124 protein-coding genes and 7 pseudogenes (2 of these 131 cut by a window edge) are annotated in these 115,343 nt (G+C 48.3%); 53 read left to right on the forward strand and 78 right to left on the reverse strand.

Annotated elements, in window-relative coordinates:
* The 31 genes from FND36_07895 to FND36_08045 all read left to right on the forward strand — a co-directional run.
* Positions 1-217: the final stretch of an amidohydrolase gene (locus FND36_07895; protein QDW73961.1), read on the forward strand. It extends 959 nt beyond the left edge of the window; the window shows 217 of its 1,176 coding nt (coding positions 960-1,176); its start codon lies off the left edge, out of view; the stop codon is at positions 215-217.
* Positions 218-230: 13 nt separating this feature from the next.
* Positions 231-1,655, forward strand: a complete 1,425-nt coding sequence (locus FND36_07900) for an aldehyde dehydrogenase family protein (GenBank protein ID QDW73962.1) — start codon at positions 231-233, stop codon at positions 1,653-1,655.
* 105 nt (positions 1,656-1,760) lie between these two features.
* Positions 1,761-2,762: a phosphate acetyltransferase gene (gene pta / locus FND36_07905; GenBank protein ID QDW73963.1), complete on the forward strand. Its 1,002-nt coding sequence runs from the start codon at positions 1,761-1,763 to the stop codon at positions 2,760-2,762.
* 35 nt (positions 2,763-2,797) lie between these two features.
* Entirely contained in the window at positions 2,798-3,988 is a 1,191-nt protein-coding gene (locus tag FND36_07910) for an acetate kinase (GenBank protein ID QDW73964.1), read from the forward strand.
* A gap of 111 nt (positions 3,989-4,099) precedes the next feature.
* A complete protein-coding gene (locus FND36_07915) occupies positions 4,100-4,627 on the forward strand; it encodes a DUF177 domain-containing protein (GenBank protein QDW73965.1) in 528 nt (175 codons plus the stop codon).
* A 3-nt stretch (positions 4,628-4,630) separates the two neighbouring features.
* Positions 4,631-4,810, forward strand: coding sequence for a 50S ribosomal protein L32 (locus tag FND36_07920; GenBank protein QDW73966.1), 180 nt, complete (start codon positions 4,631-4,633; stop codon positions 4,808-4,810).
* A gap of 162 nt (positions 4,811-4,972) precedes the next feature.
* Positions 4,973-5,998: a phosphate acyltransferase PlsX gene (gene plsX, locus FND36_07925; GenBank protein QDW73967.1), complete on the forward strand. Its 1,026-nt coding sequence runs from the start codon at positions 4,973-4,975 to the stop codon at positions 5,996-5,998.
* 29 nt (positions 5,999-6,027) lie between these two features.
* Complete coding sequence (gene acpP, locus FND36_07930) at positions 6,028-6,261, forward strand: acyl carrier protein (GenBank protein ID QDW73968.1); 234 nt, start codon at positions 6,028-6,030, stop codon at positions 6,259-6,261.
* A gap of 58 nt (positions 6,262-6,319) precedes the next feature.
* Entirely contained in the window at positions 6,320-7,018 is a 699-nt protein-coding gene (rnc, locus tag FND36_07935; GenBank protein ID QDW73969.1) for a ribonuclease III, read from the forward strand.
* Positions 7,019-7,025: 7 nt separating this feature from the next.
* Positions 7,026-10,586, forward strand: coding sequence for a chromosome segregation protein SMC (gene smc / locus FND36_07940; GenBank protein ID QDW73970.1), 3,561 nt, complete (start codon positions 7,026-7,028; stop codon positions 10,584-10,586).
* Positions 10,587-10,609: 23 nt separating this feature from the next.
* Positions 10,610-11,560, forward strand: coding sequence for a signal recognition particle-docking protein FtsY (gene ftsY, locus FND36_07945; GenBank protein ID QDW73971.1), 951 nt, complete (start codon positions 10,610-10,612; stop codon positions 11,558-11,560).
* Positions 11,561-11,610: 50 nt separating this feature from the next.
* Positions 11,611-12,825: a threonine ammonia-lyase gene (locus tag FND36_07950; GenBank protein QDW73972.1), complete on the forward strand. Its 1,215-nt coding sequence runs from the start codon at positions 11,611-11,613 to the stop codon at positions 12,823-12,825.
* A gap of 261 nt (positions 12,826-13,086) precedes the next feature.
* Positions 13,087-14,478, forward strand: coding sequence for a 2-isopropylmalate synthase (locus FND36_07955; GenBank protein ID QDW73973.1), 1,392 nt, complete (start codon positions 13,087-13,089; stop codon positions 14,476-14,478).
* A gap of 12 nt (positions 14,479-14,490) precedes the next feature.
* A complete protein-coding gene (locus tag FND36_07960) occupies positions 14,491-15,156 on the forward strand; it encodes a GntR family transcriptional regulator (GenBank protein ID QDW73974.1) in 666 nt (221 codons plus the stop codon).
* 27 nt (positions 15,157-15,183) lie between these two features.
* The gene (locus FND36_07965; GenBank protein ID QDW73975.1) at positions 15,184-16,380 is read left to right on the forward strand and encodes an NADP-dependent isocitrate dehydrogenase; all 1,197 of its coding nucleotides are present in this window, start codon (positions 15,184-15,186) and stop codon (positions 16,378-16,380) included.
* 113 nt (positions 16,381-16,493) lie between these two features.
* Positions 16,494-17,204, forward strand: a complete 711-nt coding sequence (locus FND36_07970; GenBank protein QDW73976.1) for an NAD(P)H-dependent oxidoreductase — start codon at positions 16,494-16,496, stop codon at positions 17,202-17,204.
* 59 nt (positions 17,205-17,263) lie between these two features.
* The gene (locus FND36_07975) at positions 17,264-17,974 is read left to right on the forward strand and encodes a M23 family metallopeptidase (GenBank protein ID QDW73977.1); all 711 of its coding nucleotides are present in this window, start codon (positions 17,264-17,266) and stop codon (positions 17,972-17,974) included.
* An 89-nt stretch (positions 17,975-18,063) separates the two neighbouring features.
* A complete protein-coding gene (locus tag FND36_07980; GenBank protein QDW73978.1) occupies positions 18,064-19,503 on the forward strand; it encodes an SAM-dependent methyltransferase in 1,440 nt (479 codons plus the stop codon).
* Positions 19,500-20,291, forward strand: a complete 792-nt coding sequence (locus tag FND36_07985) for an rRNA pseudouridine synthase (protein QDW75579.1) — start codon at positions 19,500-19,502, stop codon at positions 20,289-20,291. Before FND36_07980 ends, FND36_07985 begins: the two co-directional genes overlap by 4 nt.
* Positions 20,292-20,296: 5 nt before the next feature.
* Positions 20,297-20,968, forward strand: a complete 672-nt coding sequence (locus FND36_07990; protein ID QDW75580.1) for an HAD family phosphatase — start codon at positions 20,297-20,299, stop codon at positions 20,966-20,968.
* On the forward strand, positions 20,965-22,872 hold the full coding sequence (locus FND36_07995) for a YgiQ family radical SAM protein (protein QDW73979.1): 1,908 nt from the start codon (positions 20,965-20,967) through the stop codon (positions 22,870-22,872). The genes FND36_07990 and FND36_07995 overlap by 4 nt, the downstream gene beginning before the upstream one ends.
* A 5-nt stretch (positions 22,873-22,877) precedes the next feature.
* Positions 22,878-23,699 carry an SDR family NAD(P)-dependent oxidoreductase gene (locus tag FND36_08000; protein QDW73980.1) on the forward strand — a complete coding sequence of 274 codons (822 nt, stop codon included), beginning with the start codon at positions 22,878-22,880 and terminating at the stop codon, positions 23,697-23,699.
* Complete coding sequence (locus tag FND36_08005; protein QDW73981.1) at positions 23,696-24,271, forward strand: hypothetical protein; 576 nt, start codon at positions 23,696-23,698, stop codon at positions 24,269-24,271. The genes FND36_08000 and FND36_08005 overlap by 4 nt, the downstream gene beginning before the upstream one ends.
* Positions 24,272-24,275: 4 nt before the next feature.
* Entirely contained in the window at positions 24,276-25,292 is a 1,017-nt protein-coding gene (locus FND36_08010; GenBank protein QDW73982.1) for an RluA family pseudouridine synthase, read from the forward strand.
* Positions 25,250-25,798 (forward strand): Holliday junction resolvase RecU, encoded by a 549-nt coding sequence (locus FND36_08015; protein ID QDW73983.1) that lies wholly within the window; start codon positions 25,250-25,252, stop codon positions 25,796-25,798. The genes FND36_08010 and FND36_08015 overlap by 43 nt, the downstream gene beginning before the upstream one ends.
* Positions 25,799-25,873: 75 nt before the next feature.
* Positions 25,874-27,127 (forward strand): ATP phosphoribosyltransferase regulatory subunit, encoded by a 1,254-nt coding sequence (gene hisZ, locus FND36_08020; protein QDW73984.1) that lies wholly within the window; start codon positions 25,874-25,876, stop codon positions 27,125-27,127.
* 4 nt (positions 27,128-27,131) lie between these two features.
* Positions 27,132-27,767 carry an ATP phosphoribosyltransferase gene (locus FND36_08025; GenBank protein QDW73985.1) on the forward strand — a complete coding sequence of 212 codons (636 nt, stop codon included), beginning with the start codon at positions 27,132-27,134 and terminating at the stop codon, positions 27,765-27,767.
* Between the two features lie 16 nt (positions 27,768-27,783).
* The gene (hisD, locus tag FND36_08030; protein QDW73986.1) at positions 27,784-29,091 is read left to right on the forward strand and encodes a histidinol dehydrogenase; all 1,308 of its coding nucleotides are present in this window, start codon (positions 27,784-27,786) and stop codon (positions 29,089-29,091) included.
* On the forward strand, positions 29,088-29,681 hold the full coding sequence (hisB, locus tag FND36_08035) for an imidazoleglycerol-phosphate dehydratase HisB (protein QDW73987.1): 594 nt from the start codon (positions 29,088-29,090) through the stop codon (positions 29,679-29,681). Before hisD ends, hisB begins: the two co-directional genes overlap by 4 nt.
* Positions 29,678-30,961 carry a bifunctional phosphoribosyl-AMP cyclohydrolase/phosphoribosyl-ATP diphosphatase HisIE gene (locus tag FND36_08040; GenBank protein ID QDW73988.1) on the forward strand — a complete coding sequence of 428 codons (1,284 nt, stop codon included), beginning with the start codon at positions 29,678-29,680 and terminating at the stop codon, positions 30,959-30,961. Before hisB ends, FND36_08040 begins: the two co-directional genes overlap by 4 nt.
* A gap of 79 nt (positions 30,962-31,040) precedes the next feature.
* Positions 31,041-31,349, forward strand: a complete 309-nt coding sequence (locus FND36_08045) for a hypothetical protein (GenBank protein ID QDW73989.1) — start codon at positions 31,041-31,043, stop codon at positions 31,347-31,349.
* A gap of 49 nt (positions 31,350-31,398) precedes the next feature.
* Here the strand turns inward: FND36_08045 and FND36_08050 are convergent, their stop codons facing one another.
* Both FND36_08050 and FND36_08055 read right to left on the reverse strand, forming a co-directional pair.
* The gene (locus FND36_08050; protein ID QDW73990.1) at positions 31,399-31,656 is read right to left on the reverse strand and encodes a Txe/YoeB family addiction module toxin; all 258 of its coding nucleotides are present in this window, start codon (positions 31,654-31,656) and stop codon (positions 31,399-31,401) included.
* Positions 31,649-31,915, reverse strand: coding sequence for a prevent-host-death protein (locus FND36_08055; protein ID QDW73991.1), 267 nt, complete (start codon positions 31,913-31,915; stop codon positions 31,649-31,651). The genes FND36_08050 and FND36_08055 overlap by 8 nt, the downstream gene beginning before the upstream one ends.
* A 208-nt stretch (positions 31,916-32,123) precedes the next feature.
* On the opposite strand from FND36_08055, the gene FND36_08060 reads away from it, so the two are divergent.
* The 15 genes and pseudogenes from FND36_08060 to rsfS all read left to right on the forward strand — a co-directional run bounded on the left by FND36_08060 (position 32,124) and on the right by rsfS (position 43,172).
* Entirely contained in the window at positions 32,124-33,989 is a 1,866-nt protein-coding gene (locus tag FND36_08060; protein ID QDW73992.1) for a TIGR03960 family B12-binding radical SAM protein, read from the forward strand.
* A pseudogene (locus FND36_08065) lies at positions 33,973-34,680 on the forward strand (DUF2344 domain-containing protein). The gene FND36_08060 and the pseudogene FND36_08065 overlap by 17 nt, the downstream one beginning before the upstream one ends.
* Before the next feature lie 12 nt (positions 34,681-34,692).
* Positions 34,693-35,292, forward strand: a complete 600-nt coding sequence (locus FND36_08070) for an HAD family phosphatase (protein QDW75581.1) — start codon at positions 34,693-34,695, stop codon at positions 35,290-35,292.
* A 68-nt stretch (positions 35,293-35,360) separates the two neighbouring features.
* The gene (locus FND36_08075; GenBank protein QDW73993.1) at positions 35,361-36,695 is read left to right on the forward strand and encodes an aspartate kinase; all 1,335 of its coding nucleotides are present in this window, start codon (positions 35,361-35,363) and stop codon (positions 36,693-36,695) included.
* A gap of 20 nt (positions 36,696-36,715) precedes the next feature.
* A complete protein-coding gene (locus FND36_08080) occupies positions 36,716-37,132 on the forward strand; it encodes a CBS domain-containing protein (protein QDW73994.1) in 417 nt (138 codons plus the stop codon).
* Positions 37,129-37,917, forward strand: coding sequence for an amidohydrolase family protein (locus tag FND36_08085; GenBank protein QDW73995.1), 789 nt, complete (start codon positions 37,129-37,131; stop codon positions 37,915-37,917). Before FND36_08080 ends, FND36_08085 begins: the two co-directional genes overlap by 4 nt.
* A 10-nt stretch (positions 37,918-37,927) precedes the next feature.
* Complete coding sequence (locus FND36_08090; GenBank protein QDW73996.1) at positions 37,928-38,809, forward strand: EamA family transporter; 882 nt, start codon at positions 37,928-37,930, stop codon at positions 38,807-38,809.
* Between the two features lie 167 nt (positions 38,810-38,976).
* On the forward strand, positions 38,977-39,285 hold the full coding sequence (gene rplU, locus FND36_08095; GenBank protein ID QDW73997.1) for a 50S ribosomal protein L21: 309 nt from the start codon (positions 38,977-38,979) through the stop codon (positions 39,283-39,285).
* Positions 39,286-39,297: 12 nt separating this feature from the next.
* Complete coding sequence (locus tag FND36_08100; protein QDW73998.1) at positions 39,298-39,630, forward strand: ribosomal-processing cysteine protease Prp; 333 nt, start codon at positions 39,298-39,300, stop codon at positions 39,628-39,630.
* A 4-nt stretch (positions 39,631-39,634) separates the two neighbouring features.
* Positions 39,635-39,919, forward strand: a complete 285-nt coding sequence (locus FND36_08105; protein ID QDW73999.1) for a 50S ribosomal protein L27 — start codon at positions 39,635-39,637, stop codon at positions 39,917-39,919.
* An 87-nt stretch (positions 39,920-40,006) separates the two neighbouring features.
* Positions 40,007-41,293: a GTPase ObgE gene (gene obgE / locus FND36_08110; protein QDW74000.1), complete on the forward strand. Its 1,287-nt coding sequence runs from the start codon at positions 40,007-40,009 to the stop codon at positions 41,291-41,293.
* A gap of 15 nt (positions 41,294-41,308) precedes the next feature.
* Positions 41,309-41,599, forward strand: coding sequence for a ribosome assembly RNA-binding protein YhbY (yhbY, locus tag FND36_08115; GenBank protein ID QDW74001.1), 291 nt, complete (start codon positions 41,309-41,311; stop codon positions 41,597-41,599).
* A 38-nt stretch (positions 41,600-41,637) separates the two neighbouring features.
* Positions 41,638-42,291: a nicotinate (nicotinamide) nucleotide adenylyltransferase gene (gene nadD, locus FND36_08120; GenBank protein ID QDW74002.1), complete on the forward strand. Its 654-nt coding sequence runs from the start codon at positions 41,638-41,640 to the stop codon at positions 42,289-42,291.
* The gene (locus FND36_08125) at positions 42,239-42,823 is read left to right on the forward strand and encodes an HD domain-containing protein (protein QDW74003.1); all 585 of its coding nucleotides are present in this window, start codon (positions 42,239-42,241) and stop codon (positions 42,821-42,823) included. The genes nadD and FND36_08125 overlap by 53 nt, the downstream gene beginning before the upstream one ends.
* Position 42,824: 1 nt before the next feature.
* The gene (gene rsfS, locus FND36_08130) at positions 42,825-43,172 is read left to right on the forward strand and encodes a ribosome silencing factor (protein QDW74004.1); all 348 of its coding nucleotides are present in this window, start codon (positions 42,825-42,827) and stop codon (positions 43,170-43,172) included.
* 37 nt (positions 43,173-43,209) lie between these two features.
* On the opposite strand, the gene FND36_08135 is transcribed toward rsfS, so the two are convergent.
* The 3 genes from FND36_08135 to lexA form a co-directional block, all read right to left on the reverse strand.
* On the reverse strand, positions 43,210-43,908 hold the full coding sequence (locus FND36_08135; GenBank protein ID QDW74005.1) for a riboflavin biosynthesis protein RibF: 699 nt from the start codon (positions 43,906-43,908) through the stop codon (positions 43,210-43,212).
* Positions 43,892-44,452, reverse strand: coding sequence for an ECF transporter S component (locus tag FND36_08140; GenBank protein QDW74006.1), 561 nt, complete (start codon positions 44,450-44,452; stop codon positions 43,892-43,894). Before FND36_08140 ends, FND36_08135 begins: the two co-directional genes overlap by 17 nt.
* 162 nt (positions 44,453-44,614) lie before the next feature.
* Positions 44,615-45,229, reverse strand: a complete 615-nt coding sequence (lexA, locus tag FND36_08145; GenBank protein ID QDW74007.1) for a transcriptional repressor LexA — start codon at positions 45,227-45,229, stop codon at positions 44,615-44,617.
* 226 nt (positions 45,230-45,455) lie between these two features.
* Here lexA and FND36_08150 point away from each other — a divergent pair, with 226 nt between their 5' ends.
* From FND36_08150 to FND36_08160, 3 genes are all read left to right on the forward strand, one after another.
* Positions 45,456-45,827, forward strand: coding sequence for a LysM peptidoglycan-binding domain-containing protein (locus tag FND36_08150; GenBank protein ID QDW74008.1), 372 nt, complete (start codon positions 45,456-45,458; stop codon positions 45,825-45,827).
* Positions 45,828-46,110: 283 nt separating this feature from the next.
* A complete protein-coding gene (locus FND36_08155; protein ID QDW74009.1) occupies positions 46,111-47,166 on the forward strand; it encodes a tyrosine-type recombinase/integrase in 1,056 nt (351 codons plus the stop codon).
* Positions 47,167-47,186: 20 nt separating this feature from the next.
* Positions 47,187-47,912, forward strand: a complete 726-nt coding sequence (locus tag FND36_08160) for a tRNA 2-thiocytidine(32) synthetase TtcA (protein QDW74010.1) — start codon at positions 47,187-47,189, stop codon at positions 47,910-47,912.
* A gap of 19 nt (positions 47,913-47,931) precedes the next feature.
* Here FND36_08160 and FND36_08165 read toward each other — a convergent pair whose 3' ends face one another.
* The 8 genes from FND36_08165 to FND36_08200 all read right to left on the reverse strand — a co-directional run bounded on the left by FND36_08165 (position 47,932) and on the right by FND36_08200 (position 54,515).
* On the reverse strand, positions 47,932-48,576 hold the full coding sequence (locus FND36_08165; GenBank protein QDW74011.1) for a cytidylate kinase-like family protein: 645 nt from the start codon (positions 48,574-48,576) through the stop codon (positions 47,932-47,934).
* 109 nt (positions 48,577-48,685) lie between these two features.
* A complete protein-coding gene (locus tag FND36_08170) occupies positions 48,686-49,597 on the reverse strand; it encodes an RluA family pseudouridine synthase (GenBank protein QDW74012.1) in 912 nt (303 codons plus the stop codon).
* Positions 49,551-50,078, reverse strand: coding sequence for a signal peptidase II (gene lspA, locus FND36_08175; protein QDW74013.1), 528 nt, complete (start codon positions 50,076-50,078; stop codon positions 49,551-49,553). Before lspA ends, FND36_08170 begins: the two co-directional genes overlap by 47 nt.
* Positions 50,079-50,090: 12 nt before the next feature.
* A complete protein-coding gene (locus tag FND36_08180) occupies positions 50,091-50,846 on the reverse strand; it encodes an RNA-binding protein (protein ID QDW74014.1) in 756 nt (251 codons plus the stop codon).
* A 30-nt stretch (positions 50,847-50,876) separates the two neighbouring features.
* Complete coding sequence (locus FND36_08185; GenBank protein QDW74015.1) at positions 50,877-51,434, reverse strand: cell division protein SepF; 558 nt, start codon at positions 51,432-51,434, stop codon at positions 50,877-50,879.
* Positions 51,435-51,458: 24 nt separating this feature from the next.
* Entirely contained in the window at positions 51,459-52,154 is a 696-nt protein-coding gene (locus FND36_08190) for a YggS family pyridoxal phosphate-dependent enzyme (GenBank protein ID QDW74016.1), read from the reverse strand.
* An 18-nt stretch (positions 52,155-52,172) separates the two neighbouring features.
* Positions 52,173-53,552: a hypothetical protein gene (locus tag FND36_08195; protein QDW74017.1), complete on the reverse strand. Its 1,380-nt coding sequence runs from the start codon at positions 53,550-53,552 to the stop codon at positions 52,173-52,175.
* 15 nt (positions 53,553-53,567) lie between these two features.
* Positions 53,568-54,515: a TIGR01212 family radical SAM protein gene (locus tag FND36_08200; GenBank protein ID QDW74018.1), complete on the reverse strand. Its 948-nt coding sequence runs from the start codon at positions 54,513-54,515 to the stop codon at positions 53,568-53,570.
* A gap of 84 nt (positions 54,516-54,599) precedes the next feature.
* On the opposite strand from FND36_08200, the gene FND36_08205 reads away from it, so the two are divergent.
* Positions 54,600-54,812, forward strand: a complete 213-nt coding sequence (locus FND36_08205; protein QDW74019.1) for a DUF378 domain-containing protein — start codon at positions 54,600-54,602, stop codon at positions 54,810-54,812.
* Between the two features lie 44 nt (positions 54,813-54,856).
* Here FND36_08205 and FND36_08210 read toward each other — a convergent pair whose 3' ends face one another.
* The 37 genes and pseudogenes from FND36_08210 to FND36_08390 all read right to left on the reverse strand — a co-directional run bounded on the left by FND36_08210 (position 54,857) and on the right by FND36_08390 (position 89,915).
* The gene (locus FND36_08210; protein ID QDW74020.1) at positions 54,857-55,957 is read right to left on the reverse strand and encodes a D-alanyl-D-alanine carboxypeptidase; all 1,101 of its coding nucleotides are present in this window, start codon (positions 55,955-55,957) and stop codon (positions 54,857-54,859) included.
* The gene (gene mgsA / locus FND36_08215; GenBank protein QDW74021.1) at positions 55,941-56,336 is read right to left on the reverse strand and encodes a methylglyoxal synthase; all 396 of its coding nucleotides are present in this window, start codon (positions 56,334-56,336) and stop codon (positions 55,941-55,943) included. The genes FND36_08210 and mgsA overlap by 17 nt, the downstream gene beginning before the upstream one ends.
* A 15-nt stretch (positions 56,337-56,351) precedes the next feature.
* Entirely contained in the window at positions 56,352-57,476 is a 1,125-nt protein-coding gene (locus FND36_08220; GenBank protein ID QDW74022.1) for a rod shape-determining protein RodA, read from the reverse strand.
* Positions 57,473-57,685, reverse strand: coding sequence for a cell division topological specificity factor MinE (locus FND36_08225; protein QDW74023.1), 213 nt, complete (start codon positions 57,683-57,685; stop codon positions 57,473-57,475). Before FND36_08225 ends, FND36_08220 begins: the two co-directional genes overlap by 4 nt.
* 12 nt (positions 57,686-57,697) lie before the next feature.
* On the reverse strand, positions 57,698-58,489 hold the full coding sequence (minD, locus tag FND36_08230) for a septum site-determining protein MinD (GenBank protein QDW74024.1): 792 nt from the start codon (positions 58,487-58,489) through the stop codon (positions 57,698-57,700).
* A complete protein-coding gene (locus FND36_08235; GenBank protein ID QDW74025.1) occupies positions 58,471-59,061 on the reverse strand; it encodes a hypothetical protein in 591 nt (196 codons plus the stop codon). Before FND36_08235 ends, minD begins: the two co-directional genes overlap by 19 nt.
* A gap of 16 nt (positions 59,062-59,077) precedes the next feature.
* Positions 59,078-62,029, reverse strand: a complete 2,952-nt coding sequence (locus FND36_08240) for a penicillin-binding protein (GenBank protein ID QDW74026.1) — start codon at positions 62,027-62,029, stop codon at positions 59,078-59,080.
* The gene (gene mreD, locus FND36_08245) at positions 62,010-62,528 is read right to left on the reverse strand and encodes a rod shape-determining protein MreD (protein ID QDW74027.1); all 519 of its coding nucleotides are present in this window, start codon (positions 62,526-62,528) and stop codon (positions 62,010-62,012) included. The genes FND36_08240 and mreD overlap by 20 nt, the downstream gene beginning before the upstream one ends.
* A gap of 6 nt (positions 62,529-62,534) precedes the next feature.
* Positions 62,535-63,464 carry a rod shape-determining protein MreC gene (gene mreC, locus FND36_08250; protein QDW74028.1) on the reverse strand — a complete coding sequence of 310 codons (930 nt, stop codon included), beginning with the start codon at positions 63,462-63,464 and terminating at the stop codon, positions 62,535-62,537.
* 1 nt (position 63,465) lies between these two features.
* Positions 63,466-64,488, reverse strand: coding sequence for a rod shape-determining protein (locus tag FND36_08255; protein ID QDW74029.1), 1,023 nt, complete (start codon positions 64,486-64,488; stop codon positions 63,466-63,468).
* Between the two features lie 5 nt (positions 64,489-64,493).
* Positions 64,494-65,198 carry a JAB domain-containing protein gene (locus FND36_08260; protein QDW74030.1) on the reverse strand — a complete coding sequence of 235 codons (705 nt, stop codon included), beginning with the start codon at positions 65,196-65,198 and terminating at the stop codon, positions 64,494-64,496.
* A gap of 36 nt (positions 65,199-65,234) precedes the next feature.
* On the reverse strand, positions 65,235-65,495 hold the full coding sequence (locus FND36_08265; protein QDW74031.1) for a DUF4321 domain-containing protein: 261 nt from the start codon (positions 65,493-65,495) through the stop codon (positions 65,235-65,237).
* 93 nt (positions 65,496-65,588) lie between these two features.
* Complete coding sequence (locus FND36_08270; protein QDW74032.1) at positions 65,589-67,238, reverse strand: FAD-dependent oxidoreductase; 1,650 nt, start codon at positions 67,236-67,238, stop codon at positions 65,589-65,591.
* Between the two features lie 46 nt (positions 67,239-67,284).
* Positions 67,285-68,541, reverse strand: a complete 1,257-nt coding sequence (locus tag FND36_08275) for an NAD(P)/FAD-dependent oxidoreductase (protein ID QDW74033.1) — start codon at positions 68,539-68,541, stop codon at positions 67,285-67,287.
* A 42-nt stretch (positions 68,542-68,583) separates the two neighbouring features.
* Positions 68,584-69,867: a hypothetical protein gene (locus FND36_08280; GenBank protein QDW74034.1), complete on the reverse strand. Its 1,284-nt coding sequence runs from the start codon at positions 69,865-69,867 to the stop codon at positions 68,584-68,586.
* 17 nt (positions 69,868-69,884) lie between these two features.
* Entirely contained in the window at positions 69,885-70,178 is a 294-nt protein-coding gene (locus FND36_08285; protein ID QDW74035.1) for a hypothetical protein, read from the reverse strand.
* Entirely contained in the window at positions 70,178-71,116 is a 939-nt protein-coding gene (gene miaA / locus FND36_08290; GenBank protein ID QDW75582.1) for a tRNA (adenosine(37)-N6)-dimethylallyltransferase MiaA, read from the reverse strand. Before miaA ends, FND36_08285 begins: the two co-directional genes overlap by 1 nt.
* A complete protein-coding gene (gene mutL / locus FND36_08295) occupies positions 71,116-73,110 on the reverse strand; it encodes a DNA mismatch repair endonuclease MutL (GenBank protein QDW74036.1) in 1,995 nt (664 codons plus the stop codon). Before mutL ends, miaA begins: the two co-directional genes overlap by 1 nt.
* A 3-nt stretch (positions 73,111-73,113) precedes the next feature.
* A complete protein-coding gene (mutS, locus tag FND36_08300; GenBank protein ID QDW75583.1) occupies positions 73,114-75,741 on the reverse strand; it encodes a DNA mismatch repair protein MutS in 2,628 nt (875 codons plus the stop codon).
* 150 nt (positions 75,742-75,891) lie between these two features.
* Positions 75,892-76,326: a hypothetical protein gene (locus FND36_08305; GenBank protein ID QDW74037.1), complete on the reverse strand. Its 435-nt coding sequence runs from the start codon at positions 76,324-76,326 to the stop codon at positions 75,892-75,894.
* A gap of 71 nt (positions 76,327-76,397) precedes the next feature.
* A pseudogene (gene miaB, locus FND36_08310) lies at positions 76,398-77,809 on the reverse strand (tRNA (N6-isopentenyl adenosine(37)-C2)-methylthiotransferase MiaB).
* A 27-nt stretch (positions 77,810-77,836) separates the two neighbouring features.
* Positions 77,837-78,457 (reverse strand): cytidylate kinase-like family protein, encoded by a 621-nt coding sequence (locus FND36_08315; protein QDW74038.1) that lies wholly within the window; start codon positions 78,455-78,457, stop codon positions 77,837-77,839.
* A gap of 13 nt (positions 78,458-78,470) precedes the next feature.
* Entirely contained in the window at positions 78,471-79,181 is a 711-nt protein-coding gene (locus tag FND36_08320; protein QDW74039.1) for an ABC transporter ATP-binding protein, read from the reverse strand.
* 12 nt (positions 79,182-79,193) lie between these two features.
* Positions 79,194-79,955 carry an ABC transporter ATP-binding protein gene (locus FND36_08325; protein ID QDW74040.1) on the reverse strand — a complete coding sequence of 254 codons (762 nt, stop codon included), beginning with the start codon at positions 79,953-79,955 and terminating at the stop codon, positions 79,194-79,196.
* A gap of 1 nt (position 79,956) precedes the next feature.
* Complete coding sequence (locus FND36_08330) at positions 79,957-81,024, reverse strand: branched-chain amino acid ABC transporter permease (protein ID QDW75584.1); 1,068 nt, start codon at positions 81,022-81,024, stop codon at positions 79,957-79,959.
* A 4-nt stretch (positions 81,025-81,028) separates the two neighbouring features.
* Entirely contained in the window at positions 81,029-81,913 is an 885-nt protein-coding gene (locus FND36_08335) for a branched-chain amino acid ABC transporter permease (GenBank protein QDW74041.1), read from the reverse strand.
* Positions 81,914-81,986: 73 nt separating this feature from the next.
* Positions 81,987-83,150, reverse strand: a complete 1,164-nt coding sequence (locus FND36_08340) for an ABC transporter substrate-binding protein (protein QDW74042.1) — start codon at positions 83,148-83,150, stop codon at positions 81,987-81,989.
* A gap of 118 nt (positions 83,151-83,268) precedes the next feature.
* On the reverse strand, positions 83,269-83,451 hold the full coding sequence (locus tag FND36_08345; GenBank protein QDW74043.1) for a DUF4250 domain-containing protein: 183 nt from the start codon (positions 83,449-83,451) through the stop codon (positions 83,269-83,271).
* Between the two features lie 19 nt (positions 83,452-83,470).
* A complete protein-coding gene (locus FND36_08350) occupies positions 83,471-84,070 on the reverse strand; it encodes a 5-formyltetrahydrofolate cyclo-ligase (protein QDW74044.1) in 600 nt (199 codons plus the stop codon).
* Positions 84,036-84,269 (reverse strand): DUF896 domain-containing protein, encoded by a 234-nt coding sequence (locus tag FND36_08355; GenBank protein ID QDW74045.1) that lies wholly within the window; start codon positions 84,267-84,269, stop codon positions 84,036-84,038. The genes FND36_08350 and FND36_08355 overlap by 35 nt, the downstream gene beginning before the upstream one ends.
* A 75-nt stretch (positions 84,270-84,344) precedes the next feature.
* The gene (locus tag FND36_08360; GenBank protein ID QDW74046.1) at positions 84,345-84,728 is read right to left on the reverse strand and encodes a hypothetical protein; all 384 of its coding nucleotides are present in this window, start codon (positions 84,726-84,728) and stop codon (positions 84,345-84,347) included.
* 63 nt (positions 84,729-84,791) lie between these two features.
* The gene (locus tag FND36_08365; protein ID QDW74047.1) at positions 84,792-86,438 is read right to left on the reverse strand and encodes a polysaccharide biosynthesis protein; all 1,647 of its coding nucleotides are present in this window, start codon (positions 86,436-86,438) and stop codon (positions 84,792-84,794) included.
* A 23-nt stretch (positions 86,439-86,461) separates the two neighbouring features.
* A complete protein-coding gene (gene ybeY / locus FND36_08370) occupies positions 86,462-86,956 on the reverse strand; it encodes an rRNA maturation RNase YbeY (GenBank protein QDW74048.1) in 495 nt (164 codons plus the stop codon).
* Entirely contained in the window at positions 86,953-87,948 is a 996-nt protein-coding gene (locus FND36_08375) for a PhoH family protein (protein ID QDW74049.1), read from the reverse strand. Before FND36_08375 ends, ybeY begins: the two co-directional genes overlap by 4 nt.
* Positions 87,923-89,186: pseudogene (locus FND36_08380) on the reverse strand (stage IV sporulation protein). Before FND36_08380 ends, FND36_08375 begins: the two are co-directional and overlap by 26 nt.
* A 14-nt stretch (positions 89,187-89,200) precedes the next feature.
* Positions 89,201-89,500, reverse strand: coding sequence for a sporulation protein YqfC (locus FND36_08385; protein QDW74050.1), 300 nt, complete (start codon positions 89,498-89,500; stop codon positions 89,201-89,203).
* A gap of 88 nt (positions 89,501-89,588) precedes the next feature.
* Positions 89,589-89,915, reverse strand: a complete 327-nt coding sequence (locus FND36_08390) for a hypothetical protein (GenBank protein QDW74051.1) — start codon at positions 89,913-89,915, stop codon at positions 89,589-89,591.
* Positions 89,916-90,187: 272 nt separating this feature from the next.
* Here FND36_08390 and FND36_08395 point away from each other — a divergent pair, with 272 nt between their 5' ends.
* Entirely contained in the window at positions 90,188-90,412 is a 225-nt protein-coding gene (locus FND36_08395) for a helix-turn-helix transcriptional regulator (GenBank protein QDW74052.1), read from the forward strand.
* 285 nt (positions 90,413-90,697) lie between these two features.
* Here FND36_08395 and FND36_08400 read toward each other — a convergent pair whose 3' ends face one another.
* From FND36_08400 to FND36_08415, 4 genes are all read right to left on the reverse strand, one after another.
* Entirely contained in the window at positions 90,698-91,855 is a 1,158-nt protein-coding gene (locus tag FND36_08400; GenBank protein ID QDW74053.1) for an iron-containing alcohol dehydrogenase, read from the reverse strand.
* A gap of 116 nt (positions 91,856-91,971) precedes the next feature.
* Complete coding sequence (locus FND36_08405) at positions 91,972-93,147, reverse strand: PucR family transcriptional regulator (protein QDW74054.1); 1,176 nt, start codon at positions 93,145-93,147, stop codon at positions 91,972-91,974.
* 247 nt (positions 93,148-93,394) lie between these two features.
* Complete coding sequence (gene ltrA / locus FND36_08410; GenBank protein QDW74055.1) at positions 93,395-94,786, reverse strand: group II intron reverse transcriptase/maturase; 1,392 nt, start codon at positions 94,784-94,786, stop codon at positions 93,395-93,397.
* A 108-nt stretch (positions 94,787-94,894) separates the two neighbouring features.
* Positions 94,895-95,047, reverse strand: coding sequence for an arginase (locus FND36_08415; protein ID QDW74056.1), 153 nt, complete (start codon positions 95,045-95,047; stop codon positions 94,895-94,897).
* Here FND36_08415 and FND36_08420 point away from each other — a divergent pair.
* Positions 94,996-95,210: pseudogene (locus FND36_08420) on the forward strand (hypothetical protein). The gene FND36_08415 and the pseudogene FND36_08420 overlap by 52 nt on opposite strands.
* 86 nt (positions 95,211-95,296) lie before the next feature.
* Here FND36_08420 and FND36_08425 read toward each other — a convergent pair.
* The 15 genes and pseudogenes from FND36_08425 to FND36_08495 all read right to left on the reverse strand — a co-directional run bounded on the left by FND36_08425 (position 95,297) and on the right by FND36_08495 (position 107,161).
* Positions 95,297-96,313, reverse strand: coding sequence for an aldo/keto reductase (locus FND36_08425; protein QDW74057.1), 1,017 nt, complete (start codon positions 96,311-96,313; stop codon positions 95,297-95,299).
* A gap of 18 nt (positions 96,314-96,331) precedes the next feature.
* Entirely contained in the window at positions 96,332-97,390 is a 1,059-nt protein-coding gene (locus FND36_08430) for a zinc-binding dehydrogenase (GenBank protein ID QDW74058.1), read from the reverse strand.
* A gap of 25 nt (positions 97,391-97,415) precedes the next feature.
* On the reverse strand, positions 97,416-98,009 hold the full coding sequence (locus FND36_08435; protein QDW74059.1) for a hydrolase: 594 nt from the start codon (positions 98,007-98,009) through the stop codon (positions 97,416-97,418).
* A 119-nt stretch (positions 98,010-98,128) separates the two neighbouring features.
* Positions 98,129-98,536: an RNHCP domain-containing protein gene (locus FND36_08440; GenBank protein QDW74060.1), complete on the reverse strand. Its 408-nt coding sequence runs from the start codon at positions 98,534-98,536 to the stop codon at positions 98,129-98,131.
* Positions 98,520-98,909, reverse strand: coding sequence for an RNHCP domain-containing protein (locus FND36_08445; protein ID QDW74061.1), 390 nt, complete (start codon positions 98,907-98,909; stop codon positions 98,520-98,522). Before FND36_08445 ends, FND36_08440 begins: the two co-directional genes overlap by 17 nt.
* A gap of 435 nt (positions 98,910-99,344) precedes the next feature.
* Positions 99,345-100,004, reverse strand: a complete 660-nt coding sequence (locus FND36_08450) for a suppressor of fused domain protein (protein QDW74062.1) — start codon at positions 100,002-100,004, stop codon at positions 99,345-99,347.
* Between the two features lie 35 nt (positions 100,005-100,039).
* Positions 100,040-100,750: a hypothetical protein gene (locus FND36_08455; GenBank protein QDW74063.1), complete on the reverse strand. Its 711-nt coding sequence runs from the start codon at positions 100,748-100,750 to the stop codon at positions 100,040-100,042.
* 29 nt (positions 100,751-100,779) lie between these two features.
* Positions 100,780-101,289, reverse strand: coding sequence for a helix-turn-helix transcriptional regulator (locus FND36_08460; GenBank protein QDW74064.1), 510 nt, complete (start codon positions 101,287-101,289; stop codon positions 100,780-100,782).
* Positions 101,290-101,386: 97 nt separating this feature from the next.
* Positions 101,387-102,103 (reverse strand): GNAT family N-acetyltransferase, encoded by a 717-nt coding sequence (locus FND36_08465; protein ID QDW74065.1) that lies wholly within the window; start codon positions 102,101-102,103, stop codon positions 101,387-101,389.
* A 1-nt stretch (position 102,104) separates the two neighbouring features.
* On the reverse strand, positions 102,105-102,374 hold the full coding sequence (locus FND36_08470; protein ID QDW75585.1) for a GNAT family N-acetyltransferase: 270 nt from the start codon (positions 102,372-102,374) through the stop codon (positions 102,105-102,107).
* 35 nt (positions 102,375-102,409) lie between these two features.
* A complete protein-coding gene (locus FND36_08475; protein ID QDW74066.1) occupies positions 102,410-102,727 on the reverse strand; it encodes a hypothetical protein in 318 nt (105 codons plus the stop codon).
* 33 nt (positions 102,728-102,760) lie between these two features.
* Positions 102,761-103,060 carry a hypothetical protein gene (locus FND36_08480; protein ID QDW75586.1) on the reverse strand — a complete coding sequence of 100 codons (300 nt, stop codon included), beginning with the start codon at positions 103,058-103,060 and terminating at the stop codon, positions 102,761-102,763.
* Between the two features lie 440 nt (positions 103,061-103,500).
* Positions 103,501-103,647, reverse strand: coding sequence for an LPXTG cell wall anchor domain-containing protein (locus tag FND36_08485; protein ID QDW74067.1), 147 nt, complete (start codon positions 103,645-103,647; stop codon positions 103,501-103,503).
* Between the two features lie 80 nt (positions 103,648-103,727).
* Positions 103,728-106,064 (reverse strand): LPXTG cell wall anchor domain-containing protein, encoded by a 2,337-nt coding sequence (locus tag FND36_08490; GenBank protein QDW74068.1) that lies wholly within the window; start codon positions 106,062-106,064, stop codon positions 103,728-103,730.
* Between the two features lie 648 nt (positions 106,065-106,712).
* Positions 106,713-107,161, reverse strand: a pseudogene (locus FND36_08495) (hypothetical protein).
* A gap of 137 nt (positions 107,162-107,298) precedes the next feature.
* Here FND36_08495 and FND36_08500 point away from each other — a divergent pair.
* Positions 107,299-108,494, forward strand: a pseudogene (locus FND36_08500) (IS256 family transposase).
* A 308-nt stretch (positions 108,495-108,802) separates the two neighbouring features.
* Here the strand turns inward: FND36_08500 and FND36_08505 are convergent.
* The 9 genes and pseudogenes from FND36_08505 to FND36_08545 form a co-directional block, all read right to left on the reverse strand.
* Positions 108,803-109,273 (reverse strand): hypothetical protein, encoded by a 471-nt coding sequence (locus FND36_08505; GenBank protein ID QDW74069.1) that lies wholly within the window; start codon positions 109,271-109,273, stop codon positions 108,803-108,805.
* The gene (locus FND36_08510; protein ID QDW74070.1) at positions 109,270-109,398 is read right to left on the reverse strand and encodes a DUF3990 domain-containing protein; all 129 of its coding nucleotides are present in this window, start codon (positions 109,396-109,398) and stop codon (positions 109,270-109,272) included. The genes FND36_08505 and FND36_08510 overlap by 4 nt, the downstream gene beginning before the upstream one ends.
* Positions 109,399-109,457: 59 nt before the next feature.
* A complete protein-coding gene (locus tag FND36_08515) occupies positions 109,458-109,742 on the reverse strand; it encodes a DUF2442 domain-containing protein (GenBank protein QDW74071.1) in 285 nt (94 codons plus the stop codon).
* Positions 109,743-109,761: 19 nt separating this feature from the next.
* Positions 109,762-110,022, reverse strand: coding sequence for a DUF4160 domain-containing protein (locus FND36_08520; GenBank protein ID QDW74072.1), 261 nt, complete (start codon positions 110,020-110,022; stop codon positions 109,762-109,764).
* 135 nt (positions 110,023-110,157) lie between these two features.
* A complete protein-coding gene (locus FND36_08525) occupies positions 110,158-110,850 on the reverse strand; it encodes an epoxyqueuosine reductase (protein ID QDW75587.1) in 693 nt (230 codons plus the stop codon).
* A 342-nt stretch (positions 110,851-111,192) separates the two neighbouring features.
* Complete coding sequence (locus tag FND36_08530) at positions 111,193-112,536, reverse strand: ISLre2 family transposase (protein QDW74073.1); 1,344 nt, start codon at positions 112,534-112,536, stop codon at positions 111,193-111,195.
* 174 nt (positions 112,537-112,710) lie between these two features.
* A pseudogene (gene rlmH / locus FND36_08535) lies at positions 112,711-113,189 on the reverse strand (23S rRNA (pseudouridine(1915)-N(3))-methyltransferase RlmH).
* Positions 113,190-113,208: 19 nt separating this feature from the next.
* A complete protein-coding gene (locus FND36_08540) occupies positions 113,209-115,284 on the reverse strand; it encodes an AAA family ATPase (protein QDW75588.1) in 2,076 nt (691 codons plus the stop codon).
* Positions 115,281-115,343, reverse strand: partial view of a DNA alkylation repair protein gene (locus FND36_08545; GenBank protein ID QDW74074.1) — the final stretch only. Its footprint extends 660 nt past the window's final position; only the last 63 of its 723 coding nucleotides appear in the window; its start codon lies beyond the right edge, outside the window; it ends in the stop codon at positions 115,281-115,283. Before FND36_08545 ends, FND36_08540 begins: the two co-directional genes overlap by 4 nt.

Consider the following 115,343-nt stretch of genomic DNA (forward strand, 5'->3'; position numbering starts at 1 on the left):
AGCAAAGGACGTAGTTCGATATTCGTATATCGCAGGAGAGGATTTCGCAGAATTTACCAGGAAGGTTCCAGGGGTGTTCTACTTTTTGGGAAGCGGAAACGTTGAAAAAGATACTTGTTATCCTCATCACCATCCTAAGTTTAACGTTGACGAAGAGGTGATGAAGACTGGAGTGGAAATGCATGTACGTTCTGCGTTGGATTATTTGAGAAGCTAGAAAGGAGTAAGTCATGGAGATCAAGAAATTATATATTAACGGGGAATTTGTGGATGGAAACTCCGGTCAATATATTGAGATTGAGAATCCTTATACAAGAGAAATCATTGAAAAAGTTCCAAGAGGAGACCGAGAAGATGTGGAACGGGCGGTGCGCGCCGCCAGGAAAGCTTTTGAGACTTGGCAGGAGGTGCCGGTCGAAGAGAGAATCCGGCTGATGGAGAGCGTTGTTCAAGGCTTGAAGGCGCGCAGAGATGAATTGATCGAGACGGTGACAAAAGAGCTCGGAAGCCCCTATAAAGTGTCGCGGGACGTGCATGTGGATCCATTTATCCTGGAGGCGGAAAACTATATCCTGACAGCCAGAAACTATGAGTATGAAAAGCGGTTAGAAAATTCTGTGGTCCGCAGGGAGCCGGTGGGCGTGGTCGGAGGCCTTACCCCCTGGAATTTCCCGCTGGAGCAGATTGTAAAAAAAGTAGTTCCGGCACTTCTTGCCGGGAACTGTGTAATCCTCAAGCCAAGTCAAATGACACCGCTGACTGCTTACATTCTGACAGAACTCATTGATGCGGCGGGATATCCGGCAGGCGTATACAATATGGTCACGGGGAAAGGAGCAGAAGTGGGGAATGTTCTGGCTTCTCATCCAGAAGTGGACATGATTTCTTTTACAGGCTCGACAGACGCGGGACGAGAGGTCGCAAGAATGGGGCTTGCGAACATCAAAAAGCTGGCGTTGGAGCTTGGCGGGAAATCAGCGACCGTTTTATTGCCGGGAGGAGACTATGAATTGGGCGTGAAGGCCACTCTTGACACAGTGTTTCTGAATTCCGGGCAGACCTGCAATGCGACGACCCGTCTTTTGGTGCAGGAGGAGGACCTAAAATCAGTGGAGGATATTATCATCCGACAGTCTTCCGGCTATGCAGTTGGAAATCCCACCGACTGGACGGTAGATATCGGACCTCTTTCCAGTCAGAAACAATATGACAAAGTAAAAGGTTATATTGAACTTGGAGTCAAGGAAGGGGCGAGAATGATCGTCGGAGAGGTTCCGGACGGGCAGACAGAAGGCTACTATGTAAAACCGGTGGTATTTTCAGACGTAACCCAGGACATGAGGATTGAAAAGGAAGAGATCTTTGGCCCGGTACTATGCGTATCGACTTACAAAACAGTGGATGAGGCCGTAGAAAAGGCGAACGACAGTATCTATGGACTTGGCGGAGCGGTGTTTGGCCCGGAAGAGCTGGCACAGAAGGTGGCCAGGAGGATCAAGACAGGAACGATTTATGTCAACGATGGCGAGTGGGATGTCAGAGCGCCTTTTGGCGGGTACAAGCAGTCAGGATTAGGAAGAGAAGGCGGCGTGGAAGGATTTGAGGAATTTTTGGAAGTGAAATCCATCTATACGCCAAGGGGAGAGCGGCGCTGATGTACAGAAAAATGCACATAAGATTCCAAGAAGAGACCTTGTTTTTCAAGGTCTCTTTGTATTATAATAAAAATACTGAGAAAAAATGGAAAGGAGTCTATAATCATGGGATTTATAGATGAAATCAAAGCAAAGGCGAAAACCTGTAAAAAGACGATCGTGCTTCCTGAGACGGAGGATATCAGGACTTACGAGGCGGCAGAGGCCGTTCTTAAGGAAGGGACGGCGAACCTGATCCTTGTGGGAAGCGAAGAAGAGATCGCGAAAAACAAAGGAGATTTTGATATCAGCGGAGCGACTATCGTAGATCCTGCGACTTCTGAGAAAACAGAAGGATATATCGCGAAATTAGTAGAGCTGCGCCAGAAGAAAGGAATGACTGAGGAACAGGCAAGAGAGCTTCTTTTGACGAATTACCTTTACTACGGAGTCATGATGGTCAAGATGAAGGATGCGGACGGAATGGTTTCTGGAGCGTGCCATTCTACGGCAGACACCCTTCGCCCCTGTCTCCAGATTCTGAAGACAAAGCCAGGAACAAAGCTGGTATCCGCATTTTTCGTGATCGTAGTTCCAGACTGCGACATGGGCGCTGACGGAACCTTTATCTTTGCGGATTCCGGACTGGAGCAGAATCCGGACCCGGAGAAGCTGGCGGCGATCGCCCTTTCTTCCGCGGACTCTTTCCGTCTCCTGACAGGCAAGGAACCGATCGTGGCAATGCTGTCACACTCCACCAAGGGAAGCGCAAAACACCCGGATGTGGACAAAGTGGTAGAGGCAACCCGTATCGCGAAAGAGAACGCGCCGGAAGGCCTTCAGCTGGATGGAGAGTTCCAGCTTGACGCGGCGATCGTACCAGAAGTGGGCGCTTCAAAAGCACCGGGAAGTCCGGTGGCGGGCAAAGCGAACGTACTGGTATTCCCAGATCTGGATGCGGGAAATATCGGTTACAAGCTGGCTCAGAGACTGGCGAAAGCAGAGGCTTACGGTCCGCTGACCCAGGGAATCGCGGCTCCGGTCAACGACTTATCCCGCGGCTGCAGCGCCAAAGATATTGAAGGTGTGGTAGCGATCACGGCAGTACAGGCAATGGCAGAAGAATAAAGAAAAGTAAGTAATATAAAAGAGAGGGAAAACAAATGAATGTATTAGTTATCAATTGCGGAAGTTCATCATTGAAGTTCCAGCTGATCAATTCAGAGTCTGAGGAAGTACTGGCAAAAGGTCTGTGTGAGCGGATCGGCATCGACGGGCGTCTCACCTATCAGCCGGAAGGCGGAGAGAAGGAAGTATCTGACAAAGCTATGCCTACCCATACGGAGGCGATCCAGTTCGTGATCGAAGCCCTGACCAACGATAAGACAGGCGTTGTAAAGAGCTTAGATGAGATCGGCGCGGTGGGCCATCGCGTGGTACATGGCGGAGAGAAGTTTGCAAGTTCTGTTGTGATCACAGACGAAGTCCTGAAAGCCATCGAAGAATGCAACGACCTTGCGCCGCTTCACAATCCTGCCAATCTGATCGGCATCAACGCGTGTCAGAAACTGATGCCTGGCACACCGATGGTTGCTGTATTTGACACGGCCTTCCATCAGACCATGCCGGAGAAAGCTTATCTTTACGGGCTTCCCTATGAGTATTATGAGAAGTACGCGGTAAGACGCTACGGTTTCCACGGGACAAGCCACAGTTTTGTCTCCAAACACGCGGCAGAATTCCTGGGACTGGATCTGAATGATTCTAAGATCATTGTGGCGCATCTTGGAAACGGCGCTTCCATCAGCGCGGTGGAGAACGGAAAATGTGTAGATACTTCTATGGGACTGACTCCTCTGGAAGGTCTGGTGATGGGAACCCGTTCCGGCGACATGGATCCCGCCATTATGGAATATATCGCAAAGAAAGAAGATCTGGATATTGCGGGAGTAATGAATGTATTGAATAAAAAATCCGGCGTGCTTGGCCTTTCCAAGAATTTATCCAGCGACTTCCGGGATCTGGAAGAGGGCATGAATAACGGGAATAAATACGCGAAAGCGGCAATGGAAGTGTTCTGCTACCGGGTAGCGAAATACATTGGTTCTTATGTGGCGGCCATGAATGGAGTAGACGCCATCGCGTTTACAGCCGGAATCGGTGAAAACTCAGGAACAGTCCGCAGGATGGTCCTTTCCTACCTTGGGTATCTGGGAATTTCGGTGGATGAAGAGGCAAATCAGAAGCGGGGAGAAGACCAGGTGATCTCTACATCGGATTCCAAAGTGAAGGTTGCTGTGATCCCTACCAACGAAGAACTTGCTATTGCTCGTGAGACGGTGGCCCTGGTATAAGTAGAACGCTGCTTTTGAAGAAAGAGAAATAATCAGTAATTTTGCGGGTTTTGGTTGACAAACTTATTTTTCGTGATATAATAGTTTAGGTGTGGATAGGAGTAATTATCTATGTTGTTAGACCTGTCAAATGTTCTGTCTGAGCAGCATGAGTCCATTGAACGGGACGTGCCGATCGAGATAGAGAAATTTCAATTTTCACAGGGAGCTTTCCCTATTATTAGGAAAAGTCCTTTGTCTATCACGGTGGAATATGTGAAAGAGCGGAAGATTCGGATCACAGGAAAAGCAGATCTTCTGTTTGAAACAGCCTGTGATCGGTGTTTGGCACCAGTGGAGACACCGCTTACGCTTGATTTTACCAAAAATGTAGATTTGGACGAACCGGATGGAAGCCAGACGGAAGATTTTGACGAAGCAAATTATATTGACGGATATACGCTCGATGTAGACCAGATGGTCTGCAATGAGATTCTCATAGGATGGCCGACTAAGATTCTGTGCGGCGAAGACTGTAAGGGGATTTGCAGCGTATGTGGTCAAAACCTGAATGAGGGGACTTGTGACTGTGAAGACACAGGTCTTGACCCTAGAATGTCAGTTATCCGCGATGTGTTTAAGAATTTTAAGGAGGTGTAACCCATGTCGATCTGTCCAAAGAACAAATCTTCAAAGGCAAGAAGAGATAAGAGAAGAGCTAACTGGAAGATGAGCGCACCAAACCTGGTGAAATGCAGCAAGTGCGGCGAATTGATGATGCCTCACAGAGTATGCAAAGCCTGTGGCTCTTACAACAAAAAAGAGATCATTCCTCAGGACTAGGAATGAGTGAAAAGATGAAAAAGCAATCGGGAACAGGTGAGAGTTTGTTCCCGATTCTTTTTTTCGTTTTCACGAAATCTGTATATATATGGATAAAAATATTGATTTTTGGAAAAAGGTCTAGTAGAATTATGCTAGTAGTGCTAGGAGGAATCATATATCATGACTGAAATTACAACAGTAGCCGTGGATGCCATGGGCGGCGACAACGCTCCGGGTGAGATCGTCAAAGGCGCAGTGGAGGCTGTGGCAGAACGGAGGGATATCCAAGTCTGTCTGGTGGGTCGGGAAGATGTGATCAGGAAAGAGCTGGATAAGAATGGATACAGTGGAAACCAGATCCAGATCGTTCCGGCGCAGGAAGTGATCGAGACGGCTGAGCCGCCGGTGAACGCAATCCGTAAGAAGAAGGATTCATCTATCGTTGTGGGAATGAAGATGGTGAAGGAAGAAAAGGCAGATGCCTTTGTGTCGGCAGGAAGCTCAGGGGCGATCCTTGTGGGAGGACAGGTGATCGTTGGAAGGCTGAAAGGCGTGGAGCGCCCGCCGCTGGCACCTCTGATCCCAACGGCGTCTGGAGTAAGTCTTCTGGTAGACTGCGGTGCCAATGTGGACGCAAGGCCTTCTCATCTGGTTCAGTTTGCGAAGATGGGATCGATCTATATGGAGCATGTAGTCGGCATCCGGAATCCTAAAGTTGGAATTGTCAATATCGGCGCGGAAGAAGAGAAAGGGAATGCCTTGGTAAAAGAGACGTTTCCTCTGCTGAAGGAGACAAAAGGGATTCATTTTATTGGAAGCGTGGAGGCCAGAGAGATTCCGCGGGGACAGGCAGACGTAGTTGTTTGCGAGGCGTTCGCGGGAAATGTGATTCTGAAGCTTTACGAAGGACTGGGGTCTGTATTGATGGAGAAGATCAAAGGGGGGATGATGACATCTCTAAGAAGCAAGATCGGCGCACTTCTGGTCAAACCTGCCCTGAAAGAGACGCTGAAGACGTTTGACGCGACAGAATATGGCGGAGCGCCATTGCTGGGGTTGAAAGGACTTGTGGTCAAAACTCACGGAAGCGCGAAAGCTAAGGAAGTTCGCAACACGATCTGGCAGTGCTGTACGTTTAAACAGCAGAGGATCAACGAAAAGATCAGAGATTGTATTCAAGCCGGCGAGGAAGCGGCTGAGTCATAAATTATCAGTTTAGAAAAGGAGAAAAGAGTATGGAATTTGAAAAACTGCAGGAGATCATTTCAGATGTGCTGAATGTAGAGGCGCAGGAAATTACAATGGAGTCTAAATTTGTGGACGACCTGGGAGCAGATTCTTTGGATATTTTCCAGATCATTATGGGGATCGAAGAGACATTTGATATTGAAATCGACAATGAAGACGCGGAAAAGATCGCTACAGTAGGGGATGCCGTAGAGCAGATCAAAGCGGCAACAAACAACTAGGCATGGTTTTAGGAGACGAAAAAGCCCGGTAGGGCTTTTTCGTTTTATGGGAGAGAGTATGGGAAAAGATTTGAGAGAATTGGAGAAAAAAACGGGATATCAGTTTCATGATTTCCGGCTTCTGGAACGGGCGATGACCCATAAGTCCTACATCAATGAGGCCCAGATGGAAAGATATGAGTGCAACGAACGGCTGGAATTCCTGGGAGATGCGGTGTTGGAACTTGTGACCAGCGAATATCTGTTTCGGGATAAGGCGAATTACCCGGAAGGAGAGCTGACTCGGATGAGGGCGGGTATCGTCTGCGAACCGGCGCTTGCGTTCTGCGCAAGAGAATTGGGACTTGGGTCTTATCTTATGCTAGGAAAAGGAGAAGAGGCTACGGGAGGCCGGAAGCGGGAATCTCTGACATCGGATGCGCTGGAGGCTTTGATCGGCGCGATCTATATGGACGGTGGTTTTACTAATGCGAAAGAGTTTATTCACCGGGTAGTACTGAATGATATTGAGAAGAAAAAACTCTTTTTCGATAGCAAGACTATCCTTCAGGAAGTTGTGCAGGGATATTTCAAAGGGGAGAAGATTTCTTACCGCCTGATCGGTGAAAAGGGCCCTGATCATGACAAATCCTTCCAAACGGCAGTATACATTGGAGAGGAAGCTTATGGAACGGGCATGGGACACACAAAAAAGCGGGCGGAGCAGGAAGCGGCTTATCAAGCCCTGCTTGCCTTGAAAAAGCGGGATATAAAGTAGGTGGAATATGTATTTAAAAAGTATCGAGGTTCAAGGTTTTAAATCCTTCGCCCACAAGATCAAATTTGATTTTCATAATGGAATCACCGGGATCGTAGGACCTAACGGCAGCGGAAAGAGCAATGTGGCGGACGCGGTGCGCTGGGTGCTTGGTGAACAAAGAGTAAAACAGCTGCGCGGCGGAAGTATGCAGGATGTGATTTTCTCCGGAACTGAAAATAGAAAGCCTTTGAGCTATGCTTCTGTGGCTATTACTCTTGATAACTCTGACCACCAGCTTCCTATTGAGTTTGAGGAGGTGACGGTAGCCCGAAGGCTGTACCGTTCCGGGGAAAGTGAATATCTTATTAATGGGAGCCCCTGCAGACTTAAGGACGTAAATGAGTTGTTCTACGATACCGGGATTGGAAAAGAGGGTTATTCGATCATCGGACAGGGGCAGATTGACAAGATATTGAGCGGTAAGCCGGAGGAACGGCGGGAACTCTTCGATGAGGCCGCGGGAATCGTCAAATTCAAACGTCGAAAAAATCTATCGGTGAAGAAGCTGGAAGAAGAACGCCAGAATCTTCTTCGCGTCAATGATATCCTGGCAGAGCTGGAAAAGCAGATCAAGCCCTTGGAGAAACAGGCGGAGACGGCCAGGGAATATCTCAGAAAAAAGGAAGAATTAAAAAGATATGATATCAATATGTTTCTGCTTGAGACGGCCAGGATCCAAGAGCAGATCCAGGGAATCGAAGGAAAACTGGAGGCCGCCCGTCAGGAATTGGAGGAATCCGGCAGCGCTTACGCGGATATGAAGCAGGAATATGAGTCGGTAGAGGAACAGGTGGATGGCATCGAGGCTTCCATTGAGAAGGCCAAAAGTCAGCTAAACGAGACTACCATCCTCAAGCAGCAGCTGGAGAACCAGATTGCCCTTTTGAAAGAACAGATCCACAGCGCCCATATGAATGATGAGCATTACGACCAGCGGGCCAAAACCATTGAATCAGAACTGATGGAGCGGGACAGCCAGCTGCGGGAGCGAAGGCGGGAACAGGAAAGTATCCGGGGGGATCTGGAAGCGAAAAAGGCGGAGGAAAATAAGGCCAGGGAAGAATTGATCACGGTCCAGACCAGGATCGCGACCCTGTCCGCCGCGATCGATAAGAATAAAAGCGATATCATGGAGCTTTTAAACAACCGGGCTTCCACGAAAGCGAAGATCCAGAAATACGACACCATGCTGGAGCAGATCCAGGTGCGAAGAGAACAGTTGGACCATCGGAGCAAGGAGACCCAAGAGGAAGCGGCGGCCCAGGAAAGGCTGCAGAACGGATACCTGGAAGAGTTAGAAGAGATTTCCGGCAAGATTCGCAAGCTGACAGCAAACAGCAGCCAGTATGAGGAGAAGATCCAAAAGATCCAGAAGGATCTGGCTGGAAGAACGGAGAAATTCCGGATTGGCCAGACCGCTTATCACAGAGAACAGTCCCGTCTGGAGTCTTTAAAAAATATTACAGAGCGGTATGACGGGTACGGAAACAGTATCCGGAAAGTCATGGACCACAAGGGGAGGGAGCCGGGGCTTCTGGGCGTGGTAGCGGATCTTATCAAAGTAGAGAAGAATTACGAGATCGCTGTGGAGACGGCGCTTGGCGGCAATATCCAGAATATTGTCACTGCCGATGAAGAGACCGCGAAACGGATGATCCAGTTCTTAAAGCAGAATCGTTTTGGAAGGGCAACCTTCCTTCCTCTCACAAGTATGAAGGCCAGAGGCGGTCTGGCAAGGCCAGAGGCGTTAAAGGAGCCGGGAGCGATCGGGATTGCGGACACGCTGGTGAAGACAGACCCGGCATATCGGGAATTGGTAGGCTTTCTTCTCGGGAGGACCTTGGTAGTAGACCACATCGACACGGGCACCAGGATCGCCAGGAAATATCAGCAGTCTCTCAGGATCGTCACCCTGGAAGGAGAACTGATCAATCCGGGGGGATCGATGACCGGCGGAGCCTTTAAGAATTCCAGCAATCTTCTGAGCAGAAGACGGGAGATCGAAGAATTTGAGAAAACGGTCCTGCAGCTGAAAAAGGAAATGGACGAGCTGGAGGCGGAATCAGACAGACTGCGCCAAGTCCGGACCGGATATTATGAAAAGATCGAGCAGATCAAGGAAGAACTGCAAAAAGCTTATGTTGTGCAGAATACGGCCAAAATGAACGCGGACCAGGCAGGAGCCAGAGCTAAAGCGGCCAGAGATCTGGTGGAAGATATCCAGAAGGAAGGCCAGGATCTGGATCGGCAGATTACAGATATTATGGATAACCAGGAGTCCATCAATGTGGAGCTGGATACTTCAGAAGAACTGGAAACCCAGCTGACGGCCCGTATCCAGGAAGATCAGGCGGCGCTGGATCAGGAGCATGAAATTGAAACTGCCAGACAGAAAACGGCAGAAGAAGTCCATCTGGTCTGCGCGGGGCTGGAACAAAAATATGAATTTGTACTGGAAAATGTGACCCGTATCCAGGAAGAGATGGAGAAATTCCAGGAAGAATTAACGGAACTGGAGGAAAACAAGGGAGGCACATCGAAAGAAATCCAGGAAAAAGAAGCTCAGATCCAGGATCTTAAGCAGACTATTGAGAATTCCGGAGAGCTTTTCGCTGAGATACAGGCAGAAATCGAGAAATACAAAGTGGAGCGGGAAGAACTTACCCAAAAGCACAAAACATTTCTCCAAAAAAGAGAAGAACTTTCCAATCACATGGCGGAATTGGATAAAGAAGTATTTCGTTTGGAAAGCCAGAAAGAAAGCTATGGGGCGGCTTCCCAGAAACAGATCGATTATATGTGGGAAGAATATGAGCTTACCTACAACCGGGCGCTGGAGATCCGGGATGAGAAGCTGACGGACCTTGCGAAAATGAAACGCAAGATCCAGGAGTTGAAAGGCGAGATCAAAGGCCTTGGGAATGTAAATGTAAATGCTATCGAAGACTACAAGAACTTGTTTGAGCGGTATGATTTCCTGAAGAAGCAGCATGACGACCTGGTGGAAGCGGAAGCGACTCTGGTTCAGATCATCGATGAGCTGGATGCCGCCATGCGCAAGCAATTCCAGGAACAGTTTGCCAGGATTTCTGAAGAATTCGACGCGGTGTTCAAGGAATTATTCGGCGGCGGAAAAGGAACTCTGGAACTGATGGAAGACGAGGATATTTTGGAGGCGGGGATTCGGATCATTGCCCAGCCGCCGGGAAAGAAGCTGCAGAATATGATGCAGTTGTCCGGCGGAGAAAAAGCGCTGACGGCCATATCACTGCTGTTTGCGATCCAGAATCTGAAACCATCGCCATTCTGCCTGCTGGATGAGATCGAGGCGGCCTTGGATGATAACAATGTGGTAAGGTTTGCGAAGTATCTCCACAAATTAACGGAAAATACCCAGTTTATCGTGATCACCCACAGAAGGGGGACGATGACGGCGGCAGACCGTCTGTATGGGATCACCATGCAGGAGAAGGGAGTGTCGACACTGGTATCTGTCAGTCTTCTGGAAGGGGAACTGGACAAATAGGACAGCATAAAGGAGGGAAAGCGATGGCGGAAGAAAAGAAAGGCGGTTTTTTTAAACGACTGGTGGCGGGGCTTGGAAAGACCAGGGACAATATAGTATCCGGCATGGACAGTATTTTCAGCGGATTTTCTCACATTGACGAAGATTTCTATGAAGAACTGGAAGAAGTTCTGATCATGGGAGATCTGGGAGTTCAGGCGACGGAAGAAATCCTGGAGGACTTAAGGGCCAAGGTGAAGGAACAGCACATCAAGGAACCGAAAGACTGCAGGGAGCTTTTGATCGAAAGCATCCGGGAGCAGATGGATGTGGGGGAAGCGGCCTATGAGTTTGAGGAAAAAACCTCTGTAGTTATGGTGATCGGTGTAAATGGAGTAGGCAAGACGACCACGATCGGAAAGCTGGCTGGAAAACTGAGAGCCCAGCATAAGAAAGTAGTCCTTGCGGCGGCGGATACCTTCCGGGCGGCTGCCGGCGAGCAGCTGAAAGAATGGGCGGCGCGCTCACAGGCAGAACTGATCGGCGGACAGGAGGGAGCGGATCCCGCTTCTGTAGTCTACGATGCGGTCGCGGCCGCTAAGGCAAGGCACGCGGATGTCCTTTTGGTCGATACGGCGGGAAGACTCCATAACAAAAAGAACTTAATGGAAGAACTGAAGAAGATGAACCGGATCATCGAACGGGAGTATGGAGAAGCCTATAGAGAAACATTAGTGGTTCTAGATGCGACTACTGGCCAGAACGCTTTGCAGCAGGCAAAAGAGTTTAGCGAAGTGGCAGACATTACCGGCATTATTTTGACAAAGATGGACGGGACGGCAAAAGGCGGGATCGCGGTAGCGATCCAGGCGGAGCTGGGAATCCCGGTAAAATATATCGGCGTGGGCGAGACGATAGATGATCTTCAGAAATTCGATTCCGATACCTTTGTGAAAGCATTGTTTTCTGGAGAGACAGCGTCAGAGGAAGCGTAAGTTTATAGGATCGGTGACTGATAATTTGTAAAAAGAACAGGAGGATGGATATGTTGACGTTAGAAAAATTTGAACAGGCAAGCGAAATCGTGAAAAATGTGACTCTTCCCACTAAGCTGGTCTACAGCGAGTATTTAAGTCGGCAGACAGGCGGCCGGATCTACTTGAAGCCGGAAAATATGCAGTATACCGGCGCTTACAAAGTAAGAGGGGCTTATTATAAGATCAGTACCATGTCAGAAGAAGAACGGGAAAAAGGCCTGGTAACAGCTTCCGCCGGCAATCATGCCCAGGGAGTAGCGTTTGCGGCTCAGAAATTTGGATGCAAAGCGACGATCGTAATGCCTACGGTTACGCCCCTGATCAAGGTAAACCGTACCAAAAGCTATGGTGCGGAAGTGGTCCTTCACGGAGATGTTTATGATGATTCCTGCGCGTATGCGCTGAAATTAGCGGAGGAGACGGGGGCGGCCTTTGTGCACCCGTTTGACGATCTGGATATCGCGACTGGACAGGGGACGATCGCAATGGAGATCGTGCAGGAACTGCCTACTGTAGATTACATCCTGGCGCCCATCGGCGGCGGCGGCCTGGTAACAGGCGTATCCACTCTTGCAAAGATGCTGAATCCCAAGATCCAGGTCATTGGCGTTGAGCCTGCGGCGGCGGCAAGCATGACAGCCGCGTTCCAGGCAGACGGCCCGGTGGCGCTGGACAGCGCGGATACCATTGCCGATGGTACAGCAGTGAAGAAAGTGGGAGAGAAGATTTTCCCCTATGCGAAAGAGAATATCGACCGGATCCTGACTGTGCAGGATGACGAGTTGATCGGCGCCTTCCTGGATATGGTGGAAAATCATAAGATGATCGTGGAAAATTCAGGCTTGCTGACGGTAGCGGCCCTGAAACAGTTAGATCTGAAAGGAAAGAAAGCAGTGTCTATCTTAAGCGGCGGAAATATGGACATCATCACTATGTCCTCCGTGGTACAGCACGGACTGATCCAGCGAGACCGGATCTTCTCCGTATCCGTCCTGCTGCCGGATAAGCCGGGCGAGCTGGTGCGCACGGCGAAGACCGTTGCCGACGCTCAGGGCAACGTTATCAAGATCGAACATAACCAGTTCGTAAGCACAAATCGGAATGCGGCGGTAGAACTGCGGCTTACCGTTGAAGCCTTCGGCACAGAGCATAAACATGCGATCATGCAGGCGCTGGAAGACGAGGGGCTGCGTCCGAGAGAAATCGGAGCGAAATTGTATTAATTTTATACCAGGACGTAGCCTTTTGAAGAAGTGATACGTCTGGAATTAGCATCTGGGGTGTACCCGAACGGCGAATTGATGGAGTTTTCTAAATTGTCACTCTGTCTTTTCGCCATTTTTATTTGCAAATGGAGGATATTTTTGGAATTTTCCTGGTTGTTTCTCAAATTTTTCTGTGTTGACATAAAACGTATAATTGTATACAATTATACTATAATGCGATTTGAAGGAAGCATGAGAAATAGGAAGGAGACGAGGAACTTGGAAAATAGGAAGGTATATTTTGACAGTCATACGAATCTTTTGCAGCTTGAAGAGCATATGTATCCGCTGGTGGATGTGGAGCAGCCCAATGTGTTTCGGAATTTATTTCATTATGACGAGGTTCCGAAGATTGCCTTTAATGACAGGATCGTGCCCCACTGTATGCCGGACGAGATCTGGATTACGGATACCACTTTCCGTGACGGCCAGCAGTCGCGGGCGCCTTACAGTACGGAGCAGATTGTGACTTTGTATGATTTTCTCCACCGTCTGGGCGGTCCAAATGGGAAGATCAGGCAGAGTGAATTTTTCTTATACAGCAAGAAGGACCGGGATGCGGTATACAAGTGTCTGGAGAGGGGCTATGAATTCCCTGAGGTGACCAGTTGGATCCGGGCCAGCAAGAAAGATTTTGAGCTGGTAAAAGAAATCGGTCTGAAAGAAACTGGAATTCTGGTCAGCTGCTCAGATTATCACATTTTTTACAAGCTAAAGACCACAAGGCGCAAGGCTATTGAACAGTATCTTTCTGTTATCCGGGAATGTTTGGAGACTGGGATCAGTCCCAGATGCCACCTGGAAGATATTACAAGATCGGATATTTATGGCTTTGTGATTCCTTTCTGTATGGAACTCATGCATCTGATGGAGGAATATAAGATCCCGATCAAAATCCGGGTGTGCGACACAATGGGGTACGGGGTCAACTATCCAGGCGCTGTGATCCCGCGGTCGATTCCGGGAATTATCTATGGGCTACGGGTTCATGCGGGAGTTCCAAGTGAACTGATCGAATTCCACGGGCACAATGATTTCTATAAGGCGGTCAGCAATTCTTCTACAGCCTGGCTCTATGGCGCATCCGGCGTAAACTGTTCCTTGTTTGGCATTGGAGAGCGGACCGGGAATACGCCGCTGGAAGCTATGATCTTTGAGTATGCCCAGCTTAGAGGAACGCTGGATGGTATGGACACGACGGTGATCACAGAGATCGCGGATTATTATGAAAAGGAACTGGACTACCAGATACCCGCGAACACACCTTTTGTGGGCGCGAATTTCAATGTGACCAAGGCGGGCATCCATGCGGACGGACTTTTGAAAAATGAAGAGATCTACAACATTTTTGATACGGAGAAATTTCTCAACAAGCCGCCGCGGGTAGCAGTCTCCAATACTTCCGGTCTTGCGGGGATCGCCCACTGGATCAATACTTACTATCGCCTTTCTGAGAAAGACCAGGTAGATAAGAACTCTGCTCTGGTGCAGACGGTGAAGGAATGGGTGGACCAGGAATATGAAGAGGGCCGGGTGACGGTGCTGACGGATGAAGAACTGATCCAGGTGATCCAGGATTCCTGCCGGAAGCTTGGAATCCAACTGGGATAAAGGAGAAAGACGATGGAAACGTATCAGGATCAATCGCTGAGAGGGAAAGTATTTCAAAAACTCAGAGAAGATATTTTGTCCGGTGTGTACCAGGACGGGGATGAGCTGCGGGAGGCGGCCATTGGAGAAGAAATGGGCGTAAGCCGCACCCCTGTGAGGGAAGCGCTGCGTCAGCTGGAGTTAGAAGGACTGGTGGCTCTCGTCCCTAATCGCGGGGCCTACGTGACAGGAATCACCCGCAAAGACGTGTGCGACATATACAAGATCCGCTCCCTGCTGGAAGGACTTTGCGCCAGATGGGCTACCGAACATATTACGGAGAAACAGATCGAAGCGCTGGAAGAGGTAATCCTGCTGTCCGAGTTTTATTTGAAAAAAGAAGGACAGGAACAAGCGCGGCAAGTAGCAGAACTTGATGGAAAATTTCATAAAATCTTGTATGAAGCTTCAAATAGTCGTATACTGGAACATGTATTATCGGATTTTCATAAGTATGTAAAGATGGCAAGGACCATGTCCGTAGGTGAACAGGACCGGGCGGTCCGTTCCGTGGAAGAGCACCGGGAAATCCTGGAGGCTATCAAGCAAAAGGACGCAGGCCGGGCAGAACAGCTGGCAGACCGGCATATCATGAAGGTTATGGAAAATCTGCATATGGAAGAAGAAACACCCGCTTAAGCGGAACAGACAGGAGGAAAAGGAACGATGGCGAAAATCAAAATGGCAAACCCGATCGTGGAGATGGACGGAGACGAAATGACCAGGATCCTCTGGCGGATGATCAAAGAAAATCTGCTGGAGCCGTTTATTGAATTGAATACGGAATATTACGATCTGGGACTGGAACACCGTAACGAGACCAATGACCAGGTAACCGTTGATTCAGCAAATGCCACCAAGAAACATAAGGTTGCGGTAAAATGCGCGACCATTACGCCAAACGCGGCCAGGATGGAAGAGTATGATCTGAAAGAAATGTGGAAAAGCCCCAACGGAACGATCCGGGCAATCCTGGATGGAACCGTTTTCCGGGCGCCCATCGTAGTAAAAGGGATCGAGCCCTGCGTGAAAAATTGGGAGAAACCAATCACCATCGCAAGACATGCTTACGGGGATGTTTATAAGGGAACGGAGATGAAGATCCCGGGAGCGGGAAAAGCGGAATTGGTCTACACGGCAGAAGACGGGACTCAGACAAGAGAGCTGATCCATGAGTTCAAAGGCGCGGGGATCATCCAGGGAATGCATAATCTGAACGCTTCCATTGAAAGCTTCGCCAGAAGCTGCTTTACCTACGCTCTGGACACGAAACAGGATCTGTGGTTTGCTACAAAAGATACGATTTCCAAGAAATATGACCATACCTTTAAAGATATTTTCCAGGAAATCTACGAGGCAGAATTTGATGAAAAGTTCAAAGCCGCTGGAATTGAATATTTCTACACTTTGATCGATGATGCGGTAGCGCGGGTGATGAAGTCCAAAGGCGGTTACATTTGGGCCTGCAAAAACTATGACGGAGACGTGATGAGCGATATGATCTCTTCCGCTTTTGGATCGCTGGCGATGATGACCTCCGTGCTGGTGTCTCCAGATGGATATTACGAATATGAGGCCGCTCATGGAACTGTGCAGCGCCACTATTATAAACATCTGAAGGGAGAAGAGACCTCCACAAACTCCGTGGCAACCATCTTTGCCTGGAGCGGAGCCCTCAGGAAGCGGGGCGAGCTGGACGGCAATCAGGAACTTCAGGATTTCGCGGATCGTCTGGAAAAGGCCACCATCGAAACCATCGAAGGAGGAAAGATGACCAAGGATCTGGCGCTGATCACCACACTGGAGAATCCCACAGTGCTAAACAGCGAGGAATTCATCAAAGCAATCGCGGAGAAAATGTAGTTGATTCAATTCGGGACGTAGTAAAATGCAAAAAGGCTACGTCCCAAATTGACTTTTGGGGTGTACCCAAACGACGAAAATCAGTTTGAAGGACGCAAAAAGGGGAGGCTTGTATGAAGATACTGATGATTAATGGGACTATGAGAAGGGGGAAATCTTATATTCTCGGCAGGATGCTGATCGAACGGATCGCGAAAGAGGAGGATGTGGTGGATGAGCTTTTTCTACCGAAAGATATGCCGGAGTTCTGCAGAGGCTGTGGGCTTTGTATCCGGCAGGGGGAAACCAAATGCCCGGATTATCTGATCTACCTTAGAAGGATTACGAAAATGATGGATGAGGCGGATCTTCTGGTGTTTACCACGCCGGTATTTGTGTTTCATGCCAGCGGGCAGATGAAAGCGCTTTTGGATCATTATGGGTACCGCTGGATGGTCCACCGGCCGGCGGCGGCTATGTTTAGGAAACAGGCGGTCTGCGTGACCACGGCCGCGGGCGCGGGCATGAGAAGCGCTTTGAAAGATATTACGGACAGTCTTTACTGGTGGGGCGTGGCAAGAGTTTATAAATGCGGCGCGGCGGTTCCGGTTTCATCCTGGGATGAGGCGGATCAGGCTTTGCAGGATCAGGTGAAGGAAAAACTGGATAAGATCAGTTCCAAAATCATTCGAGATCCGCAGAAGGTCCGGCCGTCACTGCGGGCAAAGCTGCTGTTTTACATCATGCGCATCTTTCAGAAACGAAAAGAAAAAGAGGACATAGACCAAAGATACTGGGCAGAACGTGGATGGCTGGGACGAAAGCGTCCCTGGAAGGAAACATAAAACTTCTTTTTTGGCATATAGTGCAGAAAGGACATTTGTGAGCAGGTGGATATGCGCATATGCACGATCAGGGCAAACGGTTTCTCCTTGTCTTTCTGCTGGCTTTTTTCTCAGTACTGGCCATACATAAGCTGTATGAAACAGGCCGGACCAATACTTGGAAGAAGACAGAGATCCAGAATGAAAGCTTCCGGGCAGAGTTTTTCTCGGATAAGCTGTGGAAACGAAAGGACCAATTGCCTCAGGAGAGCAGCCGTCTTCTGGAAGCGGTAAAACAGGAAGTAAAATATTTTCCGGTGCCGGAATCCACGCTGGATCCCAAACTCAAAACTTCATATGTCAATACGTGGATGTCCGAACGCAATTATGGCGGAAAGCGGGGGCATGAGGGGATTGATATTATGGCGCTCAAGAACCAAAGGGGATTGTATCCGGTCCTTAGTATGACGGACGGAGTGATCACCAATCTGGGCTGGCTGGAGCAGGGAGGGTACCGGATCGGAATTACAGGAGATAGTGGTACTTATTATTACTACGCACATCTAGATTCTTATACAGAGATCCAGAAAGGCGATAAAGTGAAGGCCGGCGAACTCCTTGGTTATATGGGAGATTCCGGATATGGGCCGGAAGGGACGACAGGGAAATTTGACGTACATCTCCACATTGGGATCTACGTCTATCTGGATGGGGAGGAGATCAGCCTGAATCCCTATTATGTCCTGCGGTGGCTGGAAGATCACCGGTTGAAATATGAATTCTCTGGATAACCTCCTTCGGGTAGAGTTCTTTCGGCAAATATGGTATACTGATTTCAGTCTGTTTGATTACAGAGAGAAAAAAGCTGGAGGAAAAATAGATGAAGCTGCCCCAGGCGTTTGAAGAGAAAATGTGCAGTCTCCTTGGAGACGAGTTTGAACAATATATAAACTGTTTTGAGAACCCAAGATATTATGGGCTGCGGGTCAATACAAGCAAAATTTCCGTGGAAGAGTTTCAAAAAATCTGTCCCTTTCCGATCCGCCCGATCCCCTGGATCAGCAACGGGTTCTACTATGACGGAGAAAAAGAAGTCCCTTCTAAGCATCCCTATTATTTTGCGGGACTTTATTACCTGCAGGAGCCAAGCGCAATGACGCCGGCTTCCCGATTGCCCATCGAGCCGGGAGACCGGGTGCTGGATGTGTGCGCGGCCCCTGGGGGAAAGGCCACGGAGCTGGGAGCGAAATTGGGAGGAAGGGGCCTCTTGGCTGCCAATGACCTGAGCAGCTCCCGCGCCAAAGGGCTTTTGAAAAATCTGGAATTGTTCGGCATCGGAAATATGCTGGTCTTAAGTGAAGAGCCAGGCGCTTTGGTTTCACATTTTCAAGAATATTTTGATAAGATCCTGATCGACGCCCCCTGCTCTGGCGAGGGAATGTTCCGCAAAGACCGGAAGATGATCAAAGCATGGGAAGAGCATGGACCGGAGTATTTCTGCAAGATCCAGAAAGGGATCATCCTGCAGGCAGCCCAGATGCTGCGGCCGGGAGGTCTTATGCTGTATTCTACCTGTACCTTTGACCAGAGGGAAAATGAAGAAGTGATTGCCCATCTGCTGGAGCGTTTCCCGGAATTTAAGATTCTTCCCATGGAGTCTTACCAGGGCTTTTCTTCTGGAATCAGCCAGTCAGAGGAACTGCGCGATACGGTGCGCATCTTCCCCCACAAAATGCAGGGAGAAGGCCACTATCTGGCCCTTCTAAGAAAAGGGGCAAAAGGACAGGCGGCCCAAGCAGCCCAGACTTCTCTAAAAACCATGGGGAAAGGGAAATCCCTTCCGGAACCTTTGGAGGATTTCCTGGGAGAGATCACTTGGGAACTGGACCCTTCCAGAATCCAGATCAACAAGGAGCGGGTTTATTATATGCCGGAAGGCGTGCCCGATCTGCGGGGCGTCCGTTTCCTGCGGACAGGCCTTTTGATGGGCGAACTGAAGAAAGAACGGTTTGAGCCAAGCCAGGCCCTGGCCATGTGCCTGAAGCGGGAGGAATATAGCCGCAGTCTCAATCTCTCGTCTCAGGATGAGCGGGTGTTCCGCTATCTGAAGGGAGAGACTCTGGACGTGGAAGACTTGATGGAAGATCCGGCTCAGACTCCAGGCAGAGAAAACAAGAAAGGCAAGAAAAGCGGGAAAGCCAAGAAGGGAAAAGAAAACAACTGGTATCTGGTCTGCGTAGACGGGTATCCCTTGGGATGGGGGAAACTGGCAGGAGATACGTTGAAGAATAAATATCTTCCCGGCTGGAGGATGTGCTGATGATGCGGCTGGACAAATATCTTTCGGAAGCAGGAGAAGGAAGCCGCCAGCAGGTGAAGGCGTATATCCGCCAGGGCCGGGTAGAGATCGACGGAGTTTTGGCGAAAAAGCCTGAGACGAAAGTTGATGAAGGAAAGCAAAAGGTATCCCTGGACGGCAGGGAGATTCTCTATCAGAAATATGAGTATTATATGCTGAACAAGCCGGCGGGCGTGATCACGGCTACAGCAGACGGCAGAGAACAGACGGTGCTGGATCTGCTTGGTGAGAAACGCCGTCCAGATCTGTTTCCGGTGGGAAGATTGGACAAAGATACGGAGGGACTTCTTCTGATCACCAATGACGGCGCTTTGGGGCATCGGTTATTATCGCCCCGCAAGCACGTGGACAAGTGCTATTACGCCAGGGTGCGGGGAGAAGTGACAGACCAGGATGTGGAGAGGTTCGCGCAAGGAATCTGTATCGGACTTTCCCCCAAAAAAGGAAAACAGGGACAGAAGCAGGAGGAGTGGGCAAGCCCCGCGAAACTGGAGATCCTGAATGTGATCCATCCATCCGCGCAGGAGGCGGAAGAGACCGGGAAAGCGGCAGAAGAAGAGGAGCCTGTATCGGAGGTCCTTGTGACCATCCAGGAGGGAAAATTCCATCAGGTCAAACGGATGTTTCTGGCAGTGGGGAAAGAAGTGGTGTATCTGAAGCGGCTGTCAATGGGCGGCCTTCGGTTGGATCAGAAGCTGGAGCCTGGACAGTACCGGAGGCTTACAGATGAGGAGATAGAGAAACTATGAAACATATGCTGGAAAATGTGGACGCGGTAATCTTTGATATGGACGGCACTTTGATCGACTCTATGTGGATCTGGCCGGATATCGACCAGGTGTATTTGGAGAGATATGACCTGACCCAGCCGGAGGATTTCCATCAGGCCATGGAGGGGATGAGTTATCGGGAGGTGGCCCAGTATTTCCTGGATACCTTTCCTTCTCTTCCAAGAACGCGGGAGGAGATCATGGAGGATTGGACCCAGATGGCTTATGAACGGTACATGACTCAGGTTCCTCTGAAGACAGGTGCTGGTGAATTTATCCAAAGGATGCGTAAGATGGGGAAGAAAATCGGGATCGCCACCAGCAATGGACGGCGGCTGGTAGACGATACGCTGGAAGCCCTGAAGATCACGGAGCTTTTTGACTCTGTAAGAACGGCCTGCGAAGTGGCTTCTGGGAAGCCGGCGCCGGATGTGTATCTTCTGGTTGCAAAAGATATGGGCGTGGCGCCGGAGCGCTGCCTGGTCTTTGAAGACGTTCCCATGGGGATCCTGGCAGGGAAAAACGCGGGTATGAAAGTCTGCGCGGTGGAAGACGATTTCTCGAAACCCCAGGAGAAGAAGAAACGGGAACTTGCTGACTATTATATCCAGGATTACGAAGATATTATCAACGAAACCTACGAGGTATTGAAATGAAACAGGACTTTTTGCCTCTGTGCAGGGCTGATATGGAAGCGCGGGGATGGGACCGGCCGGATTTTGTCTATGTAAGCGGGGATGCCTATGTGGATCATCCTTCCTTTGGGACGGCCATCATTACCCGGCTTTTGGAAGCCAGGGGCTACCGGGTGGCGGTCCTTTCCCAGCCGGACTGGCGGAAAACAGAGAGCATCACGGAATATGGAAGGCCCCGGCTTGGATTCCTGGTGTCTGCCGGAAATATGGATTCTATGGTCAATCACTATACCGTGTCCAAAAAGCGGCGGCAAAAGGATGCCTACACGCCGGGAGGGGCTATGGGAAAACGGCCGGATTACGCGGCGGTGGTCTATGGGAACCTGATCCGTCAGGCTTATAAGGACGTGCCGGTGATCCTGGGCGGGATCGAGGCCAGCCTGCGGCGTCTGGCCCACTATGATTACTGGTCAGACCGGCTGAAACGGTCCGTGCTCTTAGATTCCGGGGCGGATCTGATATCCTATGGAATGGGAGAACATTCGATCCCCGAGATCGCGGAGGCGCTGGATGCGGGACTGGATGTGAAGGACATTACGTTTGTGCCGGGAACCGTATACCGGACCAAAAGTCTGGACGGAGTCTACGATGCCCAGATTCTCCCTTCTTATGAGGATCTGCAGGCGGACAAATTAAACTATGCAAAAAGTTTTTATACCCAGTACAAAAATACTGATCCATTTACCGGGAAACGTCTGGTGGAGCCATATGGAGAACATCTCTATGTGGTGCAGAATCCCCCGGCCAAACCTTTGACGACTCAGGAGATGGATGATGTTTACAGCTATCCCTATATGCGGACTTACCATCCTTCTTATGAACCGCTGGGCGGCGTTCCGGCTGTCTCGGAAGTAAAATTCAGTTTGATCAGCAACCGGGGATGTTTTGGGGGATGCAGCTTCTGTGCCCTGACCTTCCATCAGGGAAGGATCATCCAGACCAGAAGCCATGCTTCTTTGCTGGAAGAGGCGGAAGGATTTGCCAAGGACCCGGATTTTAAAGGATATATCCATGACGTGGGAGGGCCGACCGCCGATTTCAGGCATCCTTCTTGCAAGAAGCAGATGGAACATGGGGTCTGCCCGGACCGGCAGTGTCTGTTCCCGAAGCCCTGCCCGAATTTAAAGGCGGATCACAGGGACTATGTTTCCCTTCTGCGGAAGCTTCGAAAACTTCCCCATGTAAAGAAAGTATTTATACGTTCCGGCATCCGGTTTGACTATGTATTGGCTGACCCGGAAGATACCTTTCTCAAAGAACTGTGCCAATATCATGTCAGCGGCCAGTTGAAAGTCGCCCCGGAACATGTGTCGGATCGGGTGCTCACCCGGATGGGGAAACCGGAGAACCGGGTGTATCAGGAGTTTGTGCGGCGTTACCGCAAGATGAATCAAAGGCTGGGCAAGGATCAGTATCTGGTGCCTTATCTGATGTCCTCCCATCCCGGATCCACCCTGAAAGAAGCGGTAGAACTGGCGGAATACTTAAGAGATCTAGGGTATATGCCGGAGCAGGTGCAGGATTTTTATCCTACGCCGTCCACCCTTTCCACCTGTATGTATTATACAGGGGTAGATCCCAGGGACATGAAACCGGTCTATGTACCAAAGAATCCTCATGAAAAAGCCATGCAGAGGGCGCTGATCCAGTATCGGGACCCGAAGAATTATGAGCTGGTCCGGGAAGCCCTTGAGAAGGCAGGACGGACCGATCTGATCGGATATGGGAAAGGCTGTCTGATCCGGCCCAAAGGGAAGGAACCTATTCAGGGGAAGGAGGCCTTCTTGCAGAGCCGGAAAGACAGGAAGCCAAATAGGAAGAAAAAGACCATCCGAAATATCCATAAGAAGAAAGCGGGGAGATGATGACCATGAGAATCGCAGTTGTTACGGGAGCCTCCTCCGGGCTTGGCAGAGAGTTTGTCCGGCAGATTCCACGGCTTTACCGGAATCTGGATGAACTGTGGGTGGTGGCCAGAAGGACCCAGAGGCTGAAAGAACTGGAAGGAGAAGTTTCGATTCCTTTGAGGATCTTCGATGGAGATCTGCAGAGGGATTATATCTATGAGCGGATCGAGAGAGAATTGTCCAGGCATACCCCGGATATCCGGATGCTGGTCAACGGGGCGGGATACGGAAAAGTAGGCGACATGGCAGGAACTGCCTGGCAGGAGAAAGAGGACCGATGGGAAGAAAAGGTTCAGGCAGAGCGCAGGGAACAGCTGGGCCAGATCGATATAAACTGCCGGGCATTGACGCGGATGATCCAGATCTGCCTTCCTTATCAGGGGAAGGGAAGCCGGATCTTAAATATCGCCTCGGCGGCGGCATTCGCGCCTCAGCCTGGATTTGCCGTCTATGCGGCCGCCAAGGCTTATGTCTACCGGCTTTCTCTGGCTCTTGGAGAAGAATTGAAAGAGCGGAGGATCTCCGTTACCGTCCTTTGTCCGGGTCCGGTAGATACGGAATTTTTTGACCGGTCAGGCGTTCTTCCCGGAAGCCTGCGAAAGGCGGCAAAAGCCGCGGCGGAAGACGTGGTAAGACAGGGGCTTTTGGACGGAGTCCGAAGGAAATCGGTTTCCACCTACGGCGTCTGGATGAAGGCGGCCCGTATCGGGGCGAAACTGGTTCCGGGCCGGCTGTGCGCGGCATTTTTAAAAACCATAAATCAGTCAGGAGCAAAAGAAGAATGAAGATTGAAAAAGGACAGCCAGGATATATTAAATCACAGAAGACCAAGTACCTGATCTGGGCGATCGGAGAATTTGCTATCGTGATCGCTCTCGTAGTGCTGGGATATATACAGACCGGGTCAAAACTGAATCTATTTACGGTAGCGGCGGTGGTGTGCTGCCTGCCGGCGGCTAAGATGCTGGTAGAGTTTATCACCATGGCGCCCAATCAAAGTATAGAGCCGGAGAAATTCGAGGAGATCCAGGAAAAAGCCGCTCTGCTCACCAAAGTCTATGATACGATCCTAACCGGCAACGATAAAGTCATGCCGGTGGATGCGTTTGTGATCTCCGGGCACACCGTCTGCGGATATACCAAAAGCCCTAAGACGGACGAGGTGAAGGCGGCCAGATATGTAAAGGAAATGCTTCAGAAAAATAAGTGTGAGAAAGTAACCGTCAAGATCTTCCACGATTACACAGCCTTTATTACCAGGGTGGAAGGAATGAACAATATCGCCTCTGTGGATCAGCCGGAGAACCGCAAGAGAGAGCGCAAGATCAGAAGACTGATCTTAAGTACATCGATGTAAGCCTATGATAGAAATTACGATCAAAGAAAACGAAGCGGGACAGCGTCTGGATAAATTTCTAAAGAAATATCTGTCTCAGGCTCCGGGAAGTTTTCTCTATAAAATGCTGCGAAAAAAGAATATCGTGCTGAATGGAAAGAAAGCCTCCGGAAGCGAGAAGCTGGAAACTGGAGACCAGGTGAAATTCTTCCTGGCCCAAGAGACGATGGAAAAATTCCGGGGAATTTCAGAAGCCCTTCCGGCAGAAGAAGGATTTCCGGGAAAACATCCAGAGATCCTTTATGAAGACGCCCATGTCCTGTTTGTGAACAAACCTTCCGGAATGCTGTCCCAGCGGGCCAGGAAAGAAGATCTGTCGGCGGTGGAATTTGTGAGATGGTACCTTCGTAAGAGCGGCCGGTTGGGAGAGGAAGAGCTGCGGGCGTTCCAGCCTGCCGTCTGCAACCGCCTGGACCGCAATACCAGCGGGATCATTGGAGCAGGGAAAACTCTGGCTGGGCTCCAGGAGTTGACAGAACTATTCAGAAAGCGTAGTATTAAAAAATACTACTTATGTTTCGCGAAGGGTTCTATTTCAAAACAGGCCTATATCAGAGGGTACCTGACCAAGGATGAGAGGAACAATAAGGTCCGTATCCTGGCCAAAGAACAGGAGGGAGCGCTTCCAATTGAGACGGAGTACACGCCGCTGGCGGTAAGTCGGGAAATGACACTTCTCAAGGTACACTTGATCACTGGGCGGAGTCATCAGATCCGGGCCCATCTGGCGGGAGAAGGCCACCCCATCCTGGGCGACTATAAGTATGGGGACCGAAGGTGGAATGAGGGATATAAAAAAGCTTACGGGATCAAAGACCAGCTTCTCCACGCCTACCAGCTCCAGATGCCGGTACTTACAGGGCCTTTGGAAAGATTATCCCAAGAGACAGTGACAGCGCCTGTCCCGGAGGAATTTGCAAGACTGATAAAGGAGACAAAATGGGAACGTGGAATTCAAGAGGCCTTAGAGGTTCTACATTAGAAGATATGATCAACCGGACCAATGAGCGGTACCAGGAGAAGGGACTGGCGCTGATCCAGAAGATCCCCACCCCCATTACTCCGGTGAAGATCGACAAGGAGCATCGCCATATTACGCTGGCTTATTTTGACCAGCGCAGTACGGTAGACTATATTGGGGCGGTCCAGGGCCTGCCGGTCTGTTTTGATGCCAAAGAATGTGTGGCCGATACCTTTCCGCTGCAGAATATCCATGCCCATCAGGTGCGGTTTATGGGCGGGTTTGAGAAACAGGGGGGGATCGCCTTCCTCATCATCTATTATTCGGCCCGCAATATCTTATACTATATGCGTTATCAGGAAGTCTTGTCTTTCTGGGAAAGAGGAGCTTCGGGAGGACGGAAAAGCTTCCGGTATGAGGAGTTGGACCCTAGGTTTTTCATGGAAGTAAAGAAGGGATGCTATGTGCCCTATCTGGATGCGATAAACCAGGATCTGGAGCTGCGAGGGGAACTTGACAAGGACTAAAAAAATCCGTATAATTCAAGATGCTTTTGTGTGTTACCATACTAAAGCGCAGAGGATCTGCGAACAGGAGGACTTATGAAGAAATTACTGCATACTCCGGAGGGAGTCCGGGATATCTACAATGTGGAATGTGGAAAGAAACTGGCTTTGGAGGGAAGGATCAAAAAAACCTTCCATCTCTATGGCTACCACGATATCCAGACCCCAACGTTTGAATATTTTGATGTGTTCCGCAAGGAGATCGGGACCATTCCATCGAAAGATCTTTATAAATTCTTTGATAAAGAGGGAAATACTCTGGCGCTGCGGCCGGATATCACGCCGTCCATAGCCAGGGCCGCAGCCACGCTGTTCGGCGATGAGCAGCTTCCCATCCGGCTGTGCTATACAGGGAATACCTTTATCAACCACTCCAGTTACCAGGGAAGACTTCGGGAAGTGACCCAGATGGGAGCGGAATTTATCGGCGACGGTTCTGTGGACGCGGATGCGGAGATGCTGGCGCTGGTGATCGAGGCCATGCTGACCATCGGTTTGAAAGAATTCCAACTGAGCGTGGGAAATGTAGATTTCTTCCGCAGCCTGATCGAGGACGCCTGCCTGGACGAAGAGGCTCAGGAGCGGGTGATCGAGCTGATCAATAATAAGAATTATTTTGGAGTAGAAGAATATCTGGACAGCATCCAGGTGAAACGCAGTTCCAGGGAAGCGTTTGTTTCTCTAGGGGAACTGGTAGGCGGCGTGGAAGTGCTTTCCCGCGCCAAGGATATCGCGCCCAATTCCTCCGGGATCATGGCGGTCAAACGGATGGAGCGAATCTACAACATCCTGAAGCTTTACGGGGTGGAGAAGTTTGTCACCTTTGATCTGGGCATGACGGGAAATTACGGGTATTACACAGGGATCATTTTCCGGGGCTATACTTACGGAACCGGAGACGCCATCGTAAAAGGCGGCCGTTACGATCACCTGTTGGAGAAATTTGGGAAGAAATCACCCTCTATCGGATTCGCCATCGTGATCGACGAGCTGATGAACGCTATGATGCGGCAGAAACTGCGGATCGTCTATACCAGGAAAAACAACATCATTCTCTATGATGAGGGAAGAGAAGCCAGCGCCATCGCGTTGGCCAAGGATTTCCGGCATAAGGCCAAGAATACGGAGCTGCTGCGCAAAGAAAAGGACCGGCTTCTGGAAGAGTATGTAGAATATGGGAAAGAGTATTACGCCGGCAATCTGATCTATATCAAGAAGTCGGGAGAGATCACCATGATCAACCTGGTAAGCGGGGAGCAGAAAGTGATCGAGAACAACAGAACGGAGTAGAATTATGAGATATCTGACATTTGCACTGGGGAAAGGGCGCCTGGCGAAACAGACGCTGGAACTGTTTGAGAAGATCGGGATCACCTGCGAAGAGATGAAGGAGCCGGATTCCCGGAAGCTGATCTTTACCAACGAAGAACTGGGTCTTCGGTTCTTCCTGGCCAAAGGGCCGGATGTTCCCACGTATGTGGAGTACGGCGCTGCGGACATAGGGGTCGTGGGCAAGGATACGATCCTGGAAGAAGGCCGGAAAGTCCATGAGGTCCTGGACTTAGGTTATGGGAAATGTACCATGTGTGTCTGCGGCAAGAAGGAAGCGGCGCCGCTTTTGCAGCACCATGAATTGATCCGGGTGGCGACCAAATATCCCAATATCGCCAAAGACTACTTCTACAATACCAAACATCAGACGGTGGAGATCATCAAATTAAACGGCTCTATTGAGCTTGCTCCCATCGTGGGGCTTTCCGAGGTGATCGTGGATATTGTGGAGACCGGTTCTACATTAAAAGAGAACGGTTTGGAAGTGCTGGAAGAGGTGTGTCCGCTGTCTGCCAGAATGATCGTTAATCCAGTCAGTATGCGGATGGAAAGTGAACGGATCCAGCAGCTTTTGATGAAACTGCGGACACAGATATAAAAAGGAGAGAGATGCCATGAGAATTCAACGCTTAGATCCATCGGCGCGGGAAGGTCTGCTGACAGATCTTCTGAAGAGAAGTCCTGACCAGTATGGCGCTTATGAAGACCAGGTGGCCAAAATCCTGAGAGACGTAAGGGAAAACGGCGATGAAGCGCTGTTTGCCTATACCAAAAGATTCGACGGGGCGGAACTTACCAGGGAAACGATCCTGGTCACGCCAGAAGAGATCGAAGAAGCCTATGAGAAGGTTCCAAAAGAGCTTCTGGATGTGATCCGGAAAGCCCTGCGCAACATTGAGGACTATCACGCCAAGCAGAAACAATACAGTTGGTTTGACAGTAAGCCGGATGGCAGCATCCTGGGGCAGAAGGTGACGCCTCTTCGGCGGGTAGGCGTCTATGTTCCGGGCGGGAAAGCCGCGTATCCTTCTTCTGTTCTCATGAATATCCTTCCGGCCAAGGTGGCGGGAGTGGAGGAAATCCTGATGGTAACTCCCCCCGGCAAAGACGGGAAAGTAACGCCTACCACTTTGGTGGCGGCCCATGAAGCAGGCGCTGCGGCCATTTATAAAGTTGGCGGCGCCCAGGCAATTGGCGCTTTGGCCTATGGGACACAGTCCATCCCCAAAGTAGATAAGATCGTAGGTCCTGGAAATATTTATGTGGCTCTGGCTAAAAAGGCGGTGTACGGCCATGTGAGCATCGACGCTATCGCGGGGCCCAGTGAGATCCTAGTGATCGCGGATGAAACGGCTGATCCTAGATACGTGGCGGCGGACCTGCTTTCCCAGGCAGAGCATGACGAGCTGGCTTCCGCCATTTTAGTGACTACCAGCCAGGCTCTGGCAGAACAGGTTTCGAAAGAAGTGGATGGATTCCTGGCTGTCTTATCCAGAGCGGAGATCATTCGCAAATCTCTGGATAACTACGGGTATATCCTGGTGGCGGATACCATGGATGAAGCCATCGATATTGCAAATGAGATCGCCTCAGAACACCTGGAGATCCAGACAAAAGATCCCTATGAGGTGATGACCAAGATCCGCAACGCGGGGGCCATCTTCCTTGGCGCTTACGCAAGCGAACCCTTGGGAGATTATTTCGCAGGGCCCAATCATGTGCTTCCCACCAACGGGACTGCCAAATTCTTTTCGCCCCTTTCGGTGGATGATTTTATTAAGAAATCCAGTATCATCGCATATTCAAAAGAGGCGCTTGATAAAGTCCACAAAGAGGTGGAGACATTTGCCAGGGCGGAGGGGCTGACAGCCCATGCCAACTCAGTCCATGTCAGATTCGAAGAGCAGGAGGAAGACAGATGAAACGGACAGCCACTTGTGAAAGAAGGACAAAAGAGACACAGATCCAGCTGACCCTTGGCCTGGATGGAACTGGGAAAACCAGCATTGCAACAGGGATTGGATTTTTCGACCATATGTTGGATGGATTTGCCCGCCATGGTCTTTTTGATCTGACGGCTGCGGTCAGCGGGGATACGGAAGTGGACTGCCATCACACCATCGAAGATACAGGAATCGTCTTGGGGCAGGCGATCCGGGAAGCGGTGGGAGATAAAGCGGGAATCCGCAGGTACGGCCATATGATCCTGCCGATGGATGAGACGCTGGCGCTGTGCGCGGTAGACCTTTCCGGCAGACCCTATCTGAAATTCGACGCTGCCTTTCCGACAGAGCGGATGGGCGGGATGGAGACGCAGATGGTGAAAGAATTCTTTTACGCCGTCTCCTACAGCGCCATGATGAATCTCCATCTTAAGATTTTAGACGGAGGGAACAGCCATCATATGGCAGAGGCATTGTTCAAAAGTTTTGGAAAGGCCCTGGATATGGCGACAATGGAAGAACCCAGGATCAAAGACGCCTGGACAACGAAAGGAAGCTTATCTCTATGAGTTATAAAAGATTGATCCCCTGCATTTTTATCGCGGAGGGAAAAGCAGTAAAATGGTTCAATGACCGGGAAGTACTTTCTGATGATGTGGTAGGTCTCGCAAAGTACTACAGTGACCACGGCGCGGATGAACTTCTTGTCTTCGACTTGTCTGAGGCGGACGACGAGCATGATGAGGCCATCAATCTTATGCGCCGGATGAATCGTGTCATCCGGATTCCGATGGTGGCGGGAGGAAATATCCGTCGGCAGGAAGATGTCAAAAAGATCCTCTATGCGGGCGCGAAACGAGCTATGCTGAACTTCTCTAAGACGGAGAGTATAAAAATGATCGAGGATGCGGCAAAACGTTTCGGAAAAGAGAAGATCGCAGTGTCGCTGAACGACTTTGACGCGCTGTTTAAACATCAGCACATCATTGAAGATTATACCAGTGAGATCATCTTCATGCATCGATTGGATCTGAATTCGGTGATGAATGTGACGGATGTCCCCTGCGTCATTGTGACGGATACCCTAGAGGAGCCGGAACTTTTTAAAATCTTAAAGTGTCCCGGTGTAAAGGGATTGTCAGGGAAATATGTAAGTCAGACAGATATGGACTTCGTAGCATTTAAGGAAAAATGCGGGGATGAGGATATCAAGATGACTTCTTTTGAGAGTATGATGGAATTTTCCCAGTTTAAGACCAATGAGCAAGGTCTGATCCCAGTGGTAGTCCAGCATTATAAATCCCAGGAAGTCTTGATGCTGGCCTATATGAATGAAGAAGCCTTTTATCAGACGATCAAGACAGGGAAGATGACTTACTACAGCAGGAGCCGGAAGTGCCTTTGGACGAAAGGAGAGACCAGCGGCCATTTCCAATATGTAAAATCTCTGACCATCGACTGTGATCTGGATACGCTGCTGGCTAAAGTAGAACAGATAGGTCCTGCCTGCCACACGGGCAATCCAAGCTGCTTCTTCCAGCCGCTGGCGGGAACCGACTACGATGAGACAAATCCGCTGAAGGTCTTTGAGTCTGTGTATGATACGATCGTAGACCGACACGAGCACCCGAAGGAAGGATCCTATACCAATTATCTGTTTGAAAAAGGAATCGATAAGATCTTGAAAAAAGTTGGGGAGGAGGCTACAGAGATCGTGATCGCCGCCAAAAACCCCAACCCGGAAGAGGTTAAATATGAGGTTTCTGATTTCCTCTATCACTTAATGGTCCTGATGGTTGAACGGGGCATCACCTGGGAGGATATCATCAAAGAATTGGCCGACCGGTAGAACGAGGCAGTCTTCTAAGAAAGAAATCTTGTAATATAGCCGGAAACATCCGCATATATTTCACCAGAGAGGTGAGACGATGAACGAGTCCGAGAAACGCAGGAAACAGCTTTTGGAGGAAACCCGCAGCCTTTACAGCGACTGGCGCACGCCTCCGGCGGTCCATCCCAGATACCGGGCAGCCTATGGAAAGCTGTACAAAAGAGAAGAGGACCAGGAAGAGATGCCGGGAACTTTTGGACTTCGGGCGCTGTTGTGCTTCCTTTTGTTTGCGGCTTTTGTTGCTATGGATCAGCAAGGCGGAAAGATCCTGGAAGCGGACAGCACCCAGATCACAGAAGAGATCACTACGGACTTGGATGTGGCGGAGGTATGGCAGAATCTGTAAAAAATATTAGAAAAAGGCGGGATTTCCCGCCTTTTTCTAATAGAGATTGTTATTGATAATGGTACCTGCAGGACAAAATATAAATGTTTTCATTGTCAATCCGGTATACCAATCTGTCCGTTTCATTGATCCTGCGGCTCCAGAACCCTGACAAATTTCCCACCAGCGGTTCCGGCTTTCCAATCCCTTCGTTTCCATTTCTTGATATATCATCCAGTAATTTATTAATTTTGCGAAGTGTTTTACGATCTTCTGTTTGCCAGTATACATAGTCTTTCCAACCGTTATCGGTAAATACCTTATTCATCGGAGGAACCCTCATCCAGATCATGGACAGCAAAATGGCCCTCGGTCAATTGCTTCTTTGATTCCATCAACCAGTCGTAGTTCGTTTTATTTTCTACAAGATGGAGATTTTCCATCATATTATTGTAGGCTTCCTCTGAGATCATGACTACATTTTTGTTGTTTTTCCTGGTCACGATCATGGTCTCATAATCATCCGTTACTTTATCCATACAGCTTTTCATGTTTTCACGAAGCATAGTATAATTAACAGCTAACATGACATCGCCTCCAAACGTACAATATTTTGTACTTAAATTATAGCGTACAATATTTTGTACGTCAAGGTGATGAGCTAAACAATTTATGCCAGAGTCCCTGCGAAAAGATTTGTAAAATCAACAAAAATAGTGTATACTTATGCGAGTTTAAACAATAAATTTTCCTCTATTGCAAAGGAACCAAACAAGGAGAAAAGAGAGTAGATCAATGCGTAGATTAGCCCTGAATGATGAGGTTTTAATGAAGATCGAGAAGCCGGCCCGCTACATTGGAGGCGAGGTCAATTCAGTAATGAAGGACAAGGATCAGGTGGATATCCGGTTTGCCATGTGTTTTCCGGATGTGTATGAGATCGGTATGTCCCACCTGGGAATCCAGATCCTCTATGATATGTTCAACCGCAGGGAGGACGTCTGGTGTGAGAGAGTCTATTCCCCATGGACGGATCTGGACAAGATCATGCGGGAGGAGAATATCCCGCTGTTCGCGCTGGAATCCCAGGATCCCATCCGGGAGTTTGATTTCCTGGGGATCACTATTCAGTATGAGATGTGCTACACCAATATTCTTCAGATCCTGGATCTGGCTGGAATCCCTCTGCACGCGGCGGACCGCACCTGGGATGATCCGATCGTGATCGGCGGGGGACCGTGCACCTATAACCCAGAACCGCTGGCCCCGTTTTTTGATCTCTTTTATATCGGGGAGGGCGAGACGGTCTACGATGATCTTTTAGATGCTTATAAAGAGACGAAAAAGAATGGTGGTTCCAGAAAGGACTACTTAGAAAAAGCGGCTCAGATCGAAGGAATCTATGTGCCTTCTTTCTATGAAGTAGCATACAAAGAGGATGGGACCATTGCCTCTTTTTGGCCGATCAACCCAAACGCTAAAGAAAAGATCCAAAAACAGATGGTTTTAGACGTGACGGACACCTGTTATCCCAAAGCGCCGGTTGTTCCTTTTATCAAGGTGACCCAGGATAGGGTGGTGCTGGAGATCCAGCGGGGATGTATCCGGGGATGCCGGTTCTGCCAGGCGGGAATGTTGTACCGTCCTACCAGGGAACGGAACCTGGAGATGTTAAAAGAGTATGCCCGCCAGATGCTGGAGAACACGGGCCACGAAGAGATTTCCTTAAGTTCCTTAAGTTCCAGCGATTACAGCCAGTTGAAAGAACTGGTGAATTTCCTGATCGATGAATTCAAGGAGAAAGGGATCAATATTTCCCTTCCTTCTCTCCGGATCGATGCGTTCTCCTTGGATGTGATGGAGAAAGTCCAGGATATCCGCAAAAGCAGCCTGACTTTCGCGCCGGAGGCCGGATCTCAGAGACTGCGCAATGTGATCAATAAAGGGCTGACAGAAGAAGAGATCCTGGAGGGGGCTTCTCAGGCTTTTGCCGGAGGCTGGAATAAGGTGAAGCTTTACTTTATGCTGGGGCTTCCTACGGAGACGGAAGAGGACATGCTGGAAATTCCGGCGCTGGCCGACCGGATCGCACGGAAATATTATGAGATCCCCAAGGATGAGAGGAATGGGAAATGCCAGATCACGGCCAGCAGTTCGTTCTTTATTCCCAAGCCGTTTACGCCTTTCCAGTGGGCGAAGATGTATTCTAATGAAGAATATATTTCCAGAGCGGCCATCGTAAAACGAGGATTTAGCCAGCAGCTAAACCGCAAGAGCCTGCGTTACCAATGGCATGATGCGGAAGTGACGGTGTTGGAAGGTGTTTTCGCCAGAGGGGACCGCAGCATCAGCCGGGTGATCGAAAGGGCCTACCGGAAAGGATGTCTCTACGACGCCTGGAACGAAATGTTTGACAATGAGAAATGGATGGAATCCTTCCGGGAAGAGGGGCTGGCGATTGAATTTTATAACCAGCGGGAGCGTTCCCTGGACGAAATCTTCCCCTGGGATTTTATTGATATCGGTGTGACAAAAGAGTTCTTAAAGAGAGAGTGGAAGCGCGCTATGGAGGGAGAGGTGACTCCCAACTGCCGGGAGAGATGTTCCGGCTGCGGCGCGGCAAGATATCGGGGAGGTGTCTGTGTTGAAAGCAAGAATTAAATTTCGTAAATATGGCATCATGCGGTTCATCGGACATCTGGATGTGATGAGATATTTTCAGAAAGCCATGCGGAGGGCGGGAATCCCCATTGCGTTCACGGGCGGCTACAGTCCTCATATGATCATGTCCTTTGCCCAGCCCTTAGGGGTAGGGCTTACCAGCGACGGGGAATATCTGGATATTGAGCTTGCCGGGCATATTTCTTCCCAGCAGGCTGTGGAACGGCTGAACCAGGTTATGGTGGAAGGCATAGACGTGTTAAGTTTTCTGGAGATTCCAGAGGACAAGAAAAAGAGCGGAATGACCGTAACTGCTGCCGCTGGATATGAAGTCCGCCTCTTAAAGTCCGCCAAGTCTATGGAAGAGACGCTTCCCATTCCGGAAGCGTGGAAAGAGAAAGCGAAAGCATTTCTTAGTGAAAAAGAGATTCTGGTGTGGAAGAAAACCAAACGAAATGAGAAAGAAGTGGATATCCGCCCCATGATCCATCAGATGGAAGTGAAAGAAGACAGACTCTGCCTTCTTTTGGCGGCGGGAAGCGAAGCGAATTTAAAGCCGGATCTTTTGATGGAGACCTTTTTGAAGTTTATGGGAATTGAGAAGGCGCCGTTCCATTATCACAGGACAGATCTTTACGCGAAGAACGATGCGGGAGAACTGGAACCGCTGGAAGCTTTTGGCAGGGAGATCCTGGGTGACAGAATTGATCTGGCCGGAACGGAAGTGATTATCTTTGATATTGGCAATGTGCTGATTGATTTTGCCTGGGAATCTTACTTAGATACCTTTTCCTATGATGAGAAGACCAGGGAGGCTGTGACGGAAGCGATGTTCAAAAATCCGGACTGGGACGCTGGGGACTCTGGCCTTGTGACCACCGAACAGTGGCTGGAACTTTTCCTGGAAAACGCCCCGGAATATGAGAAGGAAATCCGGGAAGTGTTTGGAGGATTTGGAGCTTCTATCGTTCCCTATACCTTTACCCGTCCTTGGATCGAAACGCTGAAAGAGCAGGGAATGAAACTGTATTTCCTTTCTAACTATTCGGAAGAAATGTACCGGCAGTCAAAAGAACAGCTTTCTTTTCTGGAGCTTTTTGACGGAGGTGTCTTCTCCTGGCAGGAGCAGTGTATGAAACCAGATTCCAGGATCTATCGGGTCCTTTTGGAGCGTTACGGGATCGATCCTAAGAAGGCGTTTTTTTTCGATGACAGGAAGGAAAATGTAGACGCGGCCTGCCGGGAGGGAATCCGAGGAATCTTGTTCACCCAGGATATCCCGTTGCAGTTCCTGCTAAAATGAGGTAAGATAGAGTAGGGATAAGAGAACGAAAAGGATAGGAGTAAGTGACTTTGAAGGAATACAAAAATATGATAAAGGTTGTGAAATTTGGCGGAAGCTCTCTGGCGGACGGCCGGCAGTTTCAGAAAGCTGGCAGGATCATAAGGAAGGATGAGACCAGAAGATATGTGGTTCCCTCCGCGCCGGGGAAACGGACCCCTGAAGATACGAAAGTAACAGACATGCTATATACCTGCTACGGACAGGCGCTTCTGGAAGAAGAGGATACCCAGGAAAGTTTTGAGCTGCTTCTTGGACAGATCCGTAAACGGTACGATTCTATCATCCAGGAACTTGGGCTTGCGCTGTCTCTGGAAGAAGAATTCCATAGCATTCGGGAAAATTTCACAAAAAAGGTGGGACGGGATTACGCGGCCTCCAGAGGAGAATATTTAAACGGACGGATCATGGCTGAATATCTGGGCTATGAATTTATCGACGCGGCAGAAGTGATCTTGTTTGACGACAAGGGAAATTTTGACGGAGAGAAGACCCAGAAAGTTCTTTCCGCACGCCTGGCACAGGCGGAACGGGCGGTGATCCCAGGCTTCTATGGGTCCATGCCGGACGGAAAGATCAAGACATTTTCCAGGGGCGGTTCGGATATCACCGGTTCTATTGTGGCGCAGGCGGTCCACGCGGATCTGTATGAGAACTGGACGGACGTATCCGGTTTCCTTGTGGCGGATCCAAGGATCATTGAACGGCCCAAGGAAATTGACGTGATCACTTACCGGGAACTTCGGGAGCTGTCCTACATGGGCGCTACCGTGCTCCATGAAGACGCTATTTTCCCGGTGCGCAAAGAAGGGATTCCCATCAATATCCGCAATACCAACGCGCCGGAGGATAAAGGAACGCTGATCGTGGAAGCCACCTGTCAGAAACCCAGATTCATTATCACAGGAATCGCGGGCAAGAAGGATTTTGCCGCTGTTACGGTGGAAAAAGCTATGATGAACACAGAGGTGGGATTCTGCCGAAAAGTACTGCAGGTTTTTGAAAAAAACGGCATTTCCATCGAGCACATGCCTTCTGGCATCGATACCATGTCGGTGTTTGTCCATCAGGATGAATTCAAAGAAATGGAACAGAAGGTGATCGCCGGGATCCACCGGGAGGTAGAGCCGGATCTTCTGGAACTGGAATCGGACCTGGCGCTGATCGCGGTAGTGGGACGCGGGATGCGTACCACAAGAGGGACTTCAGGACGGATATTCTCTGCTCTGGCCCATGCCAATGTGAATGTGAAGATGATCGACCAGGGGTCCAGCGGTTTGAATGTGATCATCGGCGTGCGCAACGACGACTTTGAAGCCGCCATCAAAGCAATCTACGATATTTTTGTTACAACTCAGCTGTAAATAGACCACAGGAGGAAAACATGAATATTCTGTTTTTTTTAAAGCCCAAAAGTGAGCTGGCTTACATATTTGATTACCACACAGTCCGACAGGCGCTGGAGATCATGGAATACCATAAGTATTCTTCCGTGCCGATCCTGAACAAAGAGGGAAAATACGTAGGCTCTATCACAGAGGGCGATCTTCTCTGGGGATTAAAACGAAAAGGCATCATGAATATCAAGGAAGCTGAAGAAGTCAGCATCATGAAGATCGACCGGCGGTTGGATTATCAGTGTGTGACGGCCAAGTCCAACATGGAAGACCTGATCGGAAAAGCCATGGAACAAAACTTTGTTCCGGTGGTGGACGACCAGCAGCATTTTATCGGAATGATCACCAGAAGAGACATCATTGGGTACTGCTATAATAAGATGAAAGACAGGGAAAAAGAATGATCATTGATTTTCATACACATATATTTCCAGGAAAAATCGCGAAAAGCACCTTGGATTTTCTGGCATCTGTATGCAAGACAGAGCCTTATACCGATGGGACCAGCGAAGGATTAATGGCCTCAGGAGAGGCGGCGGGAGTAGACGTTTCTGTGGCGCTCCCGATCGTGACCAAGCTCTCCCAGTTCGCCTCCATCAACCGGTTTGCCGCCGGTTTCCAGGAAGGGAGGATCTTGTCGTTTGGAGGGCTCCATCCGGCAGAGGAAAACTATAAGGAACAACTGCGTCAGATCAAAGAGATGGGAATGAAAGGCATCAAGCTGCATCCCGATTATCAGGAGATCCGGTTTAACGACATCCGCTGCAAGCGGGTCATATCCTATGCTTCTGAGCTGGGTCTGATCGTCAGCGTCCATGCGGGCAGAGATCCAAAATGCCCGGAGGATGTACATTGTACGCCCCAGATGGCGGCAGAAGTGATCCGGGAGGTTGAACCGGAGAAGCTGGTATTGGCTCATATGGGAGGAAACCAGCTGTGGGACGAGGTGGAAGCGTACCTTGTGGGGAAACCGGTGTATTTCGACACCGGCGTTGTTCTGGATACCATGACAGAAGAGCAGTTCCTGCGCATAGCGCGAAACCATGGGGCGGATAAAATCCTGTTTGCCACAGACTCCCCTTGGGCGGATCAGACGGAATTCATCCGGCTTCTGAAACAGATGCCCCTGACGGAAGAGGAGAAAGAGCAGATCTTAGGCGGAAACGCCCGCAGACTGCTGGGTATATAAAGAGGTTGCTATGAAAAAGCTGGCATTATTTCTGGTGCTTACAGCTTCTATATTGTGGGGATCCATGGGGATTGTTACCCGTTATGTGGCTTCCTTTGGGTTTACGACTGTTCAGACAGCCGCCGTGCGGATCTGCTCGGCCGCGGCTGTTCTGGTTTTACTCGTGTTTCTTTCCGACCGGAAGAAATTTAAAGTGGAAAAGCAAGATGTGAAATGGCTTCTCGGCACGGGTCTGGGGAGTCTGTTTATCAACAATCTGGCCTATGCGGAGACGGTACAGAGGGCTTCCCTTTCGATTGCGGTAGTCCTTCTTTACACGGCTCCCTTTTTTGTCATGATCTTCTCTATACTTTTCTTCCATGAAAGACTGACCCTTCTAAAGGTCGTGGCGCTCCTGCTTTCCTTTACAGGCTGTATCCTGGTCGTAGGCTTGTCCGGGGCGGAAGCGAAATCGGTTGGTCTGGGAACGGTTGTGATTGGGCTGTGCGCGGGCTTTGGGTATTCCCTTTATAGTATTTTTGGAAAGGTTTTGGTAGGGAAATACGAATCGATCACGGTGACGGTCTATACTTTTCTCATCGCCGCCGCGGCTACGCTTGTGATCAGCCATCCGGTGGATATGATGGAAAAAGTGTCTGAACATATATCAGCTATGCCGCTAATCGTCCTGGGAAGTTTTGTTACATTGGGCCTTCCCTATTTTTGCTATTCCATTGCGCTGAAGCATATGGAGAGCAGCAAAGCGTCTATCATCGCATCCTTCGAGGTAGCGGCGGCCAGCCTGTTTGGCGCGGTCCTCTACGGGGAAACGCTGAATGTCTATAACCTGGTTGGGATCCTGCTGGTGGTAGCCGCCCTGATCCTGCTGCAGGCGGCGCCTGGGAAGAAATAAAGCAGATGATTTCCGCGTTTTGCAAAATTAGCAAAGTTGTGGTTTTGTGCTTGATTTTTCCTACATTCTATGCTAAACTACATTAGTGTGCCGCACAATGAGGTTTTAAAGCTCTGTCCTTTGGACGGACACCGTAGTTGGCGAGTAATGTTAATAGGAGGTGCCATATGTACGCAGTTATAGCAACAGGTGGTAAACAGTACAAAGTATCTGAAGGCGATGTCATTAAAGTGGAGAAACTTGGAGTGGAAGCCGGAGAGACTTATACATTTGACCAGGTGCTTGCGGTAAGTGACAACGGACTGAAGGTTGGAACACCGACAGTTGAGGGTGCGACGGTTGAAGCTTCTGTTATTGAGAACGGCAAAGCAAAGAAAGTTGTCGTTTACAAGTACAAGAGAAAAACCGGATACCACAAGAAAAATGGTCACAGACAGCAGTATACGGCAGTGAAGATCGAAAAGATCAACGCTTAATCGGAGTGATCCATGATTCATGCAGTTGTTTTCAAAGACCATAAGAAGTGCGTCAGAGGATTTCATATCAGCGGACACGCGGGATATGGACAGGCGGGAGAAGACGTGGTGTGCGCGGCGGTTTCTATGCTGTCCATCAACACTGTAAATGCCATTGAACATCTGACAGAAGACCGGTTTTCTATGACCGCGGATGATGAGAAGGGCGATATTCTCTATTCGATCGAAGGGATTCCTTCCAAGGAGGCTTCCCTGCTTTTAGAAGCGCTTGTTCTTGGTCTTAAGGGAATGGCGGATGATGAGAACTATGCAGAATATATTGATTTAACATTCCAGGAGGTGTGATACCATGATGAAATTAAACCTTCAGTTTTTCGCTCATAAAAAGGGTGTAGGTTCTACAAAGAACGGCAGAGATTCCGAGTCCAAGAGACTGGGAGCGAAAAGAGCTGACGGACAGTTCGTAAAAGCCGGAAATATTCTTTACAGACAGCGGGGAACCAAAATCCATCCAGGCGTGAATGTAGGACGTGGTGGAGACGATACATTGTTTGCCCTGGTGGATGGTGTTGTAAGATTTGAGAGAAAAGGAAGAGATCGGAAACAGGTTTCCATCTATCCGGCAGCACAGTAAGGAACGAAACATGACCCAGACCCTGATGGTCTGGGTCTTTTCAAACTATCATCAATGAAAAAGATTGATTGAGGAAAGGAATCGCAGATGTTTGCAGACAGAGCAAAGATATTTATCCGCTCCGGAAAAGGCGGCGACGGCCATGTCAGCTTCCGCCGGGAACTGTATGTACCTAACGGCGGTCCTGACGGCGGCGACGGCGGCCGGGGCGGCGACGTGATCTTTGAAGTAGACGAAGGATTGAATACGCTGCAGGACTACCGTCACCGGAAGAAATTCGCGGCAAAGGACGGAGAACCTGGAGGAAAAAGGCGCTGTCATGGCGGCGACGCAGATGATATTATCCTGAAAGTCCCGGAAGGAACCGTCATCAAGGAAGCGGAATCTGGGAAAGTCATTGCCGATATGTCGGGAGATAATCGTCGGCAGGTAGTCTTAAAAGGTGGAAAGGGAGGTCTTGGCAACCAGCATTTTGCTACCGCTACCATGCAGATCCCCAAATACGCCCAGCCAGGACAGCCGGCCCAGGAACTGTGGGTCAATCTGGAACTGAAAGTGATCGCGGACGTGGGATTGATCGGCTTCCCAAATGTGGGAAAATCCACCCTTCTTTCCCGTGTGACCAACGCAAAGCCGAAGATCGCCAACTATCATTTCACCACTTTGAACCCCAATCTGGGCGTGGTGGATATGAAAGGGGCCAAAGGCTTTGTGATCGCGGACATCCCTGGATTGATCGAGGGCGCTTCGGAAGGCGTGGGATTGGGACACGAGTTTCTGCGTCATATCGAGCGTACCCGGATGATGATCCATGTGGTGGATGCGGCCGGAAGCGAGGGACGGGACCCGGTGGATGATATCTATAAGATCAATGAAGAGCTGAAAGCATATAACGAAGAGATTGCCTCCCGTCCGCAGGTAATCGCCGCTAACAAGACGGATCTGATCTATCCTGACGGGGAAGATCCTGTGGAGCGGTTAAGAAAAGAGTTCGAGCCAAAAGGCATCCGGGTATTCCCGATCTCCGGGGCTACCGGGGAAGGCATTGAGTCTCTTTTGTATTTCGTCTCCGAAAGTTTAGAGAAGCTGGATACAAAGCCGATCGTCTTTGAACAGGAATTTTTCCCGGAGGACGAGCTTGTGACGGCAGACCTTCCGTATACGGTGGAGAAGGAAGAAGACGGTGTCTATGTGGTGGAAGGGCCCAAGATCGACAAGATGCTGGGATATACCAATCTGGATTCAGAAAAGGGATTCGCCTTTTTCCAGAGGTTTTTGAAAGATACAGGAATCCTGGACGAGCTGGAAGAGGCTGGGATCCAGGAAGGGGATACCGTGCGGATGTACGGCCTGCAGTTTGATTATTATAAGTAGAAGAGGAGCTTTAAGATGACGACAAAGCAAAGAGCCTATCTGAAAAGTCTGGCCATGACCATGGACCCGATTTTCCAGGTGGGAAAAAACAGCATTACACCGGAACTTGTAGGGGCGGTATCAGAGGCCCTGGAGGCCAGAGAATTGATCAAGCTCAGTGTTTTGAAAAACTGCGCGGATGATCCTAAAGAGCTGGCGCAGGTGTTTGCGGAGCGCACCCGCTCCCAGGTGGTCCAGGTGATCGGCAAGAAGATCGTACTTTATAAAGAGGGGAAAGACAAGAACAAAAAGATCCAGCTTCCATAAGGAAACAGGGTCTTTTTGACCAGGCAGGGAGAGAAGCTATGAAGATTGGAATCATGGGCGGGACCTTTGATCCCATCCACAACGGACATCTTATGCTGGCAGATACTGCTTATCGGCAGTTTGAACTGGATGAGGTCTGGTTCCTGCCCAATGGGAATCCGCCTCATAAGAAGGAAAGTTCGATCGGCACAGATGCCAGACATCGAAGCGCCATGGTTGCGCTGGCTATTGAAGGTCGGGATGACTACCGGGTGGAAGAGTATGAAGTCCGGCGCAGGGAAGTTTCCTGTTCCTATCAGACACTAGAATATTTTCAGCAAAAATATCCCAAGGACAGGTTCTATTTTATCGTTGGCGCGGATTCTCTGTTCTCTATCGAGACTTGGGTCCATCCGGAACGGATCTTTCCTGTCTGTACGATTCTGGCGGCCTGTCGGGATGACCATGACAATAGGGCGAAAATGGAAGGACAGATCCGGTATTTGAAAGGGAAATATCCTAAGGCAAGGATCCGGCTGCTCCAGTCTCCGCTTATGCCGGTTTCTTCCCATGAACTGCGGGAAGCGATCCGTCTTGGCAGAAACATTACAGAATACGTGCCTAAGAAAGTAGAAGCCTATATCAAGAGGGAAGGGTTATATGAATCGAAAGATACGGAAAATGCAAAAGAAACTGAAACCACATCTGGATAAAGACCGGTATGCCCATACGCTGGGAGTAATGTATACAGCGGCGGCGCTGGCCATGTGCCATGGGGCGGATATCGATCAGGCGTTGACTGCCGGGCTTCTTCACGATTGCGCGAAGTGTATTCCCGGCGAGATGAAAATCCGGCTCTGCAGCCGGTATCATCTGAATGTATCCGAGACGGAACAGAAGAATCCCAGCCTGCTGCACGCCAAATTAGGAGCGTTTCTGGCGGCAAAGAAATACCATGTCCGGGATAAGGATATATTGAACGCTATTTCCTTTCATACTACCGGAAGACCACGAATGTCCATCTTAGAGAAGATTGTCTATATCGCGGACTATATGGAGCCGGGAAGGGAGGAACTTCCCAATATGGCAGAGGTGAGAAAACTTGCTTTCCAGGATCTGGAAGAATGTCTCTATCGTATCCTGAAAGATTCTCTGGTATATTTAAAAAGCAAAGATATGACGATCGACCCTATGACGGAAAAGGCATATCTATATTATAAAGAAAAACTGAGAAAGGAGGAATAGAATGGAAGAGTCTATGAAAATGGTGCGGACTGCTTATCAGGCGCTGGAAGAGAAGAAGGGACAGGATATCCGCGTGCTGGATATCTCCAAGATCTCTGTGCTGGCGGATTATTTCATCATCACTAACGGGACAAGCGACAGCCAGGTAAATGCCCTGGTAGACAATGTGGATGAGAAGATGCACAAAGCCGGCTATTCCCTGAAACAGCAGGAAGGACACGGCGGCTCGTCCTGGATCCTGATGGATTACGGTGATGTGATCGTTCATATCTTTGACAAAGAGAACCGGCCCTTCTATGATCTGGAGCGGATCTGGAACGATGCGCTTCCGGTGGAAATAGAAGAGTAAAAAAAGGATCCGTTGGAAACACAGTTTCCGGCGGATCCTATTTTTCGGTATGAAATCTGTAACCATACCCGATTACTGTTTTTATGTATTCATGTCCTTCACAATAAGGTTTCAGCCGTTTGCGTATTTGGAAAATTGTGTTTTCTACTGCATGTAAGTGGTTGTTTGCAGGTTCGTTCCATACTTTTTCATAAATGTCTTTTTTTGTGAATGTGATTTCAGGAAATCGGTATAGCAGATGAAGCACCTTAAATTCATTTGCTGATAAATATATTTCCCGGGAGTCAATTCGTACACAGTGTTTTTTCATATCAAGAAGGAGAGCGGGATCCGCCTGCTCTATCCCCCAGAAACTTTTTGCGAGAAGCTTGTCCTTTGTCACCTGTTCGATCAGGAAGGATAATTCATCAAATTTCTGTATTTCCCTTAGTTTTTTATATAATTTGACGGTTATTATTTGTCCGTATATATCCATATTGAAATTGAAAATATGAGTTTCCACAGATATATCCGTGTCGTTATCGAGAGTAGGTCTTGTTCCCACATGGGTAACGCCGTAATAGATCCGTTGATCTAACAGGATTTTTGCTGTATATACTCCTGTTTCCGGTAAAGCTGCATTTTTGCCTGTTTCTATGTTGGCGGTAGGAGTTCCCACGTGTTTCCCAATTCCCCGGCCGTGTATAACCCTTCCTGTTGCTGTATAAACAGGTTTTAAATTATAGTTTTCTCTCATGGCGATCCTCTATATGTCCGCTTTTCATTAGTGCAGAAACGACAGGTTTATACAGTAAAAATGTGATGGCAGCGTTTAATCCGTCTTTAAAAAGATTAAAAGGGAGAAAGACGGGAAGCAATAGCTCCGCAACCGCTTCTCTCGGATATCCCATATAAATCGGCGTTATAAGATAATTCCACAGTATCATTACGATAACACTTGTGATACAACCAGCCACCAATCCGATAACAGCGCCGGACAGGGTATGTTTCTTTTGAAAGATAAGGGCGGCCGTACAGGCAAAGGAGAGCGTCTGCACAATATTCATAATACATCCCAGAATGCCGGTATTGCTTACCGTCACCATCTCAATAACCGCAACCGTGACAGATACAACACAGGAGGTCATTGGCCCCCATATCAGTCCACCCAAAGCAACGATAATATCAGATGGGTCATACTTCAAAAACAGAACAACGGGTATCCGCCCCACTGCCATGACAAGATACGTAATGGCACACAGCATACCAATGGTTACAATTCTTTTTGTCTTGCTGTTCATACAGGTTTCCTCCATTCAGTTAGTCGTTCTGTTTAAGAATACCTTCTTATGGAGGATTTGCAATGATTTATAAGGATTTCGGAAATCTTTCGGAAATTCAGAAAAACATCTTCATATCATATAGATACAAAGATGTTCTCTGCAAATTATTATTGTTAAATATTAAAAGAAGCGGAAGACCCCGATCACTTTCCCTAGGATCATCACATCCTGCACAATGATGGGATCCATGGTGTCGTTCTCCGGCTGCAGGCGGATGACGCCTTCCTCTTTATAAAAGGTCTTAACTGTGGCCCCGTCTTCAATGAGCGCCACAACCATCTCTCCGTTGCTGGCCGTCTGTCTCTGTTCCACCAGCACATAATCCCCGTCCAGGATACCGGCGTTGATCATGCTTTCTCCCCGTACCTTCAGAAGAAAGGTCTGGTTATTGGGGAGAAACTCTGTAGGAATAGGGAAGTAGTCCTCAATATTCTGCTCTGCAAGGAGCGGCTCCCCGGCAGCCACCCTGCCCACAATGGGCACATTGGCCGTCTCCCGGCGCAGCATCTGGAAGGAGTCGTCCAGGATCTCAATGGCCCGTGGCTTCGTGGGGTCTCTTCGAATATATCCGTTCTTCTCCAGAGTCTCCAGGTGGGAGTGGACGGAAGAGGTGGACTTCAGATGGACCGCTTCGCAGATATCACGCACGGCAGGCGGAAATCCCCGCTCCAGGATCTGTGATTTGATATAATCTAATATTTCCTGCTGCTTGGCGCTGATCTTGCCCTGTCCCATAACTGAACCTCCTTAGAAACGTTCTTTTCTTGATTGCTGAGTTCATTTTAACACAGCAGATTTTAAAAAGCAAACAAATGTTTAGAAAATATGTTCGATTTTTTGAAGAAAACCCATTGACAAACGTTTGTTCGAGAAGTATAATCGGATTATGAAAAAGAACAAATGTTCTGAACAGACATTCGAACAAAGGGGATTATAAATAAGTTTAAGGGGGAACAAGATCATGAAGAATTATGCAGCAGAGAGTTACAGAGGATTTCGCAGGAGCAGCCGGGACTGTAAGAGAAGACGGCAGGTATATCTGAACAAGCTGTTTTTGTGCTTTGCGGCAATTCTTACCGCGGCGGTGATCGGGATCCTGGGAATCGGCCAGCTGGCGGACGCCCACGAGGAATCCGGACATCAGGGAGAGTCCCTCTATAAAAGTATCCAGATCCAGGATGGGGACACCCTCTGGGAGATCGCTGAGGAATACAAGACATCTGAATATGAATCCATCTACGATTATATTGACGATCTGATGGCCATCAATGGGTTGGTTACCGATCAAATCCAGGAAGGACAATATCTGACGGTTGTCTACAACAATAACTGATACCACAGATCATATAGATTTACAAGGATCTCAGAAGCGGGATAGGGATATCCCCTTTGAGATAAACTCACCCCAGGCGGCATTTGTATGGAAGATACATGCCGCCATTTCCATATATTCCTGTTAACCTGATTGTATGAGCGAAATAGATCTATACGACAAATCTCGATTTTTCCAAAAGATATAGACAAAAAAAACGGTACATGGTATACTTATTCCAGTTGAGGGAGTTTTTCTGCAGATCATGCAGAAGGTTTATTGTTTTATAAGGGGTGTTTTAGAAATGACTGATATAAAAAGTTATCATGAACAGCTTCAGATCGATCAAACTTTGCGGCTTCGGGAGGTTTTAAAGACATTGCCTTCTTTCGCGAAGGACTATTTCCGCGCAATCGAGCCAAGATCATCTGTCAGAACACGGATCAACTATGCGTATGATATACGGATTTTCTTTCATTTTCTGATGGAAAACAATCCGATCTATAAAAATTATACGATGGATCAGTTCCAGGTCCAGGATTTGGAGCGTTTGGAACCGGTAGATATTGAAGAATATATGGAATATCTGAAGGTTTATCAGCATAACCAGGAACTTTTGACCAATGGTGAAAAAGGACTGTCCCGCAAGATGTCGGCTCTCAGGAGCTTTTATAATTACTATTTTAAGCGTCAGGCCATCTCTAAGAATCCTACGCTGCTTGTAAATATGCCAAAACTCCATGACAAGGCCATTATCCGTCTGGATGCGGATGAGGTGGCCATGCTGCTGGATTTTGTAGAGTCTGCCGGGAGTACGCTTACAGGACAGGCGCTGACCTATTACCGGAAGACCAAGGAACGGGATCTGGCGATCTTAACCCTGCTTCTGGGAACGGGAATCCGTGTGTCAGAGTGCGTGGGTCTGGATCTTACAGATGTAGACTTCAAAAACAATGGGATCACCGTCACCAGAAAAGGCGGAAATCAGATGGTAGTTTATTTTGGGGACGAGGTTGCAGAGGCCCTCTCCAATTATATCGAGGGAAGCCGCAAGGCTGCCGCTCCTCTGCCCGGCCATGAAAACGCGCTTTTCCTCTCTACCCAGAGAAAACGCATGGGCGTCCAGGCGGTGGAGAATATGGTGAAAAAATATGCCCGCCAGGTAACGCCGGGTAAAAAGATCACCCCTCATAAACTGCGGAGCACCTATGGCACTGCTCTTTATAAAGAAACCGGAGACATTTATCTGGTGGCGGATGTCCTGGGACATAAGGATGTAAATACGACGAAAAAGCACTATGCGGCTATCGATGAAGACAGACGCCGGCAAGCGGCGTCTGCTGTACACTTAAGAAATTAGAAAGGAATTTTTGACAGCCAATGAAATTACAAAAGCTATTGAGTTATACACGAAAGGCAGTAGACGAATACGGGATGATCCAGGAAGGAGATCATATTGCGGTTGGGATTTCCGGAGGGAAAGACAGTCTAACGCTTCTGTATGCCCTTCACGGACTTCGGAGATTTTACCCCAAAAAGTTTGAACTCAGCGCGGTCACCGTGGATTTGGGCTATGAAAAATGCGATTTCACGCCGGTAGCTCGGCTCTGTGAGGAATTGGAAGTTCCATATGAAATCGTAAAAACAGATATTGCCCATATCCTTTTTGAAGAGCGCAAGGAACCGAATCCTTGTTCTCTCTGCGCTAAGATGCGTAAGGGGGCGCTGAATCAGGCAGTTAAACAGATGGGGTGCAACAAAGTTGCCTATGCCCATCACAAAGATGATATCATAGAGACTATGCTGCTCTCTCTTCTGTTTGAGGGCCGTTTTTACTCCTTTTCTCCCAGGACTTATCTGGATCGTATGGATCTTACAGTGATCCGTCCGATCATGTTTGCAGACGAGGCGGATGTGATCGGTTTCCGCAACAAATACGACCTTCCGGTTGTAAAGAGCCGCTGTCCCATTGACGGCCTTACCAAACGGCAGTACGCCAAAGATCTGGTACGCCAATTGAATCAGGAACATCCGGGAGCGAAACAGCGGATGTTCACAGCTATATTAAACGGAAATATCAAAGGCTGGCCCCCGCGAAATGATTAGGGCCAGCCTTTGGCTGCTGCTATAGCTTTTTATCAGTATCCTTTTCTTTGATCTCCACCAGACGTTCGATGGCTTCCGCAGTACCGTCAATACCAAGGATTGAACTATCTAGGCAGACGTTATAGCTGTCCGCGTCGCTCCACTTTTTATTGCTGTAATAATTATAATAACTGGAACGCTCCTTGTCCGTTTTTAAGATCCGTTCTTTTGCCTTCGCATCGGTCAGATCATAAATCCTTGCGATCCGTCGGATCCTTGCGTTTAAATCCGCATGGATGAACACACTCAAAACATTATCAAAATCTTCCAGGGCATAATCAGCGCATCGCCCCACCAGGATGCAGGGTCCTTCACTGGCGATCTTCTTGATCGTATCAAACTGAGCCAGGAAAACCTTGTGGTTGATTGGCATGTCTGCGTAGCTTCCAGCAGAGTATCCAAGAGAATAGGTGTCCATTACGAGAGAATATAAAAAACTGCTGGTAGGTTTTTCATCGTGAGTCTCAAACAGCTCCTGACAGATACCGCTCTCCTTTGCCGCGCGGGAAAGCATTTCTTTATCATAAAGTTTGATCCCAAAATAATCGGCTACCTTATATCCGATCTCCCGTCCTGCGCTTCCATATTCCCTTCCGATTGTTATGATAGTATTTGTGTTTGCCATATAGATCACTCTCCTCTTTATCTATACGAACCATTATACAACAATTCTGACTAAATGTGTACTTTTTTTAACAAAGTTTTTGTTAATTATTCATAAAACAAAAATCAGATCAGCTCCTTAGCTTTTTTAAAAGGGCTTCAAAATAGGAAGGCAGAGGCGCTTCCACTTCCAGATACTCTCCTGTGCGGGGATGGATGATCCCAATGGTCCTTGCATGGAGAGTCTGGCCCTGCAGGCCTGGGAAAGGACATTTTCTGGGGCCATACACCCCGTCTCCAAGTATAGGATGTCCGATACTCGCCATATGGACCCGGATCTGATGGGTCCGACCGGTTTCCAGACGGCATTGGATATAAGTAAACTGGCCAAAACGTTCCAATACTTTATAATGTGTGACGGCAGGGCGGCCGTTTCTGGAGCGGACGCTCATTTTCTTCCGGTCTTTGCTGTCCCGTCCAATGGGAGCGTTAATAGTTCCTGTATCGTTTTTCAGGTTCCCGTGGACGATAGCTTCATAAACCCTGGTAATGGAATGTTCTTTTAGCTGTTCCGCAATTTTTTGATGAGCCAGATCGCTTTTGCACACGATCAAAGAGCCGGTGGTATCCATATCGATCCGGTGAACGATTCCCGGACGGATCACTCCATTGATGCCAGAAAGTTCCGCGCCGCAGTGATACATCAGCGCATTGACAAGTGTTCCGGAGGGATGGCCGGGCGCCGGATGAACGACCATCTGTTTTGGCTTGTTTAAGATCAAAAGATCGGAATCCTCATAGAGAATATCCAGAGGAATGTTTTCCGGGCATATATCTAACACTTCTGGTTCTCTGAAATCTACCTGGATAGAATCACCGGAAATAAGCCTGTAATTAGGTTTTACAGGCTTATCTGAGACTTTTATCAAATTTTCCTGAATCATTTTCTGAATTTGAGAGCGGGAAACATCTTCCATCCGACAGGAAAGATATTGGTCAATCCTCTGCCCGCTGTCTTTCTCTTCTATGAAAAATTTGGTCAAAATCTTCCTCCTTATAATAAAAGAATATAAAGATCAATAAGGCGAATGTAGAGACGGTAACATAGATATCCGCCACGTTAAAAATTGGGAAATCTATCAGCTTGAAATAAAAAAAATCCACCACATATCCCAGACGGAGACGGTCAATAAAGTTTCCCAGAGCGCCGGCGGCGATAAGAACCGCAAGGATCCGAAGGGGCAGATAACGTTTGGAAAGCGGGACTCTTAGATAAAACCAGACTACAACAGCGCATATAACGGCCACGCTCAGAAAAAAGAACATTTTCTGCCCTTGAAACAGGCCAAAGGCTGCGCCTCTGTTTTCCAGATATTCCAGTTGAAATACTCCGTCGATCAAAATGATCGGAGGCTGATCTTTCAAATATACGATCGCCCAGAATTTGGTGATCTGATCCAGGAATACACCTGCCAGGACACCCGCCAGCGCGATCAAGCAGTGCAACCCTCTTCTCTCTCTCATATCGAGTCTCCTTTATATATATTTTCTAAGGGATATCAGACAGCGTTTCTTTTTCGTCTCAGACAACATTCCATCATAGCGGATACGGCCAAGACCTCTTACCGATATAATATCCCCCTCTTTTAGATGATATCCATTGCTGGTGATCAATTTCCCATTGACAAATACTCTTCCCGCTTCAATATAGGAAGTTACTTTGCTCCGGGAAAGGGGATAGGCCGTGGCAAGGACCGTGTCCAAGCGGATAGAAGGAACGGTCCCCTTGATCTCTTCAAAGCGCGGTTCATAAGAGATTTCATCCAGTTCTGTGATCTGGGCGGTCACCACCGTATGCCGGATCCTGGTCAATTGTTCTGTGATATATTTCCCGATCCTGGGGCAGACAAATACTTCCGCATATCCATCCATGAGCAGGATATCCCCCATTTTACCGCGTTCGATGCCCAAGTTCATCAGCGCGCCCAGATAATCTCTATGGGTGAGCTCTTCGGCAAAACGCGGATTGACCGGCTGTATGCGAACCACCTTCATGGGATAATGATATTCATAATAAAGAGCATCAGGTAGAAATGCAACCATCTGACGCTCTGCCATGTCATAGCCTCCATAGGTCTCATACCTTGCGGGAAAGAGCTCTTTTGGAGTAGTATGAAGGATATTTAGTTCATTCAGATTCAAAAAATCCGAAAAAGTTACGATATCTTTTGTATAGGCAACCTCAGAAAGCTCCACCAGGCGCTTTCTGAGTAAAGTTTCTTCTTTATTCATTCATATGTATCCCCCAAGGCATACCGGCATCTAAAACCTTGACCGCATAGAAGAAGCATCAAAAGATGTGTTCAGAAGATCTTGAAGGTCTCCAGAGATATCTACATTTGTCGGCGTTACCAGGAATATATAATTGGAAATCTTCTGAAGATTGCCGCTGATGGCATAAGTCGCGCCGGAAGTAAAGTCAATGATGCGCTGTGCCACTTCCAGATCCAATCCCTCCAGATTCAGGATCACAGTACGTCCGCTTAAAAGAGTCTCTGTGATTTCTCTGGCATCATCCACAGAATTCGGTTTGATCACACAGACTTCCATGTTTGCGCTGCTTCTTCTGGCAGGCTGACGCATAGGGGTTACTTTATTACTGCTGGAATGAGAAGCCCTGGACGACCTTGCCGGAAGTTCTTCGAAATCATCATCTTCATCATCCTCATAGCTCTTTCTCTTGCTGCCGAAAAAGCTTCTCCGCGGTTTCTTCTCTTCAAAATCATCTTCATAGTCATCATCATCGAAGAAATCATCATCATCGTAATCGTCGTCATCACTTAATTTCATGATATCCAGGAACTTATCTAATACTCCCATATTATAAATTCTCCTATCTCGCGTTTATACTTGAGCGTAATTTCTCGCGCCAAAAATCCCTGTTCCGACGCGGACCATTGTCGCTCCCTCTTCTATGGCCACCTGGTAATCATTCGTCATACCCATAGAAAGAACGCTCATAGTAACATTATCAACTTTTTTCTTAGTAATGTCAACAGATAATTTGCGTAATTCCCGGAAAACCGGGCGATTTTCCTCTGGATCTGCTACAAATGGAGCGATAGTCATCAAACCGTCCACCTGAATATGAGGTAATTTTGCGATTTGATCTACCAATTCTTCCAAATCTTCTGGAAATACGCCAAATTTGCTCTCTTCTTTGGCTACATTGACTTCGAGCAGAATATGGGCCGTGATATCACGTTTTTGTGCTTCTTTCTCAATGGTTTCGGCCAGACGGAGAGAATCTACGGAATGGATCAAAACAGCCTTATCAATAATATATTTGACTTTGTTCCGCTGCAGATGGCCGATCAGATGCCATTGGATATCATCTGGCAGGGCTTCATATTTATCCGCCATTTCCTGTACTTTGTTTTCGCCAAAGACGCGCACCCCAAGATCATAGGCCTCCTGGAGAGTCTCCACAGGCTTTGTCTTGCTTACGGCGATCAAAGTCACTTCGCTCCTGTCCCTTTTGCTCCGTCTGCATGCCTCTTGGATCTCATGTTCTACTTTCTCCAGATTTTCTTTTAACATATCTATTCAGCTCCTTTTTTAGAATACTACGTCATTTTCCTGTACGTCCTTTCCATTTAAGGCAATATGGTCGTAATTAGAAAGCCCATAATCGCTTCCAGAAGCAACGATATAATATTCATCGCTTTCACACAGAATCTGGATTTGTTTAAAAACAGCGTATCCTTTGTTTATATTGTAGACGCCGTTCAGCTCTTTTGTTTCTTTTAGGGCATAGGTCTCGCTGGAATCCGGTTTGATCAAAACGGTATCTTCCTCAAAATCCGCGGGATCTAAGTAGACCATGCCAGTCTCACTGTCCCTGTAGAAAACTTGTGCTTCCTGGAATTTGGCGCTTCCGCCGCCGGTCTGGACCAGAACGCCGTCACTTTGGCTGTTGCCTCCCTGGGTCAGATAATCTTCCGGTACGGTGTAGAAATCCTTCTGCACCACTGAGGATCGGGGAATCTTAAGCCCTGATTCGTCATCCAGGATCAATTCGATATCCAGATAGCGTTCCTTGGCGTAACGGACCATTCCGGTATCGAAGGAAAGAAATCCCAGATTCGCGTTTTCTGTATTATAGATAGAAAAATCTGCGGTCTCTGTTTGATTATCCTTGGAGAAACGGACACGGACCTGTTTTGTCTCCGCAAGCTCTTGGGCCATGGCATCACTTAATTCGATTACCACAGTCCATTGATCAGAGGTGATCAGTTTGTAGACAGGATCTCCGGCTTTTACTTTCGTGTTGTTCTCCATACTGACCGTTTCGTGGTCGTTTTGGGAGATCATTTCTTCTGTCACATCGCTGATCGTGGTTCCCTCGTATCCGTCCACAGAGTAGATGATCAGCCCGTCTCCGCTGGCATTATATACTTTCAGGCTGTCTCCCTGGGTCTTAAGCATCTCGTCTAGCTGGGCTTTCCGATTTGCGCTGGAACGGCTGTCCAGAACGCCGGTAATACTGTCCTTGACAGAATACACATCCTGAAAATCTTCTTCCTTGAAATTATCACTGAAGGATTGGATATCCGTCAAAAGAGAAGCCTCCTCTTCTGCCGTAAGATCCTCCGCGGATTCAGAGTCAACGGATTGGAAATCCAGTTTTTCGGAAGAAGAAGTGTAAACGCTGGTCTTGGCACCCACCTTGTCCCCCTCTGTGACAAAATAGTTGACATAACCATCCTCCTGGGCTGCGATGACGGATTCACTGCGCACCACAAAGCCTGTATAAGCGGTATCATTGACTATGGACCCTTCCCGCACCTCATAGACAGAGACCGGACCGGAAGTCAGATACATCAGTACGCTGACCGCCAGATAGATAAAGATGATTCCAAAAACAAGGATACCGATATTAAAATGTCCTTTTTTACGATAAACGGTAATATTTGTCAGTTTCTTTTTCTCACCCATATATCATGCCCCTTATCAGAATTTCAAAGCCGCCCCTCCAAGATAATGAAAACAGCGCCCCTGGAACTGTCCCTGGGAACGCATCCGCTCCTCCAATTCTTCCCGCAGCTTCCACCAGCTTGTCCCCCAGTTGCAGAACACGACCTCGTCTTTCGGCGCCCTGCCAAAAAGGCGTTCCACCGCGATAGACGGATCAAGATGTTCTAAAAAAGCGGCTGCGCGCCTAAAATATTCCTCCTTTGAGCACACTGTTATTGTACCATTTTCATAGGCGTCACACAACCGGGTGTTCCTGGCAATATAAAGGGAATGGACCTTTACCACCTGAACTCCAAGAGAAGACAGGATTTTGGCGGTTTCCACCGCATCCAAAATGTCGTCTCCCGGAAGATTTAAGATCACATGGGCGCAGACTTCAAACCCGTATCTGCGGATCGCAAGGACACTGTCAATGAATTCTGCCAGTGTATGTCCCCGGTTTATGGATATAAGCGTATGATAATTTGCTGTCTGAAGCCCAAGTTCGACTGTGATCTGGATATCCCTTCCGCGCCGGATACGCTCCAGGACGTCCAGGTATTTCCCAGAGATACAGTCCGGTCTTGTGGACACCGCAATCTCCACGATATCCGGCGCTTTCGCCGCTTCCTCCATGTAAGAGCGAAATTGAGGCACAGGGAGAAAGGTATTTGTATAATTCTGGAAATACGCGATGAATTTATGGGCGTTATATTTATTTTCAATACGTTTTCGGTTCTCCGAGAGCTGCTGAGAAACTAAGAAACGGCTGTCCATAGCTTCAAATCCTGTGCCGCAGGGAGCGCAGAAAGAACAGCCGCCTCCCGCGTGTTCCCGGTTGGGACAGGAAACCGGAAGATTGACCGGAAGTTTATAAACCTTTTCGCCGTATTTTTTTTTCAAATATTCAGAATAGCTGTAATAAAGCTTCTGTCCATTCTCCATCGATCAGTTTCCTCTCTATGACATGTATAAAACCTTTTCTTTGTGACATACTAGGACTAGCATGAAGGAAAAGGAGGAAGTTTCATGAAATGGTTTGACAACACGGCGCTGACACTCGTGATCATCGGCGCGGTCAACTGGCTCTTGGTCGGGATCTTCCGTTTTGATCTGGTTGCTTTCCTATTTGGCAATCTATCCTGGCTGTCCCGCGTCATATATGCGCTGGTAGGACTTTGCGGACTCTATCTGATCAGCCTTTACGGACGGATCCGGAACACCTCGGAGGTCCGCTCATAAATAAGAGGGGTAAGCCGGCTTTTTGCCCGCCTGCCCCTCTATTTTTATTCTTCCGCCGTATTTTCGTCCTGCGTTTCAGAATTTCCGTCTTGTGATCCAGAGTCTTCAGTCTGCGTATCTGTCTGGGCAACGCCTCCGTCGATCAAAGCGGTCATGTCTGTATACAGGAGATCTTTTGTCTCCGCTCCCATGATCACAGAAACATATTGATCTCCCTTTTCATCCTCCGCCAGAAGGATCAGGCAGTTGCCGGCTTTCTGCGTGGTTCCGGTCTTCCCGCCGATCACGGTCGCGGCCGTTGGCAGCGCTGCCTCGCCTCTGGCATAGAAGTTGCTGGCCTCCCAGGCCGTATCTTCTTCTGTGCCATCAGCATGGGTGATATGTGCATTGTAGGAATCCATCTGGATGATCTCCAGGAATTTGTCCTGCTTGATAGCCTCGTTAAAAATCAGATAAAGATCATAAGCAGTTGTATAATGATCATCGTCCTGCAGGCCGTGGGGGCTGACAAAATGGGTGTTGGTAGCCATCAGCCGGGCCGCTTCCTCATTCATCATCTCCACAAAAGCTTCTTCGCTGCCGGCAATATGTTCGGCGATCGCGACCGCGTTGTCATTGCCGGACTGGAGCAGCAGTCCGATCAGCAGATCTTCTAAAGTAAGCTGATCTCCTTCTTTTAAGCCGCAGACGGATTCATCAGAAGCCCGGTTTGCCGCATTGGCGCTGACTGTGACCACGTCTTCCAGGTTTCCGTTCTGAAGCGCGACCAAAGCGGTCATAACCTTAGTCGTGCTGGCTGGATACACTCGCTCATGCACATTCTTCGCGTAAATCGTCTGCAGATCTTTCAGATCAAACAATGCCGCGGCCTTAAAGGCAGAAGCATCTGGAGCTGATGGAAGATCGATATCCGAAGCCGCGACGCACAGATCCGCTGAAGTAAACGGAACGGTATCATAAGCTTGATTATAATGTTCTAATTCAAATTCAGCCGCCCGGTGTTCCTCGCGGAAGAAAAACTGAAAGGCCAAAACTCCTATCAGAATGACGCACAAAGCTAAAAACAGGAGGGTCATTCCCGCGATCAGCCGGCGTCTCGCCCTCCGGGCTCTCTTCATTTTCCTAGATTTATCGGTACATTTCACGCCAGTCAAGATCTCCTCTATCAATTGCTAGAACGATCAGTTCCGCAGTGGCCAGATTCGTAGCCATAGGGATATTATAGGTGTCGCAAAGACGGATGACATCATTTAAATCCGGCTCATTTGGTTTTGGCGCCGTAGGATCCCGAAGAAAGATCAGCGCGTCAATATCATTCTGGGCGATCTGCGCTCCAAGCTGCTGGCTTCCGCCCAGCGGTCCGGCCAGATATTTGTGGATATTTAAATTCGTCACCTCTTCGATCAGGCGGCCCGTGGTTCCTGTCGCGTAAAGCTGATGCTTATTTAAGATACCCCGGTAGGCAATGCAGAAATTCTGCATCAGGGCCTTCTTTGAATCATGTGCGATCAGACCGATATTCATGGATTTATTCACTCCTTATTGATATTTTTTGGGCTGCAGCCCAACATTTAGGACAAATCCTATGCCAATATACAGACTGACCAAAGAGGTCAGGCCATAACTTACAAAGGGAAGGGGAACTCCCGTATTGGGGATCAATTTGGTGGCCACGGCAATATTGATAAAACTCTGTATGCCGATCAGGCCCCCCACCCCGCAGCAGATGATCCTCCCTGCCAGGTTCTGGGCCCGTATCCCTATTAATATACATTGTATCACAATCAACAGCAATAAAGCAATAACCAGACAGCTTCCAACGAATCCGAGTTCTTCGCCGACAATGGCGAAAATAAAGTCTGTCTGAGGTTCAGAAATGAAATTTCCGTTTTTTACAGAGGTAGTCGTGTTGTTATTTAGCCCTTTCCCGGTCAGCTGACCAGAACCGATCGCCATAACGGAGTTGTTCTGCTGATAAGCCTCATCGCTGGCATATTCTTCTGGATTCAGGAACGCCAGGATCCGTTTTTGCTGATACTCTTCCAAGAATGGCTGATTGGGCTGGACTACGATGGAGAGAAAGATCACCGCGACCGGGATCAGCACAAGAAAGACTTTAGCGATAAACTTATAGCTTAAGCCTCCCGCATAGATCATCAGACATAGTACTAAGGCGGTACAGATGGTGGTCGACAAATTCGGTTCCATAATGATAAGAGCCAGCGGGATCGCGCACAGCACAGCATATTTCAGAATCGTCCATTTATCATTTAAGTCGTCCTCGTGACGCATGATAAATTTTGCAAAAAACAAGATCAATAGAATTTTTGCAAGTTCTGATGGCTGGAATGTAGTAAATCCCAGATCGATCCACCGGGTGGCTCCATTGACTTCCTGGCCGATGACCAGCACAAGGCCCAGAGAGAGCACGGAAAATCCATACAAGAGCCAGTAAAAATTCAGGACCCATTCATAATCCATCAAAGAAACAACAGCCATAGCGATCAGGCCGATGATCACTCCGATGATCTGTCTTCCCTGATAGATCTCTCTTGCGCTTCCCACGACCAGGACTCCCAGTATGGAAAGGGCAAGGACCAGAACGATCAGAGTAAATTTATAATCTTTTAATCGATAAGGTTTTGTAAATCTAGGTAATCTCACGTTTTTTCTCCTGAAAAGTCTATTTTTATGTAGGTACGTGTAATCTCCACATGAAAGTTATCTTCTGTAAGTTCCATGTATTTTGAGAGGGTTTTATACAACTCCTGGCATAGTTCCCCGCCCGCGTCGGGAGAGCACTGGACACGATCGGAAATAACCAGGGTGCGCAGCCGGTCTCTGGCGATAGAAACAGAAGATTTCTTAAGCATCCTTAGACCTCCTTAATCTTTTTTAAAAAGGTGTGAAAGCTTTGAAAACAGTCCGGCTTCCCGGCTTATATCCAGGAACGGCACGTCTACTCCCATAATCCGTTTGCAGATATTCTGATAGGCCCGTCCGGCTTTTGAATCACTGCCGACTATCGGTTCTCCCTGATTGGTCCCGATCACGACCCTCTCATCATCGGGAATTGCTCCGATCAATGGGATAGACAAGATTTCCGTTACATCATCCACAGACATCATGTCGCCTTTTCTCACCATATCCATTCGTATCCGATTGATGATCAATGAAATTTTCTTCAAATGATTGCTCTCAAGAAGACCAATAATACGGTCTGCGTCTCGAATCGCTGAAACTTCCGGCGTTGTGACTACGACAGCCCGGTCCGCGCCTGCGATGGCGTTCTGGAATCCCTGCTCGATACCGGCCGGACAGTCTAGCAGCACATAATCAAACTCTTCTTTCAACTGTGAGGTCAGCTTTTTCATCTGACCGGGAGAGATGGCTGATTTGTCTTTGGTCTGGGCTGACGGCAGCAGATAGAGATTCTCATACCGCTTGTCCCGGATCAGGGCCTGCTTTAAACGGCAGGTACCCTCGATCACATCTACCAGATTATAGACGATCAGATTCTCAAGTCCCATTACCACATCCAGATTACGCAGTCCCAGGTCTGTGTCCACGACCACGACTTTTTTATCAAATCCGGACAGCCCGGCTCCCAGATTCGCGGTGGTGGTGGTCTTCCCTACACCGCCTTTTCCCGATGTGATCACAATAACTTCGCCCATGAATAACTTCCTCCTATCACTGGTTTTACTTCCCTGTACCCGATGCGAAGCCGCTTCGGTCTCATATCCAGCGCCGCGATAATAGCGCTGCTGTCACCGGCCGCTCCGGCAGTTACCGACCCATAAATGGATCCGGTAACCACTACGCTGCCTTTAGAGATAACGGCAGCTCCTCTTTCAATGTCGCCGATGATTATAATACTTTTTTCAGATTCAAGAATCTGTTTTCCTCTCAGGGTACCTCGATAGAACTGGCCGTCTCTGTCAGAGAGAGGGGCCAGGGTTTCCTCCAGCAGTTTTTTGTGAAAGCGCTCTGTGGGAGTATTTTCTTCCACAAGACACATGATTTCTATTTGCGCCGCATCTTCGATGGCTTCTGCCATCAACTGCTCTTCTTCCTTGGTAAAAGTACGGCCTTCAAACTGGACCGCCATCTTGGCGTGGTCAAAAAACGCCGCAGAGGCGCCAAACTTTTCCGCGGCCGCCGTAAGCAGATTTGCGAACGGCAGGTCGGAATCAAAGCAGATCGTGAGGCCGTAACGGTTACTCTTGATCAGAACAGGATCCTTCACAAACTGTCATCCCCCCCTAGTCTCCGCTGGTTGAAGTACTGATATCTGCTGCTTCGCCAGTGATGATCTCCTCCACTGGATCTGTCTCATAATAGTATTTCATGATATCCCTTCCAACCTCTGCGGCATAGGTGGAACTATAGCCGTTGGCGATTCGGATCGCGAAAGCGACTTCTGGGTCGCTGCTGCTTGCGAATCCGACGAAAAGCCCGTGGTCCGGATGGGTCTTACTCTGCTGTGCGGTACCGGTCTTACCGGATATTTCCACTCCTCCCCGGTTCAGCTCTGTGAAAATTCTGCTCTGCGCGACCAATACCACGTTGCGCATACCATTGTGGACCGCGGTCCAGGTGGAAGACGGAACGTCCGACAGCGTATTGGTGACTTCCGGTTCATATTCCTTCAGGACTTCTCCGTCTACAGAAGTTACTTTATCCAGAAGTGTCAGGTCATACACAGTTCCTTTATTTGCAATGGCCGTAATATACCGGGCCAGTTGAGTGGTCGTATAGTTATTTGTACCCTGGCCAATGGCGGAAGGTACGGAAGACTCGTCCGAAATCTGAGGCTCAGCCTCTGGGATCTCCACACCGGATGTGGTGTTGAGGCCGAATAATGCGGCGTATTTCGCCAATGTGTCGGTGCCCAGATTACTGGAATAATAACTGGAGGTGGCTTCTCCTTTCAAATCGCCGGATTTCACCTGGTCGAGGCCGTTGTCTTTTAAACTCAGCCGATACCCCACTTCGTAGAAGAAACAGTTGCAGGAGTTCTGAATCCCGCCTTCCACGTCCAAAGTTCCGTGAGCCTGCGGATAGATCCAGCATCTGGGATTCGGCTCTACTTTTTCATAAATACCCCGGCAGGTGATCTGGGAACTTAAGTCGATCACTCCTTCTGAAAGACCAGCCACCGCTACCAAAGGTTTATAAGTGGAACCGGGCGCCGTCTTCTCCTGAGTCGCGTTATTATAAAACGGACGGGACTGATCGGTCACCAGTTTGTTGTAATATTCAGAGTCCATGGTATTGGCCAGCCGGTTATTGTCGTATCCTGGATAAGATACGCAGGCCAGCACATCTCCATTGTTAGGATCTGTCATAACAAGAGAGCCGGTGCAGGGTTCCAGTCCCAGCTGTCCGGGCGTGATTTCCAGCGTCTGGATCTTGCCGCGAAGGAAATCATAGGCTCCTATACTTCCGGATGCGAGACGGTTGTACTGATCTTCATCATATTCCAGTACGCCCTGTTCGTAGATCATCATGCAGATTTGTCTGCCTGTGACAGATCCGGCTTTGATCATATACTCATAGATCAGCTTGTCAAAGCTGCTGTTCTCCTGCAAAGCTTCCAGGATATAAGTCTTCAGCGCCGCGTAAGTTTCATCGGCGTTGGAATACTCTTCCGACCCTTCCATATAATCTGTCAGGGCGGAAGTGTCCACCCAGTTCTGAGAGATGGCGTAATTTAAAAATGTATAGATATTGATGGATTCTTCTGTCCGCCATGCCTGGTAAGTGTCATCCTCTGTGTCGATAACGTCTGACATCAGGACTCCGGTACCGCTCATCAGCAGGTCATTGACGATATATGACAAATATGCCTGCGTTTCTTTGGACATATCCTGATACGGGGAAGCTTCTGAATCATCCAGAATACTGCTGATTTCCTGGAGCACCTCTTCTTTTCTGGCTGTAAAAGAAGCGTAGACTTCTTTTTCTGTAGTCCCTGCATCTTCCTGGGCAAAATGTTCCATATCCAGGATCTCATTAGAGATAAACGCGTTGTAGACATCTCCGATCGGAATCAGGATGTCGCTTGCATCCTCTACACCGGTACGATCAAAATCCAATTGATTGGTCAGCTTTGACAAAAGGATTCCAGCAAGCTCCTGTTCCAGAATATCATACGCGGCTTTCTGCAGATCCGCATCGATAGTCAGATATACGTCATTGCCGGCTTCTGGTTCTGTCTCCTGGACGGTTTCAATAACTTTTCCTACATTGTTGACATAGAGTTTGACCTCACCTTTCTTTCCTTTCAAAGTGGAATCAAGGGTCTGTTCCAGTCCGGATTTTCCCACGGTATCCGTCTGGTCATACTCTTGTTGCTCTTCTTCACTGAGAGAGTTGTACTCTTCTGTGGAAATCTGGCCCGTATAGCCGATGATATTAGCAAAATATTTGCTGTCCGTATAACGGCGAAGGGACTCTTCTTCAATGCTGACCCCCTGCAGAGTATCCAAATTTTCTGATACCGCGGCCATCGTCTCTTCGCTGACGTCCTCCGCGATCGTAGTCGGAATATATTTTTGATAACTATTTAATGAAATAGCGTAACGGACATTGACCAGTTTTAAGACCTCCGCTTTGCTGAGTTCCTCCTGATCGATACCATATCCGTATGTTTCATCGGTACAGAGATAATGGATGATCTCATCGGCCGTCTGTTCTTTCTGTTTGTCTGTCAGTTTATCAATGGTAGCCTGTCCATATACATCGGCGATAAAGCGCAGGCGCTGTGTGTCCGATTCTGCCACAAACATATAATTATTATTTTGATCCAGAATAATCCCGAAATCATTAATGATGGAATCGCCGTTTGCCTCTACCATATCAATGACAGTGGAGATCACCTGGTTGAGCTCTTTATTCTTTTCTTTCTGAGAATCATACTCTCCGTTATCCTCGATCGTCACAGAATAGGCCAGCTCATTATAAGCCAGGAGTTTGCCGTTGCGGTCGTAGATATTTCCGCGGGTTCCCTCCACCTCTCTCGTCTTCTGGATCTGCAGCTCATAATTGTCCGCGTATTCTTCTCCCTTAACGATCTGAAGGAAAAATACTCTCTGTACTAAAATAGCGGAAGTAATACAGAAAATAATTATGACTACAAAATTTCTTGATTTAACGATCTCATAGATACCGGATTTGATTCGTTCCCATAAACTATACAAATTTGCTTGCACTCCTTTGTTCTTCTGCTTCCAGCCGTTTGTTGATGTGTAAGATGATTTGATAGAGCACTAAGGTGACCAGGATCGTATAGACAAGTTCGGGAAGTATGATCTGGATCAAATGAGTTCCAAACGCGAAATTTCCCCGAAGCATATACATGCCGATATACGTAACGACCCCGTAAAACAATTCACTGGCGCCGATCAGGCCAATAGGCAGTTTGATATCGTCTTCATAAAACAGACGCTCAAACATACCGTTTAGGTAACCGACGATGGCAAATAACAAGATATTAAATCCCAGGGCATAGCCCCAGAACAGATCCACCAAGAGTCCGGAAAGAAATCCCACAAACAATCCTTCCTTTTGGCCTCTCATAAATCCAAAAGAAGCAGTGACAACGATCATTAGATTTGGCCGGATCGAGGCGAATGTCAACCGCTGAAACAGGCTCCCCTGCAGGAAAAAACAGATCAAGACGATCAGGATCGTAATGATTCTCCGCTTCATGATATCCTACTCTCCTTCCCCGCCTGCATCTTCGGATGCGGCATCTTCAGACGAGGTGTCTTCGGATGCGGCGCCGTCTGTCTGCGCGTTTACCAGGTCGTCCTTGGTAGTGGTGATCACCAGCACCTCCTGGAGTTTGCTGAAATCCACAGCCGGTGTGATATAACCTGACCGGGTCAGATTATTGGAATCCACCTCGATCTCGCTGACATATCCGATAAACAGCCCCTGCACAAACCGGTCGCTGACATGGGAGGTAACTACCTGCTCGCCCACCTCGATCTCATTGTCATTATTAGGCAGACGCTCAAAACGGAGCCTGCCGTCTGAGATCAGTTCTAAGTCTCCTTCCACGATACACAGATCAGATGTAGAAAGCATCATAGCGCTGATATTGCTGGAATCATCGATAATGGAGCGGACCCTTGCGTAATCAGGCCCTACTTCCGTTACAATCCCTACAAGACCGCTTCCGGCAAGCACATTGCAGTTAACCTTGATTCCGTCATTAGACCCTTTATCGATGGTAAAATCGCTGAACCAGTTCGTGCCGTTATTCGAAATGACCCTGGCGCCGATCTTCTCATAATCCGAATAATTTTCATCCAGTTTATAAAGTTCTCGCAAACGCTCAAGCTCATACTGCTCTTGTCTCAATCTGGTGTTGTCGATGGTAAGTTCGTCTACTTTGCTTTGCAGGCTTTCGTTTTCTGCTTTCATATCTTCCATTGTCTGGAAGTTTTCAGAGACGTCGCTCATCCATTGTCCCGCATAGCTTATGCCCTTTTGAAACGGGATCACCGTATAATTAGCGATAAACCGCAAAGGACCGCTGCTGTCTACCACGCTTCCAATGCCAAGCAGGATCACACAGACGGCGATCAGGATAAAAAGCCAGTATTTACTTTGAAATGACGATTGGTTTTTGATCTTCATATTACCTCATCCACCTGTAGTTCTCATCTAACATTGAATAGGCAAGCTGCCTTAATTCCTTCGACATAATGATTTTTTTCAGTCCTGTCACCGCGCAGATGTCCGGGTCTTTTGCCACTCTTGTAGTGATACCGGTCCCCTTCTCAATATAAGTGTCCAGTCCAGGCATATTGGCGATTCCTCCGGTAAGATAGATCCCGTTGGAATAGATGGCTGTTCGTACTTCCGGCGGCGTCCGGTCCAAAAGGGACAGGATGGAGCGCACACACTCCAAAAGCGGATCCCTAAGAGAAGCTCTTACTATGCCCAGAGAGATGGATTTCTGCATGGGAACGCCTGTGATCAGATCCCGGCCGGCAACCGTCATAGACGCCTCCGATTCGCCTGTAAAAACGCCGAAACGTTTGCGGAGGACCTCTGCCGTCAGTCTTCCGATCAGAAAATCATGACTGTGGCGGATCAGGTTCACCAGGGATTGATCAAAGGTAACGCCGCCAATCTTCACCAGACGATTTAAAACCATACCGCCTCCTGCAAGAACTGAAAGTTCAGTGGTTTCTCCGCCAAAATTCGCGATAAAGATACCCTTTGTATTCTCCACGTCCAGATCCAGTCCCACCGCGTCGGCGATAGAACGCTCCACGATATTGACTTCTCTTGCTTTGGCTGTAGAATGGATGACCAGATCAAAGAAAGCCTTTTTCTCTACTTCCGTCACATCTGTCGGAACGGCGATCACATACTCGGAACCTCTGGCAAACTGCCGGTCCTTCTTCAAGAGATTCTGCAGCAGAAACTGCATATCATTGAAGCGGGAGATCACGCCTTCTTTCATTGGAAAGACCACTTCGATATTGCCGGGCGCTTTTTCAAACATTTCATAGGCATCGTCTCCTACAGCAAAGATTTCTTTTTTATTGCGTATGGCGATGACATCTTTTTCTTTCCAGATCGTATCTTTCTTTTTATCATAAACTTTGATCTCGTAGGAGCCAAGATCCAGTCCATAAGTGTTTCTAGCCATTGATTTTATCCTTTCTTAAATAAAAGCTCCGACTCCCGGAAGCTGATATAACAATTATTGCCAATAATGATATGATCTAACAGTTCAATTCCGATCAGTTCTCCTGCCTTTAAGATCCGTTCAGTGACCAAAATATCTTCGCCGCTGGGAGAAGGATCGCCGCTGGGATGATTGTGCAGCAGGATAATGGATACGGCTTCTTTGCGAAGCGCTTCCAGGAACAATTCTCTGGGTGTGATCAAAGACGCGTTGACGGTACCTTTTGAAATATCCGTCTCTCCGATCAATCTAGCCTTCCCGTTCAAAAGCAGAAGTTTAGCGACCTCCTGTTTCTGATGCCGCAGATCTTCCATATAATAGCTGGCGATCGCCCCAGGTGTGGCGAAACAGAGATTCTCCTGCGCGCGGGCCTTGGCAAGCCGTTTGGAAAACTCTGACAAACATAGAATCTGTACCGCTTTGACTTGTCCTACTCCCTTGATCTTAAGAAGCTGTTCCATGGTGAGCTGATGAATTCCAAGAATCCCCTTCTCTCCTGTATGGTACAGGATTCGCCTGGCTAATTCAAGGGCGTTTTCACCGCGGGTGCCAGTCCTTAGAAGAACCGCCAGCAGTTCGGAATCACTTAAGAGCGCCGCCCCTCTTTCCCTACATTTCTCGTAAGGACGCTCTGTGCTCGGAATCTCTTTTATGGTATTTGAATGACTCATTTCTCTTTAGATTCATAACGACACTCCGGATGGAGATTACAAGAAGCGGTAAATAAATACCGCAATGATGACACCAATGATACTTGCGACGGTAATCTTTACCTGAAGGCAGAAGGTAAGCACTAGAAGCCCAAGATTCAGGACAACAGGCTCGTCCAGCCCAAAGGACTGTCCATAGGAAAGCCAGCTTAAAGCTGATGTTCCTTGCGCAAGCACACTGATAAAACCGCCCAGGACAATTCCCGCCAGGATTAGCAGAAATAACGCCCAGGAGTTCTTCCCTTTTGTTCCCTTCATATGTACTCCTCCTCGTCTCATGCCTCTTAAAAAACTCAATACATTCTATCATATTTCAGAAAAAGTGTATAGCCTTATCCCATTAAAAATTTCTTAAACCTGCCTGTCTTTGTCGAACGGACGGTACATTTGGCTGATGGCGCGGGCCACTTTCAGTCCGTCCATTGCCGCGGATGTGATCCCGCCCGCGTAACCGGCGCCTTCCCCGCAGGGATAGACTCCGCCCACAGCAGATTCCAGAGATTCCGAATCCCGCAGAATACGTACCGGTGAGGAAGTGCGGCTCTCCACTCCAGACATCAGGGCATCCCCTCTTGCGAATCCTGGGATCTTCCGGTCAAAAGCCAGTACGCCTTCTTCCAGCGCTTTTGCCAGAAAGGAAGGGAAAATGGAACGAACATTGGTCCAGGTGTAAGAGCCTTTGATCTGAGGAAGAATCTCCCCTGGTCCCTGGGAGGGCTGATCCTGACAGAAATCCTGGAATAACTGGACCGGAATACTGCCCGCGCCCGCGCGGTAGGCCGCTTCCTCCAGGCGGCGCTGAAATTCCACCCCTGCTAAAACGCCGTCCCCCGGGTAATCTTCAGGACTTACGGTAACGATCACCGCGCTGTTGGCATTTTGACCGTCCCGTCCGCTGTAACTCATTCCGTTGACCGCGCAGCGTCCAGGCTCTGAGGAGGCGTTGACCACATATCCGCCTGGGCACATGCAGAAAGTATAGACACCCCGGCCGTTCTCTAAATTCGCCGTCAGCTTGTAGGAGGCTGCCGGAAGTTTTCCCCGCTCCCGTCCGTACTGCCGTCTGTCGATCTGCTCCTGGGGATGCTCCATGCGCACTCCAACCGCAAAGGCTTTTGGTTCCATAGGAAGCTCCTCTTGTTCCAGAAGCGTAAAGGTGTCTCTGGCGCTGTGGCCGATGGCCAGGACCAGCACATCCGTATCCAGGCTTTCCATATCCCGCCTGTTCTTTCCGATATGTTCCAGACCGACAGACTGAACCTGTCTTCGCCCGTCTTCCGGCTTTGTGATCTGGATCTTTGTTAATTTGGTGCGGAACCGGAACTCGCCTCCCATCTGCAGGATAGATTCCCGCAGGGCCCGGACCACCTGGATCAGTTTATCCGTGCCAATGTGAGGCTTACTGTCATAAAGAATCTCTTCCGGCGCTCCGTGGGACGCAAACAGACGCAGCACTTCCCGCCCTCTTCCGTCAGGGTCGTGGACCAGCGTGTTTAACTTGCCGTCAGAAAAAGTGCCCGCCCCGCCTTCTCCGAATTGCACATTGGATTCTGGATTTAGATTTCCTGTCTTCCAGAATTCTTCCACATCTTTCTGTCGTTCTTCTACGCTTGCCCCTCTTTCCAGCAAGATGGGACGATAACCCATGCGCGCCAGGGCGTAGCCGCAGAACAGCCCGGCGGGACCTGTGCCTGTGATCACAGGCCGGTGGGAAAGAGTCCTGGTGCCGGAAGGATGATAGGAATATGCGGGAAGCGGCGGGCGGAACAAGATATTTGCCTGTTTTATCAACCGCTTCTTTAACGCCGGCTCATCTTCTGCTTCTGCTTCTACTGTATAGACATAAAAAAGATCTGGCCGCCGCCTGGCATCCAAGGAGCGTTTCAAGATCCGCCAGGAGCGGATCTGTCTTCCCGAAACACGAAGAAGCCTGCAGAATTTCTTCTCCAGGTCCGCTTCCGTATGCGGGATTTTCAGTTTGATCTGCTGTATCTGTATCATCCGTTCTCTCCTGTCGTCCGCCCCTGTAATCCAGAAGCCGTTTTTTTTACCGCCGCCGCAAGAGGGACCTAAGCGCCGCCCGCCCCGCCAGGAATCCGGTTGCCCAGGCCCACTGCAGATTATACCCTCCGCAGATGCCGTCCGCATCCAGCAGTTCCCCGGTCAGATAAAGGCCCTTTGTATAGTTGGATTCCATGGTATGGCTGTTGATCTCACACAGCGGAATCCCTCCGGCGCAGACCTGCGCGTGCTCAAATCCTGTAGTATCCGACACCGTGAGGCGGACTGATTTACAGCACCGCGCCAGTCTTTGCAGGTTTTCCCGGGACAAGTCCCCCACCGCCGCAGTCATACGGATTTTGGCAAGATCCAGGATCCGGGGAATCAACTTTTGATGGAACAGACCGATGAGAAAATCTCCCGCAGATGTCGACTCGTTTCCGGTCCTTCGCGCTTCCAAAAATTGATATAAGGCTTCCTGTGATTCCATCCAGGGAGCGAGGTCTACGAAAAGCTCTGCCCGTTCTCTTTTTTGGAGCGCCATGGATAGATGGCGGCTCACTTGAAAAACAGGGATCCCTGAGATCCCATAGTCGGTAATCTGCAGTTCCCCTCGGTCTTTCGCCGCTTCTTTTCCGCTGCAGACCGCCGTTACGCTTCCTTCCACCCGTACTCCTGAGGCTTTGGCAAAGGGATTAGACTTGATCTTCAGCTGCACCAGCGCCGGGACCACTGGAAGACAGGAATGGCCCAGGGAAGCCGCAAGCTGATAACCGCTTCCATCGGATCCCAATACAGAAGACGCCTTTCCGCCGGCAGACAGGATCACTCGGTCCGCATAAAAATGCTTTCCAGAACAATTCAGACGGAAGCCTTCTTTTTCTCTGCGGATCTTATCCACATGGACGCCGGTATGGACTGGGATTTTCCACCGTTTTAATTCCGATTCTAAAAGAGAGCGGACCGCAGAGGCCTGGTCGGACTGAGGATAAATGTATCCATTCCTGGATTTTGTCAAAAGTCCGAGGCTGGCAAAAAAGTCTTGTGTTTCCTGAAATCCGAACTGCCTCAGGACATCTGAAACAATTTCTGGATTCTGGCTGTGGAAACAGGAAACATCCAGGAATTGATTGGTCAGATTGCATCTGCCGTTGCCGGTAGAAAGGATTTTCTTACCTGGCAGATCCTTATGTTCCAGCAGGAAAATCTGGCAGAAGGTTTCCTGTCTGGACGCTTCTCTGGCGGCCTCTATAGCCGCCGTCATCCCGGATGCGCCCGCTCCTACGACTGCGATTTTTTTCATATGCTTCTCCTGTCTTTCTTCTGTGTATGGCACAAGAAATAGCTATAAGTCAACAAGCCTTTCTCTTGTCAGATATTCCAGAGACATTAAGATTCCAAGCTTAGCGTGAGGCCAGGTAAGCCCTCCTTGGAAATACACGGCGTAAGGCGGCTTGATCGGTCCGTCAGCGGAAAGCTCGATGGAGGATCCCTGCACAAAAGCGCCTGCCGCCATGATCACGTCACTGTCATATCCAGGCATAGCCCACGGCTCCGGCGTTACATAAGAATCTACCGGCGCCGCCGCCTGGATGCCCCGGCAGAAGGCGATAACTGCTTCCGGACTTCCAAGCTCCACTGCCTGGATGATATCATGCCGGCTTTCCTTTCCATCGGGGATTACCGGGAATCCCAGGCGTTCATAGATATTCGCGGCAAAGACAGCCCCTTTCAAGGCGCTTGCCGTCACCACCGGGGCCAGGAACAATCCCTGGTAGAAGGACTGCATCACGCCAAGAGAAGCCCCCACTTCCCGGCCAAGTCCGGGGGAGGTCAAGCGATAGGCGCAGGCTTCGATCAGTTCTTCTTTTCCGGCAATATAACCGCCAATGGGGGCCAGGCCTCCTCCCGGGTTCTTGATCAGCGATCCAACCACCAGATCCGCTCCCACATCGCTGGGTTCCAATTCTTCCACAAATTCTCCGTAGCAATTATCTACCATACAGATCACGTCGGGTTTGATCTTTTTTACGAACGAGATCAATTCTCCGATCTGGGCAACGGAGAAGCTGGACCGGGTCTGATATCCTTTGGATCGCTGGATCGTTATCAGTTTTGTGCCGTCATGGATTTCTTTGCGGATGGTTTCATAGTCGAAAGTTCCGTCTGGAAGAAGGTCTGTCTGCCGATAAGTGACTCCATATTCGGCTAAAGACCCGGTGGACGGGCGTATGCCGATCACTTCTTCCAGCGTGTCATAAGGCTTCCCGGCTGGGGAGTAAAGTTCGTCTCCCGGCCTTAAATTAGCCGCCAGAGCAATCGACAAGGCATGCGTCCCGCAGGTGATCTGAGGACGCACAAGAGCGCTTTCCGTATGGAAAACGGAGGCATATACTTTCTCCAAAATATCTCTGCCCTGGTCACTGTATCCATAGCCGCTGGCATAGTTAAAACAGGCTTCGTTCACCCGGTTTTCCTGCATGGCGCGGATCACCTTTATCTGGTTATATTCCGCCATCTCATCGATGGCATTGAAACGTTCCTGCAGTGTTTTCTCTATTTCTTCGGCAAACAGAAGGACCTTTTTACTGATTCCGATCTGTTTATATAAATCTATTGTATCTGGCATGTTCTTTTATTCCTTTCTTACATCGCTTCCATAACCTTTGTTTTCATCTGGGCGCATCTGGAATCAAATTCCGGATTTAAAGGCGGGATATCCAGAAGAATATCCGCCGCTTCTTTAAACCGCCGCATATCATAGAGGAGCGAGGCCCGATTCAGATTGAAAAGCGCCCGCTCTCCCTCTGTGCGGATCAAAGGCTCCAGAGCCAGGAGTTCCCGGTATGTAGTCTTGGCGTTCTGACTGTAGGAATATAACTCCAGCAGTGTATTCATTTTTTTCAAAAACTGATTTCTCCGAAAGATTTTTTGCAGCATTATACTCCCTCCCACTCGTTTAATATTTTCTGTAAGATCAAATCTTCATCGTAATTGAAATCTTTCTGATTGATCCAGATCACATCCCGCTCCCGTTTAAACCATGTGATCTGGCGTTTGGCAAAATGCCTGGTATCCCGTTTGATCCGGTAGACCGCTTCCTCCAAAGAACAATCGTCTTCCAGATAGGCGAGGATCTCTTTGTATCCAAGGCCCTGCATCGAGACCATATTTTTTGTATACCCCTTATTTCTCAGACTGCGGACTTCTTCCACCAGTCCGTCTTCTATCATCTGATCCACCCGTCTGTCGATCCGGCTGTAGAGATGAGAGCGCTCATCTGTCAGGACAAAGTAAGCAAACCGGTAGGGGGAAGATTTCTTTCGTTCTTCCTCGTTGTGCCGGGAGATCGGAATCCCCGTCTCTTCGTAGAATTCCAGCGCCCGGATGACCCGCTTGACATTATTGGGATGAATCTTCTTGGCAGACTCCGGGTCTGCCAGAGAAAGTCTTTGGTGAAGAGCCTCTTTCCCTTCTGTTTCCGCCAGATGAGCGAGACTGCGGCGCAGTCCGCTTTCTTCTTTGTGTTCGTGAAAATCAACATCATAGAGAAGAGCCTGGATATAGAATCCTGTCCCCCCGGTCACGATGGGAATATGGCCGGCCTCATAGATCTGATCCATGGCCTGGCGGGCCATATCCTGGAATCTTACCACATTGAATTCTTCCGAAGGTTCCAGCACATCGATCAGATGATGGGGAATTCCATCCATTTCCTCTCGGGAAATCTTTGCCGTTCCGATATCCATGTGCCTGTAGACCTGCATGGAATCTGCGGAAATGATCTCTCCGCCCAAAGCTTTCGCCAGCCGGAGAGAAAGTCTGGTCTTTCCGGCGGCGGTAGGACCAGTAAGCACGATCAGTGGTTTTTTCATCATCATACAATCCTCTTGAATTTCTTTTCCAGTTCCCGCTTGGACATGGAGATGATCGTGGGCCTTCCATGGGGGCAGTGATAAGGATTTTCCAAAGTAAGGAGTTCCCCTATGAGCGCATCCACTTCCTGAGCGGACAGACGCATGTTCCCTTTGACCGCCGCCTTACAGGACATGGAAGCGATCTTTTCGTCGATCAGATCTGTCCGGTGATGGCGCGCGAGCTCATCTGATAATCCGTCCAACATCTCCAAAAGCAGTTCTTTTTTAGCGATCCCAAAGAGATTCCCAGGCACTGCCCGGACGGCGTAAGACTCCTGGCCGAATTCTTCAAACTGGAATCCTATCCGGGTAAACTGGTCCATGTAAGTCTTTAACAGTTCGCTTTCCTGCATAGTCAGGTTCAAGATGATAGGCGGACTGATCATCTGCGAAGTGAATTCCCGTGTCTGCATCCCTTTTAAAGTCCGCTCATACAGTACCCGCTCATGGGCCGCGTGCTGGTCGATAATGTACATCTTATCACCCAGCTGCACGATCCAGTAGGTTTCAAAAATCTGACCTACCAGACGATAACCCGGCCGTTCCTGCCCTTTTAGCAGATGATCCTCGAATAGTTCCATCTGCCGAGGCTCTCTCGTTGTTTCCTGGCCGACTGTTTTTGCGGTTTCGGCTTTTGGCGCCGGGTCATCTCCCGCCTCTTGTGTCTGTTTCGGCCGCGCGGCCGCATATGCGGCCGCTTCACGGATTCGGTCCATCTGACGGCCTGGTTTATAGAGGTCCCCCTGTTTTCGCACCTCAGCGGAAGAATTCTGCTGGTGATAGGAACGGACTCTTTTCTTCATTTCTTCCATAAAATAGTTCAGATCCCGCTCGCCGGAAGGCTGCTGCTTCTGAATGCTGCTTTGGAAGTCAACGCCGGATGCTGGTTGGGCAGCAGGAGCTGGTTGGACCGCTGGAGCTGGTTTGGGCTCTTCCGGCGCGTCCAGTCCCACTTCCGGGATCAGTTCTCTTCCGTGAAGCGTCTGGTCTACGGCCTCAAACACCGCGTTGTAGACTTCCTGCTGGCTGCCAAAGCGCAGTTCCATCTTGGCCGGATGGACGTTGACATCCACCGTCTCTGCGTCCAGTTCTATATGCAGTACTACAAAGGGATACTTGTGCTGCATGGTAAAGTCTTTATATCCATCTTCGATCGCCTTATAGACCACCTGGCTTTTGATGTATCTGCCGTTGATGAAATATGTTTCAAAATTGCGGTTCCCTCTGGAAATAAGAGGCGCTCCAAGGAAGCCGCTGATCCGGATGCCGTTTTTTTCATACTCTACTTTCAAGAGATTTGCCGTGATCTCTCGGCCGTATACATGGTAGATCACGTCCTTTAGATTTCCATTCCCGGAGGTGTGGAGTTTGGACTGCCCATTGTTGATAAACTGGAAGGAAATCTCCGGGCGGGATAAGGCGAGGCGGGTCATCAGATCTGCCACGTGCCCTGCTTCTGTCATGGCTGTCTTTAAAAACTTGCGCCTTGCGGGCGTATTGTAGAAAAGCTGGCGGACAACAAAGGTTGTGCCGTCTTTAGCGCCTGTATCCTCAAGGCTTTCTTCTTTTCCTCCCGCGATCCGGTACCTGGTTCCAAAGGTTTCCTCTTCCGTCTTGGTGATCAATTCCACCTGGGAAACGGCGGCGATACTGGAAAGAGCCTCGCCTCGGAAGCCTAAAGACCCGATATGGGACAAATCTTCCGCTGTACGGATCTTACTGGTGGAATGACGCAGGAAGGCGGATGGGACCTGAGATTTGTCGATCCCGCTCCCGTTGTCAGCGATGCGGATATAAGCTATCCCGCCTTCTCTGATCTCTGCCGTAACGGCGGTAGCTCCGGCATCAATGGAATTTTCCACCAGTTCTTTTACAATAGAGGCCGGCCGCTCAATTACTTCCCCAGCCGCGATCTTATCTATAGTTATCGGATCCAGTATTTGAATCTTGTTCATCTTTTACCACCTGTTTTTTAATTTGTTCTGGAGCTGATATAAGGTGTTCAGAGCATCGATGGGAGTCAGGTTGCCAAGGTCCAGATCCTTGATCTCCTGGATGATGTCATCGTCTCTGACTGTGTCAAAAAGAGACATCTGCGCCAGATCCACCTCGTCATACTTTTTCGTTTTGATCTTCGGCTCATGGCCGTGAGCGGCAATATCCTTGATCCGCGTAGTAATATCGGCGTGGACCAATTCTTCCACGATCTCTTTGGCGCGGTTGATCACACAGTCTGGCACACCGGCCAGCCTGGCCACTTGGATGCCGTAGCTTTTATCCGCTCCGCCTTTGACGATCTTTCGGAGGAAGATGATATCGTCCCCTTTTTCTTTAACCGCGATGCAGTAATTGTTCACATTGTCGATCTTGCCCTCCAGCTCGGTCAATTCGTGGTAGTGGGTGGCGAATAACGTCTTTGCCCCCAGAAGCCTGCTGTCGCTGATATGCTCGATCACGGCCCAGGCGATGCTCAGCCCGTCAAAAGTACTGGTCCCGCGGCCGATCTCATCCAGGATCAAGAGACTTTTGCTGGTAGCGTTCCGAAGGATATTGGCCACTTCTGTCATTTCTACCATAAAGGTACTCTGCCCGGAGGCCAGGTCATCGGATGCGCCCACCCGGGTAAAAATCCGGTCTACCAGACCGATGTTGGCGTGGGAAGCCGGTACAAAAGACCCGATCTGAGCCATCAGCACGATCAAGGCTGTCTGCCTCATGTATGTAGATTTTCCCGCCATATTGGGTCCTGTGATAATGGAAATCCGCTTCTTCTTGTCATCCAGATAGGTGTCGTTGGCGATGAACATATCCTCAGGGATCATTTTCTCCACTACCGGATGACGGCCATCCTTGATATCGATCACACCTTTTTCGTTGATCTTTGGCCGGACATAACCGCCCCGCTCGGCGACCAGCGCAAGAGAAGCAAATACATCTGTCTTGGCCACCGCTTTGGCAGAAGCCTGTATCCGGAGCACCTCCGCGGCGATACGGTCCCGCACTTCACAGTAGAGCTGGTATTCCAGGGCGTAAAGCTTGTCCTCCGCGCCAAGGATTGTATCCTCCAGCTCTTTTAGTTCCGGGATGATATATCGTTCCGCGTTGGCCAGGGTCTGTTTCCGGGTATAATAGTCCGGCACCAGATTTTTAAAAGAATTGGTCACTTCCAGATAGTATCCAAATACTTTATTATAGCGGATGCGCAGATTTTTGATCCCTGTTTTCTCCCGTTCCTGCTCTTCCAGCTGAGCCAGCCACTCTTTGCCGTCTGATTTGGCGCTGCGCAGACGATCCACTTCTTCATCATATCCGTCTCGGATGATCCCGCCCTCCTTCATGGCGATGGGAGGGTCTTCTTTGATCGCCGACTGGATCAGACCGCACAGGTCCTCCAGAGTGTCCATTTCCTCGAAGATCTCCCGCAAAAAAGGACTCTTCATCTCGCTAAGGAGGTATTTGATATGGGGAAGCATGGAAAGAGAAGTCTCAAAAGCTTTCAGATCCCTGGGATTCGCCGACTGATATGTAATCTTTCCTACCAGCCGTTCCAGATCATACACCGGAGACAGATATTCCCGGATCTCTTCTCTGGAAATGGCGTTTTCTTTTAATTCTTCTACCGCGTTTAGCCTTTGTTCGATAGCTTCCCGGTCGATCAAAGGCTGCTCTATGTACTTGCGCAGAAGCCTTGCGCCCATAGCCGTTTTGGTTTTATCCAGCACCCAAAGAAGAGAACCTTTTTTCTGCTTCTCCCGAAGGGTTTCGCAAAGCTCCAGATTCCGTCTGGTAGAACTATCCAGGATCATGTATTTCCCTGTGGTATAGAAGGATAGTCTGGACATATGGGAAAGAGACGTCTTCTGAGTCTCCTTGAGATATTCCAGAAGAGCGCCGGCGGCAATGATGCCGCAGTCATACCCAGCGATACCCAGCGCCTCCATACTGCTGACTTGAAAGTGTTCTTTCAAGGCTTTCTGGCAGCCGTCATCATCAAAATACCAGGGGTCCAGAGAATAGACCGCGATCCCCAGCCGGTCTTTTAAGTCGTCCAGATCCATGCCGCTCATATAAAAAGCCTCATTGCAGATCAGCTCTGAGGGCATGAATTTATAGATCTCGTCAAACAGCTTTTCACCGGTATCCAGCTCGGTCATGAAGTAATCCCCCGTCGTCACATCCGCCACAGAGACGCCGTACCGGTCGGCAATGTAAGCTACACACAGGATATAATTATTCCGGGTCTCATCCAGCGCCTGGGTGTCAAGATTCGTCCCCGGCGTCACGATACGGACCACTTCTCGTTTGACCAGGCCTTTTGCTGTCGCCGGGTCTTCCATCTGTTCGCAGATCGCCACTTTATAGCCCTTGGAGACCAGACGGTTGAGGTACCCGTCTACAGCGTGATAAGGGACGCCGCACATGGGCGCCCGCTCTTTGAGGCCGCAGCTTTTTCCGGTCAGGGTCAGCTCCAGTTCCTTTGAGACGGTCACCGCATCCTGGAAAAACATTTCGTAGAAATCCCCCAGGCGATAGAACAGGATACAGTCTTTGTATTCTTCTTTCGTTTTCATATACTGCTGCATCATCGGCGTCAGTTCTTCTATATTTGGTGTCAGTTCAGCCACATTCGATCTCCTCTTCTGTAGAAAATTCCATTGCGATTTTACATTCCATTATAGCATTTTTCCTCAAAATAAGAAAGCATTAATTCTCAGGCGCCGCTTTGCCGTCTCTCCTTAAAATACATGGAGGTCTGGTTTCGGCTCTCCATAGATCCAATGAGAAAGATATCCGCTCAGGATGATTCCAATGGCGCTCAGCCCGGAGAAAATGATCATAAACGGCAGACAGATCTGTCCCAGAATCTGAAACGGCATCCCTGTATAATCCCATACATTCAGATGGAGCCATTTGTTGACGATGATCCCCGTGATAAATTCCAGAGAAGTTACAAATACTACACATCGCAGGACCTGCCTCCAGAGAGGATCCTGCCAGCGCAGCATCTTTCCCTGGACATAAAAAAAGACAAAGCAGATCCCGCCGAGCACAAACATGCTCCAGTGGGAAAATCCGCGGAAAAACAATTCGAAATTATAGTAGAGGCAGCCGCCAGCCGCCCATAGGAATAAATATTCACTGATTTTCTTTCCTTTACAGTATTCTTTCATGTAAAAACGCCCTCACTATATATGTTTTACTACATAGTTTGAGCGTTTTGCGTTTAGAATATAGGTGGAATTTACTTCTTTTCTCCCAGATAATAGAAGCCTTTGCATTCTTTTAAGTCAACGTCCACATACTGGCCGATCAGGTTTTGATCCCCCGGAAATGAACCAGGAGATTGTTGCTGAGTCTTCCCGTCACCATCTCCGGGTCATGGTCGCTGACTGCTTCTACCAGTACTTCCTGGGTCGTCCCTTCGTGGACAGCGCAGGTTTGGGCCGCAATGGTCTGGACTTCATCAAGAAGCCGGCTGAAACGTTCCTTCGCCGCCTCTTCCGGAACCTGATCCTCCATTACGGCGGCAGGCGTTCCGGTCCGCTTGGAATAAAGGAAGGTAAACGCGCTGTCATAACGGACCTGGCGCACTACATCCAAGGTTTCCTGAAAGTCTTCTTCCGTCTCTCCCGGAAATCCTACGATAATATCCGTAGTCAGTGAAATGTCCGGTATAGCCTCCCGGATCTTCTCTGTCAGTTCCAGATACTGTTCCTTGGTATAGCGCCGGTTCATCTTCCGCAGGATCCGGGTGCTTCCCGACTGGACCGGCAGATGGAGATGACGGCAGATTTTCTTAGACTTGGCCATCACCTGGATCAGTTCATCGGATAAATCTTTGGGATGAGAAGTCATGAAACGGATCCTGTGGATGCCTTCCACCTCTTCCACTTTCTCCAGAAGCCGCGCAAACGTAATTGGCTCATCCAATGTCTTCCCATAAGAATTTACGTTCTGGCCAAGGAGCATGATCTCCGACACGCCGTCTTCCGCCATCCGGCGGATCTCTTTTATGATCGCATCTGGTTTCCGGCTTCTCTCGCGGCCTCTTACATAAGGGACGATGCAGTAGCTGCAGAAATTATTGCAGCCAAACATGATGTTGATGCCGGATTTGAAAGGATATTTCCGCTGATTGGGAAGGTCTTCCACGATTTTATCCGTATCTTTCCAGATATCGATCACCATTCTTCCAGACTGCAGGCGAGTGGCCAGAAGTTCCGCGAATTTGTAGATATTGTGAGTTCCGAAGATAATATCTACAAAGGAATAGCTTTTCTTTAATTTCTCGACCACCTGAGGTTCCTGCATCATACAGCCGCAAAGGGCGATCATCATTTCTTTGTTCTTTTTCTTCCTGGGCTTTTGCTGCCCCAGTCTTCCATAGAGCCTGGAATTGGCATTTTCCCGGACGGTACAGGTGTTGTAAATGACGAAATCCGCCTGTTCCTCCGGCGCCTCCTGGTATCCCACGGCCTTAAGGATGCCCCGAAGCTTCTCAGAGTCTCTGGCATTCATCTGACAGCCGAAGGTGACCACCGCATAAGAAAGGGGACGCCCAAGCGTCTCCTCTCTTTCTTTTACCAGTTCTTTGGCTTTTTCTATAAAATAATATTGTCTTTCTGGTTCTGTTACAGGTATCTGTTCAAGCATACTTTATTCGTTCCTATTCTAAGGGGCTTATTCAAAGCGTACCTTCATATATCCTTTGATAGCTTCCACACATTTCTCAAAGCCCAGCTTTCCGCTGTTCAGGCAGAGGTCATAATTCCTTGCGTCCTCCCATTGATGTCCGGTATAGTACCGATAGAAATCTCCCCGGTATTTATCCGTTTTCTCAATAAACTTTTCCATCTCCGGCCGAGTCATGCTGTTGCGTTCCAAAGACCGCTCCAGACAGAACTCCTTATCCGCGTGGACAAAGACGCTCATTACATTGGGGTAATCCCGCAGCACATAATCAGCACAGCGCCCTACGATCACACAGGACTCTTTCTGGGCCAGATCCTTGATGATCTTTGCCTGGTAATTAAACAGATTCTCGTCAGACACGAATCCACTGCTTTCAGGAGATAATAGTTCTCCCTCATAAGGCCGTTTCAATACCTTGAACCAGCTGCTGATCTTCAAACGCTCATCCGCCTGTCCAAATAAGCGTTCATTAATACCGCTTTCTTCAGAAGCCATTTTAAGAATCTCTCTGCTGTAGCAGTTGATTCCCAGATCCTTTGCCAGCATAGCAGCGATAGTCTTTCCGCCGCTGCCGTACTGCCTGGCCACCGTAATTACTATGTTATCCATAAGACATATCCCCCTATTCGCCTAAATACGCTTTCTTGATGGAATCGTTATTTAACAGGTCAGAAGCTTTCCCTTCCAGCACAATATTCCCGGTTTCCAGAACATATCCTCTGTCCGCGATGGCCAAAGCCTTTTTGGCGTTCTGCTCCACCAGAAGCACGGTGGTTCCGCTGTCGCTGACTTCCTGGATGATAGAGAAGATTTCATTTACCATGATCGGAGACAGGCCCATAGACGGTTCGTCCATCAAAAGAATCTTCGGCTTGGACATCAGCGCCCGGCCCATGGCAAGCATCTGCTGCTCCCCGCCGCTTAACGTCCCTGCCATCTGATTTCTTCTTTCTTTCAATCTTGGGAACCGTTCATAAACCTTTTCCAGGGTTTCTTCGATCTCGGCCCTGTCCTTTCTAGTATAAGCGCCCATCCGCAGATTTTCGTATACGCTCAGATCCGCGAAAACTCTTCTTCCTTCCGGCACGTGGGCCATGCCAAGAGACACGATCTTATGCGCCGGAGTCTTAGTCAATTCTTTTCCTTCGAACAATACGGAGCCGTTTTTAGGAGCGATCAATCCGGTAATAGTATGGAGGATCGTCGTCTTACCCGCGCCGTTCGCGCCGATCAGAGCGATCACTTCTCCCTGGTTTACCTCGAAGGAAACCCCTTTGATTGCCTGGATCACGCCATAGTAGACTTCCAGGTCTTTGATCGTAAGCATTGCCATAATCCTTTCCCCCTATTCTCCCAGATATGCGTTGATCACCTGTGGGGAATTCAGCACATAGCTGGTTTCACCCTGCGCCAGGATCTGTCCAAAATTCAGGACTGTCAGTTCCTCACAGATTCCACTTACTAATTTCATGTCATGTTCGATCAGAAGGATCGTCATATGGAAATTCTCCCGGACGAAACGGATCGTATCCATCAATTCTCCTGTCTCATTTGGATTCATGCCAGCGGCTGGTTCATCCAAAAGCAGAAGTTTGGGCTCTGTAGCCAGTGCTCTGGCGATCTCCAGCTTCCTCTGTTTTCCGTAAGGGAGGTTGGAAGCCTTGATCTGCGCCTCTTCCTCCAAGCCGAAAACTTTCAGGAGTTCCATGCCCTTTTCATCCATCTCGCGCTCTACTCTGCGGTACCGCGGCAGACGCAGGATTCCTGTCAGGGCGGAATATGGATGATGGTTGTGAAGCCCTACTTTTACATTATCCAGGACAGATAATTCCTTAAACAGACGGATATTCTGAAATGTCCTCGCGATCCCATTCCTGTTGGTCTCAATCGTTTTTTTGCCGGTGATATCTCTCCCATCCAGGAGCACTTTCCCGGAATCCGGTTTATATACACCTGTAAGCAGGTTGAATACGGTCGTCTTGCCTGCGCCGTTGGGACCGATCAGTCCGTAAAGCTGCTCTTTCTCAATAGAAAGGTCAAAACTGTCTACCGCCCGCAGGCCGCCAAAGGAGATTCCCAGATTTTTCACATCTAATAATGCAGCCATTCTATTTAACCTCCTTTTTTCTGGTCTTTAAGAACGCCAGATGCTTTTCTCTCCACTCGATCGCCTTAGGCGCCCAGTTGAACAGCATCATGACGATCAATACAATCGCATAGATCAACATCCGGTAATCGGACAGATCTCGGAGCAGCTCCGGGATCAGGGTCAGGACTACCGCGGCGATAATAGAACCGCGGATATTCCCGATGCCTCCCAGCACGACAAATACCAGGATCATAATAGACATATTATACCCAAAGTTATTGGTATTGGCAGTCAGTGTGGACAGGTTGTGCGCGTACAGCACTCCGGCCAGACCCGCCAGCGCCGCAGAAATAGTAAATGCCATTAATTTATATTTTGTTACATTGATTCCCACAGATTCTGCCGCGATCCGGTTGTCACGGATTGCCATGATCGCCCGGCCTTCTCTGGAATTTACTAAATTTGTCACGATAAACAGCGTAAGAAGCAGCAGGATGATCCCGTTCAAAAACGTAGAATCCGGCGGCGTCCCTGTAATTCCCTGGGGGCCATTGATGATCACCATACCATCCGGTTCCATATTGAGGGACATTACGTCTTTCATAGAGAAATGGAAGCCATTGGAATCTTTTCCGACCCAAAGGACATTGACCAGGTTCTTGATGATCTCGCCAAAAGCCAGAGTAACGATGGCCAAATAGTCTCCTTTTAGACGGAGAGCCGGTATACCAATGATAATACCAAAAACAGCGGCTGAGACAGCTCCGATCAAAAGCGCCAGGAAAAACCGCAGCGGCGCGGCCTGGATCACATCCTGAGTGCACTTAGAGAAGAATGCGCTGGAAAAGGCTCCGATACACAGAAATCCAGCATGACCAAGACTCAATTCTCCCAGGAAACCAACCACCAGATTCAAAGAAACCGCCATGATCGCGTACATGCACAGAGGTACCATCAGTCCTTCCATCAAACTGGACATACTGCCTGAGGTGATCATGATCTGGGCGATCACGAAAGCGGCGATCACCATCCCGTAGGTGATCAAATTACTTTTTGTTGTCTTCTTCATATTTTTCAGCATCATAATCCACCTACACTTTCTCTTGAATGTTCTTGCCAAGGATTCCTGTAGGTTTCACTAGAAGAACAATGATCAGAACAGCAAATACGATGGCATCTGCCATCTGGGACGAAATGTAGGCTCTTGCCAGGATCTCGATCACACCCAGAAGGATTCCTCCCAGGAAAGCGCCTGGAATAGATCCGATTCCGCCAAATACCGCCGCCACGAAGGCTTTGATTCCAGGCATAGCCCCTGTATAAGGCGACAAGCTGGGATAAGCGGAACATAACAGAACTCCCGCTATAGCCGCCAGAGCAGAACCAATGGCAAATGTAAGAGCGATCGTTCCGTTGACATTGATCCCCATCAGCTGCGCGGCTCCTTTATCTTCGGAAACAGCGCGCATCGCCTGTCCGGCTTTGGACTTTCGGATAAAAAGCATGAGCGCGATCATGATGATGACACAGACGATGATCGTAACGATCGTCTCGCCGGAAATATTTAATTTCCCTCCGGCTAAAGAAAGACCGGACCATCCCACAACCGTCTGAAAGGACTGGTTGTTTGGCCCAAAGATCAAAAGCGCCAGATTCTGCAGCAGATAGCTGACACCGATGGCCGTGATCAAAACCGCCAAAGGTGAAGAAGCATTTCGTAAAGGTTTATAAGCAATACGCTCGATCACGACTCCGAGAATGGTACATACAACAACAGCCGCCAATACGCTGATAAGCGGCGACATTCCAGAGCTGGTCATACAGGTGAGCGCCACGTAAGCGCCGATCATGATGACGTCACCGTGGGCAAAGTTCAGCATCTTAGCGATGCCGTATACCATTGTGTATCCCAGAGCGATGATAGCATAGACACTTCCTAAACTTAATCCGTTGATCAAATAAGAAATAAAATCCATATACACACCCTCTCATCCTTTTCTGAAATAAAGGGCTGCCAAAGGCAGCCCTCCTATTCTTCTGTAATCTTTATTACATTGCTTCGTAAGTGCCGTTGGTGATGATAACCGCTTTTGCTTCCTTAGACGGCTCTCCATCCGCGGACCAGGTGATCCCGGCTCCGGTCAGACCGTCGATGGTGATCTCTGTCATTGCAGTCTTCATTGCGTCGCACATATCAGAGACGCTCATATCCGGTGTCAGCTCAGCCTGTTCAGCCGCCGCTTTGATAGCGTAGATGCAGTCATAAGCATCAGCCGCGAACTGGATCGGGGCAATTCCGAACTCTTCTTCATAAGCGGATACGAATGTCTGTGTCTTCTCATCCTGGGCATCAGCGGTGAACGGTGTCAGAAGCATTACGCCCTCAGCAAGAGAAGTATCAAAACCATCTACATCCAGAAGTCCGTCCAGGCCGTCGCAACCAAAGAATTCCGGATCATATCCCATCTTATCTGCCTGGGTCAGGATCAGGGAAGCTTCCTGATAGTAGATCGGCAGGAATACCAATTCTGCGCCTGAACTCTTTGCTTTCTGGAGCTGTACGGAGAAGTCTGTCTTGCTGTCAGCGGTAAACGCTTCAGCAGCGACAACTTCCAGTCCCTTTGCTTCCGCTTCTGTAGCAAAGTTCTGGTAGATACCAGATGAATATACGTCTGAACTGTTATAGATAACCGCTACCTTTGTAGCCAGCTGATTGTCAGCGATGTAGTCCGCGGACGCGGTACCCTGGCTAGGATCTGAGAAGCAGATACGGAACGCGTTGTCAAACTGGATACTCTCAACAGCGGTCGCGGAAGGCGTCAGCTGGAACATATTGTCTTCATAGGACTCTTTTACAACCGCGGTGCAGGGGTTGGAGGTTACCGTTCCGACCAGCATCTGCATTCCCCAGTCTTTCAGCGTATTATAAGCGTTTACAGATTTCTCAGAGTCGTTCTGGTCATCCTCGAACTGGAACTCAATCTGCTTGCCGTTGATTCCGCCGGCCGCGTTGATCTCATCTACCGCAAGCTGTATGCCGTTCTGTACAGCGGTACCATAGGCCGCCGCATCTCCTGTCGTAGGCCCGATGCCTCCGATCTTAAATGTATCCGAGTTAGAAGCCTGCTCTTCCTCACTTCCGCCGCAGGCAGCCAGAGAAGAAAGCGCCAGTGTCGCGGCAAGGATAAGGCTTACTGCCTTTTTTGTTTTCATAACAATTCCTCCTTCAAAACATCTCATTTCTTTTATCCCTGATTGTTTTAAATATTAACCCTCAGGGCCTCGTTTGTCAACTAAAAAATAGAATCCACTCTAAAATTTCGTTTTCTTTTTAAACAAACCTGTTGCTCGAGATGTCATAACTGTATCCAATTCCTTCCAGCGCCGCTGTGACAGCCTGCTGATCTGCCTGCATATCTTCACACAGAGCCTCCAGAGAACCATACTGGTCTCTTAGTTTTGTGTTTACCACGCTTAACAGCATTGCCGGATCTTTGGGCAGTTTCATATCCATAGTCCTTCCTCCTTTTTGTTCATATATTAAAAATAGGCGTTATGATTCCATCTTGGGACGCTGTCCGAACACCTTTCTCTGTTGCCAGGATCTTTACCGGCTGGTCAAAAGGCTCTGCAGGAAGACGGTCCAGAACCTGGAATTCAAAGGCCAGCCCAACACTGAGAAGCCCCGGGTGGGCCAAGAGAAAACGGTCGTAGAATCCGCCTCCATATCCCAGGCGGTTCAGCCGCTGGTCAAAAGCAACGCCAGGCACGACGATCAGGCCCTCTTCTCCATTCCCTTCCTTTCCTTCCTCCGGTTCTGGAATTCCCCAAGCTCCTGGGGAAAGTTTTCCCATATCTGTCAATTCATAGAAACGCATCTGACGGCCTTTCACCTTTGGGACAAAAACTTGTTTTCCCAGCTTCCACGCTTCCCAGATCACCTTTCTGGTTCCTACTTCTCTTCCAATATCCACATAACAGTAGATTTTAAGCGCCTTCCGAAAACAATCCAGGCCGGTCAGGATAGATACAGCCGCTTCCGTTCTCTCCTGCCAGCCTTGTTCTTCCAAAGCTGCTCTCTGCCGCTTCAGATTTTTTCTAATGTGTTCTTTGAGTTCTGTTTTTCTTTCCATATTTTTCACCCAGATCTGTAATACTTCCGTCTGGTTCCTGGATGGAAATATTATCTAACTGACTGCGCAGACTCTGTTTAAAGGCCTCAATATATTCTTTCCTTAGGATCTGCTGTTCTTTTCGTTCTGACTCTGTAAGACCTTCCGCCTTTGATTTATGATACAGTTCGTTGATCCGCGCGATCTTTTTTTCGTCCATGTGATACGATCCTCCCTGATGTTATTTGGTGGAACTTCTGCTCTATCTTACACCATCTTCTCAGAGAAGTCTACGTTAACTAGAATAATTTTCCAGAAAACCGTACAGCTGCGCCTCGCCTTCCACATATTTCCCATTCCTTACTTCTTCCCGCAGAGACGACGGCAGCTCGTCGAATCTAATGTCCGTATATTCATACGGTGTTTTCTTGTCGCTGAGATAGACTACGATATACCCGTTTACTTCCATCAGATAATAGCAGTCTTCTTTTAATGCCGCTCCATCTGCGCTGACCGACTCCTGCTCTGTCTTGGCCTGCTCGGTTTCTTCTATCTCCTGCTCTGTCTGCGCCTCTGCCTGTTCCTTCGCTCGGTGGAAAGTAAACTGATAGGCGCAGGTGATCACCAGGACCGCAATGATCGCGACAGCAAAAAAGCCAATTCCGTACTTGTTTTTCATAAGGACAACCCCTTTTTTAGTACAGTATCGGCTTTTTTATCAGGAAATATACATTTCTTGATTTTAACGAAGAAGATGCAATTTCTTGCAGACAGAGATTAGTTTTGTCCCTTTCGGAATTTCCCGCAGCTCTGATTCTGTAAGGCCGCCAAAAAGGATCAGAGCCACTCCGTACACCGCGACTGCCGCAAGAAGCGCTACGATCGTCGCGATCTGTGTTCCCACAAACAATTCAAATAACAGATGTACCAGAAGGGCGGCGATTCCCATCAGGATCGAGGCCGCTGCCGGGATGATAAAGGTCTTCTTCTGTTCCTGCACATAGCCCACTTCTTCCCGCAGGGAATGTGAATTCAGGATACAGGTGGTCGCGGAAAATACGATCTTGCTCAGCACAACCGCATAGACACCCCATTCAAACACTACCATCATAATAAACAGGGCGGCGATGTGGACGCCAAGGGCGATCGCCGCGTTGCGGACCGGTATCATCATCCGGTCCAGTCCCTGGAGCACTGCGTTGGTAACGGTAGAAAGACAGTAGAAAATCACAGAAAGCGCCCCTACCTGAAGAATCCTTGCCGCTTCCGTATTATTTTCTGTAAAGAAAAGCAGATCCAAGACCGGCTTCGCTAAGACTAAAAGTCCCACCGCGCTTGGAATAGCGATCATCATATCAAATTTAGCAAAAAGAGCGATTTTTCTATGTACTTGTTTCCGATTGCCCGCTTTTACTGCCGCTACTAAGCTTGGAATCAGTGAGGTTGCCAGGGCGTTGGAAAAAGCCAGCGGGACATTGATGACCGTATCGTATTTCCCGCTTAAGATTCCTACATAGACGGCATACTCACTTTCCTGATGGCCCTGAGCGGACATGATGGACCCGAACATAGCATTATCCACCACTCCGCACAGATTGTATACAGTAGAACTTATCAGGACCGGGGCAATGGTGATCAAGAGAATCTTAAAGATCCGTTTATAACTTTCCCGTTTTTTGGTCCGATCCCGGCGCATCTGCCGCTTCAGTACCCGACGGTAGACAGCGTAGCTAAAGACCAGGAACAAAAGAGCCGCCGCGGCGCCTGCCACTGTACCAAGCGTACCGCCCGCCGCCGCGAAGGCGTATCCCAGAGAGCCGTCTGAGGCCGCCCTTCCCGCCCGCAAAAGCAGATACGCGCCCAGGACGCTGACCACCGCGTTGACGATCTGTTCCAGCACCTGAGAGAAGGCGGTGGGGATCATAGAGCCATTGCCTTGGAAAAACCCTCGGAACACTCCAAGGAGAGCGACTACTAAGATACAGGGCGCCAGCACGCGCAGAGCATAAGAACTCAGACTCATGGCCATGATCTCTGAGGCGATAAAACCAGCCCCAAAGAAAATAATAAGGGCGGCCGTGCCTCCTGCCATAATGGCGAAAGCCAACGCTCCTCGGAAAACTTTATACGCGTTCTTATATTGTCCCACGGCTACTCTTGCCGATACCAGCTTTGATACCGCAAGAGGCAGACTGTAGGAAGTCAGTGTAAGCGCGATGGCGTAAATCTGGAACGCCACGCCATAGTAACCCATCCCTGTATCTCCCATGATATTCACCAGGGGGACGCGGTAGACCGCGCCAATGATCTTGGTGATAACGCCGGCGATCGCAAGGATGGAGCCTTGTACTAGAAAACTTTTTCCGCTTGATTGCTTCTTATTTGCCATGCTTATACTATCCTATCGTAAATCTATCTTAAAATATCCAGCTTTTCCAGAATCTTATCCTGAAGCGCTTCCATTGTCTTTCGTTCTTCCTCTTCCATGTGATCGTATCCGGACAGATGCAAAATGGAGTGGACAACCAGAAAGGCGAATTCCCTTTTTAGCGTATGACCGTACTCTTTTGCCTGGGAAAACACCTTCTCTTTTGAGATCACAATGTCTCCAAGCAGCAGCCGGCCTGTTTCTGGATCAAAACAGTCCGGCTCGTCTTCCAGGAAATCAAAGACTCCCGCGTCCTCATATTCGATCATCGGAAAGGAGAGCACATCGGTAGCCCGGTCGATATTCCGGAATTCCCGATTCATTTCACGTATCTGTTCATTCATAGTAAGAAGCAGATTTACTTCTGCTTCGTAAGGACATCCGATCTCATCTAAAGCCGCCTCTGCCGCCTCTGCCGCCAGTGAGCGCGCGGGAAGCGGAAGCGTCAGGCTTCCTTCTTCTTCCAGGTATACTGTCATGAACGTCTCCTCCTGCCCCGGGTTTTAGTCTTTGCCGCCCGGCTCTCGTATTCCTCATATGCTTTGACGATCTTCTGTACCAAAGGATGGCGCACCACGTCCTTGCTGGTCAGATGGCAGATACTGATATCTTCAATCTGACGGACCACCGCGGCGGCAACATCCAGGCCGGATACCTGGCCTGCCGGAAGGTCTTTTTGCGTCTCATCTCCAGTGATCACCACTTTAGAACCAAAACCGATCCTGGTCAGGAACATTTTCATCTGAGCCGGGGTCGTATTCTGGGCCTCGTCCAGAATGATAAAGGCATTGTCCAGGGTGCGGCCCCTCATATATGCCAGAGGCGCCACTTCGATCAGGCCTTTCTCTGAATTCTTCAGGAAAGCCTCTGCTCCCATGATCTGGTACAGAGCATCGTAAAGGGGCCTGAGATATGGATCGATCTTGCTCTGCAGGTCGCCCGGCAGAAAGCCCAGCTTCTCGCCGGCTTCGATGGCCGGCCTGGTCAGTATGATCCTTCCCACCTCGTTATTGCGGAAAGCGGTTATTGCCATAGCCATGGCGAGATAAGTCTTTCCGGTTCCCGCAGGGCCCAGCCCAAAAACGATCATCTGTCTGCGGATCGCGTCTACATATTTCTTTTGCCCTAAGGTCTTTGGCTTGATCGGTTTTCCCTGAAGTGTATGACAGATGATATCTCTGTCGATCTCCAGGACCTCATCCTCCTGTCCTTCCATCGCAAGGGCCAGGGTGTAGTCCACATTCTGTTCCTGGATCGTATTCCCTCTTTTAGACAGCTCAGCCAGCTGCGAGAGAACACTTTTCGCCCGCTCCACCTGCGCCGCTTCCCCTAAGATCTTGACGCTTTCATCCCTGGCGATCAGCGTTACATGTAAAGCGCGCTCGATTTTCTTTGCGAATACATCCAGCTGGCCAAATATATTTTTCTCATGTTCAGCAGGAATTTCAATTACTGCTTCCATCATTCCCATCTGCATCTTCTCCTGACTGTTCTTTCTGAGGAAGATGGATCAGCCTGGAAGGCGTTTCTTCCCCAATCGGCATAAGGACGGTCAGCGTTCCTTTTGCCTGGGCCGTGTCAGACCCTGTGTATATTTTAACATCATTCTCAATAATTTCTACCCCCTTTTTCCCTAAATCTTCGCGATAGTCGGAAAATCTGGCGGTAAGTTCCTCCCGGATCTGGTCGGAAGAATAGTTTTTGACAGTCCCCTCATAAGGCCGGATTGTCCTTACGCCCCATGAGACAGGGAGATAAAAATTTCCAAACAAACGGCATTGATACTGCCTGGAACTTCCCCGAAACTGTTGGTATGAGTGCCGGAATGACCCAAGGCAGATCCTCAGATCTCCAATCTTGAGGAAGTACTGCGTTTTTTTCAATTCCAAGATCCGTCTTTTCCTGGTAGGTCAAAGGCATCTCGTCTTCATAGGAAAGTTCTGTCCTTCCGATAATATCCGCATCCGAGACGTGATACTGGAATCCGGTGATTTCTTTTTCATCATTCATGACCGGCACCTGTCCAGAGACAAGAATGTCGCCTTTTTTGACAACGCTGCCTTCTGCTACCTGCGGAACTCCCTTCCTTACGATCATGCTGGTGATCACGCAGTCCTGCTGGGCCACAAGATCTGCGGCCTGTTCTTCCGCCTGTTCTTCCTGCTGGGAGGCGGTTTCATTTTCCTTAACCTGTACCAGCAGCTGAGTTCCCTCAATGGATGCGGACACCCAGATAATATTGTTATACTGTCTTCTGATATCTTTTACGATCTGTCCGCAGTCGATATCTTTCACCAGCATGCCGTTTTGTACGTCTGTGGACTTCAGGAACTCCAGCAGTTCCTCATCTGTGTAGGATAGATTTCCCTGGATCTCAATATTCCACAAGAAACCGGAGAACAGTTCTATCAGGCAGAGACACAGGAGCGCTCCCACGAAAAAGACCTTCCTTCGGCGATATTTCTGTAAAAAAAAAGGAAGACCGAACCGCTTCACGATCACTGCTTTTGTTCCTGTCTTCCTGATGATCGGTTTTAATTCTCGGAATCCCCGGATGGTGATGTTCATTTCGTAGGAACCGCCGGAGGGCTTGATATCCCAGAGAACAATATTCTTACGGCCGCAGGCGTTGAGGAACCGCTCCGCATAGATTCCTTTGACCCGGATCCGGAGATACCCTTTTATATAGCGGATGAGCCTTGGCAGCAATCTATTTGCCTCCCTTAGCGATGATATTCAATGGATTTGATATAGCCGCTGATCTTCATCTCGTCATTGGTATAATAGACAACCTGGAGGTTCCTTCCAGTCACTTTGATCTGTCCGCCTTTTATCAGAATTCTCACTGTTTCTTCTGTGTATTCCAGAATTCCCCGGTAATTCTCTAAATGGAGCTCACTTTGGCCCAGAACATTCAGGACCGGCATTCCCATGACCACATCTTTGGGAAGCTCTGAGACTCTTAGGATCTTCTCCCGCAGGGGCCGGTCTTTTTCTTCTGCTTCCTTTTTTTTTGCTTTCATAAAAACGCCATTTTATCGATTTTACAATAATTTATGGGAGTTTTGGGGAAAATATGCATGGCCCTTTCGCGCTTTTTATTTTTCTTAATTAACGCCGGATCAAAAGCGCCGGGATCCCAAGCTTAAACACTACGCAGGCGAAAGCTGCCGACCAGGCCGCCGCCCGCTGTCCCCTATGGGTCAGGCTTGACGCTCGGATTTTCTCAAAGGTTTTTGCAAGACGGTTTTCTCTGGAACAAAAATCCCTGAAGATTTTCAGCACCGCAATCGTCTGTAAAGCGGCAAAAACCCCAAGCAGAAACTTCGCCCCTGGTTTTTGTTTGCTGTCAAACAGACCCACCAGCGCCGCCAGCCATCCAAGAATTGTAGCTGTATGATGAATCCAGATACAGATCTTCTCCTCTTTCCTTTGCATATCCCATTCCTTCCTTTCTCATCTGTATTGTAACGGATTTGGCTGTCAAAATGTAGCAAAAGAAATCGCAAATTTCTACAAACTTTGCAGAGTCAGAAGAAAAGAAACTATCCGGGTAAAAAATTCCAGAAAAAGAAAGAAGAAAAAAAGCCAGAAGAACATTGTGCATCCACCATCCTTATCGTCGTCTTAAATCTACATTTAGCTACTATATGGTAGCATATCAAAAACCAAAATGCAATTGTTTGGTAGCATAAAATCGAGGTGGACATATGCAGTTTCAACGGTTAGAAGATTTAAGAATCGATCATGATAAAACCCAGGCAGAGATCGCGGCTTATCTTGGCTGCCAGCGAGAAGTATACCGCAGATATGAAAAAGGGACCCGCCAGATCCCGGCAGATTTCTTGATCCGGCTCTCTGGCTTCTACGGTGTCAGCGTAGATTATCTGCTAGGGTTGACAGACGAAAAGAAACCCTATCCAAGAAAAGTTTAAAAAGGGACAGGGCTTTTTCAATTTGGGACGGGGGATTTTTAAAAATCCCCCGTCCCTACTGTCGCGTATGGTTTTCTTTTAAAGATTTCTTTCGCTTTGGAATCTACTTTTGATTCCATAGTTGAATAATTCCGTACCAAATCCCGGCGAATTTCTTTCCGGCTTCGTTTTTCTCTTCGCATCTGCAAAACTCCTTCTGTCAATATACTTCTATATATGACCATAGCACGAAAATATTCCGCTTCTGTTAGACTAACTTTAAATTCTGGTAAAACTGTACCTGCTTTAAAATGCTTCTTGGTAAATTTCTCTTATCTCTTCTTTGGAAAACGTCTTAGGATGGTTCTGGAGACTTGCCAACGAAACTTTAAAAGCATTCTCTGTCATCCAATCAAGATCTTCTGCCTCTATCCCTTCTCTGGAAAGGCTGGTTTTAAGGTTCAGTACGTCCAGAAGATTCTCAATCTTATTTACGCAGTCAGAATCATCTCTTCCGCCAAGACAGCGGGAGATCGCAGCAAATTTGTCTGCCGCTTCCGGAAGCGTTCTTCGATAAACAACAGGCGTTAACGCGGCAAGTCCTCTCCCGTGTGTAATATTGCGAAGTCCGCTGGCCGGATGTTCCAAACCGTGGGGCGCCGCCACCCCTGCCTGGCAGATCACCATTCCGCCATAGGTACTTGCTAAGGTGACAGCGCTCCATCCTTCCAGATCAGGAGGCGTATCGCTGTCCTCTTCTTTTCGTCTGTAAATCTGCGGAAGATATTCCCCGACTAAGCGTATTCCTTCCAGCGCCAACGCCTCTGTGATCGGATCGCAGGCCTTGCTCAAATAGGCTTCCATACAGTGACACAGCGCGTCAAATCCAACGGCAGCCAGTACAGAAGCAGGCATTGTGGTCATAAGCTCCGGGTCAATAATGGAAGCTTTTGCGATCACCGCCGGATTTCTGAGAGATTTCTTGTCTTTCGTCTCATCCTCAGTAAGAACGGCAAAACTGTTTCCTTCGCTGCCGGTCCCACATGTAGTGGGCGCCAGGATGAGGGGAAGCGCACGGTTCCCCTGCCTTTTCCCGTAAATATAGTCAAAAATCGGCCCTTCATTGCAGGCCCCAAAGGCAATTGCTTTACTGCAGTCCATAATACTTCCGCCGCCCAGACCGATGACCGCCTGACATCCTTCTTCCCGCGCTTTTTTCGCCCCGCGCATAGCTGTGGAAGCTAAGGGATTGGACTGTGCTTCATCAAAGACAAAAACCTGCAGCCCTTCTGCCTGCAAGAGTTTTTTCGCCCGATCCAGCAGCCCTGACCGTTTTGCGCTCCCGCGTCCGGTAACGATCATCACCTTATCGCCGTATTTGGCGGCTTCTTTTCCCAGGGTTTCTATCTTCCCCGGCCCAAAGATCAGATTAACCGGCAGATGATAGCAAAAGTCGTTTTTCATAAGTGATTCCTCCTGTCTCACCGAAAAAAGGAGCCGGGAATCAAATTATTCCACAGCTCCATTGCTTTTCGATATTTCCTTAACGATTTTATTATAGATACCATTCCTCCGGATTGTCAACTGTTTTTGCCGCAATCTTCCCGCCTTGGAATCCGGATCATCTCTGTTTCTGCAGCCTGCATGCGCAGAAGCGCAAGTGACAGCATGATATTGACCCGATGCCGGTTTTCCGTGATCTCGTATCCCAGAATATCTTTGATGGCGCTCAGCTTATATTTCAAAGTATTTCGGTGAAAGTAAAGGGCGGAGGCCGTCCGGGCGATATTACATTCATTGTCAAAGAATGACTCCAGCAATTCTATATACCCGGTATGATTTTCCCGGTCATATTCGATCAGCTTACCCAAGGTTTTCTCCACAAATTCCGGATAGATCCAAGCTTCTTTTCGATCAGCCAGGATCTGATAGACGCCCAGTTCTTCGTACCGAGCAAGAGCCTGTGGGATCACTGTTCCAGCCAGCCCATAGGCGGTAACCGCCGTCTCGTAGGAATGGTGGATTTCCTGGAGCTGCCGTTCTACCGTTCCTTCTCCAGCGCAGATATCTCCTTCCTTCTCCAACAGTAGCCGGATCCCTTCCTCTACCTGGTCATGTTCATATCCTGCCGTCAGGAAGACCTGCATGTCCTGTTCTTGGAACAGCAGGCTCTTAGGAAAGATGTTATGGAGAAATTTCTCCATCCGGTTCCAGTCTTCTTCGCTTTTTTTTCCTTTGCCGCACCCAAACACCGTTATGATATAGGGCATATTTTGAAAATACCCGTTCCTTTCAAAATGATTCTGATACAGCTTATCATCTTCAGGGTAATAGATGGCGTTTTTTAAGGCGGCGATCAGGTTTGTCTCGTTTCGCTCATCGCTGATGATGATCTCAGAAAACCGGTGCATGATATCGATATAGGAAGTCTCCCAGCTTGCGCTGAACAAAGGAAACTGCATTTTATTGCAGTATTGGATGATCTCTTTGGTAAAAAGCTTCTCCTGCTTGGCAACCACAAGCCCTCCCGCATGGACCTGGAGCAGCGCGTCAATAAATTCCCGCAGCCCTTCTTCAGACTCATAGTTTAAGCCCGAGTTGAAGATCAGCTCATCTCCATGGAGAAGATAAGCGAAATCCTGTCTTTCCATGATATGCACCCAACTGATCTTTTTTCCAAAACATCCTGACGTCAGAAGCTCCACATCATAATCTGCATAAATCTCTCTGTATAATTTGCTTAACTCAACTGCCATTTCTGCCTCTCCTGATCTTTTGCTTTTGTTGACCCCTTAGAACATTTTTTTGGAAAATTTCTGTCAGCTATAAACATATGCAGTTTACTTTGGACATGTTATATTATAAGCGGAAGCAAAAACATTTCATCCCCCGATGAATTGTTTCCAAAACAAAAACTCCAGATATTTTAAAAATCGAGTAGGAGGGAGTGATTAACTCCCGTCCTCTCACACCACCGTGCATACCGTTCGGTACACGGCGGTTTCAATAGTTGACGTGCAGAGACTGATAAGCTGTGGTTAAATCATAGAAACCCCAGTTTATCAGTCTTTCTTTAGTTAGCGCTCTTTTGACCACGCCTGTGTTAGACATCCTCCAGTAGGATTTCCTACTGTATGCTCCCTCACAGGCTGCCCATTCCGGTAAGCCCAGTCCCATCAGTTTTCTTCTTCGGGTCTTTGGCCGTTTCCACTGTTTCCAGATACACATCCGTATCCGGCGGTACAGCCATCCGTTCAGGCTTTCGATATTCTTCTTCATGTCCGCTATCCCATAGTAGTTCAGCCATCCTCTCATGTAGACTTTTATCTTCTCCATGGTTCGGATAATACTCCCGCACCTGCTCCGGGAAGTGAGCTTGCGCAGTTTATCCTTGGCTTTCTTCCACGACTTTCCATGGACACGGACGTAGATTCCTTTTCCGTTCTTCCCAAAACAAAAGCCAAGGAACTTAAAATTTCCGATTGAGAACACGCTGACTGTCCGGCTCTTTTCCCGATTCACTTTCAGCTTCAGCGTTCCCTCCAGATACTTCGTACTGGATTCCAGCAGTCGTTCTGCCGCCCGCTCACTCTTCGCCAACAATACAATGTCATCTGCATAGCGGATACACGGCACACCCCGTCTCTGGAATTCCCAGTCGAACTCGTTCAGGTACACGTTTGCCAAAAGGGGAGAGAGATTTCCTCCCTGTGGGGACCCTTCCTTTGTCTCTGTTACAACTCCGTTCTCCATCACTCCGCTTTTCAGGTATCGCTTTACCATCTGTATCACCCTCTCATCTTTTACCTGTTTTCTCAACAGGTTTAGCAGGATTGTATGGTTCAGCGTATCAAAGTACTTTGACAGGTCAAGGACGACCGCCCTTGTATAACCCCGTTCCATGTACTCTTTTATCCTGTGTATGGCGTCTTTTGCCCCATGTCCCGGACGATAGCCAAAGCTGTCATCCGAAAACAGCGGCTCGTAGATTGGCATGAGCTGCTGGAGCATTGCCTGTTGGATGATGCGGTCAATGACCGTTGGGATGCCTAGCTTGCGCACCCCTCCGTCCGCCTTTGGGATTTCCACCCGTCTGACAGGAGACGGGGTATACTTCCCCTTTCGGATTCTCTCTGTCAGTTCGTAGTTGTGCTCCTTTAACCATGGCAGGGCCGCTTCGATGGTCATTCCGTCGACTCCCGGCGCTCCCTTGTTTGCTTTTACTCTCTTGTAAGCTCTGTTCAGGTTATCTTTCGCCAGAATCTTACCCAAGATGTCCGACTCTGCACTGTCCCTTTCCTTCCATATCCGGTTGAATGAGCGGTGCGCTCTCACATACCCTTTGCGTTCCGCGCTATCTCTTTGTGAGCAGCTTTCTCCGTTTTCTGTACCCATCTGCCCATTCCTCCTTTCCCTGTCGTACTAAGGGCTCCTATTGATTTAGCCCTTCGCCGAAAAAACTTCCGGCTACTATGGCCTCTGCTGACTTCTGTACGCTCAACATTACCTCTCGATAATGGTTACTCTTTTTAGAGCATTCCGCACAGACCTCCCTGGGTACCACACGTTTCTTTCCCTCCATCTATCTGCCGCATTTACTGTACATGATTCCGTGTAGCTATCGGGCTTCGTCTTGTATAGCAGACTTACCCTCATGTACAGCCTTCTATACGATTTCTGTCCGTCAGACCAGAGGTTTGCCCATGGGTTAGTAGGTTCCCCACATCCGGCTTCCTTCAGATTCCACCTTGCGGTGGACACCCTTGCCTTCGGCTATATCCTTCCCACTACCGGGCGGATTTGGGACTTGCACCCTTAAGAAACGTGCGCCGCCAGGCGCACTATGATGGTCTCTGCCGTTCCTTCGGGAACGGCAGAGATTTTTCGTCTGCTTAAAAATTCTGCCTATTTCAAAAATGTCTTGTAGTCCTCATAGTTTTTGGACAGAAGTTCCGGCGTGTCCAGCCCATAAGGACATTTTTCCTTACACTGTCCGCAGTGGAGACAGCCTTCGATCTTCTTCATTTCTTCCTGCCACATCTCGGAAAGCCAGGCCTGCTGCGGCGCTCTTCTTAGCATCAGGCTCATTCTTGCGCAGTCGTTGATCCGGATTCCGGCGGGACAAGGCATACAGTATCCACAGCCCCGGCAGAAATCCCCGGATAACTGCCCCTGGTCTTTGCGTATCTCCGCAAGCAGTTCCTCATCCAATACAGGCGGTTTCTCCTGATAAGCCAGAAATTCATCCAGTTCCTGCTCTTTCTGCACTCCCCAGATAGGCTCCACATAGTCAAAACAAGGCTGTGACAGATAGGCGTAAGCGCAGGCAGAATTGTGGATCAATCCTCCCGCCAGGCCCTTCATGGCGATAAATCCCATGCCTGCTTCATGGCAGGCTTCCGCTAATTTCCGGTCATTCTCGGAGGCAAGGTAAGAAAAAGGAAACTGCAAGGTTTCATAGAGCCCAGAACGAATGGCTTCCTCCGCTGCAGCCAGCCGGTGGTTGGTGATCCCGATGTGTCGGATCTTCCCCTGCTCCTTCGCTTCCAGCATTGCCTCATATAAACCGGAACCATCTCCCGGTTTTGGACAGACCGCCGGGTTATGGAACTGATAGATGTCGATATAATCCGTCCCCAAAGTCCGCAGGCTTTCCTCCAGGTCTTTCCAGAACCCTTCCGCATCTGAGGCCGCCGTCTTTGTGCTGATGATGATCCGTTCCCGGATATAGGCAAACGCGGCGCCCAGCTTCTCCTCACTGTCCGAATACGCTCTTGCCGTATCAAAATAATTGATTCCGTGGTAAAATGCCTTCTGCAGCAGATATACGGCGTCCTTTTTGCTGATCCTCTGGATCGGGAGCGCGCCGAATCCATTTTTATTTACTTCAATCCCTGTCTTTCCCAAGATTACTTTGTCCATCATATTCCTCCTTTGATTCTAAACGTTTTTTGCTCCATGGGGCATTACAGCGTACTTGATCACATGATCCTTTTTCTCTTCAAAAACCTGATAAGCCTCCATGATATGTTCCAGATCACAGCGGTGGGTGATCAGGAAACTGGCGTCCAGCCGCCCGCAGGCTGTAAGATCCATGATCTCCTGGCAGAAGCCGCCGTCTACGCCTCCGGTCTTGAAAATGAGATTCTTTCCATACATCTGGGGCAGCGGAAGGATCTGGGACTCTTCGTACATGGCAACGATCACCACAACCGCATTGGCGCGCGCGATCTGCCAGGCCGTCTGAAAGGTATCCCTTCTGCCGGCCGCCTCAAACACTACGTCCGCCCCTCTTCCGCCGGTAAGTGAGAGGATCTTCTCCGGAATCGGATCCTTCCCCGGAACCAGCGTAATATCTGCCAGCCCTTTTTCCCTGGCCAGCCTCAGACGGTCTTGATCCACGTCTATGGCAATGATCCTGGCAGGCGTATATAAGCGGGCGCAAAGCATGGTGCAAAGTCCTGTTGGGCCTGCTCCTATAACTGCTATGGTATCGCCTGGACGGATCTCTCCAATCTTGGCCGCCCAGAATCCGGTAGAAAGGATATCCCCCTGGAAAAGCGCCTGTTCGTCTGTCACATTGTCAGGAATGATCGTAAGTCCATTGTCCGCAAAAGGAATCCTGGCATATTCTGCCTGGCCGCCGTCGATGCGGCATCCTAAGGCCCATCCTCCCTGCTTGTCCGTACAGTTGTTTACAAATCCCCGCTTGCAGAAAAAACACTCTCCGCAGAAGGTTTCTACATTTACAGAAACCCGGTCTCCCGGTTTCACTTTCTTGACGTCTCTTCCAGTCTGGATCACTTTCCCCACAAATTCATGCCCAAGGATTGTTCCCGGCACAGCCTTTGGCACCGCGCCGTGCTTGATGTGGATATCACTGGAACAGATGGTTGTCAGCGTTACTTCCACAATTGCGTCTTTTTCATCCTGGATCTTGGGGATTGGCCGTTCTTCCAGGGCGATCCGCCCCTCTCCCTGATATACAACCGCTTTCATAGATTATGTATCCCTTCCTTATCCTCTATCTCTGGGAGACCTGCTCCATTTCTTCCCGGATCTCTTCCTCACAGGACTGCATAGCGCGGAGCGTCTTTTCAAACAGATCGTTTAGTTCCCAGTCAAGCCGTTCTGCTCCCTCGCGGATCGTATCTCTGGAGCAGCCGGCCGCAAACCGCTTATCTTTAAACTTCTTCTTAATACTGGACACTTCCATATCCATCACACTTTTAGAAGGACGCATAAGAGCGGCGGCTCCGATCAGCCCGGTCAGCTCATCTACCGCAAACAGCACCTTCTCCATTTCATGTTCCGGTTCCACGTCGCAGCAGATCCCATATCCATGGGAGCAGACGGAGTGGATCATATCCTGGCCCACGCCTGCCTTTTGCAGCAGCTCCGGCGCTTTCCGGCAATGTTCTTCTGGATATTGTTCAAAATCAATGTCATGCAAAAGGCCTGTGATCGACCAGTAATCCGCCTCATCTCCATAGCCCAGCTCATTGGCAAACCACCGCATGGTCTTTTCTACCGTCAGGCCATGCTGAATGTGGAACGGCTCCTGGTTATATTGTTTCAACAGTTCCAATGCTTCTTCTCTGGTCAGATTACTTGTCATTTCATACTTCCTCCTGTCTTTCATGGGATATTCCCACACTACGATACTCCCAGTCTACAGCGGCTTTCCCAATCTGTCAACTGGGAGTAGATCCTGTAGGATCTATGGTTTTTTCAGTCTTACTCCATCGTATGCGTCAGGCATTTTACATCTGACTGGGAAATCATAGGACTTCCAAATGGCCGCATGGCAAGGGCCATCAGTTTCATCGGATTGTCGTCCGCCGCGATGCGGTTTGAGCTGATCTTCCCACAAGTCCTGCAGCGGTGGATGATGGCCCACTCTCCATTTTTCCTGACCCAGACGCCGATGGGTTCCATACGGCCATGACATTGGGAAGAGCGGTCTCCCGGCTCGTTGTCCAGATGGATGCTGTACAGACAGTTAGGACAGTGGTTCCTGTGACTGCTGCCCGCTCCCGCCGAGACCACCGGCCATCCGCAGACTTTGCAGGTAAACGCGTCTGTGCAGGGATGGGTCCGGTAATATTTCTTATCATATTTTCTCTTTTTATTTTCTCTGTTCATTGTGTCTTCCTCCTATTTTTCCCTGTCCCCCCATGATCCGGGTCAGTTCCTCCATCTTTTCGATCGGAAACGGCGGGGAGGACAGGGGCTTTGCTGCAATGGACAGCAGCTTGATCCGATTGTCATATTCGGTAACTCTTGTGGTCTTCATTTCCCCGCAGAACTGGCATCTTTGGACGATCTCCCACTTATCGTCCCCTTTCACCCAGACGCCTACCGCCTCTAAGATTCCCCCACATTCGATGCCGTCGGCTCTCTCTTTGTGGATGGACGCCAGGCAGTTGGGACAGTGCTCCCATTCTCCTTTCCTGCCGTCCATGTCAGAAGTCCAGCCGCAATAAAGACATTTCTCCTGCTGTTTCTCTTCTTTCATGTTCTTTCTCTCCTTTTCATCAAATTTCTCATTAAAATTCTCGATCGGACGACAACAAAGTGTATAATTCCACACAACAAAAAACGGATCACCCAGTCTTCTGAGTAATCCGCATACCTACCGCTTATGATCAAATCTGCCCGCAAGAGGCTTCCGTCCGCCAAAACAGATAACCGGACTCTTTCCGGCACAAAATAAGCCCCTTCCTTTTTAGAACAAGACAAATAAAACCGCCTTAAAAAGCCAGCCTGATGAATCTATCCGCAAATAGGTACAACAAAATACTCATCATAAACATTTTCAGATGAGAAAAAAATTATCGTCCTTCATAATTAGCGAATAGCCGTCATCAAGCCACCTCCCTTTCTTCGTGCTTTTCCCAGTATATCACAGCCGCTGCCGGATGGCAAGACGGCAGAACTCTTATACTTCAAATTAAAAATATGAGTATTTTCTCTTCATATCCGTTATTAGTTCCGGATTGTCCTTCTTTATCCTTTCCACCAGAACCGAAAGATTGTTCCGGTCTTTCCGGATCGCATCCAGTTCCGTTTCCGTTATTCCCACAAACTGGATAAATTCAACCTGTCCATGTACCGTATCCAGTGTCTGGGCCGAAGTATCGTTCACGGTAATAAGCGCTGTGATGGCGGAATCCGTCCCGATATGAAGGGACGTCCCGTTTCCTGGCACACACTCTCCGGCTTCAAAGAACCGCTCGCTTGTATAAGTATACCGGGCAAGATTGGACAGCATATCCAGCGCCCAGAGACAGTCTTCCGCTTTTTCTTCCTTCAGCTTTATCGTCATCTCATAGCCCCATCTGCTGTATTCGCCTCCAAAAGCTTCTTCATCGGTATAAAGTTCGCTCATTCCAAATGTGACTATATGCTGATAACCTTCTCCCGAATCATAAAGGGAATATCCGTCAAGATAATTATCCCCGCCAAATATTGCTCTCGCGTGAATCTCCGTACCATAATGAGCGGGTTCCTTCCCAGGATATAACCGGTCAAATTCCGCCTCGATGGCATCCCATCCCGGCGCCCATTCGTTATCTTCGTCCATCCTTTTCCTGTATTCTTCTTTGGTCATTTTGCAGCGCCTCTCCTTTCTCCTTGCCAGCCCTTTCAAGATTTCTCACAGGTATTTATAAATTTCATAGGGGCAACATGCCGCATAAGAAACGCATCCATTTCATCAATCCCTATCATACTGCGATTCAGCGACACATGCTTATGTTTTGCATATATCTTTATCTTTTTTACCTCTTCCCACCCCATATCCATCTTCGTTTTTCGAACGATCCTAGTTATTTCATCCACATGAAAGCCATATCTTCTTCCAAATCCAGGCCTGACAGTTACAAACTCTCCCTCAGCAACAATCCGGAACCGCCACACCAGAACCCCATAGATAAGAAAGGGCGCGGCAGCCAGCGCAGCCCCGATGCTGAGAGCGGCATTAAAGGCGGGGCTTGCCACACCCAGTATCACTATAAACAAAACAGAAAAAAACAGGGGCAAAACCACTGCCGCCATAAAGACAAAATAGGTTTTGCACAGGTAAACTTCTGTCTTCAGTCTAAGCTCTGTCTCAAACATCACTTTGCCATTGCTCTCGAAAAAAAGCACTTCTATATCATTATTTTTCCCGTATTGAGTCGCTTTATAGATCAGGTCAATCCTATCTTCATCGGCTGCTTCTCCCGTATGCCGGATCCAGGACACATCCTCCGCATACGCGTAAAATCCCCCGAGGCAGGTTTCCCCGCTGAACCTTGCGATATTCCCTTCATCATCTTCAATCTGTACATAGGATTTTGTTCCTGTGATAACCATCTTTTCGTTCCCTCAAAAGCACACTCAGTCTATACTTTTTTTCTGGTCAAAAACATCCCCAAGGCCGCTCCTGTAAGAATAAGCGGCGCCAGTCTGACAAACAGCCATTCAACCGCATGAGAAGCGACTCCCGCAACGGCCGTTTCCGGATTGCTGTAGTCCCAGCCTAAATAGGGGCTGTTTAACACGATCAAGGCCGCAAAAACCGCCGCAATGACTACACATACAAAGACAAAGAGCCAGTGAAATATTTTTCGCCTTGTCTCCTTCCTTTGCGCAAGCTGCAGGTTTATAATCTCCAGTTTCTCAGAAATTGCTTTTAGATCCCCGGCTTCCGGTACCGCGGCAGTTTCTCCCAGCAGAGTGCTTACGGAAGTTTCAAGCGCTTCCGATATGGCGATCAGCATATCAGAGTCGGGGACCGACAATCCGTTTTCCCATTTGGAGATGGTTTGGCGCACTACATTCAGCTTGACCGCAAGTTCTTCTTGTGAGAGTCCTTTTGATTTTCGGATCGCTTTCAAGTTTTCATTTAACATAGGACAGCCTCCTTCTTTCAATTGCTATCACTATTCTAGGGAAATCCGTCCGTTGCGGCAAGCAACGCAGAGTAACTTCGCCTCTTCATACGCCGGATCATACAATCTCGCGAACGCCAAAGGTATCCGTCCATAAAGGCATATAACCACTTCGTATCGCGACTGCCTGGGATGCGATATTTGTCACAGAAGCACTGTAAAATGGTATTTTCCCTTGTTTCAATATTTCAACCGTCAGATTATGTACCAATAGAGAAGCCAGCTTTTTCCCTCGGAACGCCTTCTTAACATCAATTCCAACTTCCCGCAGTTCATGATTTACAAAGGAGGCCCCTGCCAGCGCGATAATATCATCGTCTTTTTTGGCGTAAAGGACAATGCATGTTGAAGTACTGCCATTCTCATCAAATGATAACGAATTGTCAAATCCCCTGATCCCATATAGTTTCCTGATTTCATCGTCAATGAGTAATTCGAAGGTATACCCTTCAGCAAAAGGCAATAGCTTCATCTGATTTATATCAGGAACATAATGCAAGGTCTGGCCAAACACATAATTGCTCTCATATAGTTCATCCCGGCTTTTTCCGCAAAGCTGTCTCATCCCGTCAGAAAATAAATCTGAAGACAGGGTGATAATATTTGTATCCTCAACACTTAGGATTTTTATATACTTTTCCGGTTTATTATCATCCTCGATAAAAATCGTTTCACCCGCATGTAAATCCTGTATACCGCAATTCATTTGTTTTGCAATATACTTATAAATTGTCTCTTGTATATCTCGCCGCTGAATCATATTCTTTCCCTGCAAATTAACTCTTGTTGAATTTATCTTTTTCTATGATATATGATTGTAAACTTTTTTCACACCCATTTTTTTCATAAAATGACTCAACACCTGGCTGTGCACCAAAATACAGCATAGTTGGGGAAACTTCTTTTGCAAGCTGCAGAAGTTTGCTTCCAATTCCGTGCTGTTGATATTCTGGTAAAACAAGTTCATAGTCACCTTTCCACACCTTGTTAACAAATGAAATAAAAATATGTGCTTTAAGTCCTTTATCGTTTACTTTATATTTTATCAATTATATATCCTCTCAACTTCCACGCTGCCAAATCATTTTTTCAATTTGAAAATTCCAAGTATCACTGTTCCGATGGCCGCACTCTCTACGATCACTGCCGCAATCGGTTGTTCTGCGCAGATTTCCCAATTTATGAACGGTAATGCCCCCAAACACACCCCTACTAAGATCCAGGCAACTGCCCCAAGCAGATTCTTTTTACGTCTTCCTTCTTTTGTTAGGTTTTCAGCATCTTCTGACTCTCTGTCATACCAGCTCCCCATGTCGTAATCCAATAAAAACTCTTTCAGATAGGATTTTATAACCCCGCCCCATGAAGAACTTTTTTTCTTATTTTTCTTTTTCCCCACTTTATTCTCTCCTAAATATTTATAGAAAAGGATTTACCGCTTTTTTACGATCCAATTATCCTTTTGTGTTTTTCTTTCCGCATAGCAGCCACATGGCATATCTTTAAGCACACCAACGGAATGATCCAAATCGAAAACGGATTTTAAAGATACCAGCCTTGCTTCCGCTGCCGTATGTGCGGAACCGCACAAAAACTGCCACATTCCATCGTCTTCATCATGTGATACATATAAAATAGGTTTGTTATCATCTAAAATATGGCAGCAGATTATCGTAGCCACATTCGGCGCATCATAAAAAGGAAAATCCGATTCATCATTTAATTTTTTCAGCCGGCTTAAAAGCAAAGGAATTGCCTTATCAATCCAAAAAGAACCGTCCAGCTGCCCAGTTGACATACCTGCATGGACTTTGGCAAATTCGGAAGCCATATACTGCTCTCCTTTTTCAAGCGGTCTTCCTGTAAACTCTTGAAAAGTCAAAAGTATTTCTGAATGAAATTGTTCAATGGAGTATGGAACTTCTATATCCGCATAATATTTTTTTAAATATTCCCACAGGAAGGGATCCCCGCGAAGTCCCCATGTCTCAGGCTCTGCGAAAATTTCTGATACAAAATGGTTCATCTTCCTCAAAACTATGTCTCCAAAACTAAATATTTTTCTAATTAATTATATCATAGATCATGGATTCTTCGGAGTCCATTTTCTGATTTCCAGACATAAAAACCGCGCCCTGTGATTACTTGTTCCACAGGGCGCGGCGTTATGGATCATCTGCTGATTTTTTTCTTTTGTCTGTAAAGAACGGTGCCGATCACCGTTGCTCCCGCCGCCAGCATAACTGCGGCCCAAAGGACAAGATTGCCGCTGTCACCGGTCTGGGGGCCGTCCGCTGTTTCCTTCGCTGGGATTTCCACCGCGGCTTTCGCATAGCCGCATACTGTACATAAAGACTGCGCCCCGTGGTTTCATCCCACAGGCGCAGAATTGTTATGGATTATCTGTTGTATTTTCTCTTTCGTCTATACAGGGCTATGCCGGTCAGGGCTGCGCCCGACAGGAGCTCTACCGTTATCCAGAGGGTGATGTTGTTGGTATCGCCAGTTTGTGGAGCAGCAGAAGCATCGTCTTTACTTGTCTGGTTGGTATTGGAAGGCGTATCAGTTGTTCCCGTAGCTGGTATCTCTACCGCTGCTTTTTTATAACCGCAAACTGTGCATTCTTCATGCTTGGAGCCTACCTCTGCTGCAGTAGCTTCCTTGTCTACTACCCATGTAAAACTGTGATCAGCTTCGTTAACCTTCTCGCCGCAGACATTACATTCATTCCAATGTCCTGTCTCATCAGACTTCCATTCCGAACCAGCTGTATGGTTAGCTACAGTCCCGGAAGTAAAGGTTTGTGTCCCTTTCGCTCCGCATACGCAGGAGTAATAATACTCCGCCGGGGCTGTACAGGTAGCCGCTGATGCAAGATAGGTATCAGAAACAACCTTCTGATCATAGGTATGCTCCGTGTATCCGCCCTTCTGGCTGTTATCCGTAATCGGGCAGCCCTCTGCTGTGCATTCATGCCAGTGGTAGCCGCCATCGCTGCTCCATGTATTAGACCAGTTATGCTCGTGTACGGTCACTGTGACTGGCGCGCTGTAGGTACGCTCGTAATTATCCGTACCTGGCAGATAACAGCGAAGCTCATAGGTGCCGACCGCTGTCGGCATCCCATCGCTCCATGCAGACTCACCTGTGCTGCGATACTGGAACTGTAAGTTGCTCTTATCCAGTCCGTCCTGACCAGTCAGGGTAATACTTTCTGCCGGATAGGAAGCCGCATTCCCAGAGACGGAGTCGACCGTAAGGCCGTCCGTCAGCTGCAGAGTAATCGCACCTTTTCCTTCCACGGAATACCCTGAGGAAGAGCTGTTGAACTTCTGCTTTGTCCCCATGGTTCTTGCCTGATACAGTGTCAGAACCTCACCGTTTGAGTCAATACTTCCACCGTTAGCCGCAGTTTCCCGTCCCGCAATCCAGAACTCGAGGGGGCTGCCATCGTACTCTCCGAAATAAATCTTCTGATTGGTGGGGTTTGCGCCCGCAACGATGCCCGCCGATGTTGGTTGACCTTTTGCGACATTCTCCCAATCCGCTTCGCTCAAAGCGGAGAGATCGCCCCAAGAGGTCTGAAGCTTATCTTTCTCCGCAAACACGCGCAGGTTTTCTGCCGCCCCAGAGGTCGTCTGCATGATGTCGCTGTCTACGCCTACAAAGGTGACGGGCCTGGTGGCGGCGGCGAGTCTCGCGCCTGACCCATCCTCCATCCACACCTTTATGGTATATCCGTCAAGGCTTCTAATTTCCCAACTTGTAGCGTCTATGGTAACCGAGCTGTTCTCTTGTATGATTTTCCCTGCGGCGGCATACACCGTCGTCCCATCTGTCAGGCTGTCCTCCTTGTATGCCTGCACGACGACGTACTGACCGGCAACGCCGCCTGTATAATTGACCGTCAGGGTAAAAGAATTCAAATTTACCGATATTACATCAAAATCATCCTGTGACATGGTCTTCAGGTACATGCCGTAACTCGGCAAAGAACTCTCCGTGCTTTTTCCAAAATCGGAGAAGCCTTCAATTTGTATTGGCATAGCGCCAATGTCCGATCCGCCTGCCACTTGGGCGGCGGAGGCCGCCGCGGCAAAGCTTATGGAGCTGAGATTGATTTTAAACACGGGCGCTACGCCTGAGGAGCCATCAACAGAAGAACTTGCTACAGAATCTCCCCGTTTGGATATGTTCACAGTGTTTTCGGTACTCCCGAGCGACGAGCGAAGCCATGCATTGCTGCTTGTCCCGCCGCTCCAATAAGAGATGGGGATGACCCGGTTCTTATCCGACAAAGCATCGTTGTCGCAGCCTTCACCCCATGTGAGCACCTGATCATTGTTACCTACCGCAGCAGGCAGAGTGAAGCGGTCGGTCGTCTCATAGACGCTTGTAATATTTCCGGACGTATCATATACGGCCGTGCCGTAGGTCCACGGCTGCACCAGGGCGTATTCCCCTTCCGAAAAAAACAAGGGATATTTTGCGCCATTACCCGCTGACTTGGTGTCAAGCGGGAGCGTACCATCCGTTTTTGCCGCATTATTCAGGTAGGCGCGCAGGTCGCTGCGTCCCCAGTGGTTGGCGTTCGCGCTTGTCACAAAGCTCTCCGGCTCTGCCGCAAACGCCGTCGCCGGAACAAGCCCCGCCGCAAGACAGATTGCCAGCAGCAGGCTAAAAAATCTTCTTTTTGTCTTCATCTTTCTCCAGTCCCTTCGTATGATTTTTAGCAATTCAGAACAAACGAAAAAGCGCGTCCCGTCCACTGTAAAATGAGCAGGCTATGCCTTTATAATTTCTTCTGTTTTGGGCTTGACAGGAAAAAAGGCAAAGTTAGGGTGAGGTATGTATGCATCAGTCTGTCTCTTGCCGCCACTCTTGTCAACCCTTTTCTGAGCATAATTTTACAGATAAAAGTATACCATAAAATTCGGGCGGTTTTCAATCTTTTTCTGAGGAAAGGCGGACCGCGTCAAACCGGCAATCATTCATCGAAACAGACCGTCCTTCCATGTGTTTGTACCTTACCCCTCGTTTTTGCGTTTGTAAGCGTTACATGCTCATTATTGGAGCAGATAAGAAGTCTTTCCTCTTTATACAATGTATTTTTCCATTGTGTCGTCCTCCAAAATCATATATTCGCACATACATTACAGCTTCCCGATTGCCACACTTGTGTTTATCGTGTTATCAGTTTTTCCTGCCCTTGCTTTTGCCCTTATGTTCGGAGCAAGGGTAAAGTCGTGTGAAATCGTATCAATGGATAGGGTGGACTGATTGCGATAAATCCTTTATTTTCAAGGTTTTTGGAGAATTTTATCAAAACCCTATGCAGCGTAATAAACACCTCTAAAATTATGACTTTCTAATTAGGATCTGTTCTACACGCTTTTTAATAATGGACTCAGTTTCTCCGAAATATTATCAGTTCCTTTTAATCCTATCATTGGAATTGTGTTGTATCCACGCCACAATTTGGAGAACGATTTGCACCTATAATACCAACAATTTCAAATCCATATCTAATATATTCTAATATATTCTAATATTTCATAAACTACGTAATCAGCCAATCGGTCTAATTGAGTATTTGGAATATCTTTCTTCATCTCTATACGAATACGAGTATTCTCTACCACAATGGGAGCCTCTGCTCCATAATATTTCCTCGGTCAAGACCTAAACAACGAAGCTCTGGACAAGGCATTTGAGCAATGCCAATATCGGCTTTCACGAAAAGTTCGATAACATTCCTAAACTCGGCTGGATAAACAGCGGTTCCATCGGAAATAGAAAAAACAACCTTTTTACTTCTTCCATCATCAAACATAATCATTCTCCATAAATGCCAATTGATAACGTATAATTAATTTCGCAAAATCAATTTCATAAAAATAGACATGGTCTATAGCCGTTTGGTAAAATCAAGTCACCACAACTAAATCTATCAAAGGAGGCTATAGAACCATGTCTGATAAGATTATACAGCTAAATGAGGACTTAATAAAGCATGATTTAAAGGATCTTGTCCGTAACAGTGTCGAAGAAACATTAAACGCCCTGCTCGATAAGGAAGCCGACGAATTAGTCAACGCTGAAAAGTATGAGCGCTCCTCTGACCGCCAGGGATATCGTTCCGGCCATTATAAGCGAAATCTCCACACTACCGCAGGGGAAGTCGAACTGAAGGTTCCTAAACTGAAAGGGGTTCCTTTCGAGACAGCCATTATCGAAAGATATCGTCGCAGAGAATCTTCCGTGGAAGAAGCTCTTATTGAGATGTATCTGGCCGGTGTTTCTGTCCGACGCGTGGAAGATATCACCGAAGCCTTATGGGGAACGAAAGTATCCCCTGGAACCATCAGTAACCTGAATAAAAAGGCTTATGAGCATATTGAAACCTGGCGTACCCGTCCGCTTTCCGGGAACTATCCTTATGTTTACGTAGATGGTGTTTACCTGAAACGTAGCTGGGGCGGCGAGATCCAGAACGTTTCTGTTCTCGTTGCCATTGGCGTCAGTCAGGATGGCTGCCGGGAAATCCTTGGTGCTGCGGAAGGGATGAAAGAGGATCGTGAAAGCTGGCGTTCTTTCTTCGTATGGTTGAAAGAACGCGGGCTTACTGGTGTACGTTTGATCATCGGCGATAAGAATCTCGTATGCTTGAAACCATTCCGGAAGTCTTTCCGGATTCCAGATATCAGCGCTGTACGGTTCATTTTTACAGAAATATATTTTCTGTTACCCCCCGTAACAAGATGAAAACGGTAGCGCTTATGCTCAAGGCGATCCATGCGCAGGAAAGCAAGGAAGCCGCCCGTGAAAAAGCAATCCAGGTAGCGGAGAAACTCCGTGCCATGAAGCTTGCTAAAGCTGCCAAGAAGGTAGAGGACGGGATTGAAGAAACCTTGACCTATATGGATTTTCCTACGCAGCATTGGACCCGGATCCGAACCAATAACGCTATTGAGCGCCTCAACCGTGAGATTAAACGGCGTACAAAAGCGATCGGTGCTTTTCCTGACGGGCAGAGTGCCTTGATGCTCGTATGTGCCAGACTGCGTCACGTAGCAGCAACCAGTTGGGGAGCCAGACGCTATATGAATATGGATCATCTTTTCAAAACAGAAGAGGATCTGCTGTCTGATATCATAGCCGGCTGACTACCGGCTGCTAAACGGCTAGGTTTTGATTTTGCGAAAAACTATTGACACTATCAACTATTGACACTATCTGCCAATTCGACAACTTCCAATCTGTCGACCTAGTTTTACTTCATTATACCATTCGCTTATTTCCCTGTCATTGTCTTTCTTGCCCATACAAAAAGAGAGCGGAACATCATCTGTCCACTCCCTTCCAAACACTTTTCATGATTCATTGCTTCCCACTATCCCATACCCAAATACGAAAAACCGTCCTTATTTATGATACGGCTCTCCATACGTATGCAAGTGCGGTTTTCTACTTTTTAAAATCCTCCATTATTATAAGCTCTTGTAATCACATAAGACGGTTCATAATATGCACTGCTGTTGTAATTATCAATCGTGTCACATATTTCATCGTTATATACCCGGATCATTCCATCAATACAATCTTCCTCCGGCTGTAACGTTGACAGAATCAGCCTTGTATACACCTTGCCCATCTGTGTTTCTGATGGGATCTCGTCTACCAGTTCTAAATCCACATCCGTTATATCAAAATTCCCTTTTACCAGCTTATACTCTTCAATCCATTCAGCTTCAATTTTCAGAGGATTCTCGCAATGGAGTACATTAGCCAGGCTGATCAGACACACCCACTCATCTTTCGCTATAGAATTAACAACATATTTGTTTTTCTGATGTAATTTCCTCGCCACACGTTCTATCATATAACATAGAAAATAAAGATCGTTCTCGGTTATCTGCTCTTCCGGGAAAAATTTGTTTGTCATAACGAATAACTCCCTTCAAATTTGATAGTCTGTAACGCCTTCTCTGTACAGAATACAATCTGATGTGTAGGATACTTAAACTTAACCAGTTCCCAGAAAGCCTCTTTCGAAATTCGTTCAGCCATATAATCCTCAACACTGTCATTCTATTTCTCGCTCATGCCAAAAGGGAGCGAAACATAATTCATGCTATTCTTTCTTTACTTTTTTCTAATTCGTGCAAATATAAAGGATCAATATCAATACACTCGTTTACATTTCTTCCTCCAGCTATATCCCAGGCTAATGTACCATTTAAAACCATACATTTATTCATAAAAATGTGATACGCCTTTATCCGATCAAAAATGCCAGGTGACAGATCCTTTTCTGCATGGCAGCACACAATTTTCCCATCATCGAAATATATATCCACAGTATAATCTTCATACGGTATTACCTGGACCACAGTCGGAATATAATCTAACATTACAGCGCCTCCTTCATATTTAAACCAACGGATTGATTTTGTTTAATGGTTTTCCATCCTTCGCAAGTTCCCAGTTCTGCATTAGTTCATCCTGATGGATCACACACCATGCCAACACAAGCTTCAGTTGTCTTGACGGCAATGCCCCTTGCAAAACACAGGCATCGTTTATATCGATCAAAGCTTTTTTTCCATTATACTCCACATGAAAGTGAGGTGGATTATGATCATCATAATACATAGTAATCCTTATTCCATAAAATAAAGCAATTTCCGGCATACATATACCTCCATCTTCACAGCTCACTTTTTAAATACTAAATACTATTAATTTTATTATAGCTTAGACATCATATTGTGTACAGATAAATTCCAATTTTGCACCGCTCAACTCCTCGATAAATTTTCTTTTTCTTTAGTTATTCTTCCTTAAAATCGAATTTTGACTGCCTAGATTATACGGACAAATATCTCTACACTTATGACAAGCTATTCTCCAAACCTGCTCTTCTTCATCATCTCCAAATGCAAAATCCCAACAGGATTGCTGTTTTATTTCTGGATTTTCTAAAGCATTTACAGGACAAATATCAACACATAAGTTACAATTATTACAAAGAGGTTCTTTCATTTTATCAGGCTCAAGATTCTGTTCGCATAACACTGCTCCTAACCAGACCATACTTCCAAACTCTGGCGTTATTAACAAAGAATGCCTCCCTATTGTTCCCAAACCCGCCGCTTGAGCTATATGTTTTTGCGAAACAATAGAACGCCATCTGTTAGTATTTTTATCCCATTGGCTTTCATTTGTAGGAATAGGAACACATACTATCTGGTTCTTTTCCATTTCAATACAAAAATCTAGAGCTATCGCATCCATTTTTGACGTGATAGAATTTCTTACCCTTGTATATGGAATATTAGACTTGCAATTAAGTGTTCCTACTGGAAATCTGCAACCAAAAGAAATTACCGATTTGCAAGTCGGAAGTGCATCTAAAGGATGATAGCCTTTCGGTGCATTATCAAACCTATCTATACTTGCTATACCACACAAATCTGCACCTAGCGCAAACATTATTTCCTTTATCCTTTTACTATCCAACATACAATATCCCCTCCGCAAATTCCAATCTGTCGACCTAGTTTTCCTTCATTATACCATTCGTTTATTTCCCTGTCATTGTCTTTCTTACCATAGATGAAGTAAACGAATTGTCAGTTGAAATGAAAAAGATCGTCTCCAAAATGATGTGACTTCAGACTTGTTTTCTTAATCATACAACTGGCGTTTCTTTTTTTCAAGATTATAGATTCCCGATCTGTTCCCGGATGGCAAGGATCTTACGTACGGTGGAATTTCCAGCCAGAGTCCCATGCAAAGCCTCCGCATACCGCTGTACCTCTCTCTGTTTCGCTGTATACTTTTTCCTCTGTGGTTCATCGATCATTCCGTCTGTCCCTGTTGCCGCGCATGTTTCCAGCTCCCGCTCCTTCGGTAATTCACAAGGTCAATCACTTTTTCCCGTCCATAATTACGGATAAAACAACGCAGCTTGCACATCCGGTCTGAACCCGTCTCACTCCATCCCATAGGTCTTGAACTCATCCGCTCAGATAAAACGCTGCTCACATGTCCTTCCGCGCTGCATCCCAGCACATGCTTATCATGGAATGCCCTCTGGATATACTCCCAGTTTCCAACAAGATACGTCCTGCAGTCTTCTACCGCGCGGTCGCTCCCTTCACAATGGTTCCGGATCCGGGTCAGGAGCTTTTTGGCTGCCAGAAGCTTATTTTTATAAATATACTTATAGAACCGTCCTTTTGTGACCCCTTCTTCATCCAGCATATACCCGGCTACCCGGTTGATATATTTCATCAGATGAAACCGGTCTGCCACGAGTCTGCTTTTACCTACATAGTTGGCAGCCGCACGGATCCAGCTCCCGCCATCGCTGTTGATATAAACACATTTCAGTACGTCCAGATCATAGTGCCGCCGGATATAAGCATCTACAGATTCCCACAGGGCGGCATTCTGATCCGATCCCGCATAAAGTCCTCCAAAATAGAACGGTGAGATCAGCTTTCTCCTGCCATTGCAGATCTCTTCTTTTCCTTCAAAGAGATAGACCAGCTTGCCGATAAAGCATCCCTGTTCATATCCATCTTTCTGCCGATGGATATGATCCTCATCCGCTTCGATATAAAGGTATTCGCAGGCCTTCTTTTCCTTTGGCGGTTCTTCCATCTCCGGGATCTCTTTTTCGATGGAGTGGACTTTGTTCATTACCGTCGTCTTTGTGATCGTCTGCCCATTTGTCTTTATTGATTCCGCGGCATGCTGGTAAGAATGGACTTCCGCTTCATTCAAAAGCTTTGCTTCTGCCGCTGCTGTAAATCTTTCTCTATCCGGCAGGTGCATCAGTTCATCCAGGAGGCACCGGATCTTTCCTGTCTGGTCTTTATACAGGGTATGCGTAAAGGTAATATCTCCTACAATGGAGATCAATGTCCTCTGTCTGCTCCGCTGCACAGTATAATTGTCCTTGCGTATCCCGCTGTCACGGATCATCTGGTCGGCATTCGTCAGTGCCAGACCGATAAAATCTGCCGCCATCTGATTACTCAGACTGCTGACCGTTTCCTCAAAAGTGGTAAATGAATCCAGGTGTTCCAGAAATTTCTCTTCCGCATTAAGTAAACCACTGACAAGAGTATTGATTAATGTTATAATATCCATGAGTATTGGACTCCTTTCGGTTTTTGTTTTTTTCGTCGAAATCATTATACCTCAAGGAACCAATACTCTTTTCATTTATTTTTTGTCAACTGACTATTTCTTTACTCCAACCTTACCATACGAAAAGAGAGCGGAACATCATATGTCCACTCCCTTTCAAATACTTTTCATGATTCATTGCTTCCCACTATCCCATACCTAAATGCGAAAAAACCGCACTTACTTGTGATACGGTTCCCCATTTATGATCCGATATCCCCGGTACACCTGCTCCAGCAGTATCACCCGCATCAGCTGATGAGGAAACGTCATTTTGGAAAAACTTAAGGATTCGTCCGCCCGCTTAAGAACTTCCTTCCCCAAGCCAATTGACCCGCCGATCACAAAAGCAATATGGCTTTTCCCTGGATTCCCAAATCTTCCATCTTGGCCGCCAGTTCTTCTGAAGAAAGCATCTTTCCCTGGATCTCCAGAGCGATCACATACATATCATCCTTGATATGCTTTAAGATCCGTTCCCCTTCCTTTTCCCGGATCTGCTCTTCTGCCGTCTGGCTGGCCTGATCCGGCGTCTTCTCGTCTGACACTTCGATGATCTCTAACTTACAGTATCTTCCCAGCCGTTTGCTGTACTCGCTGACGGCTTCCTTCAAATATTTTTCTTTCAGCTTACCTACTGCGATCAGCGTAATCTTCACGTCTTTTTCCTTTCTGACATTATCTATTATTTCCTTCTATTCCATATACATACAGCTCATGCAAGGCTCTGGTGGCGCAGATATACTGGGCCTGTTTCCACAGCGGATTCCTCTTATCCCAGCACAAGGCGAATACTTGATCGAATTCCAGTCCTTTTGCCAGATAGAATGTAGTCACTGTAAGACCTTTTTGGAACACAGAGCTGTCCCGGTCCACATAGGAGACCTGGATCCCCTCTTGTTTCAACAGGCGGTACAGATCATAGGCTTCTTCCTGCGTCAGCGTCAGCACCGCCGCCGTTTCATATCGTTTTTTGTCCCCATCCCTTTCCTTATCTTCCGCAAGGGAAAACCGTTCCCGGATTGCTTTTAAGAGTGCGTCTTCTGAGGAAAACCGCTGCTCTTCTACCGCTTTCCCATGCCGTTCCAGAAGATCCAGATTTTCTTCTTTGCTGATCTTCTGTGCATATCTTGCGATCTCCACAGTATTGCGGTAGCTTTTCAAAAGCTCGATCTTACGCATCTTCTTTCCAAAGATTCCCTGCAGGAAGGCGGTTGCGTCACAGGGCGTGTCGTCCAGAGTCTGGGCCTTGTCTCCTAAGATCGTCATCCGGCAGGAAAACAGGTTCTGGATGATCACATACTGCAGATAAGAATAGTCCTGCATTTCATCGATCACCAAATGTTTGATCCGTTTATGAGAAGCCTTCCGCTTCAGACGGTATTTCAGGTACAGCATGGGATAAACGTCTTCATAAGGAAGCTGCCGCTTCTCCAAAGGAAGGTCTGGAAGCTGCGGAAAACCCGTTTCTTCCAAAAGCCAATTATAGATTTCATATAAATCCGCAGAGACGTAGAGACTGCTGAATTTCTTCTCCAGGTATTCCCATTCTTCCTCCGAAAGATCACGCTGATGCAGAGTCTCATAGGCATCCGCGAAATGTTCCATCACTGCCAAGGCCCGTTCCAAAAGCGGCGTCTCCTGAAACCTGGAATAAAACATCCGGATCAGTTCTTCCTCGGTCAATTTCATCCCTTTAAACGTAATCTCATGGAAATCCATCAACTGATCTTCTAAAACCGCCAGGAAACCTTCCATTTCTCCCACAAATGCGGCAGACTGTTTATGGTCAAACCGTTCCTTATCTTCTAAATTCGGATACTTCATCCGCCGCTCCAGATAGTCATATTTATCTTGACAATCGGCGGCCACATCTTGCAATTCATGGTAAGCAAACAAATCGAAACTCATTTCCTGGATTCTTTCTTCTCCCAGTTCGGGAAGAATATGGGAAATATAGTCCGCAAACACTCCATTTGGCGAAAGGATCAGAACGTTGGAGGAAGCCAGATTCTTCCGGTCGTGATAAAGAAGATAGGCGATCCGGTGAAGCGCGATAGACGTCTTTCCGCTTCCGGCGGCTCCCTGGATCACCAGGATCTCATCTTTTGTATTTCGGATGATCTGGTTCTGTTCCTTTTGGATGGTACGTACAATATTTTTCAGCTGAACGTCCCCGTTATTTCCAAGTTCCTGCTTTAAGATCTCATCATCGATCTTGGTATCGCTTTCAAATCCGTAGAGCATCTCACCGTTTCGGATTTTGTACTGCCATTTCGCGCAAATTTCACCTCTTACGGTTCCCGCCGGGGCTTCATAGGACACAAGTCCCTTATCATAGTCGTAAAACAGACTGCTGACAGGCGCTCTCCAGTCATAGATCAGAGGAGGTTCGCCATTTCCTTCATCAAAGTTTCCAATCCCGATATAAAGCGGTTCGATTTCATCCTCTCCCTCAAACCGGAAATCCACCCGTCCAAAAAAGGGAGACTCTAACATTTTCTGATACCGGCGCCGCTTTTGAATGATTTCCTGATTGGCGTTTACCTGATGCAGCAGTGCCTGCTGATTGTCATAATCCTCATATCCATACTGGTCCATTTCCGCGTAATTTTCCCAGTAATACTCATGCATGGAAGCAATCTCTTCTTTTCCTTTCCGCAGGGAACGCTCTACCTGCGCAAGACAGTGTTTCAACTTTTCTGTCACAAACTCCAAAAACCATGTCCCGTTGAAAAATCTGTCATTTTTCATAGCTGTTTCAGCCACTCCTTTTCTTCCTTACTGACCCGGTAAGAGTCCCGGATTTTCTG

It is taken from the genome of Lachnospiraceae bacterium KGMB03038, from assembly GCA_007361935.1.
In the GTDB taxonomy this organism is placed as follows: domain Bacteria; phylum Bacillota; class Clostridia; order Lachnospirales; family Lachnospiraceae; genus Massilistercora.

Excerpts from the sequence above, each read along its gene's own strand:
- FND36_07900 (QDW73962.1), top strand. The coding sequence starts at position 231 with ATGGAGATCAAGAAATTATATATTAACGGGGAATTTGTGGATGGAAAC.
- pta (QDW73963.1), top strand. The coding sequence starts at position 1,761 with ATGGGATTTATAGATGAAATCAAAGCAAAGGCGAAAACCTGTAAAAAG.
- FND36_07910 (QDW73964.1), top strand. The coding sequence starts at position 2,798 with ATGAATGTATTAGTTATCAATTGCGGAAGTTCATCATTGAAGTTCCAG.
- FND36_07915 (QDW73965.1), top strand. The coding sequence starts at position 4,100 with ATGTTGTTAGACCTGTCAAATGTTCTGTCTGAGCAGCATGAGTCCATT.
- FND36_07920 (QDW73966.1), top strand. The coding sequence starts at position 4,631 with ATGTCGATCTGTCCAAAGAACAAATCTTCAAAGGCAAGAAGAGATAAG.
- plsX (QDW73967.1), top strand. The coding sequence starts at position 4,973 with ATGACTGAAATTACAACAGTAGCCGTGGATGCCATGGGCGGCGACAAC.
- acpP (QDW73968.1), top strand. The coding sequence starts at position 6,028 with ATGGAATTTGAAAAACTGCAGGAGATCATTTCAGATGTGCTGAATGTA.
- rnc (QDW73969.1), top strand. The coding sequence starts at position 6,320 with ATGGGAAAAGATTTGAGAGAATTGGAGAAAAAAACGGGATATCAGTTT.
- smc (QDW73970.1), top strand. The coding sequence starts at position 7,026 with ATGTATTTAAAAAGTATCGAGGTTCAAGGTTTTAAATCCTTCGCCCAC.
- ftsY (QDW73971.1), top strand. The coding sequence starts at position 10,610 with ATGGCGGAAGAAAAGAAAGGCGGTTTTTTTAAACGACTGGTGGCGGGG.
- FND36_07950 (QDW73972.1), top strand. The coding sequence starts at position 11,611 with ATGTTGACGTTAGAAAAATTTGAACAGGCAAGCGAAATCGTGAAAAAT.
- FND36_07960 (QDW73974.1), top strand. The coding sequence starts at position 14,491 with ATGGAAACGTATCAGGATCAATCGCTGAGAGGGAAAGTATTTCAAAAA.
- FND36_07965 (QDW73975.1), top strand. The coding sequence starts at position 15,184 with ATGGCGAAAATCAAAATGGCAAACCCGATCGTGGAGATGGACGGAGAC.
- FND36_07970 (QDW73976.1), top strand. The coding sequence starts at position 16,494 with ATGAAGATACTGATGATTAATGGGACTATGAGAAGGGGGAAATCTTAT.
- FND36_07975 (QDW73977.1), top strand. The coding sequence starts at position 17,264 with ATGCACGATCAGGGCAAACGGTTTCTCCTTGTCTTTCTGCTGGCTTTT.
- FND36_07980 (QDW73978.1), top strand. The coding sequence starts at position 18,064 with ATGAAGCTGCCCCAGGCGTTTGAAGAGAAAATGTGCAGTCTCCTTGGA.
- FND36_07990 (QDW75580.1), top strand. The coding sequence starts at position 20,297 with ATGCTGGAAAATGTGGACGCGGTAATCTTTGATATGGACGGCACTTTG.
- FND36_07995 (QDW73979.1), top strand. The coding sequence starts at position 20,965 with ATGAAACAGGACTTTTTGCCTCTGTGCAGGGCTGATATGGAAGCGCGG.
- FND36_08000 (QDW73980.1), top strand. The coding sequence starts at position 22,878 with ATGAGAATCGCAGTTGTTACGGGAGCCTCCTCCGGGCTTGGCAGAGAG.
- FND36_08005 (QDW73981.1), top strand. The coding sequence starts at position 23,696 with ATGAAGATTGAAAAAGGACAGCCAGGATATATTAAATCACAGAAGACC.
- FND36_08010 (QDW73982.1), top strand. The coding sequence starts at position 24,276 with ATGATAGAAATTACGATCAAAGAAAACGAAGCGGGACAGCGTCTGGAT.
- FND36_08015 (QDW73983.1), top strand. The coding sequence starts at position 25,250 with ATGGGAACGTGGAATTCAAGAGGCCTTAGAGGTTCTACATTAGAAGAT.
- hisZ (QDW73984.1), top strand. The coding sequence starts at position 25,874 with ATGAAGAAATTACTGCATACTCCGGAGGGAGTCCGGGATATCTACAAT.
- FND36_08025 (QDW73985.1), top strand. The coding sequence starts at position 27,132 with ATGAGATATCTGACATTTGCACTGGGGAAAGGGCGCCTGGCGAAACAG.
- hisD (QDW73986.1), top strand. The coding sequence starts at position 27,784 with ATGAGAATTCAACGCTTAGATCCATCGGCGCGGGAAGGTCTGCTGACA.
- hisB (QDW73987.1), top strand. The coding sequence starts at position 29,088 with ATGAAACGGACAGCCACTTGTGAAAGAAGGACAAAAGAGACACAGATC.
- FND36_08040 (QDW73988.1), top strand. The coding sequence starts at position 29,678 with ATGAGTTATAAAAGATTGATCCCCTGCATTTTTATCGCGGAGGGAAAA.
- FND36_08045 (QDW73989.1), top strand. The coding sequence starts at position 31,041 with ATGAACGAGTCCGAGAAACGCAGGAAACAGCTTTTGGAGGAAACCCGC.
- FND36_08050 (QDW73990.1), bottom strand. The coding sequence starts at position 31,656 with ATGAATAAGGTATTTACCGATAACGGTTGGAAAGACTATGTATACTGG.
- FND36_08055 (QDW73991.1), bottom strand. The coding sequence starts at position 31,915 with ATGTTAGCTGTTAATTATACTATGCTTCGTGAAAACATGAAAAGCTGT.
- FND36_08060 (QDW73992.1), top strand. The coding sequence starts at position 32,124 with ATGCGTAGATTAGCCCTGAATGATGAGGTTTTAATGAAGATCGAGAAG.
- FND36_08075 (QDW73993.1), top strand. The coding sequence starts at position 35,361 with ATGATAAAGGTTGTGAAATTTGGCGGAAGCTCTCTGGCGGACGGCCGG.
- FND36_08080 (QDW73994.1), top strand. The coding sequence starts at position 36,716 with ATGAATATTCTGTTTTTTTTAAAGCCCAAAAGTGAGCTGGCTTACATA.
- FND36_08085 (QDW73995.1), top strand. The coding sequence starts at position 37,129 with ATGATCATTGATTTTCATACACATATATTTCCAGGAAAAATCGCGAAA.
- FND36_08090 (QDW73996.1), top strand. The coding sequence starts at position 37,928 with ATGAAAAAGCTGGCATTATTTCTGGTGCTTACAGCTTCTATATTGTGG.
- rplU (QDW73997.1), top strand. The coding sequence starts at position 38,977 with ATGTACGCAGTTATAGCAACAGGTGGTAAACAGTACAAAGTATCTGAA.
- FND36_08100 (QDW73998.1), top strand. The coding sequence starts at position 39,298 with ATGATTCATGCAGTTGTTTTCAAAGACCATAAGAAGTGCGTCAGAGGA.
- FND36_08105 (QDW73999.1), top strand. The coding sequence starts at position 39,635 with ATGATGAAATTAAACCTTCAGTTTTTCGCTCATAAAAAGGGTGTAGGT.
- obgE (QDW74000.1), top strand. The coding sequence starts at position 40,007 with ATGTTTGCAGACAGAGCAAAGATATTTATCCGCTCCGGAAAAGGCGGC.
- yhbY (QDW74001.1), top strand. The coding sequence starts at position 41,309 with ATGACGACAAAGCAAAGAGCCTATCTGAAAAGTCTGGCCATGACCATG.
- nadD (QDW74002.1), top strand. The coding sequence starts at position 41,638 with ATGAAGATTGGAATCATGGGCGGGACCTTTGATCCCATCCACAACGGA.
- FND36_08125 (QDW74003.1), top strand. The coding sequence starts at position 42,239 with ATGAATCGAAAGATACGGAAAATGCAAAAGAAACTGAAACCACATCTG.
- rsfS (QDW74004.1), top strand. The coding sequence starts at position 42,825 with ATGGAAGAGTCTATGAAAATGGTGCGGACTGCTTATCAGGCGCTGGAA.
- FND36_08135 (QDW74005.1), bottom strand. The coding sequence starts at position 43,908 with ATGAGAGAAAACTATAATTTAAAACCTGTTTATACAGCAACAGGAAGG.
- FND36_08140 (QDW74006.1), bottom strand. The coding sequence starts at position 44,452 with ATGAACAGCAAGACAAAAAGAATTGTAACCATTGGTATGCTGTGTGCC.
- lexA (QDW74007.1), bottom strand. The coding sequence starts at position 45,229 with ATGGGACAGGGCAAGATCAGCGCCAAGCAGCAGGAAATATTAGATTAT.
- FND36_08150 (QDW74008.1), top strand. The coding sequence starts at position 45,456 with ATGAAGAATTATGCAGCAGAGAGTTACAGAGGATTTCGCAGGAGCAGC.
- FND36_08155 (QDW74009.1), top strand. The coding sequence starts at position 46,111 with ATGACTGATATAAAAAGTTATCATGAACAGCTTCAGATCGATCAAACT.
- FND36_08160 (QDW74010.1), top strand. The coding sequence starts at position 47,187 with ATGAAATTACAAAAGCTATTGAGTTATACACGAAAGGCAGTAGACGAA.
- FND36_08165 (QDW74011.1), bottom strand. The coding sequence starts at position 48,576 with ATGGCAAACACAAATACTATCATAACAATCGGAAGGGAATATGGAAGC.
- lspA (QDW74013.1), bottom strand. The coding sequence starts at position 50,078 with ATGAGAGAGAGAAGAGGGTTGCACTGCTTGATCGCGCTGGCGGGTGTC.
- FND36_08180 (QDW74014.1), bottom strand. The coding sequence starts at position 50,846 with ATGAATAAAGAAGAAACTTTACTCAGAAAGCGCCTGGTGGAGCTTTCT.
- FND36_08185 (QDW74015.1), bottom strand. The coding sequence starts at position 51,434 with ATGGGAGTATTAGATAAGTTCCTGGATATCATGAAATTAAGTGATGAC.
- FND36_08190 (QDW74016.1), bottom strand. The coding sequence starts at position 52,154 with ATGTTAAAAGAAAATCTGGAGAAAGTAGAACATGAGATCCAAGAGGCA.
- FND36_08195 (QDW74017.1), bottom strand. The coding sequence starts at position 53,552 with ATGGGTGAGAAAAAGAAACTGACAAATATTACCGTTTATCGTAAAAAA.
- FND36_08200 (QDW74018.1), bottom strand. The coding sequence starts at position 54,515 with ATGGAGAATGGACAGAAGCTTTATTACAGCTATTCTGAATATTTGAAA.
- FND36_08205 (QDW74019.1), top strand. The coding sequence starts at position 54,600 with ATGAAATGGTTTGACAACACGGCGCTGACACTCGTGATCATCGGCGCG.
- mgsA (QDW74021.1), bottom strand. The coding sequence starts at position 56,336 with ATGAATATCGGTCTGATCGCACATGATTCAAAGAAGGCCCTGATGCAG.
- FND36_08225 (QDW74023.1), bottom strand. The coding sequence starts at position 57,685 with ATGCTTAAGAAATCTTCTGTTTCTATCGCCAGAGACCGGCTGCGCACC.
- minD (QDW74024.1), bottom strand. The coding sequence starts at position 58,489 with ATGGGCGAAGTTATTGTGATCACATCGGGAAAAGGCGGTGTAGGGAAG.
- mreD (QDW74027.1), bottom strand. The coding sequence starts at position 62,528 with ATGAAGCGGAGAATCATTACGATCCTGATCGTCTTGATCTGTTTTTTC.
- mreC (QDW74028.1), bottom strand. The coding sequence starts at position 63,464 with ATGAAGATCAAAAACCAATCGTCATTTCAAAGTAAATACTGGCTTTTT.
- FND36_08255 (QDW74029.1), bottom strand. The coding sequence starts at position 64,488 with ATGGCTAGAAACACTTATGGACTGGATCTTGGCTCCTACGAGATCAAA.
- FND36_08260 (QDW74030.1), bottom strand. The coding sequence starts at position 65,198 with ATGAGTCATTCAAATACCATAAAAGAGATTCCGAGCACAGAGCGTCCT.
- FND36_08265 (QDW74031.1), bottom strand. The coding sequence starts at position 65,495 with ATGAAGGGAACAAAAGGGAAGAACTCCTGGGCGTTATTTCTGCTAATC.
- FND36_08270 (QDW74032.1), bottom strand. The coding sequence starts at position 67,238 with ATGATACAGATACAGCAGATCAAACTGAAAATCCCGCATACGGAAGCG.
- FND36_08275 (QDW74033.1), bottom strand. The coding sequence starts at position 68,541 with ATGAAAAAAATCGCAGTCGTAGGAGCGGGCGCATCCGGGATGACGGCG.
- FND36_08280 (QDW74034.1), bottom strand. The coding sequence starts at position 69,867 with ATGCCAGATACAATAGATTTATATAAACAGATCGGAATCAGTAAAAAG.
- FND36_08285 (QDW74035.1), bottom strand. The coding sequence starts at position 70,178 with ATGCTGCAAAAAATCTTTCGGAGAAATCAGTTTTTGAAAAAAATGAAT.
- miaA (QDW75582.1), bottom strand. The coding sequence starts at position 71,116 with ATGATGAAAAAACCACTGATCGTGCTTACTGGTCCTACCGCCGCCGGA.
- mutL (QDW74036.1), bottom strand. The coding sequence starts at position 73,110 with ATGAACAAGATTCAAATACTGGATCCGATAACTATAGATAAGATCGCG.
- mutS (QDW75583.1), bottom strand. The coding sequence starts at position 75,741 with ATGATGCAGCAGTATATGAAAACGAAAGAAGAATACAAAGACTGTATC.
- FND36_08305 (QDW74037.1), bottom strand. The coding sequence starts at position 76,326 with ATGAAAGAATACTGTAAAGGAAAGAAAATCAGTGAATATTTATTCCTA.
- FND36_08315 (QDW74038.1), bottom strand. The coding sequence starts at position 78,457 with ATGGATAACATAGTAATTACGGTGGCCAGGCAGTACGGCAGCGGCGGA.
- FND36_08320 (QDW74039.1), bottom strand. The coding sequence starts at position 79,181 with ATGGCAATGCTTACGATCAAAGACCTGGAAGTCTACTATGGCGTGATC.
- FND36_08325 (QDW74040.1), bottom strand. The coding sequence starts at position 79,955 with ATGGCTGCATTATTAGATGTGAAAAATCTGGGAATCTCCTTTGGCGGC.
- FND36_08335 (QDW74041.1), bottom strand. The coding sequence starts at position 81,913 with ATGGATTTTATTTCTTATTTGATCAACGGATTAAGTTTAGGAAGTGTC.
- FND36_08340 (QDW74042.1), bottom strand. The coding sequence starts at position 83,150 with ATGAAAACAAAAAAGGCAGTAAGCCTTATCCTTGCCGCGACACTGGCG.
- FND36_08345 (QDW74043.1), bottom strand. The coding sequence starts at position 83,451 with ATGGATATGAAACTGCCCAAAGATCCGGCAATGCTGTTAAGCGTGGTA.
- FND36_08350 (QDW74044.1), bottom strand. The coding sequence starts at position 84,070 with ATGGAAAGAAAAACAGAACTCAAAGAACACATTAGAAAAAATCTGAAG.
- FND36_08355 (QDW74045.1), bottom strand. The coding sequence starts at position 84,269 with ATGGACGAAAAAAAGATCGCGCGGATCAACGAACTGTATCATAAATCA.
- FND36_08360 (QDW74046.1), bottom strand. The coding sequence starts at position 84,728 with ATGAAAAACAAGTACGGAATTGGCTTTTTTGCTGTCGCGATCATTGCG.
- FND36_08365 (QDW74047.1), bottom strand. The coding sequence starts at position 86,438 with ATGGCAAATAAGAAGCAATCAAGCGGAAAAAGTTTTCTAGTACAAGGC.
- ybeY (QDW74048.1), bottom strand. The coding sequence starts at position 86,956 with ATGACAGTATACCTGGAAGAAGAAGGAAGCCTGACGCTTCCGCTTCCC.
- FND36_08375 (QDW74049.1), bottom strand. The coding sequence starts at position 87,948 with ATGGGAATGATGGAAGCAGTAATTGAAATTCCTGCTGAACATGAGAAA.
- FND36_08385 (QDW74050.1), bottom strand. The coding sequence starts at position 89,500 with ATGAAAGCAAAAAAAAAGGAAGCAGAAGAAAAAGACCGGCCCCTGCGG.
- FND36_08390 (QDW74051.1), bottom strand. The coding sequence starts at position 89,915 with ATGCAAAGGAAAGAGGAGAAGATCTGTATCTGGATTCATCATACAGCT.
- FND36_08395 (QDW74052.1), top strand. The coding sequence starts at position 90,188 with ATGCAGTTTCAACGGTTAGAAGATTTAAGAATCGATCATGATAAAACC.
- FND36_08400 (QDW74053.1), bottom strand. The coding sequence starts at position 91,855 with ATGAAAAACGACTTTTGCTATCATCTGCCGGTTAATCTGATCTTTGGG.
- FND36_08405 (QDW74054.1), bottom strand. The coding sequence starts at position 93,147 with ATGGCAGTTGAGTTAAGCAAATTATACAGAGAGATTTATGCAGATTAT.
- ltrA (QDW74055.1), bottom strand. The coding sequence starts at position 94,786 with ATGGGTACAGAAAACGGAGAAAGCTGCTCACAAAGAGATAGCGCGGAA.
- FND36_08415 (QDW74056.1), bottom strand. The coding sequence starts at position 95,047 with ATGAGGGTAAGTCTGCTATACAAGACGAAGCCCGATAGCTACACGGAA.
- FND36_08425 (QDW74057.1), bottom strand. The coding sequence starts at position 96,313 with ATGGACAAAGTAATCTTGGGAAAGACAGGGATTGAAGTAAATAAAAAT.
- FND36_08430 (QDW74058.1), bottom strand. The coding sequence starts at position 97,390 with ATGAAAGCGGTTGTATATCAGGGAGAGGGGCGGATCGCCCTGGAAGAA.
- FND36_08435 (QDW74059.1), bottom strand. The coding sequence starts at position 98,009 with ATGACAAGTAATCTGACCAGAGAAGAAGCATTGGAACTGTTGAAACAA.
- FND36_08440 (QDW74060.1), bottom strand. The coding sequence starts at position 98,536 with ATGAACAGAGAAAATAAAAAGAGAAAATATGATAAGAAATATTACCGG.
- FND36_08445 (QDW74061.1), bottom strand. The coding sequence starts at position 98,909 with ATGAAAGAAGAGAAACAGCAGGAGAAATGTCTTTATTGCGGCTGGACT.
- FND36_08450 (QDW74062.1), bottom strand. The coding sequence starts at position 100,004 with ATGACCAAAGAAGAATACAGGAAAAGGATGGACGAAGATAACGAATGG.
- FND36_08455 (QDW74063.1), bottom strand. The coding sequence starts at position 100,750 with ATGGTTATCACAGGAACAAAATCCTATGTACAGATTGAAGATGATGAA.
- FND36_08460 (QDW74064.1), bottom strand. The coding sequence starts at position 101,289 with ATGTTAAATGAAAACTTGAAAGCGATCCGAAAATCAAAAGGACTCTCA.
- FND36_08505 (QDW74069.1), bottom strand. The coding sequence starts at position 109,273 with ATGACAAACAAATTTTTCCCGGAAGAGCAGATAACCGAGAACGATCTT.
- FND36_08510 (QDW74070.1), bottom strand. The coding sequence starts at position 109,398 with ATGGCTGAACGAATTTCGAAAGAGGCTTTCTGGGAACTGGTTAAGTTT.
- FND36_08515 (QDW74071.1), bottom strand. The coding sequence starts at position 109,742 with ATGTTAGATTATATTCCGACTGTGGTCCAGGTAATACCGTATGAAGAT.
- FND36_08520 (QDW74072.1), bottom strand. The coding sequence starts at position 110,022 with ATGCCGGAAATTGCTTTATTTTATGGAATAAGGATTACTATGTATTAT.
- FND36_08530 (QDW74073.1), bottom strand. The coding sequence starts at position 112,536 with ATGATTTCGACGAAAAAAACAAAAACCGAAAGGAGTCCAATACTCATG.
- FND36_08540 (QDW75588.1), bottom strand. The coding sequence starts at position 115,284 with ATGAAAAATGACAGATTTTTCAACGGGACATGGTTTTTGGAGTTTGTG.